Source organism: Bacillus sp. JJ1562, from assembly GCF_036962705.1.
Lineage (GTDB): Bacteria > Bacillota > Bacilli > Bacillales > Bacillaceae_L > Ferdinandcohnia.
On record NZ_JBALOQ010000009.1, the window covers coordinates 1 to 115,343 of the forward strand.

A 115,343-nucleotide genomic window follows, 5' to 3' on the forward strand; every position below is an offset into this window, starting at 1 on the left:
AAAGACCGTTATGAAACTGGGGTAGAAGCTGCAAAATTCTTTAAACCAAATACAGAAAAATTATATCTTGCAACTGGTTGGAATTTTGCAGATGCATTATCAGGCGCTGCTTTAGCTGCTAAGTATGATACTGGAATCTTGTTAACAAATAATGAGGAAGTACATGCTGCAGTTAAATCTTACCTAACTGATACAAGTGTTGGCCTAGTCACTGCGCTTGGTAGTGAGCCTATCGTTGGAAATGACATTCTTAAAGAAATAAATCAATTAATTAAATAGTAAGAAAATACTTTTTGTGGGAAAAGAATCCAATACGGAGTCTTTTCTCTTTTTTTATAATTGACAAATAAATGGTCAGTAAATTTAAAAATGTTCTTTTTACTTGTAACTTTTTTCTTGAATTACAGTCTAATTTTTTGTGAAGATTAATTTTTCATTTGCATTACAATTTTGTACATTTACCTTTACTCTTATAGCTAATTAATCATCTTAATGTCAGACAATCAATATTTATAGTGATGCCCAATAATTTTGTGTTATAATTAGTGTCGAATTTCAAAAACTAATTAATAATTTAACCTCCATGATAGAAGGAAAATAAAATATAGATCTGGGAGGGTCTTATCATGTCATACCGAACTAGGATATTGAATTTGGTCATTATTGACTCGATAATTGTTCTTATTTCAATATATATGTCACATTTTTTCTTGAACCCGTTTGCTGCTTATTATGAAGACAATCGAGTTTTGATAAGCTCCATTATACTACTTGTGAGTCACCATGTTTTTTCTTATGTATTTGGGTTATATCGTAAAGTGTGGAGGTATGCAAGTGCCGATGAATTAGTGGGACTTGTACTGGTCGTAACCTCTTCAATTTTAATAACAGCCATTTCTCAAAAATTAATGTTTGACAATGTTTATACGAGGAGCTTAGTGCTTACATTCCTTCTCCATCTATTCTTACTCGGGGGTGTACGTTTTTGGTGGCGTTTTACTTCAACAGTACTTTTTGCTATAAAGACAAAAGAAATCAGGTCAATTAAACATAAACGTACATTAATCCTGGGTGCTGGTTCTACAGGGAGAATGCTTGTACGCCAGCTAAAAGAACATCCAGGAACTGAATTAAAACCAATTGCTTTTTTAGATGATGATTCATCATTACAAAATCTAAATATTGCTGGAATTCCTGTAGCTGGCAAAGTTGATGATATTATAAAGGTTATTGCAAAATATCGTATTGAACATGTTGTAATTGCAATTCCATCATTACCAAAAGCAAGATTGAATGAAATTGTTGCCAAGGCAAAAAAACTTGTCGATAATGTACAGATTTTACCGATGATTGGTGATTTGGCTGTAGGAAAGGTTTCCGTTAATCAAATTAGGGATATTTCAATTGAGGATTTACTAGGAAGGGACACAGTTGAGTTAGATACTGAAGCAATTGCTGAAAAGATACGTAATCAAACTGTTCTAATAACAGGTGCTGGTGGTTCAATTGGCTCGGAGTTATGTAGACAAATTTGTTTGTTCCACCCTAACAAATTAGTTTTATTGGGCCATGGGGAAAACAGTATCTATAATATTGAAATGGAATTGTTAAGTAAATATAGGGGGCAAATTGAATTTGTAACCGAAATTGCAGAAATACAAGATGCACGTAAAATGATTGATGTTTTGGTGCAACATAAGCCGAAATTCGTTTTCCATGCTGCTGCCCATAAACACGTACCATTAATGGAAAGAAACCCAGAAGAAGCAGTTAAAAATAACATATATGGAACAAGAAATGTTGCAGAAGCGGCTTCAATTGCAGGAGTTGATACTTTTGTTTTAGTTTCAACGGATAAAGCAGTTAATCCTACAAGTGTTATGGGAGCCTCAAAACGTCTAGCTGAGCTTACGATTCAAAATCTAGATCGAAAAAGTAATACCCGATTTGTTGCGGTACGATTTGGAAATGTATTAGGAAGTAGAGGAAGTGTTGTTCCTTTATTTAAGAAGCAAATTGCAAAAGGCGGACCAATAACGATTACTCATCCCGATATGACTAGATATTTTATGACTATACCTGAAGCGGCAAGACTTGTAATACAAGCAGGTTCTTTAGCAAGAGGTGGAGAAATATTTGTTTTAGATATGGGTGAGCCAGTTAAAATTGTCGATTTAGCTAAAAATCTTATCCGATTATCTGGTTTTACAGAAGATGAAATAAAAATTGAATATACGGGTCTCCGTCCTGGAGAAAAAATGTACGAAGAGATCTTAAATAAGGATGAAATTCATCCTGGCCAAGTTTTCCCTAAAATATACATTGGAAAAGCAACAGAGGAGAATGCGGAGGATTTAATCCAGCAAGTTGAAAGTGTAATGAACGATAAGGACAAACTTCGCGAGACCTTACTTAAACTTACTAACAAGAAGATCGATGTTAGTGATAAAAAAAAAGAGCAAGAGCAAGGTAAGACTGTAGACGAAATGATTACAGTATAAAACCATTCATTTCGTCTGCTTTAGTTATATTGCTAAGAATCAGTCCATTTGGACATTGATACCTTATTAATGCAACCAATTTGAGAAAGTTGAGGACATGAAATGATTACAAAGGGCAATAATGTAGTTATGGGAAAGAATGTTAAACTGGGCGAAAATGTTACAATAGGCCATAATGTTGTTATTTATGATGGAGTTGAAATCGGTAGTTATTGTATTATCCAAGATAATGCAGTGATCGGAAAACAACCTACACGAGCAAAAAATTCAATCCTTCCTGAAGTAACAACATTACCGCCCACTAAAATCGGTAATGGCGTGACAGTGGGAACCTCAGCTATTATTTATGCAAATGCTGAAATAGCAGATGATGTTTTTATCGCGGATTTAGCGACTGTTAGAGAAAGGGTTACGATAGGCGTTAAAACTATCGTTGGACGTGGTGTTGCCGTAGAAAATGATTGTAAGGTAGGGGCTTTTTGTAAGCTTGAAACAAATTCGTATATTACTGCTTATTCTGAAATTGAGGATTATGTGTTTGTTGCTCCTGGTGTTGTAACGACAAATGATAATTATATGGCTAGATCCAAGGAACGATATAAACATTTTAAGGGCATTACGATAAAAACAGGTGGAAGAATTGGTGCAAATGCAACTATCCTTCCAGGTAAGGTCATCAATGAAGACGGAGCTGTTGCAGCTGGTTCCGTTGTAACCAAAGATGTCAACAATGGAGAAATAGTAGCTGGTGTTCCAGCTAGGAAATTAAAAAAGGTTTCTGATGACCAATTATTAAAAAATCAGTAAATGATGGAGTCGTTTCTTTATGAACATATTACTAATTAATCATTATGCAGGATCTAATCAGCATGGAATGGAATATAGACCGTTTTATCTAAGCAGAGAGTGGGTTAAAATGGGCCATAATGTTACAATTATAGCTGGGTCTTATTCACATGTACGAACCGTTCAACCAGAAACAAAAGAAAAATGGACATCTGAAATAATCGATGGGATTCGTTATATTTGGGTAGATACCCCACCATATGAAGGTAATGGAGTAAAAAGGGTTATCAATATCTTTTCTTTTGTAAAAGACTTATATGTCAATGCAAGTAAAATTGCAAAAGAGATTTCCCCAGATGTAGTGATTGCATCTTCTACCTATCCCTTAGATATATATCCTGCATCAAAAATTGCAAAAATGGCTCAAACCAAACTTATTTTTGAGGTTCATGATCTATGGCCGCTGACACCAATGGAGTTAGGAAATATGTCGAAGCATCACCCCTTTATTATGACCATGCAAAAAGGGGAAAACGATGCTTACAAAAAAGCTGATTTGGTTGTGTCATTATTACCCAAGGCTAAAGAACATATGATTAGTCATGGGATGGACCCTAAAAAATTTCAATTCTTACCGAATGGTATAGTAACTGAGGATTGGGAAAATGCGAATGAACAAATTCCGAATGAACATATTGAATTAATTACTAAACTTAAAAAAGAAGGCAATTTTCTAGTGGGCTATGCTGGCGGTCAGGGAATATCAAATGCACTAGAATATCTGCTCGATGTTGCAAAAATTATGCAAGATAAACCTATCTCATTTGTTCTTGTTGGAAAAGGGACTGAACGAGAATCCCTAATTCTAAAGACAAAGGAAATGGGTTTAAGAAATATTCATTTCCTTCCAGTCATCAACAAGAATGCTATACCAGATTTCCTTTCTCGGATGGATGCATTATACATAGGGTGGAGAAAGAGTACGCTATACCGCTTTGGTGTAAGTCCAAATAAACTTTTGGATTATATGATGTCTGCAAAACCAATCATCCATAGTATTGAGGCTGGGAATGATTTAGTGAAAGAAGCCAACTGTGGTGTTTCCGTAGCGCCAGAGGATCCAGTCCTAATCGCTGAGGCTATTAATCAGATTTTTGAACTAACCGATGAAGAAAGAAAGAAGTTAGGCGAAAATGGAAAGAAATATGTTATGGAAAACCATGATTATAGGGTCTTGGCAGATCGATTTATAAAAATAATGAATCAATAAAACAACAAGGTTAGAAGGGTGAAGAAAATGGGAACAATTCCATATGCACTTCCAATGGTTGAGGATGAAGAGATTAAGGAAGTCATTGATACAATTAAATCAAACTGGCTTAGCAAAGGACCGAAAACGGTTGAATTTGAAGCAAAAGTTAAAGAGTATGTGAACGCAAATTACGGTATTGGATTAAACTCTTGTACGGCTGGTCTACATCTTGCTCAGTTGGCAGCTGGAATAGGACCTGGAGATGAAGTAATAACCACACCTTATACGTTTGTTGCAAGTGCAAACACAATTATCCATACTGGAGCTACGCCAGTATTTGTTGATATCGACCCTGTAACAATGAACATCGACCCTGCATTAATTGAAGAAAAAATCACATCTCGCACAAAGGCGATTATTCCAGTACACTTTGCCGGATATCCATGTGACATGGATCCGATAATGGAAATTGCTCGTAAACATAATCTTATTGTTATTGAAGATGCTGCTCATGCAATCTATACGCAATACAAAGGGAGAATGGTTGGAAGTATCGGTGATTTTACCTGCTTTAGCTTCTATGCTACGAAGAACCTTGTAACCGGTGAAGGTGGGCTTGTAACAACTCATAACGAAGAATGGGCTGATAAAATTCGCATAATGAGCTTGCACGGTATGAGCAAGAATGCTTGGAATCGTTATGGAGACAAAGGTACTTGGTATTATGAGGTTGAATATCCTGGCTACAAGTATAATATGACTGATATTCAAGCTTCTTTTGGTTTGGTCCAGTTATCTAAATTGGATAAAATGCAACAAACTCGTGAAAATTACGCTCAAATGTATAATAAGGAATTAGCAAAAATAGAAGGAATTACATTGCCTCATCACGATAACATTCACCGTCATGCATGGCACTTATATGTAATTCGTATAGATGAAAATCAGTTTACAATTGACCGTGGGGAGTTTATTGAAAAACTAAAAGAAAAAGGAATTGGCACAAGTGTACATTTCATTCCAGTTCCAATGCATCCGTACTATAAAGGGCTCGGATATAAGATTGAAGATTATCCAAATGCATTAAATGCATATAATGGAGCAATTTCTTTACCTTTATATCCGAGAATGTCGGAGGAAGAAGTATCACAAGTTATTGAGGCTGTTCGTGATATTGCAACAAGCTATAGAAAATAGGTGAAAGCATGGAAGGGAAAGTCAAAGGATTAAACAATCAAAACCATTCTTTTAACGATGCTGTAAAGAGGTTTTTTGATATTGTTGTATCTCTAATTGGTCTCATCATCCTATCACCTTTACTACTAATAATTGCAATTCTAATCAAAGTCGATTCAAAGGGACCTGTGTTTTTTAAGCAAGTACGAGTTGGTCAGCATGAGAAAGAATTTAAAATTTTGAAGTTTAGAACAATGGTTGTTGATGCCGAAAAGCAAGGGAAACAAATTACGGTTGGAAAAGATAGTAGAATCACAAGGGTTGGCCATTTTTTACGTAAGTATAAAGTTGATGAATTTCCACAACTAATTAATGTATTGATTGGTGATATGAGTTTGGTTGGGCCACGACCAGAAGTTCCCAAGTATACAAAATATTATAATGCGGCGCAAAAGGCGATATTTGAAATTAAACCTGGAATCACAGATTATGCTTCAATAAAGTATAGCGATGAAAGTGAACTTTTAGGTAAGGCAGAAAATCCTGAAAAAACCTATATTGAAGAAATCATGGTTGATAAATTACATTATAATTTAGAATACCTTCGTAACCGATCTGTGATTGAGGATATTTCAATTATTATGAAAACCGTACTAAAAATCCTTAAATAACAGAAAGCGTAGTATCATGCTACGCTTTTTGTTCGTGAAGATAATATGAATGTCATTACTTTATGTGCGAAACTTGTCTTTTCTTGACATCATGTTGTTATTGTTTTATGTTGAATAATGATGTATTTCTTGACTTTATTGTAAAGGGACTGATTCCAAATTGACTAAGAAAATAATTGTTTATTACCCTTTTCAATTGAAAAACGGTGATAGTGGTTCTGGAGTTAGACCTAACCAAATGCTTAAGGCATTTCATGAATTAGCAAATGAGCAAGGGTTTGAATGTTTAGAGGTAATTGGTAATGCGGATGAAAGGAAGGAAAGACTAAGGAAGATTTATGAAGAAGTCAATCCTCATGATATTTTGTATTGCTATATGGAAAACCAAACAATACCTATTTGGCTAACGGATCCTGATCATATACCAAGACATCCAATGGTAGATCATAATTTCTTTAAATTTCTTAGAAAGAACAAGATTCCACTGGGGATTTTTTATCGAGATATCTATTGGAAATTTAATGATCTCTATAAGGTAAAGCCTATTATAAAGACAATCATGATTCGATTATTTGAAATAGAGTTATTTTTATATAAAAAATACGCAAAGAAACTATTTCTACCTAGCATGGAAATGAATAAGTATGTAAAAGTTCCAACAAAGCAAGTCTATCCATCACCCCCAGGTGGAATCGATCGAACAGTAATTACTGATAAGCAAGATTCAACTAAGGTACGTGCTATTTACGTTGGTGGGATTGACCCAAGGTATGGAGTATATGAGGTTCTGGAAGCTTTTAAGATGCTAAATAAAGATACAACCCTTATTGAGCTTTCGTTTGTCTGCCGTGAAAAAGAATTTAAAACCTTTAAAGAATACTTAGAGCCATTTTTAGATGAGGATTGGTTGCATATCCATCATGCACATGGAGAGGCTTTGCTTCCTATTTATAAAGAGGCCGATTTTGGAATTGTTACTCTAAAAAGAGGGACATATAATGATTTCGCAGTTCCTGTAAAATTATTCGAATACCTGTCCTTTGGTTTACCTGTTTTAGCTACTGATTGTACCGCCTTACAAAAAATAGTTGAACAGGATAATATAGGGCTAATTGTAAAGGATAATAGTAATTCTATACATGACGGCTTACAGGAAATGCTTGATTCAAACAAGCGAAATAAACTTAAGGAAAACTCGATTTCTGCGCTTAAAGAAAAACACTTATGGCTTCAACGAGCGAAAGATATCCAAAATGAATTACTTTCCTAAATGTCTTTAAATAGTAAAAGATTCAGTTAACATTTTATGATAATATAAAGATTGCCATTCAAAACATTTTATATGAGGAGAGTCTAAATATGAAAGTACCTATGTTAGACCTATCTGAACAATATCAAACACTTAAGGATGAGGTTGTTAAAGCTTTAGATGAAGTGATGAGTTCTTCAAGCTTCATTCTTGGAGAAAATGTGAAGAAACTTGAGCAAGATGTTGCAGCATTTTCACATGCTTCTCATGGTGTAGGAGTTGCAAATGGAAGTGACGCATTACATATTTCTCTACAAGCGTGTGGAGTGGGACCTGGTGATGAAGTCATTACAACGACATTCTCATTCTTCGCGACAGCTGGAGCAATTGCAAGAGCAGGAGCAAAGCCTGTTTTTGTTGATATTGACCCAGTTACCTTTAATATTGACCCAGAGAATATTGAACAAGCAATTACTGACAAAACAAAGGCGATTATTCCGGTTCATTTGTATGGACAAGCTGCAGATATGGATCCAATTTTAGAGATTGCAAAGAAACATAATTTATATGTAGTAGACGACGCTGCTCAAGCAATTGGTTCAGAATATAAAGGTAGAAAAGTCGGTGAACTTGGCGACACTACATGCTTTAGTTTCTTCCCAACAAAGAATCTTGGCGCATATGGTGATGGAGGAATGATTGTCACTAATGATGCAGATTTGGCTGAAAAAATGAGCATCATCCGAGTTCACGGTAGTAAGCCAAAATACTATCACCATGTATTAGGCTATAATAGTCGTTTAGATGAACTACAGGCAGCTGTGTTAAATATTAAGTTTCCACATTTATCAAAATGGAGTGAGCTTCGTCGAGAAAAAGCAGCAATCTATACAAAATTATTAAATGAAAAGCTTTCTGAACATGTGATTACACCTAAAGAAGAAGAAGATAGATATCATGTGTTCCATCAATATACAATTCGAGTTGAGAAAAGAGACGAACTCCAACAATTTTTAAAAGAAAATGGAGTGGCTTCAATGGTATACTACCCAGTACCATTACATTTACAACCAGTATTTGCAGAGCTTGGCTATAAGGAAGGGGATTTTCCACTTGCTGAGAAAGCTGCAAAGGAAGCATTATCTCTACCAATGTTCCCTGAATTAAAAAAAGAACAACAAGAATATATCATTGATGTAATTGAAAAGTTTTTCGCATAAGGAGAAGTCATGTCAGAACAAAATCAATATATTCTTTATGGCTATTTACAATTTTTATGGAAGAAAAAGTGGCTGATTCTACTTGCTACTATAATTGGGATGGGGCTGGGTTATGCTTATGCTTTAATGCAGCCGACTACTTATACGTCAACAGCTACTGTATTTACTGGTAATGCACAAAATGAAGAATTGTCTAAAACAAAAATAATTAAAGGGAAATATAAAAAAATACTACCAGAAGATTTAAAAGGCGGGTTTATCGTTAATATAGCAGACACTAATGTAATAGATTTAAATCTTGTTGGTTCAAATAAACCTGAAGTTGAAGATAACATAGAACTTGTAGCAGGTGCGTTTGAGAAAGATCTAATGAAAAACTTTAAAATGCAAGAACAAGCAATAAAAGATTATTACGATTTTTTAGATGGTGAATTGGAAAATCCGGAAGGTTTGTTAAACAAAATTAATAAAAACAATTTGCTAAAATCATTGCCTGAATCATTAAATACTAAAATTGTTGAAAATATATTAACAATGCAGCTTGCATACATGGAAGAAAATTATCATCAACTTGATATAGAGTTATCAGGTATGAAAGAGCCTTATATTTCTGATATTCTTCACAGCGAAAATAAACCCAATCCGTTACGTTATATAGTTCTAGGAGGCGCAGCGTTATTTCAACTTATGTTAATTATTGTAGTTTTGTGGAAATATATAATTAACGCTCGTCAATTTAAGGAGATGTAAGCATGAGTACATTTGAAAAATTATTCAATAAAATTGAATCTAAAGATGCCGTAATAGGTGTAGTTGGTTTAGGCTACGTAGGTCTGCCATTAGCCGTTGAAAAAGCAAAAGCAGGCTATAAGGTTATTGGATTCGATGTTCAGCAATCTAGAGTTGACCAGGTTAATAAAGGAATTAACTATATTGGTGATGTTGTTGATGAAGAGTTATCAGAAATGATCAAAGAAGGTAGACTTGAAGCGACAACAGATTATGAAAAAATCAAAGAAGTAGATGCTGTAGCGATTTGTGTACCTACACCTTTAGATCAACACATGCAGCCAGATACTTCCTATGTAGAAAGTTCTTCAAAGGAAATCGCTAAATATGTACACGAAGGAATGCTAGTTGTTCTTGAATCTACTACGTACCCTGGAACAACAGAGGAAATCGTTAAACCAGCACTTGAAGTAAGTGGTCTAGTGGTTGGAGAACATATTTTTGTTGCATATTCTCCAGAACGTGTAGACCCAGGGAACAAGCATTTTAACACAAAAAATACACCAAAGGTAGTTGGTGGGATTACAGAAAATTGTACAAAGGTTGCAGCTGCTCTTTACCGCTCGGTTCTTGAAGGGGATGTACATGAGGTTTCAAGCCCAGCTGTTGCTGAAATGGAAAAAATCTTTGAAAATACATTTAGACATATCAATATTGCATTAGCAAACGAAATGGCCATCTTATGTAAGAGAATGGGTATTGACGTTTGGGAAGTTATTGATGCAGCAAAAACAAAGCCGTACGGATTTATGGCATTCTACCCTGGTCCAGGTCTAGGCGGTCACTGTATTCCAATTGACCCATTTTATCTAACATGGAAAGCTAGAGAGTATAACTATCATACTCGCCTTATCGAGCTTGCTGGTGAAATTAACAATAGTATGCCTGAATATGTTGTACAAAAAAGCTTAGAAATATTAAATGAATATGGAAAACCTCTAAAAGGATCAAAAATAGCTGTTTTAGGTGTTGCATACAAGAAGGATATCGATGATTATCGTGAATCTCCTTCCCTTCCAATTATTACAATGCTGCGTGAAAAAGGGGCAGAAGTACTTGTAGTGGACCCATATATCAAGAGCTATAAATGTGGCAAGAATTTTGCGGACACACTACCTTTAACGAAAGAACTTCTTAACCAGAGTGAAATGACCCTTATTTTAACAAACCACAGTGATTTTGATTATGACATGATTGTGAAAGAAAGTAAGGTAATCTTTGATACTCGTAACGCACTAAAAGATTTCGATAAAAACGAAAATTATTATAAGCTTTAATAATGAAAAGGGAACTATAAATATAAATACAGGTATTTATATTTATAGTTCTATTTTATTTCCACTATCTTTTTTTTAAGAGGTATAACATGAGTGAATCAAAACAATTCCTAAAAAACACATTAATGACAATTAGTCGACAAGTATCTGCGATTTTAATTGGTCTTCTATATACAGTTATCATTGCAAGGGTTTTGGGACCAACTGGCAATGGAATTTATCAGCTTATCATACTGTTACCAACTATGTTATTGACCATCTTTAATTTAGGGGTTGGATCTTCTTCTGTATATTATATAGGCAAAAAGAACCACTCTATCGAGGATATTTTAAAAACAAATACAAGAAGTGGAGTACTGTTTAGTTTCGTATCCATAATTTTAGGAGCTCTATTTCTACTGTTTTTTTCTGGTCAATTTTTTCAGGATGTTGACCCGATCTATTTATTTGCAATCTTGTTATTAATGCCCTTTTTGTTTTTAAATGAATATTATTTAGTCATTTTCCAGGGGAAACAAGACTTTAAAAGTTATAATATGCTTTCTTTATCTAGGCAAATTATTGCGCTGTTGTTTACGGTCCTGTTTCTAGTTATCATACGGCTTGATATATTGGGTGCTGTACTTGCATTTATTTTTGGGATTCTTGCCCAATATTTATTATCCCGTTATTATCTGAAAAAGAAGCTTGGTATTCGGGAAAAAGAAGGATCCTATTCAAGGGATTATTTTAAAAAGTCAATTTCGTATGGTATAAAGGCTCATGTAAGTAATATCCTTTCGTTTATAAATTATCGGTCTGATATTTTTATTATTTCGTTTTATATCAATCCTGCGGCAGTTGGGATCTACACTGCAGCTGTTTCAATTGCAGAAAGGTTATGGATTGTTTCACAGGCCATTTCGTCCGTTCTATTCCCAACAGTATCATCTCTTGAAAGTCAGGATGAAAAGAACCATCTTACATCAGTTTTAAGTAGAAATGTCCTTTGGCTATCTATAATCGGTGGATTAATCTTTTTTCTTCTAAGTGATCTAATCATAATAATTTTATTTGGAAATGAATACATAGAAAGTTCGTTGGCAATCAAATATCTATTACCTGGTATTATTTTATTTTCAGTGGATCGAATTCTTTCAAATGACTTAGCTGGACGTGGAAAACCAGAAATCAATATGAATGTTTCAATCTTTACAGTTATTTCTAACATTGTCCTTAACATTATCCTAGTCCCTATATATGGTATAATGGGTGCTGCGGTATCAACATCAATTACGTATAGTTTAGCAACATTTATAAAGCTCTTTATCTTTAAAAAGGAAACAGGTGTAAAAATAAGTAAACTTTTGCTTATTCAATCGGAGGATTATCAGTTTTATAAAAGGATTCTAAAAAAAGTTAAACGCAGAAAGGTGTCAACATGAAAATTGTAATTGTTCCATCGTGGTATCCAACTGAAAATAATCCACTAAATGGTATCTTTTTCAAAGAACAAGCTAAAGCACTTCAAAAAGCTGGTCATGATGTAACCGTGTTGTATCCGGAAGTTTGGACAACTAGAATGTTAAAGACATCAAAGGCAAAGAAAGGTATTTCAATTGAACTTGAAGATGGTGTCAAGACCTACCGTCTAAGAGGTTATAATCTTATTCCTGGGCGAGTTCCTTTCGCCACAGCTAAAGTATTCTATTCGCGATTAGAAACATTATATAAATTATATGTTGAAAAAGAAGGAAAACCGGATATGCTTCATGCTCATTCTTGTTTATGGGCAGGATGGTCAGCTGCTAAGTTATCTGAAAAAGAAGGCATACCGTTTGTTATTACAGAACACTCGACAGCTTTTTTAAGAAATTTAATTCGACCATACGAGAAGAAAGAAATAACGTATGCGTGCCAGAAGGCTGAATATGTTATATCAGTAGGGCCAGGTTTAGCACAGGAACTTGAAAAGTATATCTCAAAGGATAAAATAAAAATCATTCCAAATATTGTAGATATAGGGATGTTTCAAATCGATGAAAGTAAACTTGCGCAAACCGGAGTTTTCCGATTTTTTTCTGTTGCTTTTTTACAGCATAAAAAAGGAATGGACATATTAATTCAAGCATTTGCGAAGTATTTTAAGGGTAAGCCTGTTGAATTAGTGATAGGTGGAAATGGTGAAGAAAGAGAAGCTCTAGAGCTTCTTGCGAAAAAGCTAAACATTGAGAAGCAGATTATCTTTTTAGGAGAATTGAATCGTGAACGGGTCAAGGAGGAAATTCAAAAAGCGCATGCTTTTGTATTAGCAAGTCGTTTTGAAACCTTTGGAGTTGTGTTTATAGAAGCACTTGCTTGTGGAAAGCCAATTGTTGCCACTGCCTGTGGAGGACCAGAAATGATTGTCAATGAATTAAATGGAAAGCTAGTCCAAGTTGAGGATGTTGAAGGTTTAGGACAAGCCATGCAGTCCATACAGGAAAATTACCATACCTATCATGCAGAAGATATACGTAAAGATTGTGTCTCGCGATTTAGCGAAGAATCTGTTGTTACAAAAATCACTAAATTATATGAACAGGTTTTGAGGGTGTAAGATGAGGAAAAAAGTATTTGTTTGTCTATTTTTGTTCTTTTTAGTTTTTCTTGATCCCTTTTTAATAAATGTTCCAATTGGCCCACTTCATGTAACATTACTAAGAATTGTTTTATTCCTGTTTGGATTATACTTATTCATTAAATATGTATTGTTGTTTAATCCTTTACACATACAACCCATTAAGCCTGCGCTGGTATTTTTAATAGCTTGGTTTTTATATGGAGTTGTTTCGATTCTATGGGCTACTAATAAAGTTGAGGGAATTAAGGAGCTGTACTATTTTGCTGTATTCATCCTCCTTGTTTTTTCAATTATTGAAACCCTTAATCGAAGAGATATTTTAAAGTGGATTAATTATTCCTTTATTTTGATTGGTATTCTTACAATTTTGCTCTCGTTGTTGGAGTTAGCTTTTAATTTTCATCTTAGTACATCACGATATGTTATTGAAGCTGATAAATACGGTGGATTAGGATTAAGAGTCGCCACCGCCTTTTTTTACAACGAAAATGATTTATCTTTATTTCTTGTTATGATCACACCATTTTTTCTTATGACATTTAGAAAAAGTGGGTTTCAACTACTTATTCTTGGATCAATCTTTTTCATTATGTTTATGAATGGATCTAGAATTGCGATACTCGCCTTTTTAATTCTGATTTTAATTTTCTTATTTATCCTTTATCGTCCTCATTTAGTAAATATTTTTAAGTTTTTACTGATATTTACTCCACTTTTTATTGGAGTTGCTATATATTTTTCTGGGGATATCGTTGATAAGATCATTGAAGTTACGGGAATCTTTGAACAAGGATCTACTAGTACAAGGATAAATTTAATTTTAACTGGTATATATTCCATCGTTCATTCCTTCTTTCTAGGAGTGGGAGCCGGTAATTATCAATTTCATGTTAATCCGGAGGTCACAAGTGGAATCGTAAATCCACACAATTGGTGGATTGAGGTTGGTACAAATTATGGTGTGGACATCTTTGTCTTTTATTTGGCTTTCCTTATTTTTATTTTTAGAAAGCTATGGCAAATTTATAAAAGAAATAATGAATTCTCGGCATTAGCATTTTGCCTGTTTTTAAGCTATATTGGATTTGTTATTGCTTGTATCGGACCAAGCCGATTGTTTTACTTTTGGCCAATGTGGTTATTATATGGTGTCACTTTAGCATTTATAAATGTAGCGAATGAAAAAGCGGTACAGGTAGATAACTTCATTCATCCTACCAATAAATAGCTTTAAAAATGATTTAATAAGGGAATGATTATTTATGCATATTTGTTTTCTGGCCCCAGCAAATTCGATACATACTGTCAGATGGGTTAACTCTTTAGCGGAGCGAAACCATAAATTGACTCTTCTAACCATGCACCCACCGGCAGAGCATAAAATCGACTCACGAGTACAGATTATTACGCTTCCGTTTCAAGCACCGCTGGGATATTATTTGAATGCCCTTAAAGCAAAAAAAATAGTTTCAGAACTAAAACCTGATATTCTTAATACTCACTATGCAAGTGGTTATGGAACTTTATCTAGGTTCATTAACTATACACCAACTTTATTATCTGTATGGGGAAGTGATGTATATGATTTCCCGTATGAAAGTCCTTCAAAACGAAAAATATTGATGAAAAATTTAAGAGTAGCTGATCGATTGGCTTCAACAAGTCAAGTTATGAAAAAACAAACCGAACATTTTTGTCCAAAGGATATGAAGATTGAGGTCACTCCTTTTGGTGTCGATATGAATCGTTTTAAACCTAGTAAAGATGGGAAAAATGATACCAACATTACTATCGGAATGATTAAAGCATTAGAATCAAAATATGGTCCTGAATATTTGATCGAGGGTGTACATTTATTACTTAACCGATTAAAAGAGGAATACAAATATGCGATTGCAGATCAAATAAAGCTTTTAATTGTTGGAAAAGGATCACAGCTTCGGGAATTACAAGGTCTAGTTAAGGAATATCAAATGGAGGACATTGTAACGTTTACCGGCGCGGTTCCTCATACAGAAGTCCCTTCGTATTTAAATAAACTAGATATATACTGTGCTCCGAGCACACTTGATAGTGAGAGTTTCGGTGTTGCAATAGTCGAGGCTTCTGCTTCTGGAATTCCTGTCATAGTTAGTAATGTTGGGGGCTTACCTGAGGTAGTGAAAGATCAAGAAACTGGTTTTGTAGTTGAGCCAAAGAATGCAAAAGCAATTTCTGAAAAATTATTTGAGCTTGTTTTGGATGAAGAAAAAAGAGAGCGATTTGGAAATCAAGGTAGAATTTATACAAAATCTTTGTATGATTGGGAAGAAAATGTTTCGATTATGGAATCAATTTATAAGGATATGACTAGTAGATAGGAGTGAATGGTATGAAAGTAAGAAAGGCGATTATTCCAGCTGCTGGATTAGGAACTAGGTTTTTACCTGCAACAAAGGCTCAGCCAAAGGAAATGCTTCCAATTGTAGATAAACCAACAATCCAATATATTGTTGAGGAAGCTATTGAATCAGGGATTGAAGATATTATTATAGTCACTGGTAGGGGAAAGCGTTCGATTGAAGACCATTTTGATAAGGCATATGAATTAGAAGATACTCTAGCCAAAAAAGAAAAATATGAACTACTAGAACAGGTACAGGAAGTTGCAAATTTTGCAAACATTCATTACATTCGACAAAAAGAACCAAAAGGATTAGGTCATGCCATTTATTGTGCAAGCCGTTTTATTGGAAATGAGCCATTTGCCGTCCTTTTAGGAGACGATATTGTTCAATCTGAAACTCCAACATTAAAACAACTTATTGATATATATGATGCTTATCAATCACCGGTAATTGGTGTGCAGCCTGTTGAAGAATCTGAAGTATCAAAGTATGGAATCATTCAGATAAAACATCAGCTTTCAGACAAGCTTTTTGAATTAAGCTCATTAGTTGAAAAGCCATCCGTTCAGGAAGCTCCATCTAATTACGCAATTATGGGACGCTATGTGTTAACACCTGAAATTTTCTCTATCCTTGAAAATCAAAAGCCTGGTAAGGGTGAAGAAATCCAGCTTACAGATGCGATTAACCGTTTAAATGATCTGGAAAAGGTATTAGCCTTACATTTTGATGGGAAACGATATGATATAGGTGATAAACTAAGCTTTATTCAAGCAACAATTGAGATTGCACTAAGTCGAAAAGAATTTTCAGACGAACTGAAAGATTATTTAATTGAATTAACCAAAACTTTTCATTAAGACTCAGTATTGAGTCTTCTTTTTTTTGGATAATTTTGAGGTATTTCTTTAAGTCTATGAATCATTTATCCTATCTAAGGGTCATAGCATTTTTATGACAATGAAGTTACAAATTTTTTATAAAAATATGTCTAATTTTGACACATTGTCGTATAAATTAGATATAATAAGAGGCTAGGAGGGAGTGATGATGATAAAAAATAATAAAAAAATAATTTTGCTAGTTTCCTTATTGTACGCTTTTTGTTTTTTACTTGGAGTTCCAGGAATTTCAATGGCAGAAGGAATCGAATCAGTTGAAATTCAAGAACCTCAAAGTGAGAAAGTGGAAACTGTTGAAACCCAAGAACTTTCAAATCAGCAGGTAGAACAAACGCAGATTTTAGTAAAATTGACTGATGATTTTCAATTACAAAACGAGGAAGGTCAAGTAGTCGGGAACTTATTAAAGGATGCAATTGTTTTTGTGAATCAAGGTGAAGATGGAAATTATTATTTTCAACTAGGAAATCAAAATATTAATGTAGATCAATTATCTTTTGAACCTATTGATGATGCAGAAACTAGTTTCTATGAAACTAGTACTGACCTTTCAGAATTTGTGGTTTCAGAACTTACGGATGTCTATTCGGAAGATCTAACTTCTGTTCTTGGGACAGTAGAACCTTCTCAATCCTTTAGTATTTATGAGGAAAATGAGAAAGAAGTCACAATCATCTTTGGCAATGTTCTTGGAAAAATAGTAAAAGCTGAGGATAAGGAAGAAAGTAAAAATGAAGAACCGAACACCACAATTGATGAAGTAGTAAAAGAAGAAGCAGTTTCTGATTCATCAAGTAACGTACAAGAAACAGCTCCACCACAAACAATTACTACACATTCAATCATGGTACAGAGAGCGCAAGTTGTAGCAAAAGCTGCAACGCAGCCGACTTTTACTGGGAAGGAAAAATACTTTAAATCGAATGGGCCAGGAGTACCTATTTATTTCAATCAAAACGGCTCTAATGTAAAAGTTGGAGAACTGATAGAAGGCCAAGAGTATGTTATTCTTAGTCAAATTGATGGTTTTGTTCGAATTAAATTTGGTGATCAAAATGCTTATGTAAGAAAGTCATCTATTCAACCTAGTAATGGAGCCACAATTAAAAATCTGAATAAAGGCTTGACTAATTCTAGCCGATATTTTACAGCAAATCGAAATTTATCAGTATATGATAATACTTCCGGTAGTTTAGTAGAATTTGCAAAAATTCAGGATGGGGAGACATATCCTGTCATTAGACAATCATCTACAGACTGGTTTGAAGTGGATCTTGGTGGGAGAATTGGTTATGTGTATATCCCACATGTAACTACTAAAGTGAATACCTCAGATAAGTACTTTAAAGTCGTAAATGATGATACTTATGTATATGTAAATCAAAACGGCAAAAGTATTCCTGTTGCAAAATTGGCTAATGGTCAAGAGTATGCAATACTTGGTCATATTACCGGATTTGTAAGAGTTAAGTACGGTTCTTCTATTGCATATGTTAGAAATGGTGAAATTGCGCCATCTACTGGATCAAGTATTAAAAATACTAATAGCTCCGCTACAAACTCCGGGGAATCTATTCGAGCTAGACAAAATCTAGTAGTTTATGATAATACCTCTGGTAGTCTTGTAGAAATGGGAACGATCAATCCAGGCGAGTACTACCCATTCATTAGGCAGACTTCTACCTATTGGCTGGAAGTAGATTTTGGAGGAAGAATTGGCTATGTGTACAAGCCGCATCTAGAAATGTTCTTCTCTTCTGACGATAAGTATTTTCAATCACTCTTTAGTGATGTAAATATTTATTTGAATGATAATGGTACAAATGTGAAAGTTGGAAATTTAGTTAAGGAACAGCAATATGTAATTCAGAGCTGGATCGATAGTTTCATTAAAATTAAATACGGTCATGGAATTGCATATGTAAGGACAAGTGATGTCCATCCATCAACTGGCGGGGGATTACGCGGTGTTGATACTGGTAAAGAAGTGTCTACCACAACATTTACAACAGTTAAAAAGACATCTATTGTAACTGAAGGTGATTTAGAAGAATTTGCAACTCTTGAACCAGGTTTGACTTATCCAATTATCCGTCAATCTTCTAGAGAATGGCTTGAAGTCGCAATTGGAGGAAGAATCGGGTATATATATAAACCTGATGTCCAGATTGGACCATTTATTTCTTATGTATATAAGCAATATGCTCTTTCTTTAGAGGAATCTTTAGCTAAACAAATGGTTTCAAACCCACCACCTCAAACTGATACGAAGAAATATGACACGTTTGTGTCTAAAGATTATATTCAATTGGATTCTTCAGATCCAACGATTGGATATGTTACAGCTGGTACATTGAACGTTAGAGGTGGATCATCAACTAACTATTGGGTTGTTGCACAGCTAAGCAATGGTGCGAAAGTTAAGATTGTTGGTGAAGAAAATGGTTGGTATCAAATTGAACACAATGCTATGTGGAAAAATGCGAGTCCTACAGATACTCTTTACTACTTAGACCCTAATAGCTTTAGTCGAGATTCAGCAGAATTTTATCAGTTCATGAAATTATCTGGAACTGCTGGGATCACTGCAAGTGAAGTAAATGAGAAAATCCTAAAGGATAAAGGCATCTTGACTGGTAGAGCAGCTGATTTCATTGAAGCAGGGCAGAAATACAATATTAATGAAATCTATTTATTGTCACATGCCTTACTTGAAACTGGAAACGGAAAATCTCAACTTGCTTCAGGTGTGAAGATTAATAGAAAATATAATGAAAAGAACGAATTGATTATTACTATATTAGATTCTTCTGCTACTTCATATGATAATATCGTATATAATATGTACGGTATTGGAGCAGCTGATTCATGCGCGTTAAAATGTGGCGTTGAAAAGGCATATTATGAAGGCTGGACTACTCCTCAAAAGGCAATAATTGGTGGAGCTAAGTTCATTGCAGAAAAATATGTTCATAATCAAAAGGATACATTATATAAAATGAAATGGAATCCAGATACTCCAGGAGCATATTTATATGCGACTGATATCGGATGGGCAGTTAAACAAACAAACAGAATCTATAATCTGTATCGTTTGCTAGATGGCTATTCAATTACATTTGAAATACCAGAATATCGTAAGTAATGGAAAGAGACCAAATCAGTGTGATTTGGTCTTTTTTCATTTCGACGACCACCCCCTCGCTCCCATTAGCTTCAATAGTTGACCTACATAATTTCTTATATGAGCTAGTTTGTTAAAAGAAGAAGGAAGAGGAATTTTAATAAAAGATACCCCATTCTAAATTGAAAATTTAGTCGAATACTTTCGATATATATTTGATAGAAATCCTTGTAATATCACGTTGAAATATATTTGAATATTTCGAACCTTAAGGAAGTAGAAACAGGAGATATAAATGAAGTTCTAACACAAAATTCTTACAGCTATGCACTGAATAATTCAGTTATGTTGACGGGCCCAGATGGAAATCATCCTTTGATTGTGATGAAATTTATTTAAGATACGACAGATTGTAGTGAGGTACAAATTATCCAAATGGTAATTTCAATTTAAAAATTTTTAAAAAACGAATGTGTAAATTAATACCAATAAAAAAGTGGGAAAGTTTTTTTAAACTTTTCCCACTACACATTTTTAGTTTGTTGAATTCTCATTTAATCCATATTGATTTTGGCTCTGCAGTTCCAAGTGGGTCATTAGTTCATTATGAATTTCATTAACTGAATTTTCATCAGGAATGATATAAGAAATTCCATTAATTGTGTCACTAGTACCTTCTAATGTAAGTGTTTCTATATTATCTGAACCGAAATTTGGGTATTGCTTAAGAATAGCTAGTAAATCTCTTACACGTAGGTTAGTCTGGATATTATTTCCGATTTCTTTAGAGATTTTATCTATTTTCATTACTGAAGTTGGCTTTACTAATTCATCAATTACAGCCATTACAATTTGTTTTTGTCGTTCGTTTCGACCGATGTCACCCATAGGGTCCCTGTATCTCATTCGTGCATAGGTTAATGCTTCATCACCATCTAATTTCATTTTACCCTCGGTAAAATAATATTTGGTGTTCCAATCACCTTGTTTATAATCCCAAAAGTCAAATGGAACATCTACAGTTACGCCACCGAGAATATCAATTGTATTCACGAAGCCTTCAAAGTTAATTGTCGCATAGTAATCGATGGGAATATCTAGATAATTTTCAACTGTTTTAATGGTTAACTCTTTTCCACCTGTAGAATATGAATGATTGATTTTATCCTTATTTTGCTTTCCAGGAATTTTAACAAGTGAGTCGCGAGGAATACTCACAAGCTTCATTGATTCTTCATTAGGGTTAAATGTTGCTACCATTAGAGTATCGGATCTCCCGCCTTTACCCCCACTTGTATAATCCTCAATTCCCATAAGTAATACTGAAAAAGGATCTTTACTTACAGTTACTTCTTCTTCACGTAATTCTGATTTATTACCTCGATCAATTTCTTCATATGAGCTATTTGCTGCTTTAAAGGCGGAATAAATAACATAACCACCAAAAGCAAGAATGATTATCAAAATAAACAATAATAATCGTAACAATATTCTTCGTTTTCTCTTCTTCTTCTTCTTTACTGATTCTCTTGACATGTTCACATTAATTTCTCCTCTTTATTGGAAGCTTATTTGTTTTCTATTATCTTTTCTAAATACTCCACAACACCCTCCGAGATCTCCGCTTGTCCATTGGTAAGCTCGGTCATCCATTCAGTGAATTGTGGTGTTTGGCTTTCTTCTACATAGGTTTCGATTTCTACTGCGTCAATATACTTGATTTCTTTGATTTGGTATACAGAAGAGCGAAGTTCGTTTTCGACTTTGCCAAGCCAGGTATAATCAATTTTTGTATGCATGACCCTCATCAACTTGCGCTCGACGATTCCGGTTGCCTGGAGGCCTTCTGAGGTTGATTTTCCGTAAGCTCGGATTAATCCCCCTGCTCCTAATTTTATTCCACCAAAATACCTAGTTATGACAACAACTGTATCTTTTAGGTGTTTTTTCTTTAAAACTTCTAGGATTGGTACACCTGCAGTTCCACTCGGTTCGCCGTCATCGTTTGCTTTTTGAATCTGATCGTTTTCCCCAATGAGATAAGCGGAACAATTGTGGGTTGCGTCCCAGTTTTGTTTTTTTATTTTTTGAATGAATTCTTGAGCTTCCTCTTCGGTTGTAGCTCGATCGATATATGCTATAAAACGTGATTTTTGAATATTTATTTCATGCTCGCCATACCCTTTTACTGTATAATAGGAATGAAGCATTACGTAATACCTCCTATCGGGGCTCTTACGAAACGTATAGTGCGACAAAATTCGGCACTGTCCGAGTTCTTCTATAAAAATTTTTGCCCATTCTTCTATTATAAGACGACATAATTTTTACATCAATGGTTTGTTTTTTGCATAGATTAGATGTAATACAAATGTAAACGAGATGAAACGCTGTAAAAAACAAATCGGTATATAATTTAGATGGAGGTGGGAGCATGGCCACCAAAGGGCTTGATATTAAAGTTCTTGATTCAATATTGGAAAAAATGGTACACACCGTTGATCATAGCAAAGAAGAGATTTTCCGGATTGGTGAGCAATCTCGCAATGAATTTTTAACCTTGACGGATGAGTTAAAGGATATTAAGGAACGAGTTGGAACGATTATCGATGACGTAGATCGGTTGGAAAACCACTCTCGTTTTGCAAGAAAACGGCTTTCTGAAGTGAGTAGCCATTTTAAAAAGTATTCAGAGGATGAAATTCGGAATGCGTATGAGAAGGCTCATGATTTGCAGATGCAGTTAACAGTAGTACGGCAGGAGGAAAAGCAACTGCGCGAACGTCGTGACGAGCTTGAAAGACGATTAGTTGGTTTAAATGAGACGATTGAACGTGCAGATCATCTCGTTGGTCAAATTTCCGTTGTACTCAATTATTTAAATAGTGATTTTAAAATGGTCGGGGAAATGATAGAGGATGCGAAACAAAAGCAGGCATTTGGTCTTAAGATAATTGAGGCTCAGGAAGAGGAGCGTCGCAAGCTTTCTCGTGAAATTCATGATGGACCAGCCCAAATGCTTGCGAATGTGATGCTGCGCTCGCAAATTATTGATAAGGTTTACCGTGAAAGTCCGGAGCAGGGTGTGAAGGAAATTCATGATTTGCGCAAAATGGTGCGTTCAGCACTGTATGAGGTGCGTCGGATCATTTATGATTTACGTCCAATGGCACTGGATGATCTTGGATTAGTTCCGACCCTCAAAAAATACCTGTCCACTATCGAAGAATATAATGGCGACACTACGATTTCATTTACGTTTATTGGATCGGAGCAAAGAATCCCTTCAAAATTTGAAGTGGCTTTATTCCGAATGGTACAAGAAGCTGTCCAAAATGCCTTGAAGCATGCAGAAGCTCGTGAAATTGTAATTAAGCTTGAGATAGGTAGAAATCATGTAACAGTTATCGTGAAAGACAATGGAAAAGGCTTTGATATCCGGGAGAAGAAAAAAGACTCGTTTGGATTGATGGGAATGCGAGAACGAGTGGATTTACTTGATGGCAATTTAACGATTGATTCAAGTGTTGGCGCAGGAACAATTGTGATGATTCAGGTGCCGATAGAGGTTTGATTTTCCCCTTTTCTACGAGTGAGAATATTTCGGCAATTCTATGATACGTTACAAGAAATGGTCTTACTACTATAAGCTGCTTATTTATACAGGAAATACACGAATATAGCTACTAAAATGGTCTCTTAATACTGCTTAAGGAGTATTGACCGAGATTGCCTCAATTGTCAAAATGAAAGGGGGAGGCGTTATTTCATGAAAACAAACATAGTTATTATTGATGATCACCAATTATTTCGCGAGGGTGTAAAACGAATACTAGATTTTGAACCATCCTTTCAAGTTGTAGCAGAGGGTGACGATGGGGAACAGGCCGTAGCGCTGATTGAGCAGCATAATCCTGATGTTGTCATCATGGACATCAACATGCCACAATTGAACGGAATCGAAGCAACAAAACAATTAATTGACACATACCCTGATACGAAGGTCATTATTTTATCGATCCACGATGACGAAAGCTATGTGACGCATGCCCTTAAAACTGGAGCAACTGGTTATTTATTAAAGGAAATGGATGCGGATTCTCTAGTCGAAGCGGTCAAAGTCGTCGCAGAAGGTGGATCATACTTGCATCCGAGAGTAACACATAATTTAGTTAAAGAATTCCGTCGACTTGCAGTCGCAAGTGGCCAATCTGTTGGGACGCATTCGCACCTAGCAATGGAGGTTCGCCGTCCACTACATCTATTAACAAGAAGAGAGTGCGAAGTTCTTCAGCTATTAACGGACGGACGAAGCAACCGCGGTATTGGGGACGACCTATATATCAGTGAAAAGACGGTTAAAAACCACGTAAGTAATATTTTGCAAAAAATGAATGTAAACGATCGTACCCAGGCTGTTGTTGTGGCTATTAAAAATGGCTGGGTTGAAGTTAGATAAACAATGCACTAGACTTTTATTTGGTCTAGTGCTTTTACTTATTATTATTTTTTAGCAACACCCATAACTATATATTTCCAGTTGTTTGGAGTAATCTTATTCATGAGTTTTTGATCGAATTTAGCTAAAAGTCTACGTTGTTTTTCATTTCTTCCTAAAGTGGAAAAAAAACCTGTTGTCGTATAATGTACGTTTGAAAATATACTACAGAATTCGCTCAGTTCATTTAAATTAATATATCTCCATGAATTACCCCAGTTTACAAATTTTTTTCTTAACGTTTTATGTAACGGTGAAGCGCTTAAATTTTCAGCGAAAAATAGTTCTCCGCCTGGCTTTAATACCCTATGAATTTCCTCTATAGCCTTTTTTTGTGCCTCAATATTGTTATTACTTCCTACCCCACCTAGGACGGATTTGAAAACAATCACATCAAATTCTTCATTTTTATATGGTAGTTCTGTTGCATCAATAGAGGAATACTCTATTAAATTTGTTAAAGAATATTTAATATGCTTCTCCATCGCTAATTCGGTAGGGCCATTCACATCACTACAAATAACATTACAGCCGTGATGTGCAAGCCATAAGGACAATCCTCCATTTCTACTACCTATTTCAAGTCCTCTGCTATTTAAAAGGTTAAGGGTACTTTGCTGTAACCAATAATCGAGAGAGTGTCTCCAATTTTCTACATCCCACTCGATGATATCATGTACCATTTCCTCACTTAATTCTAATCCCATAAAACGATCCTCCTAGAAAGTGAAAATCAACAATTACAATCTTTTCCATATAAGAATTATGATATACATTGATTAGGAATGAAAGAGTGTAAAAAAATTTTTATATTACGTAATGTAAATGCAATGACATCTGTTACCGTACATTCGCAGGCAGTGATGGGGACGACCTATATATCAGTGAAAAGACTGTTAAAAACCACGTAAGTAATATTTTACAAAAAATGAATGTAAACGATCGTACCCAGGCTGTTGTCGTGGCTATTAAAAATGGCTGGGTTGAAGTTAGATAATTTAATAGATTGGTAGAAAGCTGAGTTCTCTGTTGGGGGCTTGGCTTTTTTTGTGTGCTGAAAATTTGTTTGGGGTCCTGGTCAAAAAATTATAATTTTATAACGTTTTTTGGAACAGGGTGATTTAGTCTTAGGTCTAAAAACCTATAGTTCTAACATTTTTATAAATTTTTATACAAAAGATTGGAAATAAAATGAGATTTCTATTAAAAAAATTTGGTAAATATGATAAATTTGAACTATATCATTCGACATAAGGAGCAACATATGACAAAATACTACCTTTTACTAGATGAAAGTGGTGACTTTATACAAGATCTTGATGGTAAAGAAGTCCCATCTATTGTTGGTGGGTTATTGTTTTCTCCTGAAAAAGGATTAACCCTTACCAAAGTTAGTGATATTTTTAAACAATTGTGTAACAAGCATGGCATAGATTCAGAACATTTCCATAGTACTGATTTACCTAAAGTCTCGTTTTCAAGATTTACGCTTGACTTATTATCTGATTTAAAAGCGAACGGTGCTACATATGTTGTTTTTGAAAATGTGGAACGAGTTAAGATTGTAAATGCCACTACTACATATATCAATATTCTTTCAGAAGGGCTCATACAACTTTTTCAAACTCTTTCTACGACTGAAGAATTCGTTGAGTTTGAAATAATTGCCGCCAGGCGGATGGAACAAGTAAACGATGATAATGGAAAATCGTATTTAAGAAGAATCCTTGTTGAGGAGTACCAGGTTAGTCTTGAGGAGAAGCTTGTAATCGGTCTAGCGAGAAGAAATCTTGCTTCCACGATACATAATTGGAAATGGTCTTTTTTAATTGGATCAGCAAGAAATGATGACTATCTTAAAGTAGCTGATACCATTTGTCATGCTTATTTTCGACAAAAAAAGAAATTTACCTCCGACCAACAAGTTACTTTACAACAATTACTTAAAGAAGGACACCTGTATACATTGTTTGATCACGAATCATCCATTTCTATTAAAAGACTTTTAGCAAATGGAATGCTGGGTATGGCCTTGTTTGAGTGGGTAGTTGCGGAACGCTTTTCCAGTCGTATGGAGCAGAGTCAGTTCCATGAGAATGAGTTCCTCGATTTAATTCTTACTAGGTTAAAAAAATTTCCATCCCATGCATTAAAAGCAGAGCTTCAGGTTTTCCTTACTACGTTACAAAGCTTGAACCATGTTGAAAGAAATTTTACGAAGGCAGAGGAAACGTTAAAAAAAGTAACGACTATCCTAATACCAAAAATGAAAGAAGCTGGTATTATAGCTCATTTATTTTATCTTGATTCATATTTAAGTCTATTTACAACGGCCACTCATCAAGGGCATATAAAACTGGCAGAAGAACAAATCTCTAACATACAGGGCGTTCTTCCAGAGCTAGGTAAAAAGTGGGAAAGTATTGACTATGTAATTGATTTCATGCTTCGCGAGGCGGTCCATGATTTAAATAAATATGATTTTGAGCGTGTTATTGAAAATATGACGAAACTGGAGGAGTTTATCACTCAGATGCTTTCCATCCTTCCGATTGCGGGTGAGATTCCTTATTTCCAACAGGATGACTTGTATTCCGATTTACTCGGAAAAACCTTAGGAAATCGCCTCCAGGCTTATTTTATGAGAGCAGCAAATAGTAGTAATTCTTCTATAGAAGACTATGAAAATGCAATCCATGATTCAGAGTTAGCTCTAAAGCAATTTAAGGAAGAACACCATACATACAGGCAATACCAATATCGTGCACAAATTGAATGCAATCGTGGAAACGTCGAATCATCATACGAATATTTATGTCGTTCATATTCATTACCTTCGACTACTTCGTACGCTGAGTTTCTACGCACTATTTTGGAACAACCAAAACCTAGTTTTCTATTTGGGCTCATGCATTACACACGTCTGATGGCAGCCACTTCTGCATTGCATCAAGGCGAAGATGACATGTACAAAGCATTAATATCGACTGATGTGTTAAATCATTCTTATTTTGCATCATCTGAAAGCTTCCATCCGATGCAAATTATTCATTGGAAGATTGGTAGTTATCTAGCGAAAAGTGGTAGCTATTCGGCTGCGCAAACTTATTATCAGAAGGCCATTTCTATTTGCAATGCAGATTCAGAATGCTTAACTCTTCGTTCAATTGGAATAGGAATTGCATTTGAACAAGCTTCCTTCCTTTTAACAGGGGGGACAAAGGTGCAAAAAGAAGCAAAGAATTCTTTAAAACTAGCAATAAGGTTATTTGACCAATTTATGGATGAAGACATTCCTTCTAGCATGAGGGATTTCTTTGAAAGATGGGGGTCAGAGATAACGAAGCTAGAGAAATATACGGATAAAGAAAAAAGTAGAGTGCTTTATTCACTCTCCACAAAAATCCCATATTAGAGGTGTGAAAACATGGTAAATCAAATATTAGAATTGACTGAGGAATGGCTAAGTAAAGAGTTATTATCGCTTGCTCCATCATTAATTTGGTCAGAAGCGGAACAAAAGGAAATCGATGAGATCCATGATGTAAAGCGTTGGTTTGATTTCTTGAAGGAAAAAGGTGTGATTCCAAATCATTTCCGATTAGAGGCTTTTACAATCCCACGTCTCGATTCCTTTGATGGGGATGATATGCTGGTCGTTTATCAAGAAGGCGCTCTTTGGATAGGGTACCCTCTTACTCGATTTACAGCCTTTACAGGAAATTGGAATAAGCAAGGAATGCTAGACTTCCTCCACATGTTATTTCCGTCCATGTTTGTTAGTCAAGAGAAACAACTGGATTTTGGTGGAGCTGAAAGCGATGAGCCGAAAGCTGAAGATCTGGAAAGTTGGGGTTCAATCAATTCGTATATTTCCGATACGGTTGAAGCTGCAGAAATTAATGGGGTAAATGTAGAAGCCTTTAATAAGTTTGCTGAGTTTGAAGACGATGAGGTCAATTATGTGGTTCATGACTATAATGAGGCACACTTGGATGATTTTGAAGATGATTACGACAACGATTTTAATGAGGAATTTGAGGCAAGCCATGAAACTTCGGAAAATGTGGATACTGAATATGTTTCCCAGCTATTAGAGGGAATTAACGAAAAGCTGGAGGCTAGTATTTCAACCGTGGAAGAATGTGTTCAAGAAGCAATAGACCTGGCTTCTCAAAAGAAGGGCTCCAAAAAGCTTGTTCGTATGATGTTGGAAGTTGAGGAAAAATTAACAGATTTGCAAAAACAGCTTACGACTGAATCAGATGAGGAGTAAACATGAATATTCAAGACATTGTAAAAGACTACAAGCTCTTCGTTGATACTAGTACATGGATGACACCTCATGCGAACGAATTTTTAGCAAAAAAGTTAACATCTATTCTTTCAGCTTCTAGTAAGCAAATTATTGTTCCATTACGAATCATCCAGGAAGTAAATAAGATGATGGATCATGAAGAGCGAGAAAAGAGGCACCGGTCGAAGGCTGCAGGAAAATTACTTCAGATTTATTTAAATCAAGGAATAGCGGCAGTCTTTGGGGATAAAAGTGACCCATTTGCTGATCAAACCTTTCTATATGTATTTCAACAGTTTCGAGTGAAATACAACTTGGCGCTGATTACACAAGATCGTGGATTGGCACATGATATTTTAAATCTGAATAATCAACATGCAGTTCAAGGGAAACGTATTTATGCTTTTCGAATCAATGAAGCGGGGAATATCGAGGAATGGGATTTTGATCGAATGTCATCAAGACCTCAGCAAACCTCAGCTGGAGCTCGTCCATTGAAACAGAAGAGACATAGAGAAGATCCACCACCACAGCCAAATGAAAAATTTGCGTTAGGAAAAAAAGTTATAACACAAAAAGAAACGAAAATGCAGGTGAGTCGGGTTCCTGACAAAAACGAGACCGTGTACTCTAAGGTATATGGAACCCTTCGTTTAAAAGAGGAGATTGGTGCAGGGGGAGAAGGGAAAATTTTCTTATCTTCTAATGGAATGGTATGTAAGATTTATAAAGAAGATCGAATTACCCATGAGCGCTTATTTAAATTAAAAAGAATGCTAGAAGTCCCAGTCAATAAAAAAGGGATTTGCTGGCCCAAGGATATTTTAACCAATAGTAGTAATGAGTTTGTTGGATACATCATGGAAACAGCTGAAGGGAAACCGATGCAAACGTCGATGTTTTTACGTCCCGTTTTAAATAAAAATTTTCCACAATGGACACGAAAAGACTTAGTCCAACTTGCCATTACCATTGTAAATAAAATCATATATCTACATGAAAGAAATATCATTATTGGGGATATCAATCCAATGAATATTTTAATAAAGAATGAGAAGGAAGTTTATTTCGTTGATACAGACAGCTATCAGATTGAGGATTATCCATGTCCTGTCGGTACGATCAACTTTACGGCACCAGAACTACAAGGAAAGAATTTTTCCACCTTCTTAAGGACCTTTACACATGAATATTTTGCAGTAAATACGTTGATTTTTATGATTATGCTACCGGGGCAGCCCCCATATTCACATCAAGGTGGGGGGACACCAGGAGAAAATATCAAACAAATGGGCTTTCCCTATCCGCTTGGAAAGGAAGGTAAAGGAACTGTCCCGGATGGTTCATGGAAATACATTTGGAGTCACTTGCTTTACGACATTAAAGAGGCGTTATTCAACACATTTACAGGAAAGAAGCGAGCTACACCAGAAGAGCTTAGAGATATTCTTGTTAAGTATAGACAAACAATCTCTAAAGGGCATCTGAGCGATGAACTGTTCCCAGAAAGTATGAAAATTCCACCTGGAATGGAAGCTGTATTAATATGTAGTGACCAAATGTGTAAAAACCCACATATAAAAGTACATATTGATTTTAAGCAGACAGTTGAGAGTGGTGGTGGGCGTTACATTTGCGATAAATGTAGGTTTAGAAGGAAAATTTGGCGTGCGTGGGAACAATCACGTTCTGGACAAGTTGGAAATGGATCTTCAAATCCATCAGTTTCAGAAGTTAGGACTAGCCAACCAAGGTCTAGATCGACAAGCATACCATCGAATCAAAATCGTCCAAGACAGCCGAGGTCGATTCCAGTAACGAATCCAACTAGTCAGCCAGGCTCAAATCAGCGGACAAATAGAACTAATACAGTACCAAAGCAACCAGTAAACCAAAATACGACAAAGCCTAATTCAGGGCAGCCAAAAACGGTTTTAGATAAAGTAATCAGTGCATTAAAATTTATCAATAAATAATTGGAGGAATTCATTATGTCATTTCATTCACAAGAAGAATTTACACTTTCACAAATTGAGCTTTATGAAAATCCATCTACGAGACTACCAATTTGTCTTGTATTAGATACAAGTTATTCCATGAATGGGGAACCAATCAAAGAGTTAAATAAGGGTGTAAAGCTATTTATGGAATCGATTCGAAAGGATGATACGGCTTCTGCTTCTGCCGAAATCTCCATGGTTACATTCGGTGGTGAGGTTAAGCAGTTATTTGATTTTGGAAGTATCCACCGTCAAACAATCCCTCATTTATCAGTAAATGGACTGACCCCAATGGGAGAGGCTGTGAATTTGGCAGTTGACCTCTTGGAAAGAAGAAAAAACATGTATTCTCAATCAGGAGTCAGCTATTTCCAACCGTGGATTGTGATTATGACAGATGGTGCGCCAACAGATGATATTTCATTGGCAGCTAGACGTACATCAGATCTAGTCAATAATAGAAAATTAACTATTTTTCCATTAGGAATTGGACCTAACGCAGATATGGATACATTAAAGTTGTTTTCCCCTAATCGACCACCATTGAAAATCAAGGGCTTAAATTTTGTTGAATTTTTCGAATGGTTGAGTAGTAGTGTATCAGCCATTTCTGCTTCTACGCCTGGAGAAAAAGTAAATCTTGATGTGGATGCCATTCAAAAATGGGCAGTTCTCTAATAAAGGAAGATATACATGACGATTACACAATGGAAGTTTGCTAGTGCTCAAGCTGTTGGGCGCGGCCATATTAAACAGCAATTACCATGCCAAGATTATACATTTTGTGTACAAACACAAGACATGACCATTTTAGTTTTAGCAGATGGTGCAGGTTCTGCACCGTCTTCTCATATGGGGGCTGAAATGGTTGTTCACAAAATGATCCATATTCTTCAAAACCATTTTGAAGAGATGTTTTATGAAGATGACCAACAATTGCTTCGCAAACGAATCATCGGGATCCTTTTGAACGAATTAGAAGGGATTGAGAATTTTAGTGGAAACATAAAGGAATATGCTTCAACCCTACTTTATGTAGCCATTAAAGATGATCGTTACTTAGCAGGTCACATTGGGGATGGTGTGATAGGACTGCAGGTGACGGAAGGAAACTTCAAGGTTCTTTCTAACCCGGAAAATGGTTTATTTGCTAATACAACCTATTTCATCACTTCTGATGAGGCTTGGAAGTACCTTCGTCTATACAAGGGTGAAACAGAAGGGAAAACGGGCTTTATCCTTATGTCAGATGGAACAGCTGATTCATTATTTAATAAACAAGCGCAAGGGTTTGCACCTGCCATTCCAAGAATGCTTGATTGGCTCCGGAACTATCCGAACAAAAAAATTGCGGAAGTTCTTGAAACAAACTTGGATTCAGTCATTAAACAACAAACCCAGGATGACTGTAGTATCGCACTAGCTGCTCTAACGACTTGGAATCAAGAAGAATTGATGGAATCATCCCCTGAATATTTGGCTGACTTTATTGGTTTAAACAGTAAGTTATCGTTTGAAGGAACTGAAACGGAATCCGAGGCTGACCAGGAAAGCTTAAAGATAACCGAAGTAACTGAACAGCTTCAACAGGCCGAGAATGAGTATGAAAACATGAACGTTGAATCCCAATCTGACTTAGAAGTTGAAAAAATCGAATCAACCGAGGACATTCGTGTTGATGAAGGGTTGGAACCAGATGGAGTTGAAGAACCAGATGTACCTGCTGAAGGAACAGAAAGCATTTTGGAGGATTTAGGTTTGGTTGAGGAAGAACCTGAAACTGAAGATCAAGAAATTGAAAATGACGAACTTGAAACGACAGAAGAAGATCGGAAATAACTATTTCAATTATGAACGATCCTAATAAGACTAACGAGAAATGGGAGGGTGAGACATGGAAAAGCTAAAGAAAATGCAGTTTATAGACCGAAAAGCAATCCAATCCATTGATCGATTATTACTTTTATTAAGCTTTGGTTATCTATATTTATATTTTCAATATGGCGATACCATTAATTTAATAACAACCATTATCATTATTGCCATTCATGCATTTAACTTTCTATCAAAGTTCCAATCAAACGTCTTGTATGCGGGCTTTGGTTATAGTTTGTTATCATTCGGTATTTTAAATCATTTTTATCCAAATGTAACGGAAATGAAGTTGCTTTTCTTTATCCCGTTTATTCTATTTTTTATTGTGATCTTTAGTGATTTCTCTAGTAATTTACTTACGGGGTTTTTACTAGGTTTTTGGATTTTACTCTTATATTTTGCATTTACTTCTGGTGCGACAGGAATTCAATCTATATTAATTAGCTATGGAAACTCTCATTCTGTTTTAGAACATATTCTTTTTTTATTGATGACAGCTATCATCATGTATATATTTTCTAAAGTATATCCTACCCGACCTACAACTAAGACCATAAAGATTGCTCAATTATTAGTGTGGATTGGGATTCCGTTTGTTTTAACTGTAATCAATGGAATAAATCCTGCTGAGGAGATAAAAACAGCGGCCTTTTACCTTGTATTAGCTATTATTATGTATCGTTCTTTAATATTGGATAAAACGGTGCTAGCTTCCATTGCTTATGCAATTGTCACGTTTATAGTCTGTACCTTTGTTAGACAGCATTTTGAGATCGAAAACTTTTATTTTATCTTACTTGCAACATTACTTGTTCTATTGCTGGTGAACTATTTTAAGGTAAATGTTCGTTTTTTAATCGGATTTGTGTTTTCTTTCTGGTTAATCCAGCTGATGATTCTTTATCAAGGTCTTGAACATGGTGTTGTGCCAACATTAGAAGTGATTTTCTCGAAGGATGGAATTCTAGCAGCTATGAAATATGTCTGGCTTCCAGTGATTGTTGGATTATTCTGGTCACAAAAAACTTCCTTGATTGATACTTTGATCAAACGCTTAGAATCAACTAATCAGAAGTTAAAGCAACGCAAAATGGATACGGTGGAGCGGGCACCCGTTCGTAGCAAACCGGTTAATCCAAGTACAAAGGGTTGGGATGAGTTATAGATGAGTAAAACAACTGTAAATTCAATTGATCTATTAAAAATAACCAATCAATATCGCATTTTTATCGATACTTGTGTATGGATGTATCCACCATCAAAGGATTTTCTTACAAAGGTTCTTCCGGAAGCATTATTTGTTAGAAAAGCAACAACGAAGATTCCATACCGTGTAATTGAGGAAGTAATTCGAAGTGCAAAGAGTCCTGAAAAAGAGAAGAGGAAGCGAGCGAAATTCGCTGCAAGAATGATTAATCTCTACATAAGAGCTGGATTAGCCCAAGTGTTAGGTGATAAGGATGACCCAGATATTAATGACAAAACGATTCTATATGTTTTTCAAAAATATAGTGATCGCTATCAATTTTGTTTATTTACAAGAGATACAGGTTTAGCAAATGATGTGTACCAGTTAAGAAATCAAAAAGCAGTTGATAATAAAGAATTCTTGATATATGGAATTAAAGAGGATGGTTCAGCGTATCAGTGGAATTTTGATAATGAACCGCGTAAAGACCCTGTTTTCTTTCATTATAAAAATAAACCGAATTTTAAACGTGAAGCATCAGTGGATCGCTCTCTACTAGAAAAACATCCATTAACTGTAAAAAATAGTATTAGAATGCAGAGCGGAGATAAGGTGCAAACGTTAAAACATGGCGAATTTACACTTGGTGAGAAACTTGGTTCTGGGCAAGATGGTACCGTTTATCGTGTAAAGAAGGGCCTTGTTTGTAAGATTTTTTATAATCAAAAATTGACGTCAAATAGATATCAGAAAATAGTCGAAATGCTATCTATGCCAACCCATATTCAAAATGTTAATTGGCCACTTGACCTTATATTTACGGAAGACAATCTGTTTCTTGGTTATGTAATGATGGAAGCAAAGGGAATATCACTACAGAAGCTAATAAAAACTAAGTCTCATTTAACAACGAAGTTCCCAGAGTGGGACAGAAAGAACCTTGTGGAATTGACTTTGTCTTATTTGCGCATAGTCGGGCAGCTTCATGACCACGGGATTGTTATGGGGAGTGTAGACCTCGACGATATCATTGTAAAGAATGAAAAAAGCATTTCTTTAATCAATACAGATGGTTTCCAAATTAATCAGTTTCGTAGTGACCGCTCTTTGATAAATTTTACGCCACATGAAATCCTTTCTCAAAAGGATGAGGTGCTAAGAGTCAAAAATCATGACTACTATTCAATTGCTGTTGTTTTATTTGCAATCTTGTTTCCTGGAAGGCTTCCTTACACTTTCCAAGGTTCAAATGTAAAGGCGGAGCATATTCTTAATAAACATTTTGAATTTCCGTTTCATCCCTCTTTCATCCCGAATTATGAGAAGAGTCCCTGGGCATTAATTTGGGGAAGCCTTCCTTTTCATTTACAGCAGCTTTTTTACGAAACCTTTGTTCAGGACCAACGAATTCCAATTGAGTTTTGGGAAACAGCGATTCGGTTATACCGAGACAGTCTGAAAAATGAAGAGCTACCAACCGCCCTTTTTATAAAAGATATGGATGATCTAAAGGAAAAAAAGATATTTGCTAAATGTATGGCATGTAAATCATACTTACGTATTCCGGAAAGAGAATATACACGGATTACGGACCACATTCCAAATCCATTATGCGAAAGATGCCATCATCTCTATAAAATCAAGTATCCTTCCGAGACTGGGCAGTCCAAGCAAAAGGAAACGAAACATTTCTGGACGGAAAAAACAACTTTTCTTGAAGCAATGTCTACATTCAGAAGTGAAATGGGGAGTGAAAATTAGTGGATGATTTAAGTCTAAAAAGCGAGGAACTACTTAATAATCCTTCGACAAGAATGCCAATCTGCTTAGTGTTAGATGCAAGTGGTTCAATGACTGGAAATCCACTTAAGCAACTACGGCTAGGCCTTCAGCAGCTTTTTAATGATTTATTGCAAAATGAGGTTTCAAAGGCATCTGTTGAAATTTGTATTATTACATTTGGAGAACAAGTGAAGACGGTTTTAGAATTTCAACCAATAAAACCAACAATCCGGCTTAAAATAGCAGCTGGTGGTGCTTCTCCAATGGGAGAAGCGATGGAGGAAGCAATAACTCAGTTGAAAAATCGAGTTGTACTCTATAAAACTCACGGTCTTCAATATTACCAGCCCTGGATTGTCTTATTATCTGATGGCTCACCAACAGATGAAATTGAAGATTCAATTACTCATACCGTAAATGGTATTAAAAATGGGGACTTTACTATGTTTCCAATTGGCATTGGTGATCATGCTGATTTAGAAATTTTAGAACGATTTTCACCATTACGACCACCTCTTGTTTTAAATGAAGTTAAGTTTAAGGAATTTTTTTCATGGTTAAGTGAAAGCGTAAGCCGAGTATCTGAATCCCAGCCATTTGAACAAATTGAATTACCACCTATTGAGGATTGGCCTGAACTGAAGAAAAAATAGCAAATGGTGAGAGGTGAGAATGTTACTTGGAGACAACATATTATCAGCTTTTAGAAATTAAAACGACTTCTACAGATGAAGAAATTAAGAGAGCTTATTTTAGAGTCATCAAAAAATACCCTGTCGATCAATTTCCGGAAGAGTTTAAAACGATACGAATCGCTTATGATACATTGCGAAACTCACAATCTCGGAAAGAATATGACACAAAAATGCTACACGGTGACTTGGTGGAACAGCTTAAAAACGAAGCGATGAATGCCTATTCAAATGATGAGTATGAAAATGCGAAGAGATTGTTTAAAGAAGTTTTAGCCATTGTACCAACGTTGACTGAAACTCGTAATTATTATGCATTAAGCTTTTTATTTACGGAGGAATACAATCAGGCTCTTCAGCATTTTAAAATTATTGTTCAGGAAGAACCAGAAAATATCACTTATCAACTGAACTATGGGAAAGCCCTTGAAAATTGTGGGAAAGAAGAAGAAGCCATTCGTTTATATAAAAAATTGTATATTATGACACCTGACAATATGGACCCCTTGTTTCAGTTAATTGAACTTTATCTTAATAGAAAAGAAGAGTACAATGCACTCAAAACATTGGACCAAGCTATTTCTAGTCAATCAAAGTCAGGTGGTTTTCATGCCTTTTACTATCTATTAAAACGCCTAAATGTGTCTGTCAGGATACGAAATAAAGTAGAGTTGATGAAATCTATCGATTTTTGTCGGGAACTTCTAGAAAAACACGAGTCTGAACGAGGGACAATGATGGCAGACTTAACTGATTTGGGTCTTGATTTATATAAGCGTAAGCTTTATGGGTATGCTAAACCAATTCTTGAGTTTGTTCAAAAGGAAAGCTCTGAGTCGAATGAGAAGTTCGATTCATTTGTCAGTGAAACGGTCCTTCGGGCAAATGTCTATGACGAATTTGACATACTTGAACGTGATGAAAGGGTAATCGAATATGTAAAGCACATCTTTATCCTCTACCTCCATGGTGATGATTTTACGGAGGATGAATTTGATGAGTATAACGAAAAAGCATACGATAACCTACATGAAAGCTCATTATATAATCCCGGGGAGACGTTGAAATCAATAAAACGGGTGCTTATCAAATATCCAAATCTCTTTCAAGAAAGAGAAAAAGTACTAAATAACTTTATGGAAACTTGTAAGGATTCCATTCAATGCCATGAAGAGTTTGAAAATCTTAAAAATGATTCTCAAGTATGCCATCCAGTGAAACGATTAGTTGCCTATTATCTGATTTATTTTGATTCGGAAGATGAAAAAAGAGAAATGTTTGCATCAATTAAAGAGGATTTTATAGATGAATCAGATCGTTCATTAAAAAGATCTATTGATCGTTTAGAGTCTCGTTATCCAGCTCTTTACGGATTAAATGAAAATTTCTTTCGAGATTTTCAGTAATGAGAGGAGGAGACCTACTTGGACCAATCAAGATTAAAAATGTTGTATGAATCAATGAATGCTCTTGATGAAGAAATAAGGGAAGCCATCATTGCTGAAGATACTTCACTTGTCCATTACCATTTGTTCAGAGCTTACAGACTTATTGAAAAGGTACATTTAGAAAATAAGAACTCACTTCTTCCGTTTTATCAATTTTTAAGTAGATGGCATCAACGACTTGCTCAAATGTATGAGGGAAAAGGCTATATAGAGGAAGCCGAACGTGAATGGTTATCTGCGATATCCTTTCATGTAGGTGAATCCGACCAAAATCCATATGTACAATATGCACACTGTACACTAGCAACGCAGAATTTATCGGTTAGCCGTGAGATTAAGGAGCATATGCCGTACATATCTAAGGAAAATGTGAAAAATGTTCAAACCGCATTACGAAAAGCTAAATTTTCACTAAAAACTGCAACTAAGAAGTCTGCTATCAATGATTCAACAAGCTATATCCTTGGTTGGATTGATGAAATGGAAAAGGCGATTGAAACGAGAGATGACTTAAAGGGTGATGAGGTGCATGAATTTAGCAAAACCGTTGTTGAGGACGTATTAAGGGAACTTGACTCGTATATCGGTCTTGAAAAAGTGAAGCAGCGAGTTCGCGAGATTTGCAATCTAGTCATCTTTAACCAATTAAGACAAGAACAGGGGCTTAAGGTGAATCAACCAAGTCTACATATGGTGTTCACTGGAAACCCAGGCACAGGTAAAACATCCATTGCTAGAATTATCGCCAAAGTATTTAAAGCTTTGGGCGTGTTAAAAAAAGGGCATCTTGTAGAAGTGGGTAGAGCTGATTTGGTTGGGGAGTATGTGGGTCATACTGCTGTGAAGACACTCGGTAAACTGAAGGAAGCAAGAGAAGGCGTTTTATTTATTGATGAAGCTTATTCACTTGTACGTGGACAAGGTAATGACTTTGGAATTGAAGCAATCGATACAATTGTCAAGGAAATGGAAGATAAACGCAAAGAGTTGGTGATCATTTTAGCCGGTTACCCAATTGAAATGGAACGTTTCCTACAATCGAATCCAGGTCTTCAATCCCGATTTAATAGTCACATACTGTTTGAGGATTATAGTATTGATGAATTATTTGAAATAGGTAAGATAATGCTTCAGCAAAAGCAATACCAAATGACAGAAGATGCTGCTCAGATTTTCAGAAAAATTCTTGTGCAAAAGGTAAGTGAAAACCCTAAAAGACATGGGAATGGACGACTGGTTCGAAATATTATTGAAGAGGCTATTCTATGTAAAGCGAATTATGTGGTGACCTGTAAGCAACAAAACCACCCGTACGGTAAGTTAGATGAAATTGAAAAGGTTATTATGCACATGGTTCTAAATAATATGAATACCTTGTCAGATACTGAAAAGGTTGTAAGAGGTAAACAGGGTGTCTAACCAAAGGGGGCTGATTAATTGAATTCTAGAACTGGACCAGATGATATTAATGAACTTTTGGAGTTAATGAAAAAAATGAGTCCAGAAGAAATAGAAAAAATACAACAACCTGTACCAATAATTAATATTAAAGTTCATCAGCACTACAACTATATTAGGGCATCGTCGTACTACCGACCAAGGCTAATACCAATAAAACCAATCAATCAGATTAGGCAAAATGTTTCAAAGAAACCAGTTAAGAAAGATAGCCTACCTCTTGATGGAGCTAAAGGTATACTTGCTTATCATAAATTAGTTTCAAAAGTAGTGATATTTACCTTATTCAAATGGGCAATTGATGAGCTTGAAATTTGCAAAATAACCCTTAAATATATTATTCAAAGCAAAGATTTCCCTATTGAAAAATGGGAGAAAGAATTAGACTTTATGAAACAACAGTTAATCAATAAATTACCGTTCTATTTTGAGGAAGGAGAGGGCATCTTGAGCGCTACTATACAAGAAATTCTTGAGCGTGAAAAAGAAAGCTTACAGCCTTTAGAGGAATTCTATTATAATCCTGGGGCAGGACAGCCTAATTTTTTAGTTAAGCTTCAAGAGTCATTAGCTGAATTACAAGAACAAATTAAAGGTGACTTTAAGAATAGCAATCGAATTACGTATAAGCTTATGCAGGAATTTCAACAACAACTGGAAGAATTCGGACAAATGTCTGATGATGATCAAGGAAATAAGATTGACGAAATAAAGAGTGAGTCCAACAAAAATATTGAAAAGATGAAGCTTGTTGCCATTGAAATCTTCGATATGCTCGATCTCGTGTACCAATCAACACTACAGGTCAATGAAACGCAATGGAGCAGTGAGATTGAGAAAGCAATCAATAAAATTCTCTCGTTATTAGAAACGCATGGAATTGTTGAAATTCCAGTAATGGGCCAATTACTGGATGGGAAAACGATGGAATGTATTGGAACGGTATCTCAGCATGAGGTTCAAGTGCCAGTTGAAAAATATCAAGTGTATGCAGTCCATCAGCGTGGTTTCTTGGACAAGGCCACTGGTAAGGTCCTACGAAAAGCAAGTGTAACATCAGTCTTATAAACTATTAAACTATTGGGGGAGAACAACATGGCAGTTATCGGAATTGACTTAGGAACAACAAACTCAGCAGTCGCATACTTAAAAGGTGAAAAACCTGAAATTATTCCTAATACAGAGGGAGGTCGTACAACTCCTTCGGTTTTCCAGATTAGTATCAATGACGAAATCACTATCGGACAAAATGCAAAGAATGCTATGCCAGGTATGCCTGATCGTACAGCAACAGAAGTGAAGCGTCTTATGGGAACAGATGAAACCATCATGGTTGGTGGACAAAGCTACCGACCTGAAACAATTTCCGCTCATATATTAATGCACCTAAAGAAAAGTGCGGAAGAATACTTAGGTGAAGTTGTAACAGAAGCCGTTATTACCGTTCCGGCTTATTTCAATGATGCACAACGAAAGGCTACTCAGAAAGCAGGGGAAATTGCTGGTATAAAGGTTGAGCGTATTATTAACGAACCAACAGCAGCTGCAATTGCTTATGGTTTAGAAAATATTGATAAAAATCAACATATTCTTGTCTATGACCTTGGTGGGGGAACATTTGACGTTTCCGTCGTTGAAATTTTCGATGGTGTTGTAGAGGTAAAGGCAAGTGCTGGTGATAACAAACTAGGTGGTGTTGACTTTGACAATGCGCTAACCGATTGGATTATTGCAAACTTTAAACAAACAGAGGGAATTGACTTATTTAGCTTTGGATCTCCTGAAGAAATCAACCAACGAAAAGCAAGAATTAAGCTTGAATCTGAAAATATTAAGAAAAGCCTATCTAGCCAAACAAATGTAAATATCAATATTCCGTTTATTGCGATATACAACAATGCTCCGGTCAGTGTGAACATGAGCATTACAAGAGAAGAATTTGAGACGTTAATTAAGGACATGGCATTAAGGACACTTGTTAAAGTAGATGAAGCACTAGAAGACTCTCGTCTAGGGGTTTCTGGTATTGATGAAGTATTACTTGTTGGGGGATCGACAAGAATTCCTATAATCCAGCAGCTTGTAGAAGAGAAGTTCGGTAAAAAAGCGAAGAAGGACATCAACCCAGACGAGGCTGTAGCGCTTGGAGCGGCTGTTCAAGCTGGAATTAAAACAGGTCAAATTGATACCTCAAAAGGAATCATGGTCATTGATGTATGTCCGTACACACTTGGAACAGAGGTTGTCAGACAGATTGGTGGTCAAACGGTTCCAGGATTTTTTGACCCAATCATCCCAAGAAACAGTACAATTCCAATCACAGAAAGTAAGCGATATTACACAGTTAGTGATAACCAAACAAGTGTAAACGTAAATGTCTTCCAAGGTGATAACCAATATACAGATCAAAACATTTTCCTTTCTGATTTTATTTTAGAGGGAATTCCAGCAGGACCAAGAGGGCAAGAAGCTATTGATGTTAAATTCTCTTACGACATAAATGGAACGCTTCAAGTAGAAGCAACCATTGTGAGCACTGGAAGGAAAGCTACTGCTATCGTTAAGACACAAGCAGGAACAATGACAGAGCAGGAAGTTAATGCTGCTAAAGCTCAAGTGGAAAACGACTATGAGAAATCTGAGTTATACCAAGAAGTAAAAAGTGTTATTACACGTGGAGAACGTATGTTGAATAGTACGGAAGGTATGGAGAAAGAAAAGTTAATGTCTGCTCTTCAAAATATTAAAATCGCATTAGAGAAAAACGAACGTTCTTTAGTTCAAAAATATGAGGAAGAGCTAACAGATCTATTGATTGAATTAGTATAGGGGTTGTACGATGAAGCAACTAACTAGCAAATATAACAAAGCTATACTATTAATAAAAGAAGACCGATTAGTGGAAGCAAAATGGATGCTGGAATCCATTTTAGCTTCCGCTCCTTTTCACTCAGAGACAAACTGGACGGCTGGGTTAGTTGAAATCTTGATGGGTAATCCGGTAGCAGGATTGTCCTATTGGGAGCGGGTAAATGCAGAACAATTTTCACAGCTCCACGAAAGAAAGGAACAGATTATTTCGACTTTAGGAGCATATGAAGAAGTTCGTACTGTATATATTCAGGCATTGTCCTTTGTAGGAGAAAAGAAGGTTCAGGAAGCTGAAGGGATTCTTTCTCCACTCTTACAGCGGGAGTCACCCTTCCCTCTACCTCAGGATGTGTATAGACTCTATTTCATTACTCTTTTTGAAAGAGGAAAGGTGGAACAAGCATTTGAATTTTTCTCAAATGCACCTCTTTGGATTCAAAAAGCTCCATCTATTAAGCGGTTCATTACTTCTGTTAGGGATGGTTTACTTGCTGAAAAAACAATTAAAGAGCAGGGAAAGTCGAATGAACAGGCATTGCAAAGAAGGAAAAAACGAAAACAAAAAAGTCTTATATTATCCGCAAGTGCTCTCGCGGTAGTAGTTGCTGGTGGAATCTATGTGGGAAGTAGAGACTGGAAATCTGTACCAACAAACTATGAGGTTTCTTCGACAGGTGATGGACAGACAAGTGTTATTTCTACAGAGTTTGAGAAAAAAATTGCGGAACTCGAATCCCAACTAAGCAGTGTGGAGTCTGAAAAAGAAAGCTTAAAGAAAGAACTTGAGCTAGAGTTAGCGAAGGTATCAGAGTATGAAACTACTGAAGCCTTATACAAAAAGGCGAACCTTGATTTAACTTCCGTACGTTCCAAGGAAGCAAAAGAGGAGTTTAATAGTGGCTACTCCTTATATAAGAAAGGTGACTACGCACGAGCTAAAGAAAAGTTTGAGCTAAGTCTTCAGTTAGATTCAACAGAGTATTTTAGTGATGATAGCTTGTACTACTATATTCAAATTGAGCAGAAATTGGACTCACTTTCTGGAGATTCAGAGCTATTTCAACGGTTCTTTAATACTACATCTGAACACTATATTGAGTCGCCTTATCGGGATGATCTTCTAGTCGTTCAGGCTAATACTTATTATCGTGAAGGAAAAATGGAACAAGCTTTAGATATTCTTTCTAAAGTGGAAGAACAATTCCCTAACGAGTGGACAGCATCGTACGCTAAGAAGTTAACAAGTGAAATAAAAGAGAGATAAATATTTTATTAATATAATTAATGTTTCATCTGCGGGGGCAATGAAATGAACGTAGAAAATTACTATAAACTTTTAGGTGTAGCTGAAACCGCAACAGATATCGAAATTAGAAAAGCTTATATAAAGATGATCAGGCAATTTCCAAATGAATCACATCCTGAGGAGTTTCAGCTTTTAACCAAAGCATACAAAACATTGTCAGATAAGGAACAACGTAGCTATTATGACGCTCAACTCGAAAAACAGCGCTCTGTGACTCGAATTACTTCAAAACCAGAACCTGTTCAATCAAGTTCGGGACAACCAATAAATCCAGTTAGTCAAGAGGAGTCGAGAAATCGGTCTGAGGGTTCTGGATCAAGTAATCGACCTGTAGCATCAGTGAAAAATAAAAAGAAATTGCCGATCTTACACATTTTGTTAGCATGTGCAGTGCTTTATATCCTTTATATCACGTTCTCACCAGCTAAAGATGTTGCTGATCCAGTAGAGGGTACAACAGCGAAAGTGGGGTCCTCAGTTGAAACGAACACAACTATTGGTGACACTGAATCAACGGATCGTAATTCTGATTTGGATACTGTCAAAGAAACTCCTGAACCTGAGGAGGTAACAAATACGATTCCTTCAAAAGAAATAGTGGAAGAATTCTTGCATCAATACTTTATAGCTTCTGTGGAAGTGATAGACGGAGTGGACTTTTCTAAGGTGGAAAGTTTCTTGGACCCAACTGGTAAGAAACTAGAAGAGCAGCATTCTTACACGCAATATTTGATTGAAAAAGGCATTACTGAAGATCTTGTTCAAATGCAGGTAAAGGATGTCCAGGCTACCGGTGAATTTATCGATGCAACAACCGAGGAAGTCTATGATATTTACTATTCGGATGGAAGAATAAAAAGAAAAACCTTCGAAAGTCAATATCACCTAAGGGTGAATGGGCAGCAACTATTAGTTAATGAATTGGTTTTTACTAACGAATTAAGTAGTGAAGATTTAAGGGGTCCAGAATTGAAGGTCGACCTGATTCTTCTTGAAGAGTTTCTATACAATTACATGGCTGATAGTGTTAATGCCATAAATTATCAAGACTTTTCTTACGTGGATTATTATTTGGCACCTAACAGTAAGCGGTATTTCGAACAGTTGGATTACACAAATTACTTGATTGAAAAAGGAATTACGGAAGAACTCTTGAGCTTCGAATTAATCGATGTACAAGATATCGGTAATCAAACCTATGAAGCAACCACGATGGAATCATACAATATTTATTATTTGAATGGAACTACTTCATATAAGGAATTTGAAAGTAGATTTCATATTAATCAAAGTGGCAGCGGGTTTCAAGTGACAGAATTAATATATACAAATGAACGTTAACAAAATGAAAGAGAAGCTAGAAGGGTTTCCAGCTTCTCTTCATTTTTTAAAGAGAGGTGGTACCTTATGCATCCCGAGGTTACAAAGTATGTTACATTCCTAATCGTGCCATTCTCTTATGATAAGGAGTATAAAGAAGCGGTTCGTAGTTTGAACGCTGACTATTTTCAGCCAACAAATATCCAAACAGAACGATTATTTGAACATGTAGAAATGCTCGTTTCTAGTGGAAATCATCCTGAAACAATTGGTTCTCATTTTTCTATGACACAAAAAGCTCGTTCAAAATTTGGATTACCTAATAAAAATGACCTTATGCTTACGTTGCAAACTAAGCAAGAACAGTATGAATTTAGTATCCCAGCAATCGAGCTATATTTATTTGAAACGCAAGTTGGTTTTTGGGTTATAAAGTTAGGATTGCCTAAAAATATTCAAATAGAAACGCTAATTGAAACCATTTATTATGCAAAAAAATTAGAACAATACGAGTACAATCTTTCCTATACAAAAAAGATTGGGCGGGACGAGTTTTACGAGCAGAATGTTCATCTCGGTTCCTTAATCACCGATTTGTCTCAGTCACTAGAAGTTTCTTCTTATTTTGAAGGGAAAGAGACCCCAACACATGCTCTTGTATATAGTTCATCAAAAATCGATTTAGAAGTAGAAAATAGTTCGTTTTTAACATCTTACCTCTTTCAATTGCGAAGGAGCTTTAAATCAACATATAAGCCGAGTATTGTTGAAAAAGATTTCGATAAGAATCCTGGATTATTACCGTTGTTTGATAATAGCTACTGGGGAATTTCTCTCGAAGGATTGGCGAATATTGTGACGAAAACAGACGATGCAAAGACGGAAGAGTTTTTTCAATCGAGTTATATGCATCAAATTGAGTCAACCTATTTTTATATATACATCCTTGCCCTTCATCAAAAGTATGCCTTATTACGATTGTCAATCGTGGCTTCCAAGCTTTCCTACGATTTACAACAGGTAGGCGAGGATAACTATACGGAGCAAAACTTCCTTATTTCCGAGCTTCGAAATCAAATCGTACGGTTCATGCTTCGCAGTTCTTATAATCAAGTTACAAATATCACTCATTATGGGCATTTGTATGAAATGGTTAGGGAAAACCTACGCATTAGTGATTTATTCCGAGAACTTCACGATGAACTCAATGCGCTCTCATCTTATACAGATGCAGCTGAACAAAGAATTCAACATCTTGCAGAACAAGAGAAAAAGGTTGCAACAGAAAAGTTTAATAGCAAGATAACTACTATTTCCATTTTCTTTTTACCAGTCACAGTGATTACAGGATTTTTCGGAATGAACCTAGATTTTATTACCGATATAGCAGAGCATTGGTGGATTTTGATCTTATCTACCCTTGTAGTCTATCTAATGGTACTGCTTTGGATTAAGGAAAATAAATAGTTTTTAAGGAAGCCTAAATCGTTGTTGATTTAGGCTTTTTGCGTTTTTTGGGGGCTTGGCTTTTTGTTTTTTATTGGGAAAGTTACCATGTATATAGTAGAATTTAACTATTAGTGAACAGGAAGTGATTAACAAATGAAGACCAGTGTATTTCATTTTATCGGAGAATTTTCCTGCCAATTAGAGGAGTTGGCGTTACGCGTTGAGGCGCTTTTATGGGACCAACCACAGGCGGCGATGACACAGGCGCGCTTGTTTGGAGAACTATTCGTTAATATGATTTTTGAGCAAGAAAATATGAGTGAAGTGTACCCACTAAAACTGGTAGAAAAGATAAATAGATTATTTAGACATGATGTTATTGATGATGATATTTATAAAAAGCTTGAATTCATTCGAAAAAATGGTAACATTGCCTCCCATCAAGTATTAGAAATGGACCAAGAAGTAGCAAAAGAAGTACACCGGACTATTTTTGATTTAGGAGTATGGTATGCAGAGGTTTATGTTAGCCATACCTTCAGTGCGCCTTCTTATGAATTACCCTCTAAGCAAAGCCAAGATCTTGATGCTATGAAACAATGGATGGATGAGTACATAAAAGAAACGCAGGCAAGGATTTCGGAAATTGAAGAACAGCTGAGTCAGTTGAAGGAAGAGAAGAAACAACACCCTATTGTTAAGGAGAAGAGAAACCCAATTCTTGATCAGCCTAAAAACAAAGGTAGACAAGTTCCTTTAGAAAAATTCCAATCAACTTTTAGAAAAGCCGGTTTTAATTATAGAGGTCAAACTAAAAAGGCGGCTGAATTTCAATTTGAAAATTTTAAAACGGGCTATGTTTATTTGTTAGATAATGCTACGCCAACAATTGCTATTCATCCTTGGCTAGTGGGACAAGCGAAATTGTTTGATGAGGAGCAGACTAAGTCACGAAAAAGTACTGCATTAAAGAACTTTCCGAGAATGAAAGAAAACGATCAACTCAAATCAAATTATGGATATGCGTTCACATTTCAAACGAATGGTGAATTAGAGGTTTTATTGCAACGGATTGCAGAAGAATTTGAAACTAAATATATGATTAAATAGAAATATCTTTGGCTAACTTCGTTGTGAAGTTGGCTTTTTTATTGTTTTATGTGAATAAAGTTTTGTATTGTGAAGGTTCAATGGGTTTATTTACTAACATTTTTAGACTAAAAATTTCTAAACATCTGTCGATAGAATAGAAGTGAATGTATTAAGCGCAACGAGAAATAATCTTGTTGTGCTTTCTTTATTGGTTAGAATACTTTCTTTAACAATGGTGCTATTTCGTATGAATAAAAGGAGACAAAGTAAGTCATCAAAAGTTCATTTTTTTAAAAAGTTTGTGTCAAACTTTGTCGGAAATATTGGCATTTTGTCGAAAGGTAGTATAATAGTTTAAGTCAACCTAGTACTTTAGTATTATAATCTTTCTGAAAAGGCAAACTTAATGAAAGTTAAGGGCGCAAAGCCAAGGGCCTAAAGCTAAAAAGCTATGGTAGCCTAGCTGCTGAGAATAAATGAAACCTGATTTTCATTAGGATCTTTATTCGAAAAGAAGGGAATGAATTTGTTGGTTAAAAATCAATTAGAAGAGAAAGACATTTTTCATGTATTTCAGACCATTTTGGATCTATCAAATAATTCACCTTTGGGTTATGAAGCACTAATCAGGTCTGTAAGCATACCCAGTCCAGAATTCATTTTTCATGAAGCTAGCGACTTTGGAAAACTGTATGAAATTGATTGTTATTCTATAGAAAAGGCTATTAAAACCTATCAATCAAATGGTTACACAAGTGAGGATGGCAAGCTCTTTCTAAATATATTGCCTTCAACAATCCTGCATGAATATTTTATGGAATTCATTATGAATCTGTTAAAAAGGGATGATCTCAGTAAACAAGAAATCATCTTAGAGATTTCAGAGTCTGAAAATATCGAGGATTTTGATGCTTTTATCAATAAAATTTCAGAATTAAAAAAGCTTGGTTTTAAAATAGCAATTGATGATTTTGGTAGGGGATATTCTGATATTAAGAGCATCATCGAATTAGAACCGCATTATATAAAATTTGATCGTTACTTTTCTAAAGAGCTTGCCACTTGTAGTAAAAAGAGAGAGCTAATAAAAAGCATAATAAGTTATTGTGAAAAATATGAATGTGAACTAATTCTAGAGGGTATTGAAAGAAAAGTTGATTTAGAAACAGCCTACAAACTAGGAGTTACTTATGTGCAAGGGTATCTATTTGGTAAACCTTCATCTCTAAAATCTAAATCAGTCGTAATATCATAAGTTATTACTCTGTACAAATAGAAAGGAAATTCAACTATGAAAAACAACCAAGAAAAACGAAAACGAAAGAAATTACTTAATTTTACAATCAGCAAGAGGCTATACATAACCTTTATCTTCATTATCTTGTTACCAAGTTTTACGATTGGTTTTATGTCTTACAATAGTGCACAAAAGGAAATTAAAAAACAGATACTTGCTAGTTCTACAGCAAATGTAAATCTTCTAAATCAATATATAGTCGATCATATATCTTCAAAGTACAATGATGTTGAGTATTTCGTATCCAAGCTAAATGCCGGGTCCTTTGTAGAGGCTGAAATACCAACTACAATTGAGGCCTTTACACAATATTCACTTCTTCATCCTGACATAGTGACAATCTTTTCGGGAACCAAAGATGGGAACATGCTTTTATATCCAAATGCTAGTCTACCTGAAGATTTTGATCCAAGAGAGAGAGAATGGTATAAACAAGCCATTGCAAACCCAGGGAAAGTTATCATTACAGAACCATATGAGGATTTAGCTACTGGTAGTATCTTAGTGACCATAGCACAAACGATAAATGATGGATCTGGCGTTATCGGTCTGGACATCGACTTAGAGTCCCTAAAAAAAATGACATCCAGTATTAAAATTGGTGAGAATGGGTATACGTTTATTCTTACTGCACAAAGAAAATATTTAGTTGATCCAACTCAAGAAACTGGTTCAGTACCACAAGGGGAAACCTATAGCAAATTAATATTTGAAGAACAAAGTGGAATACTTTCTGATGAGTTTCAAGGTAATAAATACGAAACTACCTTTGTTACGAACGAACAAACTGGTTGGAAAATCGCAGGTGTAATGGAACAGAAAGAGATTGATGAAGCAACTCAAGGTATTCTACTTTCAACATTATTAATAGTAGCCATTTTTATTTTTATTGGTTTAGCTAGTGCTATTTTAATTGTAAGAAGTATTACGAAACCTCTGAATTTCTTAGTACAGGTTACGGATAAAGTAAGTAATGGAGATCTTACTCAGTCCATAAAAGTGAAAAACAATGATGAGGTGGGACAATTAGGTAATAGCTTTAATAAAATGTTGGGTTCATTGAGGGAACTACTATCACAGGTAGATGAAAAATCACAGACATTGGCAGCATCCTCAGAACAATTGACTGCAAGCTCAGAACAAAATAGCCAAGCAACTGAACAGATAGCAAATGCGATTCAAGAAGTTGCGGTTGACACTGAACAACAAACAGAAATGGTAAGGCACACTACAGAAGTAGTGAAAGAAATGAATATTGGCATTCAACAAATTGAATTGAATGCTCAAAATGTTTCTAGAACCTCTGATGAAGCATTGGCCATCGTGGAGAACGGTGAACAGGCATTAAAGGAATCTATTCAACAAATGCAAAATATCAATACATCGGTAGCAGATCTAGGAAAAATTATTAATTCATTAGGAGAGCGTTCCGAAGAAATTAATCAGATTGTAAATGTGATCTCCGATATTGCTAGTCAGACAAATCTTTTAGCTTTAAACGCAGCCATTGAAGCAGCAAGAGCGGGAGAACACGGAAAAGGCTTTGCTGTTGTCGCAGATGAAGTGAGAAAATTAGCGGAACAGTCAGCAAAATCGACCGAAAGCATTCGCGAACTGATCGCTTCAATCCAAGAAGATACCAAACAAGCTGTTGAGTCAATGAATCAGGGAACAGAAGAGACCGAAAAGGGAATATATGTGGTAAACAATGCTGGTTTATCCTTTACAACAATTCAAAAATTTGTTAATGAAGTATCTTCACAAATACAGGAAGTTTCAGCATCAATAGCACAAATGACACAAGGCGCGCAACAAGTGGTTGAAGCTGTAAGTGAAATAGATGAAATTGCTAGGAAGACAACTGGACAGGGCCAAGAGGTATCTGCAGCAACAGAAGAGCAATTAGCATCCATGCAGGAAATCGCATCTTCAGCGGCTTCTTTATCTTATATGGCTGAGGAGTTACAAGAAGCGGTTAGGAAGTTTAGGGTGTGATCATCAACAAGAGCTTTTTAAATCAAATAAATGTTGATTCGGAAATAGTAACAAACCTTGAGGGAAATTCATCTCGTAGTTGATAAGGTAAATACCATGGTGAGTTAATATAAACTGTAAACAGATAATGTATATTCAACACAGCGGGTTGCTTGATCACAGCTCGTTGTGTTTTTATTAATTTGCTTTCAGCTTAGAAAAATTAACTAATAATAAATACCTAAATTTTCGAATAATTATTGACCTTTGTTTTCTGTGTGTATAAAATTTATATGACAAAAGACCTAAGAAGGTGGATAAAATTTGAAAATTGAAAGTGTTATCCGATTAGTTAACATCATGGTTTCCGAAAAAAATTTCCCTAATGCCAGAAAAATGATAATCAATGAATGGAATCGTCTAACAGAGGCTCAAAATTATGTTCTGCTAAATTCTAATGCACAACAGTTTATAAAAATAATAAAAGAAGAGTTAGAGCAAGGAACCTTTGTAACTCTAACAGATTCAGATAAAAAAGTATTAATATTAGTCAACAGGTATATTAAAGACCTCCAGTTCCGTATTGCAAAAAGAATTTGTGAAGAACATCAAGCATTATTAGATAGACCAGAAGCTCAAAAATGGCTTACATCGGATGCTAGATATATGTGTGAAATTTGGAAAAAATCTGTCTAGAGCCATTTGGAGGTAACCAGAGAATCGGACCATTAAATTAGTTTCTCAACAAATAATAAAAATTTAGACCAAGAGAGATGGTTTTTTGAAAAAATCACCACTTCCCTCCGTGTAAAACACATACTTATAAACAAGTGACATCCCCGTCCATTTCATTTAAAATGGAAATTATAAAGAAACAGGACAGGAAGGTAAAGAATATGAAAACGGCGATTGTAACTGATAGTACAGCTTACATTCCAAAGGAACTTCGTGAAAAACTTAATATACATATGATTCCGCTAAGTGTTGTATTTGGCGGGGAGACCTATCGTGAGGAAGTCGATATTACGGCAGAGGCTTTCTACGAAGAGCTAAAGGCTCGCAAGGATTTGCCAACCACTTCACAGCCGCCGACTGGTGAATTCGTGGAGCTTTTTGAAAAGCTAGGACAGGAGTACGATACTGTCATTAGTATTCACTTATCTAGTGGAATTAGCGGGACCTATCAAGGTTCAGTGACTGCAGGTGAAATGGTTGAAGGTGTGAAGGTACATGCTTTTGACTCTGAAATCAGCTGTATTGTGCAAGGCTTTTACGCGCTAGAGGCAGCGGAAATGGCGAATGAAGGAAAGCCAGTTGAAGAGATTATGGCAAGGTTAGAAGAGATGAAAATGTCGATGAGAGCCTATTTTATGGTGGATGATCTCACAAATCTTCAGCGCGGTGGCCGCCTGAGCGGGGCTGCGGCTTTTGTCGGCAGTTTGTTACAGGTGAAGCCAATCTTATGCTTTGAGGATAAAGTGATTGTGCCATTCGAAAAAATTCGTACGCGTAAAAAGGCGTTGAATCGAGTGTTTGAATTATTTGATGAAGATGCAAGCAAAGGTGTTCCAATGCGTGCAGCGCTGATCCACGGAAACATTGAGGAAGAGGCGAAGGAATTGAAGGCTGAACTTGAAAAGAAATACCCACATGTCGAATTTTTACTAAGCTATTTCGGACCTGTTATTGGAACCCATCTTGGTGAAGGTGCGATTGGGTTAGGTTGGTATAAGAAATAAAATAGGGGCGCCGTGCTGAGGTGCGGCGCTGTTATTAATTGAATAATAAATACGGAGGTCCTTCATGCGATTTTTACTAGAAAAAGAAATATTAATCCCTGAACAGCTATTGGACAAGTCTGGCGCCAAGCGAATTACCGATTTTGAATCCGGCTATCTGCAGCAAATGAATCCCACTTTTAAGTACTCCTCTGAACTCCAACAATTACTCAACGGCAAGCAACTCCTACTTGAAGAAATTCCATTATCCCTAGAAGACATACATACTCACTATTTGAATGGTTATTTGCAATATCGAAAATGCATTACGAAAACGAAGGATGGTTATTCCTGTGTTCGGTGCGGGAATTCCGTCCAAAAACTGTTTGCTTCGTTTGAATGTGAAAGGTGTAAAGAAGAATGTACTTATTGCAGGAAGTGCATTAATATGGGACGGATGAGTGAGTGCACGGTTTTGGTGAGTTGGACGGGGCCGAGTCAGAATGTTGATATTCCGGATAAACCACTTGTGTGGGAAGGAACCCTTTCACCGGGACAACAAAAGGCTTCTACAGAACTAATAAATGCGTTTCAGGACGATGACCAGTTACTAGTCTGGGCTGTGTGTGGAGCGGGGAAAACTGAAATTCTGTTTGAGGGAATCGAAGTGGCACTTCAGGTCGGTAAAAGAGTGTGTATCGCGACGCCACGAACTGATGTCGTAATTGAGCTAGCACCACGGATAAAATCTGCATTTCCACAAGTTGATGTTATCGCCTTGTATGGAGGAAGCGAGGACCGCAACAAGACTGCACCCATCACGCTTGCCACAACCCACCAACTTCTCCGTTTCTACAAATCCTTCGACATGATCATAATAGATGAGGTAGACGCCTTTCCCTATTCAGTTGAGCCAATGCTGCAATATGCTGTGAACCAATCGAAAAAGGACATCTCGTCGACCATCTACCTCACCGCAACGCCTAATCAAACCTGGAAAAATGAAATTGCAGCGGGTAAAAGAAAAGCTGTAACCATTCCTGCAAGGTTTCATCGATACGCATTACCAGTTCCGGAATTTATATGGTGTGGGAACTGGGAGAAAATCTTGAAAAAGAAGAGGCTTCCCGGGAATGTGATGGCGTGGATAAAGGAACATCTCGACATCGGTAAGCAAGCTTTTTTATTCGTACCACGGATTGCTTATATGGAAAGCATCGTAGAAAGTTTGCAAACTCTTGATCCCCGAATCGAAGGAGTTCATGCCGAGGATCCAGATCGAAAAGACAAGGTAGCACGCTTCCGCTCTGGTGAAATCCCAATACTCGTGACAACCACCATTTTAGAAAGAGGCGTAACCGTACCTAATATTGATGTTGCTGTGCTGGGAGCGGAGGATAAAATTTTTACAGAGAGCGCCTTGGTGCAGATTTCTGGCCGAGTTGGACGGAGTGCTAAATTTCCCAAAGGCGAGATTTTATTTTTTCATTACGGCAGAACGAGGGAAATGATCAAGGTAAAACAGCACATCGAAAATATGAACAAAGAAGCCATCCAAAACGGCTTCATTGATTGATTTCACAGCCCATTTTTATTATGATAAAAATAACGGGCAAAGAACGGAGTAGGCGGTGATTTCCAGTGAAAAAAGTTGTTTATACGATTGCACTTCTCTTCATCATCGGGGGTGTTTCATTAACAGGCTACTCGATTTTTCAAATTTGGGATTCGAATCAGTCTCAAAAAGAGGCATTGGTTCAGGCGGAAGAACTCATTTCCACACCGCCAACCGAGAAAAAAGTAGAAAAGGAAATTGTCATTCCGACCTTTGAAAAAGGCGATACAATGGGGGTTTTAGAGGTTCCAAAACTCGGTGAGAAAATGCCGATCATTGAAGGCACGGATGAAAAGGAACTGGCGAAAGGTGTTGGGCATTACCTCGGTACAGCACTGCCGACTCAAAACGATCAAATCGTTCTATCGGGTCACCGCGATACACTTTTTAGGCGATTTGATGAGCTAGAAATCGGTGATACATTTGTGGTGAAATTAGAATACGGCGACTTTACCTATGAAATTGTTGATACGAAAATTGTGGATGCTGACGACCGAACCATCATCAAATCAACAGCACCGAACGAGGAGCTCATTGTAACCACCTGTTATCCATTTGGATATCTCGGTGACGCGCCATATCGATTCATTTTTTATGCTAAAAAGGTAGATTAAAATTAAGACCCCTAAGTTGGACGAAGAATCCGGCTTAGGGGTTTTTTGATAGTACAAAAGTATCATTTTGCATAGGTTGAAAGGGGAATTTACAATCGTGTCAAATCTATTATTGTTAAAGATAGGCACAACAAAACTATTTCCAATTAATGTTTATTATGTGATAATAAAATAAGATAGAGAGAATGGAGAGGTTCGTGTGAAGGTTTTTAATGCAATGGAGCCACTAGTAGCTGAAGCAATCAATGAAAACTGGTCTGAATACAACTTGCCTTGCAAATGTGAGCAATGTAAAAATGATGTATTTGCCATTACTCTAAATAATCTACCACCACGCTATGTATCGAAGGATAACGGAGTGGCTTATGTCCGCGCCCAATATTTTAATAAACAAATGATGGCCAACCTCTACGTGAAAATCGCAGAAGCCGTGAACATCGTCGCCAAAAATCCACAATGCGATAATACGAAAAGGAGCTAAGATATGTCTACATGCATACTTTGCCACAATTATTTTGAGGAAGTGGATTCCTGGTCGACATTGTTTTCGTTGGCCGAACCAGATCCACTTTGTTCAACCTGCAGTGAGAAATTTGAAAAAGTTGACGGTGAACTTTGTGATATTTGTGGTCGGCCTTTTTCGGAACTGTCCGATGAGTATCGTGAAGGAAGCCTCTGTTATGACTGTGTTCGGTGGGAAAAGGATCCGGAGTGGCAAGGTGTGCTTACAAAGAACCGGTCAATTTACTTATATAATGACTTTGCGAAAGATGTTTTATCCCTCTATAAATTCCGCGGTGACTATTTGATTGCTTCTATTTTTAAAACCCCACTGAAAAATGCTTTTAAAACACATTTTATTCCTTCCTATTACATTGTACCGATTCCATTAAGTAACGAACGTTTGTATGAGCGCGGGTTTAACCAGGCAAAGGAATTAGCAGAAATACTGGATGCTCAGGTGCATGAAGTGCTAGCACGAACTCATTTGGAAAAACAATCGAAAAAGAGCCGTAATGAAAGGATATCTGGAGAAAATGTGTTCCAAGTGATTGAGATAGTTCAGGATAAAGATATTTTATTAGTGGATGATATTTATACGACAGGATCGACATTAAGGCATGCGGCTGCAGTGCTGTTAAAGGCCGGAGCGATGTCGGTTTCGTCGTTGACGTTGATGAGGGGATAGTTATTTCAAAAAACTGTCACTACAAACTCATCCAAAAACACCGATATAATAGATAGAAATTAGGTGTTTGAGGAGAGAGTCAACATGGCAGAACTATTGAATTGCCCAAATTGCGGCAGTCTTTTTGTAAAAACAAATCTTCGTGATGTATGCGAAAAATGTTATAAGGAAGAGGAAATCGCGTTCGAAACCGTTTATAAATTTATTCGAAAAAGAGAAAATCGCACAGCGACCATTTATGAAGCAGCAGAGGGAACTGGTGTTGACGAAGAATTAATCATCAAATTTATCCGGACAGGAAAGCTGAAACTGGCTCAATTCCCAAACCTTGGATATCCATGCCGAAAATGTCGTACCATAATCCGAGACGGGGTTTTATGCGACGATTGTTCAAAGGAGCTTCGCAGTGAATTAACAACTTTTGAACAGGAAGAAGAACGGAAGAAAGAAATACTAGAACGTGAAAAAAGAACGTATTTTGCGGATTAAAATTTCTAAACATTTTCATGTCACTGCCGATATAAAGGAAAAGACACGAAGTTCGGATAGAAAGTGAGGTTTTACCATGAAAATTAACCAGTTCGGACCTGTTGGAATGAATCCATATAAAAAGCAAATGAACAAGATTGCCGCAACAGAAAAGTCAACTCAGACAGATAAGGTCGAAATTTCTTCTGCTGCAAAACAACTACAGGAAACTTCACCAATCACAGTTGCGCGCCAACAAAAGGTTGAAGCTCTAAAGCAACAGGTTCAAAGTGGAACCTATAAGGTGAACGTAGAAGACGTTGCGAAGACCGTCTATGATTTTTATTTTAAAAAGTAATGTGAGAATGGAGGGTAACTATGTCAGCTGAAAACTTAGTCGCGTTGCTCAAAAAAATACTTATTTTACAACAAAATTTACTTAAGCTAGCTGAGCGGAAAACAGACATTTTGAAAAAAGGCGACATTGATGCCCTTAACGAACAAATGAAGGAAGAACAGAAATACATTTTAGCAATCAAACAATTGGAAAATGAACGAATTGCGATTGTTGATCAATTGCTTGGGCCTCGTGTTCAGGAAAAGACATTATCGAGGTGTATTGAGGTCACGAGTGATCCAGTTCGTTCAAGTTTAGCGGAATTACATGAGGAACTGGTTAAAGTGACTCACGAATTAAAGGCAGCGAATGACATAAATCAACAGCTCACACATCAATCTTTGCAGTACGTGAACATGTCATTGGACATGCTTTTGCCACAGGAGCAAACTGTCAACTACGGAAACCCAGCGGGAACAAAAGAGAAAAAGCAAACACGCTCGATGTTTGATTCGAAGGCTTAGACAACGGAGGATGGAATAATGGTATCAACTTTTCATGGACTAGAAACAGCACGCAGAGGCATGATGACCCAACAAAGTGCGCTATATACAACTGGACATAATATCGCGAATGCGAGTACACCCGGCTACACAAGGCAACGCGTTAATTTTACCCAGACAAATCCATACCCATCTCCTGGTCTAAATGCGGCGAAAATTCCCGGACAGGTTGGAACAGGTGTTGAAGCCGGAACGATTCAACGTGTGCGCGAAAGCTTTTTGGACGTTCAGTTCCGCGGTGAGCAAACAAAAACAAGCTACTGGGAAACACGCGCAAACGCATTGGGAAAAATGGAAGAAATTATGAATGAGCCATCTACAACGGGCCTTGCAAACACAATGAACCAATTCTGGCAGTCCCTGCAGGATTTAGCTGCAAACCCAGAAGACCAAGGTGCGCGTTCGGTAGTGCGCCAACGCGGTGAAATGGTAGCGAACACTTTTAACTATCTATCAAACTCTTTAACTGCAATAAAAGACGACTTCGGTAAACAAATCAGTGTAACTGTGAAAACAGTAAACTCGCTTTCTGACCAAATCAGCAGGATTAATAAGCAAATTTCTGAAATTGAACCAGTTGGATACCTTCCAAATGATTTGTACGATGAACGTGATCGACTTATTGATGAACTTTCTAAATATGTGGAAATTAAGGTTCATCCACCTAGAAGCAGTGGCGGCGATTCATTACCAGTTGCAGAAGGTATTTTAGACATATCAATTGTTGGTGACAACGGGACGGAAACCAAATTGATTGATGGAAGTACTTTTAAAAAGCTTTCAGTCGTTCCTGGAATGGATTCTGATGGAGACGGAGTAAACGACCAACCAACAGGTCCTGTTACTGGTTTTAAATTAGATGGACAAGATATACCTTTTATTCGTAGTGGAGAAATGAAAGCATTAGTAGAAGCTTACGGATATGTGGAAAATGGTGCGGAAAAAGGCATATATTCTAAAATGCTAGATGACTTGGATAAAATGGCGTATTCGTTTGCGACAGAGTTTAACAATGTCCACAAACAGGGTTACACATTGAAAACTTCAACAGAGGCTAGTGCACAAGGTGGAGATTTCTTTACTCCATTTATTGGAGCTGGAGCAAATGCACATGCGGGTGCAGCGTCAACTATAAGTGTTTCTGCTAACATCGAGAATCTAAGCCATATCGCTGTTTCAACCATTCAAGGAGAATCTGGAAATGGCTATAATGCGACAAATTTAGCAAATGTAAAAAATGCTGATTTTGGTAAATTAGCTGGTTTTCCGATTACGTCAGGTAGTATCCAATCCTTCTATGAATCTCTCATCGGTTCAATGGGGGTAGATTCGCAGGAAGCAATTCGCATGGCAGATAACTCAGCGGTACTGAAGGATTCAGTAGAAAATCGTCGCCAATCGGTAAGTGCAGTTTCCTTAGATGAAGAGATGACAAACATGATCAAGTTCCAGCATGCATACAACGGGTCTGCAAGAATGATTACAGTACTCGACGAAATGCTAGATAGAATCATTAACGGCCTAGGTACTGGTGGAAGGTAGGTGTAAAATATGCGCGTAACACAATCCATGCTAACAAATAACATGTTGCGAAACCTAAGTAATAGTTACGAAAGACTTGGAAAATACCAGGATCAATTAAATACACAAAAGAAGATTACAAAGCCATCCGATGATCCAGTTGTGGCGATTAAGGGAATGCGATATCGTACTGACCTTGCTGAAATTGAGCAGTATCAACGAAACCTATCTGAAGCATATACTTGGATGGAGTCTGCAGATGATGCGATGGATAAAATGACTCAGGCACTGCATCGTGTTAAGGAATTGACTGTGCAGGCGAGTAATGGTACCAATGGTGCGGATGAAAAGAAGAACATTGCGATTGAAATTGAACAATTAAAAGAGCATATTGCTACTATCGCGAATACAAAGGTCGGAAATAAATATATTTTTAATGGTACCAATACAACTGATGCACCGGTTGATCTAGCGACGAGTAGTATTTCAACTTCAAATAGTGATGTCTTACTTGAGGTTTCTAAAGGTGTTCACATTAATGTAAATGTGAAATCTTCTGACCTATTAAAAGGTAGTAATACAAATGACATCTTTACAGAACTTGATAATTTAATTCAGGATCTTAACTCTGATGGTGATATAGGAATGTATCTGGATATTTTAGATTCCCATACATCGAATGTTGTCGCAAATCGTGCTGATCTCGGGGCAAGATATAACCGTATTGAACTTATTGATGATAGACTTGGCTCACAAGAGGTAATTGCGAATAGAATTATTTCTGAGAATGAAGATGCGGAAATGGAAAAGGTTATTATTAATTTAACAACCGCGGAAGCAGTACACCGTGCAGCCCTTGGAGTCGGAGCGAAAATTATGCAACCAACATTAATGGACTTTTTACGTTAAGCTATCTTTTTTAAAGAGATAGCTTTTTTGATAGGAGAGATTTGATGGAGTTAGCTCAAATTCGGTTAGAATCTCAAAATGCTAAAATAGGAATTCGTACGATTAAGCCTGTTCAGGAAATTCAACAACCAAAAGCAGATTTGTCTATTGAACAGCCAAAGGCAGAGATAACGATACAAACTACACCCGGTAAATTGACAATTGATCAAACTGAAGCCTGGGCAGATATGGATTTGAAGCATATTTTTCGCAGGGTTGCAGAGGCAGCAGATCAGGGATATCAAGATTCTTTAGATGGAATTGCAAGGCGAGTGCAAGAAGGCAATGAACTAATGAAAATCGAAAACGGCGGAAAGCCAATTGCCCAAATTGCCAAAAGAAACAATGAAGGACCGGAGCATCAATTTAATATCGGGTGGATACCTTCTCATTTTAGTGTCAAGACTAGTTATGTTCCTGCAGAGGTAGACATCGAAGTGAGGGTGAATAAGCCAATTATGAATGTAGGGATTAACAAACCAATCCACGAATACACACAAGGAAAAGTAGATATTAGTTTGGAGCAAAGACAATCTCTGAAAATTGATTTCGTTAATTTGAAATATGCCGGTGTAAACTACAAGCAAGAGATCTAAAAATAAGGTTGTGAAATAATGAAAATTAATACGAAATATCATGGTGAAATATCTATCAAGGAAAATGAAATTATTTCTTTTGCAAACGGGATACCTGGATTTTTGGATGAAAAAAAGTTTATAATTCTTCCATTTGGTGAGGGTACTGGAATCTTTATTATGCAGTCGGTTGGGAATCAACAACTTGCATTTGTTGTAACAAACCCGTTTTTCTTTTTTAAGGAGTATGATTTTTCAATCGATGACCAGGTAGTTGAACAGCTTCAACTTGAATCGGAAAAGGATGTTTCGGTTTATGTAATTTTAACAGTTCAAGATCCGTTTGAAAAGACTACGGCGAACTTACAAGGACCTGTTATTCTAAATCATAAAAAGCAAATAGGAAAACAGGTTATATTAACAAATACTTCATATCAAACAAAACACAAGATTTTTGAAAAAGTGTCTGCGAAGTAGGAGGTGGGAGAAATGCTTGTTCTAACCAGAAAAGTCAATGAATCAATAAAAATCGGTGATGATATTGAAATTACAATTTTATCTGTAAGTGGGGAGCAAATTAAAATTGGAATTAATGCACCGAGACATGTTGAAATCCACCGAAAAGAAGTTTATCTCGATATTCAAAATGAAAACAATCAAGCCTCCCAGACTCCAATAGAATTATTGAAGCAAATTAATATTAATTTTAAGAATTCCCGTTAATCGAAAATGATTACGGGTATTTTTTTATAAAAAAATTAATAGAAAAAAATCTAAAAATCTATTAAACAATTACAAAACATGTCGATATTAAGTATGTAAAACAAATACGTACATAAGGCGGCCGACTTTAGTGCTATTTGTCAATAAATCAAATTCCACAAGGATGTGGATTACAAACATTCAAGGAGGAAATAATAATGAGAATTAATCACAATATTGCTGCACTTAACACACATCGTCAGTTAAATGGTGCAACAAATGCACAATCAAAATCAATGGAGAAATTAGCTTCAGGTCTTCGTATTAACCGTGCTGGAGATGACGCAGCTGGTCTTGCAATCTCTGAAAAAATGCGTGGTCAAATTCGTGGTTTAGATCAAGCTTCTCGTAATGCCCAAGATGGTATTTCTTTAATTCAAACTGCAGAAGGCGCATTAAATGAAACCCATTCTATTCTTCAAAGAGTGAGAGAACTAGTGGTACAGGGTGGAAATGGCTTCTTAGGGACTGAAGATTTAGCATCTATTAATGATGAAATAACGGCTCTAAATGCAGAACTTGATGGTATTGCAGAACGTACTGAGTTTAATGGTAATAAATTACTTGATGGTAATTTTGATATAGATGTTCAAATTGGAGCTAATAAAGGGCAACAAATAAACATTAAACTTGCTACAAAAATGGATTCTTCTACTTTAACTGTAAATGGTGTTAAACCTGATGGAACAAAAGGAACATTTGATACTGATATTCAAGCGGTTGATGCAGCTATCAAAACAGTTTCTACAACAAGATCTTCTTTTGGAGCAACACAAAACAGGTTGGAACACACAATCAACAATTTGGATAATGCTTCAGAAAATCTTACTGCAGCGGAATCCCGTATTCGTGATGTAGACATGGCGAAGGAAATGATGGAGCAAACTAAAAACTCTATTCTGGCTCAAGCATCTCAAGCAATGTTGGCTCAAGCTAACCAACAGCCACAAGGTGTTCTTCAATTATTACGTTAATAATTTTTTAAAAAAGGGATTGGGAGTTTCCTAATCCTTTTTTAGTTTTCCATTGATTAAAATAGATTTCTTCCCTTATTGAGGAAATCTATTTTAACTAATGGAACATCGAGAGGAGAGAACAAAATGACTAAAAAAGTAAGTCCATTATTAATCCCGCAATATGTACGTGAATTTTCATGTATTGGTTCTGCTTGTGAAGACTCGTGTTGTGCTGGTTGGCGAGTAAATATTGATGAAGCCACTTATAAAAAATATAAAAAAGCTCAAGATACAGAACTAAAACCCTTATTCCAAAAAAATATTATACGGAACAGATCTAATCCCTCTTCAGATAATTTTGCTAAAATTAAAATGCAAGATGGAGGAAGTTGTTCTTTTTTATCTGAGGAGAAATTGTGTAAGGTACAATTAAATCTTGGTGAAGACTTTTTATCGAATACATGTGCTATCTACCCACGAAGTTTGAATAAAATAAACGGTGTAGTTGAGAAGTCCCTAACAATGTCTTGTCCTGAAGCTGCAAGATTAGCATTATTAAACCCGAATGGAATGGAATTTGATCTGACAGAAGAATTAGGTAATACGCCAGGTTTTATCGCAAGAGAATTAGATACGGGTAATCCGGATTTGATGAATAAACCAATTAAGTATTTCTGGGAACTTCGTAGTTTTACCATACAAGTTCTGCAGGATAGAACATACTCTCTAGATGAACGTCTAATTTTCCTAGGATTATTCTTTAGAAAAGTGCAAGAAGCGGTTGACCATGGTAAATTAGGTTTTATTCAAGATATTATTGCACAATATTCAACTATGATGGTAAACGGAGGAGCGAAATCGGTTTTTTCTACTGACTCGAAACACTTAGCAATTCAAATGGAGATATGCAAGGAGTTACTTGATTATAGAGTAGCACATGGGATAGGAAGCGAAAGATACCAGAAATGCTTATCAGAGACATTACAAGGGATTGAATATACTACTGAATCAAATGTTGAAGCAATCGCAGAAAAATATAAAGTGGCTTTTGAGGAGTACTATAAGCCTTTTATAAGTGAACATGAATATATTCTTGAAAACTATTTAGTAAACTATGTCTTCAAAAGCCTCTTCCCGTTTGGGAATAAAAATATGTTCGAAGATTATGCAATGCTTATCCTGCATTATTCATTGATTAAACTTCATTTAATCGGTATGGCTGGTTTTCATAAGGGACTTACAACAGATTTAATTATTACTCTAATCCAATCATTTTCTAAATCAGTCGAACATAACAATGTATTCTTGAAAAACGCTTTTAAGTTACTGAAGGATAATGGATATACAACAATGGCTTATCTGGCAATACTTATAAAAAACTGACTTTAAAGTATGTAGCTAGCAGGAAGGAGCAAACCACGAACTCCACCATAGCGTGCCTAATTAACTCAAGACTCACAATGCATTAACCAACCAATAACCACTAGGAATTCTACAACTTCTTCGTTAATAAAATTTTAAAGATGGGCGCCTTTATAGGCGACCATTTTTTATAAATTCTCTCAGTTTACACACAATTCCAATACGATCTATTTAATCTTTCATCTATAACTCTATCTTTTTCTCCCATAAATTTTATCCTTAAGATTTCTTTAATTTCCGTTTTTGAAAAGTTTTTGTATCTATCACTGTTTGTTGCTATAACGGCAAAACCCGGATATGAATCTTAGTACTTTTGGGTTTCCTCCTAGAATCTCCAATACAAGTTTGTTTGATAAAACATACTTGGGCAATTAGTGGTGATTGGTGATATCTGTACGTGAACTCTTGTATATTTTGGTAATTTTTCCATCTCCTATAATGCTTGCAAATAGAATGTTAAGTTGAACGTATAATAGTGTATTTAAATTCATGGTTTTCGTCCTCCTTGTTTATATTATAACGAACATACATTCCTTTGATGGGAGATTAATAAAAAATTTGAAGGGTTGATTAAGTGGAATGCTTAACTTTCTCTTATTCCTTCCGATATAACTAATAAAGCCCCGTTTGTTTAGGAGGAAACTATATGTCTATAGATAAAATCTCTTCTAGTACAACGATGAACTACAACACTGATTATTTCCAACAAAGAATGTCTATTGAGACTGAAAGCAGAGGGGAGAACATTGCTCCCCCACAAGAATTCAGAAATCAAAGTGAAAAGCAAGATTCGAAAGAGGATGTCAATCAAGTAATCGATAGCCTGAATAAATTTTTGGAGCCAAATAATACTTCTTTGAGATTTGAGCTACACGAGGATCTAAATGAATATTACGTGACAATCATAAACGATGAGACACATGAGGTAGTTCGGGAGATTCCTTCTAAGAAAATACTAGATATATATGCAGCCATGACGGAGTTTCTTGGTTTTGTTGTAGATAAAAAGATTTAAAGGGGACAATGGACATTTGTCCCAAAAGATATAAGGTGGTGAGCGCCAATGGTAAGAATTGGTGGATTAGCAAGTGGGATGGATATCGACTCAATTGTTAAGGATTTGATGAAAGCCGAACGTATCCCATTAGATAAGATGCATCAAAAAAAGCAATATCTTGAATGGCAACGTGATGATTATCGTGATATGAACAAGCAATTGCTTGATTTTGATACCTTCATTTTTAATAAGTTAATGATGAATTCGACGTATACGAAAAAGAATATAACTAGCTCAAATGATGCGGCGGTTTCAGCTCGTAGTATTAGTGCAACAAATGAAATTTCAGGTTCTATTACCGTGTTTCAACTTGCAAAAGGTGCTTCCATGCACAGTAAAGATGTTATTGTTACCGATCCCAATCAAAAATTAAGTGAGTTAACTTTTTCTGAAACAAGCATTACCATACAGGCGACAAATAAAGATGGAACCTTAGGCGAAACAGTTATTACTATAGATCCTACACAAGATACAATAAATTCAGTGATTAGTAAAATTAATTCTAACTCTGGTGTGAGTGCGTTTTTTGATAGTGTTACTGGAAAGGTATCATTAACAACAAAATACACTGGGGATGTTAAGGACCAACCTGAAATAGTGCTTACTGGTTCCTTTTTTACTGATTTACTTCAACTGGAGCCTAACAATCTTGAGGCTATGGCTGCAGGAAATGGCTCAGTCGGACAGAACGCAATGTTTAATTATAACGGCTTGGTAACAACACGTAGTTCAAATACATTTCAAATTAATGGCTATGAGTATACATTAAAACAAGTAACAGGTGATATAAATACCTTAACCGGACAAGCAGTAACATTTTCTTCTTCTCCTGATGTGGATTCAATACTATCTACAATAGTTTCGTTCGTAGATAAATACAATGAATTAATTACGAATATCAACTCAAAAACAATTGAAAAGTCGAATCGCAATTATCAGCCTCTTACGGATGCTCAGAAAGAGGATATGACGGAAGACCAAATTGAAAAATGGGAAAAGGAAGCGCGCAAAGGAACCCTTTACCGTGATTCTATTTTAATCTCAAGTACAAATAAAATGAGGCAGCAATTATATACGCCTATATCGGGTACTGGAACAGGGTTTGACCAACTATCGGATATTGGTATTACAACATCTAAAAACTATTTGGATAAAGGAAAGTTGATCATTGACGAAGGCAAACTTCGTGAAGCTATCTCCAATAATCCAAATACCATTTATGAGCTTTTTCAAAAAGATGGGCCTACAACGGAAGAAAAAGGAATCGCAAGGAGACTTAGAGATTCTATAAAAGAAACGATGAGTGGAATAGAACTGAAAGCTGGTAAAGCCTTTTCTGAAAATAATTCATTTACTATTGGTCGAAATCTGGATAATGTGGACGATCGGATAGATAGTTTTGCGGCTCGATTACTCAAAATTGAGGATCGCTATTGGCGTCAATTTACTGAAATGGAAAAAGCTATTCAGCGTGCAAACTCACAGTCGGCGTTTTTAATGCAACAGTTTAGCTATTAAAAGGGAGTGTAAGAAATGGCGATAGGTAACCCATATCAAGCGTATCAAACTAATACCGTCACAACAGCTTCGCCTGGAGAGCTAACTTTAATGCTGTATAACGGTTGTTTAAAATTTATTAAGCTTTCTAGAAAAGCAATTGAAGAAAAAAACATTCAAGAAAAAAATAAAAATCTTCAAAAGGCGCAAAATATCATTAGAGAACTGATGGTTTCACTTGATCCAAATGTTGAAGTATCTAAGACCATGATGACCATGTATGACTATATCAATCGCCGGTTAATCGATGTTAATATCAAAAATGACTTAGATGTTCTTTCTGAAGTTGAAGGTCTTGTAACTGAATTCCGTGACACGTGGAAACAAGTTATTCAAATTAACCGTCAACGACAGCATGTTCAAGGCGGGCAAGTGTAGTGAATGCACTAGACTCTCTTTCTAGGGTTACAGAAAAGCTATTAGACATAGTTTCACAACCAATCCCAAAAGAGAAACGGGAAGAAGAGATCGAAAGAATTAACACCTTTTTAGATTCACGTGAAACCCTGATTCCAGAGATTAAGCCACCTTTTACTGAAAAAGAAAAACAATTAGGCGCTGAAATTGTTCGTATGAATAAAATCATTGATGCTAAATTAGCAGAATTCAAACTCGAGATTCAGATGGATTTAGCCCAATTGAAAAAAAGTAAAGCATCTTCAAAAAAATATTCTAATCCTTATCAATCAGGACCAGATGATGGAATGTTTTTCGATAAAAGAAAATAGAGTTCATACCGAGTAGTGCATACGCTACTCGGTTTATTTTGCTAGATTTTTCTGTTAAATAAGGATAAATTGACTATAACTAGTAAAATAGACCTTTTCAATTCGTTAGGAAAATAGTATGATAATAGGTAATGAATAACAAAAAACCAAAGTGAAAAAGGCAAACTATGGGAAATCATAGGACGCAAAGCCAAGGGCCTGACCCACAACATGTGGATGGTAGCCGGTTGCCACAAGGACTCATAGTCTATCTACCTATGAACCTTGTACGAGGTTCTTTTTCTTTTGGCTTTTTTTAGAAAGGTAGGACTAAAGAATGAAGAAAATCTTAAAAAGAAATGTTACTTTTCTCGCATTGCTTCTAATGGTTGTTCAATTATTTTTCCCATTGGGCAATGCACTCGCTAGTGGTAGTATGTTGCCTCCAAGCGATATTTCATATCAGGAGGTAACTCCAGATGATATTAAACTCAATTGGAATTCTGTATATGGAGCAATTGGATACAACATCTACGAAATAACTGATGGACAGCTTATTTTAAAAGATAAGGTGAATTCTAATAGTTATCTAATGAAGGATCTTCCAGAAGGTACCTATACATTTGTTATTTCAACCCTAAATTCGGATGGGGAGTCTGGACCAAGTGCTCCTATCAGTTTTACTGTTACATATCCAGAGATGGTCGAGCCATCCAATCTTTCATTTAAAATTTCGAACGGAAACAATGTTGTTTTATCCTGGGATGCACTTAAATATGCAGAATCATACAATCTTTATCAGGTTTCTGAGGATGGGCAGCTTACGTTACTAGCTTCTCCAACAAAGAATACTCATACAATTACGAACGTAGCAGAAGGAAACTATCAATATGCTGTTTCTGCGGTTAACTCTTTATATGGAGAATCCCCTGTTTCAGCGCAAATACCTGCTGAGGTGGTTCATCCAGAGATGGAAACACCGAGTAATTTCAAATATTCTATTACAAATGGAAATGACGTTACCTTCAGTTGGACATCAGTTCCTTTTACAACAGAATATAGACTATATAAAATTACCGATAATGGTAAAGAACTAATTGAAAAAACTGATAAGACATCTATAAAACTAACAAATGTAGCACCCGGCAGCTATAAGTATGAAGTTCAGTCATATAGTGACCGTTTTGGTGAGTCAAATGGTGGAGAAGTTTTAGCCGTCGTTGTAAATGAAATCACAATGGAGGCACCAGCCAATTTTTCATACCAATTACTAAATCTTAATGATATAAAGCTAACTTGGAACAGCGCTCCAAATGCTACTAGCTATAAAATCTATCAAATTATCGATGGAGAAAAAGTATTAAAAAGTACAGTTTCTACTACGACTACCACATATTCTAAATCAGAAGCTGGTGAGTATGAATTTGAAATCCATTCTTACAATGCTAGATTTGGAGAATCATTAGAGGGTTCGAGAGTTTCATTAACGATTGATCACGTTGAAATGCAGGCACCGAGCAAAGTTACCTCTTATGTAAAAAATGGAAATGACGTAGTGCTAGAATGGGAACCAACTTCTAATACGACCAATTATTATGTTTACCAAGTGAAAAATGACGGCTCTAAGGTGAATGTAAGAACATTATCAAGTACTTCTACTACGACTACTTTTGGAAATATGGCAGAAGGCAATTACAAATATGTAGTACACTCCTATTCATCTCGGTTTGGCGAATCAGCAGTTGGAACTGAAACAACTGTTTCAGTTGTTCATCCTGAAATGACTGCACCAACAAATGTTACGAAGACAATGAAGAGTGAGACATCATTTAGTCTAGAATGGGATGCAGTTGAGCATGCAACATCCTATAAGATTTATCAGATTGAAAATGGAGAAAAGGTTCTTAATGCAACTACGATTAGTACTAATAGAACTTTCTCAAATATGTCTGCTGGGGACTACACATATGAGATTTACTCTCTTTCCTCAAAATTTGGTGAATCTAAAGTAGGTACTCAAGTAAGTGTTACAGTCGAAGGACTGACAATTAAAGCACCAACAGATCTAAAATATGAAATCCGAAATGGAAACGATATTTTTCTTTCATGGACGGGTGCAGAATTCGCTACAAATTACAATGTTTATCAGGTAATTGATGGAGAAAAGGTTCTCTTAAAAAATTCAAGCTCAATAACAACAACTATCTCGAACCAGCCGGAAGGAGACTATCATTTCGTTGTTCATTCAAACTCTACGATCCATGGCGAATCAAAATTTGGAGCAGAAATACTTGCGAATCTGGTTCATCCAAAAATGGAGAAACCAGCTAAACCTAGCTATGTATTATTAAATGGAAATGATATAAGGCTTTCTTGGGAAAAGGCAGAGTATGCGGATTCTTATAATTTGTATGAGGTAATGGGTGAACAAAAGGAACTCGTTAAAAAAGATATTACTTCGAATTCATATCAAGTAAGTAATGTATCTGAAGGAAAACATTCATATGTTGTACATTCTGTAAGTAAACGTTTTGGGGAATCAGTAGAGGGAAGTCTTGTTTCTTTAGAAGTAATACATCCAACTATGCAAGCACCTGAAAACTTAACAACTAATATTTTGTATGGTAACGACATTCAATTAAAGTGGACGGCATCAGATTATGCAAAGAACTACAATGTATATCAAATTATTGATGGTAAAAAAGTATTACAAAGAACAATAACAGGAACTAGTGTAACGTTTACAAATCAACCTGAAGGTGACTACGAATACGAGGTTCATTCATCCAGTGACCGTTTTGGAGAATCACCAGAAAGTAGTGCCATTTCGCTTACTTTGATTCATCCAATCATGAAGACGCCTGAGAATGTGACAAACAGTATTTCAAACGGTAATAATATTGTTCTCAAGTGGAATAGTGCAGAATTTGCAACAGGGTATAATCTGTATCAGATTATCGACGGTGACAAGGTATTCCAACGAAAGGTTGGAGGTACGTCATTTACATTTAGTAATATGCCAGAAGGCGAATATGAATATGTCGTGCATTCTTATAGTGACCGTTTTGGAGAGTCTCCTGAGAGTAGTTCGATAGAGCTAACACTAATTTGGCCTGAAGTGCAGCCTACTCAACTAATGGGAGTAGTCAGTGATGTAAACAATATTACACTTACATGGTCAACTGCCGAATGGGCAAGTAGATATCGGGTATATCAAATAACAAATGATAGTCGGAAACTTATTTATGATGGAACAGCAAGAAGCCAAAAAGTTTATAATCTAACCGAGGATACACATTCTTTTGAAGTAATTGGTTATCATACTACTTTTGGTGAGTCTAAACCATCAAACCAGATTACAGAGAAAATTGTCTACCCAATTATGCAACCACCTGTCGCAAGCTTGAAGCTTTTAAGCGACACAAGTGTAAGAATTACCTGGGATTTCGTAACCTATGCAAATGGATACAACATTTATGAAATTATTGATGGCGAGCCAGTTTTAATAGTTGAAAAGGTTAATAACCTATCTTATACAATTAATAATCTTTCATATGCAAATCATGAATATATAGTAACTTCATATAGTAATTCATTTGGAGAATCAGCTCAGTCGAATGTCGTACTTGCTAAATTAATTATCGATGAAGAAGCACCTGTTTCATCAATTGATGCACCGACTGATTGGGTTAATGAGAGTGTTGATGTTAAACTAACTGCTACTGATAACGAGGTAGGTGTTGAAAAAACATTCTATTCTCTAAATAATGGAGAATTCGTTGAAGGGACTACCTTCTCTATTAATGAGGAAGGTCTTCACAAGGTTTCTTATTACTCTGTTGATAAAGTCGGTAATACTGAAAAGGTAAAAACAGCTGAAGTGAAAATCGACAAAACCAAACCAACAACATTATCAAATGTAGAAGATGTTTGGAACAATAAGGATTTCCAAGTAGAACTAACAGCTTCCGACAACTTAAGTAATATTGCTAAAACATTCTATTCATATGATGGTCTTACTTTTGTAGAAGGCGCAAGTTTTACTGTTAAAGAAGAAGCAGAAAATTATATTTTCTTCTATAGCATTGACCAAGCAGGGAATAAAGAAAAGGTCCAGGTTGTTGAAGTTAAAGTGGACAAAACAGCACCAATTACAACTTCTGATGTCCAAAAGGCATGGAGCAACAAAGATGTTCAGGTTGAATTAACAGCAACAGACAACCTAAGTGGCTTAGCACAAACCTTCTATGCTTTAAATGGCTCTGAATATGTAGAAGGAACAAGCTTAACAGTAAGTCAAGAAGGAATAAATGAAGTTTCATTCTACAGTGTTGACGTAGCAGGAAATGTAGAAGATATCCAAACAGTACAAGTTAAGATCGACAAAACAGCACCAGTGACAACAACAAACGTTGAAAATGTGTGGTCTAACGAAGACGTACAGGTTGAGTTAACAGCAACAGACAACCTAAGTGGCGTAGCCCAAACATTCTATGCCATAGACGGCTCTGAATTTGTAGAAGGAACAAGCTTAACTGTAAGTGAAGAAGGCATAACCGAGATATCAGTCTACAGTGTTGACCAAGCTGGAAATGTTGAAGAAATCCAAATAGTACAAGTCAGAATTGACAAAACAGCACCAGTGACAACATCAAATGTACTAGATGTTTGGAACAACAATGACTTCCAACTAGAACTAACAGCAACAGACAATCTAAGCGGTGTAGCCCAAACATCCTATTCCATAAACGGATCCGAGTTTGTAGATGGTACAAGCTTAACAGTAAGTGAAGAAGGTATTACCGAAGTATCATTCTACAGTGTAGATAACGCTGGTAATAAAGAAGAAGCCCAAACAGTACAAGTTAAAATCGACAAAACTTTACCAACCATTGACCTAGACGTAGCAGACGAATATGCGCTAGGAACAGATTTGAAATTAGCATATACTGCATCTGATAATCTATCTGGAATAGCACATGAACAAATGACTGTTAATGGTCAAATTGTTCAAAACGGTGGAAATGTTTCATTCGATCGACCAGGAAAATATGCAATTGAAGTTGAAGCAACAGACCATGCTGGATGGACAACAAAGGTTACAAAAACGATCCTTGTTTATATTCCGGCAACCGTTGAAGTATTGCCTAAGGTTATGAATGGAAACAAAGGTGATTTCACAGTTCAAGTATCGTTACCAATGGGTTATAGCTCTAAAGACTTTGATTTAGATGAAGTGACCCTTAATGGAGTTTCAGCTCTTACATCAAACAAAGGCTATTACCAACAGGCGAAAAAAGGCCAATTCAAATTTGAACGACAAGACTTCTTCTGGGTTCGTGGTCAAATGATTATGAACTTCGAAGGGAAACTAGGAGAATTTGTTGTAAAAGGCCAAGCAGAGGTAAAAGTAATTAAATAATTATTAAGAGGGCAGCCAAATTTAGTATTTACTAAATTTGGATGCCTTTTAAGTTTCTTTTTATCAAAAATATCACACACACTTGGAGCTAGAATAATAGTTAGAGCAATTCAGTTTTATATATGCACCATTGCTCAAATAAGCAAGCTACAGTAATAATTCCCCTCCATTTTCATCCATAAAAAAGTGGAGAGTCAGTAAAAGATCACTGCTCTCCAAGGTTTTCAATGTAGTTCTATTTTATTATTGATGCACCACGATATTATCAAACACTCGAACCCCAGCCTCTGCCACTTGAACATCATGAGGAACCGTACTACCGCTGACACCTACAGCTCCTACCACTTTTCCATCACTGACAAGAGGGATTCCGCCGCCGAATACGACAAGGCGACCGTTGTTTGTTGTGTTCAACCCATAAAGTTCAGCTGCAGGAACCGTTGCGTCGGCTAAGTTTGAAGTTGGCATTTTTAATGCTACAGACGTCCAAGCCTTATTTTGGGCAATGTCAATGCTGGCTAACCAAGCATCATCCATCCGGTGAACCGCAATTAGATTTCCACCTTCATCCACGACTGAAATCACCATGGAAACTCCAATTTTTTTTGCTTCTTCTTCTGCACCTGCAATTATCTTTTTCGCTACATCTAACGTGATTTTACTCATAACAACGCCTCCTAATTTTATTTATTTACTTAAAAATCCATGAGGATCAATGACAAATTTCTTGGAAGCTCCTTGATCAAATTCAGCGTATGCAGCTGGTGCTTGATCTAAGGAAATCAGAGTTGCATTTACAGCTTTCGCAATTTGCGCTCTTCCACTTAGGATCGCCATCATTAAGTCGCGGTGATATTTCATCACTGGTGTTTGGCCAGTCACGAAAGTATGTGCTTTCGCCCAACCAAGACCCAAACGAACTTTTAAGGTACCGATTCTCGCATCCTCATCGACACCACCTGGATCACCTGTAACATATAGACCTGGAATACCAAGTCGGCCACCGGCACGGGTAACTTCCATAATTGAGTTTAATACCGTAGCAGGTGCTTCGCCGGCACCAGCACCATGTCCGTGTGCTTCAAAACCAACACAGTCAATTGCACAATCCACCTCTGGAATTCCCAGAATTTGCTCGATTTGCTCGCCGAGATCTGGATGCTCTCTAAGGTTTACAGTTTCACAGCCAAAGCTTCTCGCTTGTGCAAGTCGCTCATTATTTAAGTCACCAACGATTACAACAGAGGCGCCTAGAAGTTGAGCTGAATGGGCAGCAGCTAAGCCTACAGGACCAGCTCCAGCAACATATACTGTAGAACCAGGCTTCACGCCAGCACTCACCGCACCGTGATAACCTGTCGGAAATATATCAGAAAGCATTGTTAAATCAAGAATTTTTTCTAAAGCTTGATCTTTATCTGGAAATTTCAGCAATTGGAAGTCTGCATAGGGAACCATGACATACTCGGATTGTCCACCAACCCATCCTCCCATGTCCACATAACCATATGCAGAGCCAGGGCGATCTGGGTTCACATTTTCGCAAATATGTGTGTGTTGTTCTTTACAACTACGGCAACGACCGCAAGCAATATTAAAAGGAACGGATACAAGATCCCCTTTTTTAATAAACTCGACATCGCGTCCTACTTCAATGACTTCACCTGTAATTTCATGACCAAGTACAAGTCCCTCTGGAGCAGTTGTCCGCCCCCGAACCATGTGCTGATCACTTCCACAAATATTGGTTGTAATGACTTTTAGAATAACTCCATGCTCACACTTACGACCGATATTTAAAGGATTTACCCCCGGCCCATCTCTAAGGATTAAGTCTGGATAGCTAATATCTTCAATACCTACACGTCCTGGACCTTTGTAAACTACAGCTCTGTTTCCTGCCATTCTTCTTTCCTCCAATCTTTTTACGCAAATAAGAGATTTTAGATTTTATAGGATGATTCCTAAAATTTCCTATCTTACATTCAATTCTAAAAATCTTTTATTTGGAAGAACGCACTTTTTTGTGAGAAGATTACTTAAAGGTTACTTTTGGACTTGAGGGAGGGAAAAGAAACTTATGGATGATTTACGGAGGGAAGTCAGAAAAAAACTTGAGAATGGTGAATTTAATTGTGAAAAGGAATTGACCTTATCGATTATTAGCGGCAAATGGAAGATTACGATTATTTACTATTTAGGAACGGATGGTCCATTACGTTTTAGTGAAATAAAACGGTTATCTCCGAAAATAACACATAAGGTGTTAACGACTCAGGTTCGAGAGTTGGAGGAAGATGGGATTGTTCATCGGAAAGTATACCCCGAGGTTCCCCCAAGAGTGGAATATACATTAACAGAATTAGGCCGAAGCTTAATGCCCATTGTTTTCATGATGTACGATTGGGGAAAAGATAATATAAAATCCTTCACTAATTAAAGAGATCGCCTGTTCGAGAGTTTAACGCAAGTCTATGACATTTAAAAAAGGTTACTTAAAAATCCAATATTTGGACATACTACTACTGAAGAATTCTTCAAGCAATATCATCTTAGAAACCACACAAGTATCATTCATAACTCACCTTAGACAGGCATATATTTTTACACCTACACATATTCTTTACAAATTTACATTAAAAGCAGAATAAGAGCAGCGGTAGGGATTACTATGTCCATTTTTTGGTAGGACGATGTACTTGTCTCAGCGAACCACCAGCGACGCAAAACTGCGGTGGGACAGCAAAATGAGGGACAAAGAAGCTCTCCATGCGTCGCAATCCACCCCGGGACAAAGGACCTGTCCCCATACCCCAGAAATTCACATTTTCTTCATATTTTCTTTACAAAAAAGCAGGAATTGGGGAGGGGTGTGTTGAATTAGTACTTATAACCTTAATTAAAAGAGGTTATATTGTTTCACAGGTTGGAAACTCTAAAGAGGGTCTAGGCTGTGTCCAATGCATTACGAAAGACTAGTGCATGCTAGTCAAGTTAAAAGGAGGAGTTCATGTATGAATTACAACGTTCGTGGTGAAAACATTGAGGTAACTCCAGCATTGCGAGAGTATGTTGAGAAGAAACTTGGTAAGCTTGAACGCTATTTTGACAGCACTCCAGATGCAAATGTAAATGTTAACTTAAAAGTAAATAATGCAAAGGATCAAAAAATAGAGGTTACGGTTCCGATGCCGCAGCTCTTGCTTCGTGCAGAGGAATCTCATGAAGATATGTACGCGGCAATCGACGTTGTGACAGATAAGCTTGAGCGTCAAATCCGTAAGCATAAAACAAAAGTCAACCGCAAGCTTCGTGAAAAGGGGTCTACCAAAGCGATGTTTACTAATGGTGGAGCTGGAACGGCAACAGCTGTTCAGGATGCAGAGGATGAGGATTACGAATTAGTTCGTACGAAGCGTTTTGATTTGAAGCCGATGGATAGTGAAGAAGCGATTCTACAAATGAATATGCTTGGACACAACTTCTTCGTTTTCACAAACGCAGAGACGAATACTACAAATGTCGTGTATCGCCGTAAGGATGGCAAATACGGCATCATCGAACCTAGTTAAATAACGAATTTCCAAGAGCGCAGTCTAATCGATTAGACTGCCTCTTTTTTGAAAAAAATGCACATATTTTTCAATGACTGAATCCAGGACCATCGGCTCTCTGGTCTAGCCAATCGCTTTGGAGGATTAAAAGCACCATTTATTAGCCTCGTTTTATGCTTGTCTCACCTTGTGCTTTTTTAAAAAATAGGGGAAATCCCCCATAGCCAAAATCTTTCACATCGTAGATAATACAAATGCACAGGCAACTCGTAAGCCTACCGAATTTTCAATGAAGCAGGGATATCTATGACTACCATTTTACAACCAACCCTTTCTAATATTGCGATCATTTTGTTCATGTATTTATGTATGAGTAACCTGGTTACGAATCGAAAATCGATTAACAAGTATCTATTTTCAGCGATCGTTCTTATCCTCACCTCGGCATGCGTGATTTTTCTATTTTATTTGCCGATCTCCTATGAGGGCTACCAGTTTGATCTTCGCCTTGTTCCTTTGGTGATCTTCACCCTTCTGTTGGGGTGGAAGCATGCGATCCCTGCCCTTGTTATAGCGGTTAGCTGGAGGCTCGGCATGGGTGGAGTGGGAGCTATGCCAGGCGTGATATTCGGCATGATTCTTCCTGTTTTACTGGCTCTTCTTTTTCATAAAAAAGATCGAGCGATGCCAAGCCCGATTATGTTGGTTGTTATTGTGACGGCTTGTTGGCTAGTATCTGATTTGCCGATTCTTTTTCTTATGCCAAAAGGCACGGATGTGTTCGGTGAAATCTATCTCGTGCGGATATTGGCACTCCAGGTGTCCGCGTTTATTCTATATTTTTTCATTTACCAGCTAGACAGAGAAGTGGTGCTGAAACGAAAACTAAGGTTTTATGCGGAACGTGACCCTTTGACTGGGCTTTATAATATGCGTTATTTTGAAAATCGAATTAAAAAAGGGACAAGCTCTCATCAAACATACATCGTAATGATTGATATTGATCATTTTAAAAAAATCAATGATACATATGGCCATCTTCATGGTGATTCGGTATTAAAAAATGTGGCGACTACGCTATCGAGACTCATTCCGCCACGCCATTCCTTACTCGGACGCTATGGTGGTGAGGAGTTTATTCTATTATTAGAAGTGGATTCGAAGGAACATTTAAAGAGCATTGTTTCTGGGATTTGGAGCGGGATTGAACATACACCGTTTTATGTGGAAGACCAGAAGCTCCAAGTAACGGTATCGATTGGTGTTTCTGAACTCACTGACTCTTCAAAGCTCTATCAAGCGATCGAAAAAGCGGACAATTCCTTGTATGCATCGAAGCAAAATGGCCGGAATCAAGTTAGCTATGCGATGTAGTGGGATGAGTAATTACCTTTTACAGTTCGTTTTGTTACTTTGGGGATTTATTTCTTTCAATGTGGGACGAGTTTTTAGAACTAAAACGTTGGAAAATCGATTTAACCTAGTTGGTTTGATTTATCCCGCATGAACGGGCAGGAAAACCCCCACTGATTGAAGTTTCACTTTGTCCGAAAATCTAGGTATCTTGTTGAAGATGGCAAGATGCTTTTTTAAAATAGATTTTACTGGTGGGGATGCCTTTGTCGAATCCCCTCACATCACGAAACCCGATATTATTTTACCCTTGTCCTATTTAGTGGTAAAATAGAAGATATTTCGTTTTAGCCCTAATTTACATTTTTTTTGCATATGATTCAGCCGATCGGCTGATGTGAATTTAACAATAGAGGAGCGTACATGATGCTTGGAATTTTAAACAAAGTTTTTGATCCAAACAAACGCACAATCAAGCGCTTGGAATCACTTGCCGATAAAATTGAGGCACTCCATCCTGACATGGAGAAGCTTTCTGATGAGGCCCTTCGCAGCAAAACCGAAGAGTTCAAGGAGCGATATCAAAAAGGTGAAAAACTCGAGGATATACTAGTTGAAGCTTTCGCTGTTGTTCGTGAAGGTGCAAAGCGTGTCTTGGGTCTTCACCCATACCGAGTGCAGCTCATGGGGGGTATTTCCCTACATGAAGGAAATATTTCTGAGATGAAGACAGGGGAAGGTAAAACATTAACCTCCACGATGCCTGTTTATTTAAATGCGATCACTGGTAAAGGCGTTCACGTTGTTACTGTCAACGAATACCTGGCTAGCCGTGATGCGCACGAGATGGGCCAGCTTTATGAATTTTTAGGTCTAACAGTTGGATTGAATTTAAATTCAATGTCTCGTGATGAAAAAATTGAAGCATACCGCGCTGATATTACGTACGGTACGAACAACGAATTTGGCTTCGACTATCTTCGTGATAACATGGTCCTTTATAAGGAACAAATGGTGCAGCGTCCTCTTTATTTTGCCGTGATTGACGAGGTTGACTCGATTTTAATTGATGAGGCGCGTACGCCGCTGATTATTTCTGGTTCCGCTCAGAAATCGACTTCACTTTACGTGCAAGCAAACGGATTTGTGACCACTCTTAAAAAAGAAGAAGATTACACCTATGATGAAAAAACGAAGAGTGTTCAGCTTACTGAAGAGGGGATTTCAAAGGCTGAAAGAGTGTTCGGCATTGAAAACCTGTTTGATATGGCAAACGTAGCCTTGATTCACCATATCAACCAAGCGTTAAAAGCGAATGCAAGTATGCATCGTGACATTGACTATGTGGTTGAAGAGGATCAAATCGTCATTGTTGACCAATTCACCGGACGTCTGATGAAGGGACGTCGTTATAGTGAAGGCCTCCACCAAGCGATTGAGGCAAAGGAAGGCGTCGAAATTCAAAACGAAAGTATGACGCTTGCGACGATTACGTTCCAAAACTATTTCCGTATGTATGAGAAGCTTTCAGGTATGACCGGTACGGCCAAGACAGAGGAAGAGGAATTCCGCAACATTTACAATATGAACGTTGTTGTGATTCCAACGAATCGTCAGATTGCCCGTGATGACCGTCCTGATTTAATTTATAAGTCCATCGAAGGCAAGTTCCGCGCGGTTGCTGAGGATATCGCTGAGCGACATGCAAAGGGACAACCTGTCCTAGTTGGTACGGTTGCGATTGAAACGTCTGAAATTATTTCGAAGTTTTTATTGAAAAAAGGCGTGAAACATAATGTCTTGAACGCGAAGAACCATGCGCGCGAGGCTGAGATTATTGAGAATGCAGGGGAACAGGGTGCGGTAACGATCGCGACAAACATGGCTGGTCGTGGTACCGACATCAAGCTTGGCCAAGGTATAAAGGAGCTTGGCGGTCTTGCCGTTATTGGTACTGAGCGTCATGAGAGCCGTCGTATCGATAATCAGCTTCGTGGACGTTCTGGTCGTCAAGGGGACCCTGGTGTAACACAGTTCTATCTATCTATGGAAGATGAACTTATGCGCCGTTTCGGATCTGACAATATGAAAAATATGATGGAGCGTCTTGGCATGGATGATACCCAGCCAATCCAAAGTAAAATGGTCTCAAGAGCGGTTGAGTCTGCGCAAAAACGCGTTGAGGGCAATAACTTTGATGCTCGTAAACAGCTTTTACAATATGACGATGTACTTCGTCAGCAACGTGAGGTTATTTATAAACAGCGTTTCGAAGTTCTTGATTCCGAGAATCTTCGTGAAGTTGTTGAGAATATGATTAAGTCTTCCCTAGACCGAGTTGTTCAGGCACAAACTCCAAAAGATGAGGTGGAGGAAGACTGGAACTACAAAGGAATCATTGATTATGTCAATGCGAACCTTTTAAATGAAGGCGATGTATCGGAGAACGACCTTCGAGGAAAAGAGCCAGAGGAAATGTCTGAGCTCATTTATGCAAAGGTTAAAGAGCGCTATGATGAAAAAGAATCGCAAATTGAGCCAGAACAAATGCGTGAATTTGAACGTGTTGTTGTACTTCGCTCTGTTGATAGTAAGTGGATGGACCATATCGACCAAATGGATCAGCTTCGTCAAGGGATTCATTTACGTGCATACGGTCAAACTGACCCACTTCGCGAATACAATTTCGAAGGCTTTGCGATGTTTGAAAGCATGGTTGCTTCCATCGAGGACGATGTCGCGAAGTTTGTGATGAAGGCACAAATCCGCAACAATCTTCAACGTGAAGAAGTGGCGAAGGGCCAAGCCGTTCAACCAAAAGAAGGCGGCGAAGAAGAAAAGCCAAAGAAACGCCCAGTTCAAAAATCCGTTGACATCGGCCGTAACGACCCTTGTTATTGCGGTAGCGGTAAAAAGTTTAAGAACTGTCACGGGAAATAATGGGACAAAGGGACGCGTCCCTTAACCCAGATTATAACTTTTGGATAGGTGAGAGGTGAGCTCTCACCTTTTCCTTCGAAAAAAACGGGACTAATCCTGAAAAAATGAGTAAGATAATGAAGATGGATTCATGATATAAGATAAATAACCACACCTTGGAGGAAATTTTATGGAATTAGTAGATATTAAGCACGAACTTGACAAAATGGCTAAGAAATTAGCGGGCTTCAGGGGGTCTCTTTGACTTAGAGGCCAAACAAGCGCGCATCACAGAGCTTGATGAAATGATGTCAATGCCTGACTTCTGGAATGACCAGAATGCAGCACAAACCGTCATAAATGAAGCAAATGCATTAAAGGATCAAGTAGTTGAATTTACGAATCTCAATGATTCTTATGAAAATCTAGAGCTCACCTATCAGCTTGTGAAGGAAGAGCCAGATCCAGATTTACAATCAGAGCTTGATGAGGAAATTCAAGAGCTATCTAAGAGCTTAAGCGATTTTGAGCTACAGTTACTATTAAGCGAACCTTATGATAAAAATAATGCCATTCTAGAGCTTCACCCAGGTGCGGGCGGTACGGAATCACAGGACTGGGGCTCCTTGCTTCTTCGGATGTACACTCGTTGGGGCGAGAAGAAAGGCTTCAAGGTTGAAACACTTGACTATCTTCCAGGGGATGAAGCCGGGATTAAGAGTGTAACCCTTCTAATCAAAGGTCACAATGCATACGGCTACTTGAAGGCTGAAAAAGGAGTGCACCGCTTGGTGAGGATTTCACCGTTCGACTCATCAGGTCGTCGACACACTTCATTCGTGTCTTGTGAGATTATGCCGGAGTTTAATGATGACATCGAAATTGATATTCGCAGTGAAGATTTAAAAATTGATACGTATCGCGCAAGTGGAGCGGGTGGTCAGCACATTAACACCACTGATTCAGCCGTTCGTATCACACACACACCAACGAATACTGTTGTAACGTGTCAAACCGAGCGTTCCCAAATCAAAAACCGCGAACAAGCAATGAAAATGTTAAAGTCGAAATTATACCAGCTTGAAATTGAAAAACAACAAGCTGAATTAGACGAAATCCGCGGCGAACAAAAAGAAATCGGCTGGGGTAGCCAAATCCGCTCCTACGTCTTCCACCCATATTCTATGGTCAAAGACCACCGCACGAATGTAGAGGTCGGTAACACGGGAAGCGTCATGGATGGCGACATTGATATGTTTATTGATGCATATTTACGTTCGAAGTTAAATTAATGTTTTTTGATGGGCAGCCGTGGGGCTGTCTTTTTTGATATGTGGAAAGAGTAAACAGCCAAAAAAGTAAATTTTCAGCCATAAATGAAAATTATTGGCCATAAGGAGTGGCTAACGGCTATAAATTAGATTTATTAGCCATAAACAGTTAACCCGCCAAAAATTATTGTATGATTTGAATATACTAATCAAGATATCACTTGATATAGAGTAAATATCCTTTTTTGTATTTTGCAAATAATATAAAATGGAGGTGTAGTAAAAAAGTCTGAATAAAATGAAAGGAAAAAAACTAAATTTTGTTTCCGTTTGAAGGTGTTGCTTCAAGTCACAATCAAAAAAGAAAATGAGGGGGAATGTGTGATGAGTAAGAAAAGTATGTGGTCATTAAAGTTGTCTACAGCGGCGATTGCCCTAATTCCAGCGGCAATCGGCATCAATTACCTAGGGAAATTATTTGCAGGGTTACTAAAATTACCGCTATGGCTAGATTCCATTGGCACTGTACTAGCAAGTATGCTTGCAGGACCTATTATAGGCGCACTTTCTGGAATTATTAATAACGTAATATATGGCGTCACAGTAGATCCAATTTCAACTGTTTATGCAGTTACAAGTGGGGCAATTGGGTTAGTGGTTGGGATAATGGCTTATAAAGGCTGGCTAAAAAATTTGAAGACTGTCATTGTCGTCGGTTTAGTGGTTGGACTTATTGCTGCCGTCATTTCCACTCCGTTAAACGTGATTTTCTGGGGAGGACAAACAGGGAATGTGTGGGGAGATGCATTCTATGCGTACCTAGTGTCGAATGATTTTCCTGTTTGGTTAGCATCATTTGGCGATAGTATCGTTGTAGATGTTCCGGATAAAGTAGCAACGGTTATAATCAGTTATTTCATTTTTAAAGGATTGCCAAAGAACTTAATCTCTATTTTCCGTGGCAAAGATAAAATTGAAGAATTATAGGGGCTGGCTTACATGAGTACGATGACACTTTACGTAGACAGAAAATCCTTCATCCATGACAAAATAGCCCCATTAACAAAACTATTGTATGTGATGGTGAGTATTGCCATCACATACATCTATCCAAATTTACCATTTGTATTATCTGTCGCATTTTTTAGTGGGATCGTACTAGTGGTAGGAAAAGTGTTCCGTAAAATCATTCCAATCTTGGCGCTTAGTATGTTACTAATCATTTCTATTATTATTGTTCAAGGATTTTTTCATCCTGAAAACGAGACGGTGCTTTTTTCGATTGGAATTCTTACCTTTTATAAAGAAGGGCTAAGTTATGCGGCACTCTTAACGCTCCGTGTCATGAATATGATTATGGCGTTTGGAATATTAATTTTGACAACCAAACACGATGAATTAGTAGAGGCTATTATTAAAAAAGGTTTATCGCCTAAAATAGGTTATGTCCTACTTTCTGTATTACAACTTATTCCACAAATGCGGGCAACGATGGGAAAAATAACAGATGCTCAAGCAGCAAGAGGGTTGGAAACGAAAGGAAATCTTCGTGTGCGTATGAAGGCATTTTTTCCATTAATCGTCCCAGTCGTGTTAAATTCGTTAAATAATACACGTGAGCGTGCAATTGCGCTAGAGGTAAGAGGATTTAACACCGGAATTAAAAAGACCTTTTTAAATGTTGCTAAGGAATACCACCATCAGAGGCTCATCCAATTAATACTATGGGTAGCACTCATTGCAACGATTGTTTGGAGGATACTATCATGAGCATCATTCAAGTTGAAGGTTTAAAATATAAATATCCAGATACCGAAAAATTAGCCTTACATGATATTTCCTTCGAAGTTGAAGAGGGCGAATTCATCGGAATAGCGGGCAGAAATACAGCTGGAAAATCTACTCTATGCTTTGCGTTATCTGGACTCGTCCCTCATTTTTTCAACGGAGGGTATGGGGGAAAAGTGATTGTTGATGGTCTAGAAATAAGAAAGCATGAAGTTGGGGAGATTTCCACCCATGTTGGTTTAGTATTTGAAAATCCATTTTCGCAGATGACCGGCTCCAAATATACCGTTTTTGAGGAAATTGCTTTTGGTTTAGAAAATATTGGTCTGGAAAGAAAACAGATTATCGATAGAGTGGAAGAAAGCTTACGATTATTAGATATTACAACGATAAAGGATAAAAATCCATTTGACCTCTCTGGAGGGCAAATGCAACGGGTGGCGATTGCTAGTGTTATCGCAATGAAACCTAGAATATTAATATTGGATGAGCCGACCTCTCAGCTAGATCCACAGGGTTCTGAGGAGGTTTTTAAGGTAGTCGAAAAACTAGCCAAAGAAGGAATCACCATTATTATGGCAGAACATAAAATGGACAAGATGGCAAATTATGCAGACCGAATTTTACTTATGGACGATGGTCAGATTGTTGATTTTGATGTTCCTGGAAAAGTATTTTCAAGGGGTGATTTACGAGAGCATGGGATTGAAGCTCCTGCAGCAACAAGAATTAGTAAGGCATTAGGAATAAAGAATAAAAATACAGGATATTTTCCTGTTACGATTAAAGAATTAGCTACGGAAATTGGTGGTAAGGTATGAGCCGATTAGAAATTAACAAATTGCATTTTTCCTATACACCCGAGGTTGAAGTATTAAAAGGGATAGATTTACGAATAGATGGGGAAACAACGGCGATTGTTGGGCAAAACGGAGCTGGAAAATCTACCTTTGTTAAATTATTGAAGGGTTTGCTTTATCCAACAGAGGGAGAAATTCTATTCAATGGTAATAACACCAAGGATTATTCAGCAGCTCAGCTTGCAAAAGATATTGGCATGGTTTTTCAAAATCCTAACGATCAAATTTTTAAAAATACCGTGATTAGTGAGGTCATGTTTGGCCCATTGAATATTGGTTATAGCGAAGAAGAGGCGAAGGAAAAAGCGATTCAAATGCTGGAAAAGGTAAATCTTGTGGAGCATATGGAAACGAATCCATACGATTTAAGTTTATCCGAGCGAAAAATGATTGCCATTGCCTCGATCCTAGCGATGGATACGGATATTGTGATTTTTGATGAGCCAACGATGGGGCAAGATTTTGCGGGAAGAGAGAAATTAAAGGAAATCATTTATGAACTTCGTGATCAAGGTAGACTAGTCATTTGTATCCTTCACGATATGGATTTCGCTGCAGAAGTATTTGACCGAACGATTGTCTTCAATCAAGGTAAGATCTTAATGGATGGATCTAGTCATGAAGTATTTACACATAAAGAAAAACTAAAGCAAGCCTATCTTGAGCAACCACATATCGCCCAAATCGCCGATGAACTTGGGTTAGAAGGAAGTTATTTGACAGATGAGCAGCTGATTAAAGCATTGAGGAAGAGGATGGAAGCATAGGGGATACCTGTGCTTTCTTTTGTTGGTGATGACAGTCTCCCTTTGTGTATTTCAATAGAACTCCAAATCATCTGTTCGACTACACTCCCAATCCAAACAAACGCTTGTTTGAATCCTCAACCACTTACCTACCTTAGCCCAAGCCACTAAACAAATTTTGATTGAACCCAAATTCATAAACATATCTATGTTCAATTCTATGAAAAAAATGTAAAATAGAGGGAGATATCTAAATTGGAGGACATCCTTATGAATGAAAAGATTTTAACAATTGAAGAGCTAAAACGAGAGGATCTCATACGAAAAAACAAATTAGTCGGCCTTGTTTCATTTATTTCTGTCATTCTAGCAATTATTGTTGAAATTTCGATCGGGCAACCGCTTCAAATGATTCTCACGATCGGTATTGGCGGAGCGATTTTCCTATCAATCTTACACGTACTGATTTATAGGACTCTATTTTTAACGCAAACGCCATATTTTTCAGTAATAGGAATTTCGGTGGTTCTGTTTGTCATAATGACTAGCTCGCAATCAGCGCCAATCATCCTTTTACCTTTATACCTACTGACAACAGTCGCAATTTACAATACGCGAAAAACACTTTTCTTTGGTGTGACTTGTGCCATTTTGATAACAGTCCTATTTTTCGTGACAAAGGGGCAGGAATTTGGCTATACCCCCAAGGAACTTGTCATCTTCTATTTAATCTTTACGGTTATCATCGCTACTCTATTTTTCCAGAGCTTTGTAACTGGACGACTCACTCAAGATATTCAAGCTACCCAGGAACAAACGGAGCTTCTTTTACAAATGAGAAAACAGCATGCGGCACAGCTCGAAGCAAGCTCACAAACGATCAGTGAGAACATTACAAACATCCGTCGCCAAGGCGAGGATCAAATGCATACCTTCAATGAGATGACCATCGCGGTTACAGAAATCTCATCTGGTATGAATACACAAAACGAATCAGCGGGAACAATTACTGAATCCATTGAGGATCTCAATCGGGTTGTTCAGGAGCTTGTAAAAGGTCTAAACCACATTAGCATTCAAACAGATAATGCGAATCAAGCGGCTGACAACGGAAATGAAACTATTGACCTTTTACTCACAAAAATCACAGACTTCCAGGCATCCGTAACATCGATGTCTGAAACAATGAATCTACTAGTTGAAAAAATTAATGAGACAAATGGATTCACCGACCGTATTCAGGAAATCGCATCACAAACGAATTTACTTGCTTTGAATGCTTCAATCGAAGCGGCTCGTGCAGGTGAAAGTGGGAAAGGCTTTGCTGTCGTTGCGTCCGAAATACGGAAGCTTTCTGAGGTGACGTCAAACACAGCGAACCTCATCGCCGAAAATCTAAAAGAAGTAAATAAAAGCACCACATTAACACAAAAACAGATGACAGAAAACGCTGAAAAGATGGACGAGAGTGTCAAGCTTACAAATGATACAAAAGGTGTCTTCACTGTAATCGACGACACGGTTTCCGAGTTGAACGAGGCGGTAAAGCATTTTGAAAAAATTACGAATGAAATCGGGAAATCAACTGTTTCCATCGAAACCTCTGTCAGTGAATTTGCGGCCATCATTGAAGAAACAACAGCATCACTTGAGGAAATCACAGCATCTATCGAAAGCCAAAACGGCCAAATGCAGCACCTCGTCTCCTACGTTCAAAACACAGACGATGCCACTGCAGAACTGATGGAGATTTTTAAAGAAAAATAAGAGCATAAATCCTAAAAAATGAAGCTATACTATAAAAGCGCATAATAGAAGGGGAGTAGCCTGTAATTAGGTTACTCCTCTTTTATTCTTTATAGCATACATCTTTTTCACGACTAAAATAATATTTTGTTTACTAAAATTGTTTACTTTAAGGCAATTCATGTATACTATATAGGTAGAAGGAAGACAGAAGGGATGAGAAAGGTATGGCCACGATTCGTGATATAGCCCAAAAATCTGGCTTTTCAATTGCGACCGTTTCAAGAGTGCTCAATAATGATGCGAATTTATCTGTTAGCGAAGAAACGAGAGATAAAATTAAAGCGGTTGCTGAAGACTTAGGATATAAAAAGAAACAAGGGGTTACGCAGTTAAACAATATCGCATTTCTATATTGGATTTCCAATGAAGAAGAGCTTGAAGATGTTTTTTTTAAGGGGATTCGGACGGAGCTTGAAAAGCAAGCAAAACAACGGAAAATAGAATTGGTTCGTTATCATATAAATGATGGTATTGAAAAGGTAGATAAGAATTCAACGGCTTTTATTGCGATTGGAAAATTAACTGAACGGGAAATCAAGTACTTAGAGGAAATTACACCTCATGGCGTGTTTTTAAATACAAGAAGAGATCCACAAAATCTAGATTCTGTTTTGCCTGATTTGAAGCTTATGACAGAATACATGATTCAATTTTTTGAAGGGCTTGGCTACGAACGTATAGGGTTTATTGGTGCGGATGATTATGATGTTGAGACAAATGAACCTATTCCCCAGTTAAGAGAGATTACGTTCAGAAACTATCAACGGGAACGAAATAAATTAAGAGAAGAGGATATTTTAATCGTACCTGCAAGTACTGTTAAGAATGGGTACAAAGCAGCAATGAGAGTGATTGAGGAAATGGGGGATGACCTCCCAGGAGCCTTTGTTGTTGCAACAGATCCACTTGCGATTGGGGCGCTTCAAGCATTTAATGAAATGCAAATTCCAATACCTCAACGTGTGGCATTCTTTAGTATCAATAATATCAGTGTCACGAAATATGTTTCCCCGCCATTAACAACCTTCCATATTGATATTCCTACCCTTTGTGAAACAGGTTTGGATCTAGTCGAGGAAAGGTTAACAAAAAATAGAACAACCGCGAAAACAGTATACATTCAAGGGAAACCCATTTTTCGAAAAAGTACACCATCAATCGAAGGAAAAAAGTGAGCCGCTGGCTCTCTTTTTTTTGCTCTAATCCCATTCGTCCCCCTTTCCCGTGCGCATGAACATTATCTACATGGAGAAAGTAAGACTAGGTTTTTACTAAAGACTGGAAAATAGGTGAAAAATTAGTAAACATAGATAATAATTTTAGTAAAATAATATAAATTAAACGTTTACATTTTTACTACAAGCTGATATGATTTTATTAGTAAACAAATTACTAAAAAGGGGAATGGATTTTATGAAAAATAAATTCAGCTTTTTTATTTTAGGAATTGGATTAACAGCCTTACTAGCAGCTTGTAGTAGCTCGAGTGGTCAAGGTGGAGAGGAAGACGATGTCGTTACAATCTGGGCAAATAACATAAACGTTCCAGTATTAGAGAAAGCGGCAGAAATCTATAAAGAGGATCACCCTGATTTTAAAGTAGAAATTATCGAAACGGGTGGTAAGGACATCAAAAGTAAAACAACAACGGGATTACAGGCTGGTGGAAAAGGTCTACCAGATGGATTGCTTCAAACCGACGATGAGCTACAAGGTAAATTAGAAGCTTTCCCTGATGCGTTTGCGAATTTAAGTGAACTTGGCTTTGACGAATTTAAGAACGATTTTCCTGAGTTCAAACTAGATGCTGTTTCAAAGGATGGGAACATCTATGCAATGCCATTTGATACTGGCCCAGCTGCAGTCTTCTATCGCACAGATATCTTTGAAGAAGCTGGCGTAAATCCTGATGAGATCAAAACATGGGATGACTATGTTGAAGCAGGTGGAAAAATTAAAGAAGCTACTGGTAAAGCCATGCTAAGCTATGACCAAGCGGACGCGAATGTATACACAATCATTCTCAATCAACAAGGTGAAGGTTATTATGACGAGGATAATAATTTAATCGTTGGTAGTGAAGCTTCAGTTAATTCCCTAGAGGTATTAAAAGGTTTACATGAAAAAGATGCTCTTTTAGGTGTTACAGGTTGGGATGCATGGGTTACAACAATTGCGAACTCAGAGACGGCATCTGTGATTGCAGGTGGTTGGCTAGTTGGAACCATTAAGCAACAAGCACTTGATACAGAAGGTAAATGGGGCTTAATGCCATTACCAGCACATGAGGAAAGCGGAACACGTTCATCTGTTCAAGGTGGAAGTTCATTTGTAATTCCTTCAACTGGTAATCAAGTACAAGAAACATATGATTTCCTTTCTTGGTTTACGACCAGTGTTGAGGCACAAGAAATTGCTATGGAAGGTGGATTATTCCCTACCTATGCACCAGTGTTTGAGTCGAAAATTTTTGATGCAGAAGAGCCATTCTTCGGAAATCAAACTATTTGGCGTTTCCTAGCTGACGAGATGGACAAGATTCCAACAATCATTTACACAAAAAATGATCCAATCGCTCGTGATGAAATTGTAAAAGCACAAGGTGAAGCCATGAATGGTAAAAGTGCGGATGGAGCCATGCAACAGGCAAAGAAAAATATTGAAAATCGAATGAAATAGGAATTTAGGGGTAATGAAAGAGATTCTTCGTTACCCCTCCCAGAATAGGGGGTATGACAACATGACGAATCGAATCAGCAAATCAAAATTGACACCGTATTTATTTTTAGCCCCAGCGCTCATTTTGTTTCTTATCTTCACGGTGTACCCAATCATCTCTTCCTTAATATTAAGCTTTCAAACGTCTGAAGGTGGAAGATACGTATTTACTGGACTTGATAACTATGTACGACTGCTTAATGACTCAACATTTTATCAAGCCCTCTACAATACATTTATTATATTCATTGTTCAAGTACCAATTATGATTCTCTTAGCGCTTATTTTAGCGGCACTCTTAAATAGTAAACTATTAAAATTTAAAGGTTTATTCCGTACCGGGTTCTTTCTACCAGCTGTAACTTCATTAGTTGCTTACTCTATTTTGTTCTCAATCATTATGATGGACAAAGGGATCCTGAATCAATTTTTGATGCTAATCGGAATTGATGCGATACCTTGGTTGAATAACCCATTTTGGGCGAAGGTTTCAATCATTATTGCGATGACATGGAGATGGACAGGCTATAACATGGTAATTTATCTTGCTGCGATGCAGAATATTTCGGAGGAAACGTATGAAGCAGCTTCCATGGATGGTGCAGGGAAGGTACGACAATTCTTCTCAATCACGATTCCACAATTGAAGCCAATCATTTTATTCACTTCGATTATCTCAACTATTTCGACATTACAGTTGTTTGATGAACCGTTCAACTTAACAAAAGGTGGACCTGGTGATTCAACAACAACACTAGGATTAATGATTTATGAAAATGGATTCGAATACTATGACTTTAGCTATGCATCTGCTATTGCCTATGTTGTTGTAGTTATCGTTGCGATCCTATCACTTATTCAATCAAAAGTAACGGGAGATGGTAAATAATGCATGAAAATAAAGCATCAAGATTCTCGAGAAAGGCAGGTATTTATCTTCTGTTGCTAATCGGTATCGTGATTTCAATTTTCCCATTTTATTGGATGTTAGTTGGCGCAACGAATCATACGAGTAGTATGTACGCAAATCCTCCAATCTTGTCCTTTGGAGATCAATTTTTAACGAACTTTACGAACTTAAATGAAAGCATCAATATTTGGCGAGTCTTATTTAATTCCTTATTTGTTTCAGGTGTTTATGTGATTTTGGCACTTATGGTTTCAACAATGGCTGCATATGCCTTGGCGAAATTTAATTTTAAAGGGAATAAATTGATTTTTACAATGTTTCTATTATCAATGATGATTCCGTATCAGGCGCTTCTAATTCCTCAGTTTAGGATGATGGCTGATTACGGATTGTTAAATACGTATCTTGCCCTTATTTTGCCAACAGTTTGTACACCTTTTGCAATCTTTTTAATGAGACAAAACTTTATGGCATTTCCAACAGAATTGATTGAAGCAGCTCGTATAGATGGAGCAGGAGAGATGAAGATTTTCTTCCGGATTGTAATCCCATCGATGAAGCCGGCACTTGCGGCTACTTCTATTTTCCTATTCTTATCACAATGGAATAACTTTCTGTGGCCATTAGTCGTAACGACGTCATCGGATATGTATACATTCCCAGTTGCATTATCAAGTCTAAAAGGGGTTTCCATCATCGACTATGGTCAAATCAACGTCGGGATATTGATCGCAACAATCCCAATAATCATCTTCTTCCTAGCATTACAAAAACACTTCATCCAAGGCATGCTGGGAAGTGCAATTAAATAATGTGGGACACGGGGACAGGTTCACTGTCCTATTTAAATAAATAACTGGGACGAGGGACCTGTCCCTCTTGTCCCAACTTTTGGAGGTCAAAATGAAGCAGCTTAAAGATTACGAGAATTTAAATGTACTTCAAAAGAATCGAATGAAAGATCGTTCTTATTTTATGTCTTATCGGAATGTAGAGGAAGCGCTTAGCTTTGTTCGAGGTCGTGCGCATGAATTTTTATTATTAAATGGTATGTGGAAGTTTCATTATGCGGAAACTCCGGAACATGCCCCGGACTCTTTTTTTGAGAGTAACTATGATACTAGTAATTGGGATGATTTACAGGTTCCTTCAAGCTGGCAGTTGCACGGGTATGGAAGACCGCATTATACAAATGTTCAATATCCATTTCCGGTCAACCCTCCCTATGTTCCAACTGAAAATCCAACCGGTTCCTATCGACGTAATTTTTATGTAACCGATGACATGCTCAAAGGACACGTATTCCTACGCTTTGAGGGAGTAGATAGTGCGTTTCATGTGTGGATCAATGGCCAGTTTGTTGGGTATAGTCAAGGAAGTCGTGTAGCTTCCGAATTCGATGTAACGGACTTTGTTCAGGAAGGGCATAACACAATTGCTGTAAGAGTCTATCAATGGTCTGATGGAAGTTATATTGAAGACCAGGATATGTGGTGGTTAAGTGGTATTTTTAGAGATGTGTATTTACTCGCAAAACCGAAAGTATATACACACGACTTTTTTGTAAAAACGACATTAGATAAAGCGTATAAAGATGCAGATTTGCAGCTAGAATATGTAATCCATTCATCTATTGATAGTTCAAAAGAATACCAGTTAGATATTCAGCTTTTTGATACAAACTATAGAGAGATTGAAGAAGCGAAACGAGAAGTGAAATTTGTATTGGCCGAGGCAAATGAAACAAAACTGGATACGAGTATACCGGTGACCAATCCTTCTAAATGGACAGCGGAAACTCCGTATTTGTATAACTTGGTAATGACGCTAAAAGATGATGAGGGTAATACCATTGAGGTAATCCCGTGTAAGGTTGGATTTAGACAAGTTGAACTAAAGGATGGTTTAATTCAGGTGAACGGAGTACCGATTCTCTTTAAAGGAGTTAACCGTCATGACCATCATCCAGACTTAGGGCGTGCTGTTCCGCTAGATTGGATGATAAAAGATATTGAACTTATGAAGCAGCATAATATCAATGCAGTACGTTCCGCGCACTATCCAAACGACCCAAAATTTTACGATTTATGTGATGAATATGGATTATATGTAATCGATGAGGCAGATCTGGAATCTCACGGATTTGATAGAATCGGGAAGCCGCACCAATTAACGCAAGATCCTGAGTGGAAGGATGCATTTGTTGATCGAATGAAGAGAATGGTAGAACGCGATAAAAACCATCCTTCGATTATCATCTGGTCATTAGGAAATGAATCTGGATTTGGAGAGAACCATGTTGCGATGGCTGAGTGGGCAAAGCAAAAGGATCCGACAAGATTAGTTCATTATGAAGGGGAAACCCGTTTTATTATGACTCAGGAAAATAATAATCCTACCCGTTTGCATGAAGCGGCTGACATGTTCTCAACAATGTATAGTCCTCATGGTCTTATGGAGCAATTAGGTAGCCGAACGGATTTGGCTCAACCTCATATTTTATGTGAATTTGCACATGCAATGGGAAATGGACCTGGTGGGATAAAAGAGTATTTTGATTTGTTCTATAAGTATGAACGCCTTCAAGGAGGCTTCGTCTGGGAATGGTTAGACCATGGTATTCGCCAATATACAGAAGATGGTGAGGAATATTTTGCCTACGGTGGGGATTTTGGAGAAACGCCTCATGATGGTAACTTCGTTATTGATGGACTCGTCATGCCAGATCGTACACCATCTCCTGCACTATTAGAATATAAAAAGGTGATTGAACCTGTTAGGGTTGAAGCGCTTGATTTGAACAAAGGTACGGTTCGAATTCATAATCTGTACAATTTTAGTACATTAGATCACCTAACACTTTCTTGGTCTCTAGTTTCAGATGGAAAAGTGATAAATGGTGGAATGGTAGAAATGCCAACGATTTATCCAGGTGAGTCTGGGGAAATATCCATTCCATTTACTTTACCGAACCTACTAAAAGCAAATACCGATTACTGGCTAAACCTCCAATTCAATCAGGCGACGGATACAAAATGGGCAAGAGCTGGTCACGAAGTTGCTTGGGCTCAATTTGAGTTGCCGGTTAATGGAAGTTTGGAAGTGAATAATAGTGGAACGTATCCTTCGTTGCTCGTAAAGGAAACTGACCATAAGCTTGTGGTGAGTGGAGAGTCCTTCGAGTATCGCTTCGATAAAATTTACGGGTTGCTCGAATCATGGAAGCACCAAGGAGTCGAATTGGTAGAGCAAGGGCTAAAGATAAACATATGGAGAGCACCAACCGATAATGATAAATTGGGCTTAGAAGAATTTAGTGTAAAAAAAGAAGAACCAGAGTGGAGACAATTCGGTTTGCATCACATGCAAAATCGCATAAAAGCTGTTGAGTATGATGTATCGCCAACTAACGATCAAGTAAAAGTATACGTAAAATCTCAATTTGCACCTCCAGTACATGCATGGGGCTTTAATCTAAAAATGACGTATACCATTTCGAAAAATGGCTCAATGGAGATAGATGTTGATGGAAAAAAACAAGGCGAATCATCGACTACATTACCGAAAATTGGCCTACAAATGAAATTGAATCCTCAGTTGAATCAAGTTGATTGGTATGGCAGAGGCCCAGGAGAGTCTTACGTTGATAGTAAGTTAGCGAATAAGTTTGGTGTTTGGTCAAAGACGGTAGATGAGCTACACACACCATATGTTGTACCTCAGGAAAACGGAAATCGACATGAAGTAAGATGGGCTTCGTTAACAGACCTTTCAGGAGTAGGCTTACTAGTCGTTGGACAACCAAACTTTGATTTTAGTGCAAGCTATTATTCAACTGAAAATCTTGAAAAAGCGAACCATACCTATGATTTAGTAAAGGATGACTTTATCACATTTAACGTTTATTACAAGCAGCAGGGCTTAGGATCAGCAAGCTGTGGACCTGGAGTTCTGGAGCAATACCAGTTAAAAAATGATGATTTCTCATTTACTGTGAACTTTCGTGCTTATTCGAAGAGAGAGCATTCACCGGTTGAATTAAGTAAAATGCTGTAACCATTTTGATACCTGTCATCGAGGGGGTTTATCCTGTGATGGCAGGTATTTTTAATGTACCTGTCCTTGTGTCCTTTTGAAAGAATCCGCGATTCTGACAGTAGAAGTAAGAAAACAGGTAAAGCTGTCCAAATGAATCCGTGATTCTGACAGAAGAATCAAGAAAACTGCCAAGGCAGTCAGAAAGAGGCAGTGATTTTGACAAAAGAATAAGGAAATCCGGTAAAGCTGTCCAAATGAATCCGTGATTCTGACAGGAGAAGCAAGAAAACCTTCAAGGCTGTCAGAATGAAACTGTGATTTTGACAGTAGAAGCACCAACGGGCAACTCTGTAAATTAAAAATGAGTCCGAATAACTCACCATACATCCAATGTTAATGTGATAAAACGTATTTTTAATTTTTAGTAAAAATTAAGTAAAATTATTGACCTTTTTTACCTTGCTCTTTACAATGAAAATAGAAACAAAAGTATTGGAGGCAAAACACCGTGGATCTCAACCAACTCTCAGATAAATTTACTGTGGTATTTAACGAAACCGATTACAGAAGCTTCTTCGCGCCTGGGCGCATTAACCTCATTGGTGAGCACACCGACTACAATGGTGGCCATGTTTTCCCAGCATCCATTACAAAAGGAACATATGCGTTAGCAAGAAAGCGCCAAGACAATAAGATCAGAATGTACTCAATGAACTTTGAAGAGCTTGGGGTAATAAAGTTTAACCTTGAAAATCTTGACTACAACAATGCTCATGACTGGGCGAATTATCCGAAGGGCATGCTTCGTTACCTGAAAGAAAAAGGCTATGACATCCCAACAGGTGTAGACATTCTTTTTTACGGGAACATTCCGAATGGTGCGGGTCTATCTTCATCAGCATCAATCGAGCTTGTATCAGGTTTGTTGTTTGAAAAACTGTTCGATCTTGAAATCGACCGTGTTGAGCTTGTAAAAATCGGCCAACTTGTGGAAAATAAGTTCATTGGTGTTAACAGCGGTATCATGGACCAATTTGCAATCGGAATGGGTAAAAAGAATACGGGGATTTTACTAGATTGTGAAACATTAAAGTATGAATACGCACCTCTGGAACTCGATAAACATCTTATTTTAATCATGAACACGAACAAGCGCCGTGAGCTTGCAGATTCAAAATACAATGAGCGACGCAGTGAGTGTGAACAGGCACTTGCCCAACTGCATAAAGAACTCGACATTAATGCACTTGGCAACATCACCAGTGAACAATTTGAACAGCACAAGCATCTAATCGAAAATGAAACATTACAGAAACGTGCTAAACATGCGGTTTATGAAAATGAGAGAACTTTAGATGCGCTTAACGCCCTTAAGGCAGGCGACTTAACAGAGTTCGGCCGCTTACTCAACGCATCACACGCATCATTGCGTGATGATTATGAAGTAACTGGAAAAGAGTTAGATACTCTAGTGGAAGCTGCATGGGCTCAAGAAGGAGTCCTTGGTGCGCGAATGACAGGTGCTGGTTTCGGTGGCTGTGCGATTGCCCTTGTTGAAAAAGACAAAGCGCAACAAATCATCGAAAACATCGAAAAAAATTACGAAGAAACCATTGGCTACCCGGCTTCCTTCTATGAAGTGAGCATTGGAGATGGCGCAAAAGAACTATAAAGGGGGAGCGAATTAATTATGAGTATTTTAGTTTTAGGTGGAGCAGGTTATATCGGTTCACATGCAGTTTATCAATTAATTGACGCGAACGAGGATGTTGTCGTTGTTGATAATCTTCAAACTGGTCACAAGGAGGCAGTTCACCCGAAGGCGAAGTTTTACGAAGGCGACATTCGTGACCGTGAATTTTTACAATCTGTTTTCGAAAAAGAAAGTATTGACGCGGTGATCCATTTTGCAGCAAATTCACTAGTCGGTGAATCAATGATCGATCCGTTAAAATACTACGACAACAATGTATACGGAACTCAAATTGTGCTTGAAACAATGAAAAACAATAACGTGAAATACATCGTGTTTTCATCAACTGCAGCAACCTATGGCGAACCAAAGCAGGTGCCAATCACGGAGGATATGCCAACTATCCCAACGAATACGTACGGTGAGACGAAGCTTGCGATGGAAAAAATGATGAAATGGTCCGAGCTTGCACATGACATCAAGTTCGTGTCACTACGCTATTTCAACGTGGCAGGTGCACGAGCAACTGGTGAAATCGGCGAGGACCATGATCCGGAAACGCATCTAATCCCGGTTATTTTACAAGCGGCGTTAGGAACTAGAGAATTTATCACGATCTTCGGTGAGGACTATGATACGCCTGATGGCACATGCATCCGCGACTACATCCATGTCGAGGACTTAATTAATGCGCACATTTTAGCATTGAAATACCTCCAAAACGGTGGCGAGAGCAACTATTTCAACCTTGGAAGCAACAGTGGATTCTCTGTAAAAGAAATGGTTGAAGCGGCAAAAGAGGTTACACAGCGCGACATTCCTGTGAAGTTAGGAGATCGCCGTGCAGGGGACCCGAGCATTCTTATTGCATCATCTGGAAAAGCAAAGGAAGTATTAGGCTGGGAGCCAAAGCGTACGTCCATCAACGAAATCATTAAGGATGCGTGGAACTGGCATGTAAACCACCCAAATGGATATGAAAGCTGAGGGGAATAGCATGAATATTTATGTGACCGTACAACAGCTAACGGAACAAGCGACAAAGGTCGGGCTCGTTGAAAAAGAAGACAAAATTTACGTTCGCAACCAGGTCCTATCTTTAATCAATCTTGAGGACTTCGCACCAACTGAACGTGTCTCATCTGAAAAAGATATCCCAACACTAGTTGAGGACTTAGTGGAGTATGCGTGCAAACACAAGGTCATCGAGGACTATTTTGACGCAAAAGAGATTCTTGCAAGTAAAATCATGAATACGATGATTCCACTTCCGTCCGCGGTGACACGTCATTTTTACAAGCTTCATCAAAATGACCCAGCTGCTGCGACAAACTATTTTTATGAGTTAAGTAAAAACAGCAACTACATTCAAATGAAGCGAATCGATAAAAACATAGAATATAAGGTGGAAACAAAATACGGCGAGCTTGATATCACGATCAATCTATCAAAGCCGGAAAAGGATCCAAAGCAAATCGCGCTTGAAAAAGAGGCGAAAACTAGTGGTGAGAAATATCCGAAATGCTTACTTTGTGTGGAAAATGAGGGCTATGCGGGCCGCATCGGACATCCGGCTCGCTCCAACCATCGCATCATTCCGGTTCCACTTGAAGGTAAAAACTGGTATTTGCAGTACTCACCCTATGTGTACTACAACGAGCATTGTATCTTGCTTTGCGAAGACCATCGCGATATGAAAATCAGCAAATCGACGTTTGCACGATTATTGGGTTTTGTTGAAAAATTCCCGCACTATTTCATTGGCTCAAACGCGGACATCCCAATTGTCGGTGGCTCAATTTTAACCCATGATCACTATCAAGGTGGAAACTATGAATTTGCGATGGCGAAAGCCGAAGATAATATAAAATTCACTTGGGACCCCTACAGCAACATTGAATTTTCAACTGTAAAATGGCCAATGTCTGTCCTTCGCCTAAGAAGTAGCGATCAGAGAGCTCTAGTTGAAGCGGGTGACCACATTTTACAAGCATGGCGCCGCTATAACGACCCAGAAGTTGACATCATCGCGTTCACTGGGGATACATCACATAACACGATTACACCAATTGCTCGGAAGCGGGACGGAAAATACGAGCTTGACCTTGTGCTTCGCAACAACCGCACAAATGACGAGCATCCACTCGGTATTTTCCACCCACATGCAGATGTTCATCATATTAAAAAGGAAAACATCGGTCTTATCGAAGTTATGGGATTGGCAGTACTCCCGGCGCGACTCAAAACCGAACTGCAAGAGGTTGAAAACTACTTAACTAGTGAAGCAAGCTCTGTCAACCCTATTCACCAAGATTGGGTGCAAGAGCTAAAAGCATACAATCCAACAAAAGAAAACGTTCACGAGCTTGTAAGGCATGAAGTCGGTAAAAAATTCATTCGCGTCCTTGAGGATGCTGGTGTGTTTAAACAAGATGAAGCGGGCCAAGTAGCGTTTAAGAGATTTATAGACCAGTTTACCAGATAGGAGTTTATAAAATGGAAGTCAAAACACATCTGTACGGGATGTTCGATAACCAAGGAGTTAACGCTTTTACATTGGTAAATGACCATGGTCTAAGCGTGACCTGCATTGATTACGGCTGCATTATTACGGAAATTGTTGCGCCCGACCGAAATGGTGTCTTGGAAAATGTTGTACTAGGATTTGACGATCTCGAAGGCTATCTTGCAGACACGAGCTACCAAGGTGCTATCGTTGGTCGAACGGCAGGTCGTATTAGAGGCGGACAATTCGAGCTAAACGGTAAAACGTATTCTCTTGATCTAAATGAAAACAATAACCATATCCATGGTGGTTTAAAAGGATTCAGCAAGGTAGTTTGGGATTCTACTATTATAAATGAAGAAAATAGAGTCGGTGTTGAGTTTAAGTATGTGAGTAAGGAGGGGGAGGCTGGCTACCCAGGAACCGTTGAAATGACTGTGACTTACACACTTAACAACGAAAATGAATTTGTGATTTCTAGCAAAGGAACTCCTGATGAGGACACTATTTTAAATATCACAAACCATGCGTATTTTAATCTATCGGGTGATGTGAAAAATGACGTGCTCGACCATGAGCTTACGATAAAAAGCAGGAAGTTTCTTGAACTGGATGAAAAGTACCTTCCAACGGGCAAGCTCCTAGACGTTACTGGAACAGTTTTTGATTTTCGAAGTGGTCGTAAAATCGCAGACGGTCCAAATTCAAATGATGAGCAAATTGCGCTAGTCGGTCAAGGTTACGACCATCCATTTTTACTAGCCGAAAAAGTAGTCCAGCTGTACGATGAAGCCTCCGGTCGCAATTTGGTGGTAGAGACTAACCAGCCAGCAGTTGTCGTTTATACGAGTAACACGATGAAAGGGTTCCAAATGCGCGGTGGCGAAGCACGACCATACTTAGGCATTTGCCTAGAAACACAAGCGCCACCCGACGCGATTCATCACCCCAACTTCCCGTCCACAGTTGTAAAAAAGGGCGAAGAATATAACTGGGAAACGAAGTATATGTTTTTGACAAAATAGGGACCACGGGTAGGGACCAAGGGGACGGTTCTCCTGGTTCTTCAATGCTAAAAAAATATGGTGCACGCAAATTTTGCATTTTACACGCAAATATCGTGGAACAGACGCAAATCCGGTGGCATGAACGCAAATATCGTGGAGCAGACGCAAATCTGATGAAAACTACGCATATGTCATGTAGAAGAAGCAAAATCGATTACTAATAAGCAATTCCCTATCATAATACAATGAAAAAACAACTATTCCCAAGAAAGAAGGTGAACCATGGCGACGATTAAAGATATAGCGGAAAAAGCGGGAGTCTCAATTGCGACCGTATCACGGGTTCTCAATTATGACGCCAGTTTATCCGTCGGCGACGACACAAAAAAGAAAATATTTGAGATTGCCGAAGCGCTTTCATATAAAAAACGTCCCTCCAAAAAGTCTTCTTCCGCTCGGATTGGGATACTCCTTTGGTACACCGAAAAGGAAGAGTTAAATGACCTTTATTACATGTCAATCCGGCTTGGAATCGAGCAACGCTGTGAGCAACAAGGCATCAAGATGGCCAATTTTTACAATAGCATTGAGAGCATGAAGCAGGAGGAACTTCAGGGGATTATCGCGGTTGGCAAGTTCAGCACCACTCAGGTCGAAGAACTATCAAAAATGGTAGAGCACCTCGTGTTTGTCGATTCAAACCCAGACGAGGATGTGTATGATGCAGTTGTAATTGATTTTGAAAAAGCAACGCGTACGGTACTTAAGCATTTTATTGACATTGGACATACGAAAATTGGCTATTTAGGTGGTCGCGAGGAATATAAGGATCATTCTGCGGAAATTGAGGAAATTCGGGAAAAGACTTTCAAAACGTATCTCCACGAAGCAAACCTATTAGATGAAAGTAATTTATATATTGGAAGCTTTACGGTTGAAGATGGCTACAAGTTGATGAAGCAAGCAATCGAAGAAAAAGGCGACGAGCTTCCAACAGCTTTCTTCGCTGCCAATGACCTGATCGCAATCGGTGCATTGCGCGCGCTTAATGAAGAAAAAATCGATGTACCCAACCGTGTGTGCCTCATAGGCGTAAATGACATTAGTGTATCTAAATACGTCTTCCCACCACTGTCAACTGTTAAGGTCCATACCGAAGTTATGGGTGAAACCGCCGTCGACACAATCCTTGAACGCATCTCAGGGAGACAAATCGCGAAAAAAATATTCATCACTACTAAATTAGTGATACGAGAAACCTAGTCCACCTGACTAGGCTTTTCTCGTCCTATCTCGTTTTGGTATCCAATCCTTACTCTCCAAAAACCACATCCTTTTTAATAGGAAAGAAAGAGTACTAAAATCCCCTTGAAAACCGCGAAAATACGAGAAACCTTAGTCCAATCCTCTCATTTTTCTATTAATGGCAGCTTCTATTTTTATCCTTAAAACGCACAAATGACAAAAAATGGACTCTCTTTTACAAATCCATTACTATTTTTTTAGAGGTGGCCTCCTTTTTACGTCCCACAGAAATGAAAGTGCTTACAAACTATCAGAACTACCATGATGTCTGTCAAGTTACATTTATGTTACAAGAGTTAATGACAAAAGGACTATTTTCCTATCAATTGTAATAAAGGGCTTCGAGAGGCTTGAATTCGAGATATTATGTCGAGGTTTATCAACGTTCTTCAGTTTTATGTAATAACCAAAGGTACTAGGAGGGTAGTACACCTTAGGTAGTAAGTGGGTTCGACAGAAACGACAATTTGTCGAAAAATGTAGATGAAACAGGTCTTTCGTATTGACTTTGATTTTATTTGAATATTCTGTAAAAATTGACCTAATCCGAAATATCGGGTAATTTTTAGTATATATTTGGAAAATGTGTGAACGAATTTTTCGATTTTTACCAAGAATATGGGTTTTGCACTATATGAAACTTATTTACGATAAGCAGGTGATTTTTATGGGAATTAATGTTTCTGCAGCAATTTCACAAGCAAACCAACTTCGCAACTATGCCTCTCAACTTCGTAATCTTAAAAGCTCTCTAGATGGATTTCAAGGGAATATCAACTCAGCTTGGCAAGCGACAGAGGTTCAGTATATCAATCAAGCAATTGCCGAGATCAATCGTGAACTAAATCAGATTGCCTCAAAGCTTGATTCAGTCGCACCAGACATCATTTCAGTCGCAAACCAAATTAAACGCGAAGAAGAGGCTGCTGCACGTGCGGAAGCTGAAGCTAGAAGAAAGGCTGAAGAGGAAGCGCGAAAAGGAGCTGAAATAAACGGACCATATCGCTCTTACTGATAGGATGATAGGTTCAAACGGATAGTAGGGACAATATGTTACGAAACTATAATAATAAGGATTTTGATCTCATAGAGGATGTTGCCTATGACAGGTTAAGTCCAGATGCCATTACAGCATTTCTTTGGGTCACCTTTGTCATTAGTGCATTTATGACTTATTTCATTAGTGATGCAGTGGACTATAGTGTCTACATTACCAATCCGATTTGGTCTACCATTATCAAAACGAATAGCATTCTTTTAGTATTTCATTTACTTGTTACGATTTTTTATTCCATTAAGAAAAACGCGTTTCGATTTCAGCGATTTCAGACCCTTTTATTATGCTTCTTTGGTTTAAAGCTTTCATTGGAATTTTATCCTTTTTATTTTACGGCGGTAGAAGACCGATTTGCCCCAGCTTATATGACAACAATAGGTTTACTTGCAATCGCTCTTGGATTTGTGCTGCTGGTAGTTTCCGTCATTCGAGCGATAGGAAGAGTGAAAAAAGGGGAGCTACGAGAGGATGGAAAAGGGTTATATGATTTCAAGCAATCAAAGGGTTATGTAAGTCTACCAATTATTTTCGGCGCGACAATGCTAGGAGGCGCTATCTCACAAACTTTTTCTAGCATGGGTACACCATTCGGTGATATGCCCGGTCTATTTTTTATCCTATTGCTTAATATCACGATTCAATATGCAGTTGCAATGGTTTGGCCGGAATTCTTCTTGCTAGCCTACGGAAAGTTTCGCTTTGAATCCTTTCGTATAAAAATGCCAAAGCAAACACCGAAAACGGGTGGTCGGAAGGTTAAGCGTTAAAAACAAATATTCCCAACATACTAAAGAGATGAATTGCGATTATTGAGAGGTTTTTAGGTAGGAGATGGCAGGATGCTAAAAGGGGTAAAAGAAGAGGACCTATACATTTTAAAAGTAGTTGCACAACACCGACTAAGCCCAGATAAAATCACTGGATTCTTTTGGCTAACGCTTATCTTTAGCGGGATAATGGTCGGCTTAACTTCATTAGCTTTAAACGAGAGTCCTGTCATTACAAACCCTATCTGGCCAAACATTCATAAAATCGGCGTCGCATTGTTCCTGCTCAACGCAGTTGTAGCTATTTTCTTTACACCTGAAAAAAATGCATATCGTTATCAACGTTTGCAGGCTGTTTTTCTAAGTATATTTGGATTTAAGTTTTCAATAGATTTTTTTTCGTTTTATTTCCTTGCGGCAGAGGATAGAATGGCTCCAGGCTACATGAGTACATACGGATTGATTATCCTCTTTGGAGGGTTAGTGTTAACTGTATACACGACATTACGAGCGCTTAAAAGAGTGAGACTTAGAGAATTCCGAAAAGACGGAAACGGACTTTATAAGTTTAAAGAATCTAAATTTGAGATTGGCATTCCGATTGTTTTTGGCGCAGGCATGATAGCTAGTGCGGTCATGCAATTAATTTTAGATTCAGAAATAGTCCTTGTAAATATGATCGAAGTTCTGTTTGTCTTACTTCTTTGTACAGCTCTTCAATTTACGATTACGTTAGCATGGCCGGAATTTTTATTGCTTACTATTAGTAAATTTCAGTTTGAATCATTCTGTATTCCAAAGATAAAGAGGAAGAAACCGATAAGGCATAATGTACATAAAAAAAGTGCGAAGGTGAAGAAATAGTTTAATAAGTCTTGCTGATAGTCATCAACCTTGGTCCTATAGGGAGACTATGAACAGTTTTTTAAGGGAGAGATTTGCTTTGATATTAACTCTATTTGATCGGGAAAAGGCTTTTACATTTGTGCTACCAGAGCGCATTACGGGGCGTTATATTTTAACGTCTGAGGATGCGAATGGAAAAGCCGCGGATATGATAGCGATTGAGGCGGAGGGCGGCAAATGGTTTTTGAAGTCCAACAAATCCGCGTTTCTGCTAAATGACAAGAAGGAGATACTTGTCAAACAGGAAATTGAGCCATTTAAAACGTACACAATTTCCCGCAATAATGACGCATCTGCACTTTTATATGTAGAGCCACCGACAAATGATCGAAATGAGTATACAAAGCACGAGGTGACAGGAAGCAGCATACGTATCGGTCGTGGCAATGACTGCCACATCCGGTTCTCGAATAAGCTCGTATCCAGCTCCCATTGTGTGATTCAGTACGATGCACAGGGTCATGCGTTTATCCGTGACAACAATAGCTCGAACGGAACATATGTCAATGGAGAACGTGTGAAGGAAAAAGTTCTATCATCCGGTGATGTCATTTACATCATGGGGTTGAAAATTATCTACAACGGCAAGCTACTATCCCTGAATAACCCACATCAATTGGTATTTTTAGACCGCAATGCCTTTCGTCCGTTTGAGGTGCAAAAGCCGATTATTGAAGAAGAGGAACCACTTGACGATTTCCAAACCGAAGAAATAAATGACGACCTTTTTTACCGCTCACCACGTTTTAAGCGGGACATTAAGAGGACAGAAATCAGAATCGACCCGCCACCACAAGAGCGAAACCTTGATGAAACGCCGTTAATGTTCATGCTAGGACCGTCCATAACGATGGGGATGGCGTCACTTTTTATGGGGTTATTCACGCTAAACAACGTGATGGCACGAGGTGGGGACATCACACAAGCGATGCCGACATTGGTAATGTCGTTCAGTATGTTAATTGGAACGGTACTTTGGCCAATTTTAACAAAGCGTCACGAAAAAAAGATGCGTATCAAGCATGAAACAAAACGCCAGGAAAAATACTCAAAATACATTGAAGAAATGGCACAGGTCATTGAAGAAGAATGCGTGCGCCAAAGTGAAATTCTTCATGAAAACCATGTTGCGCTGCAAAATCTCATCTCACGGATTACGATGCGAAAAAGAAATCTGTGGGAGCGCGGAATTGGGCAAGACGATTTCCTTAAGGTTCGCCTCGGGATTGGAGACCTCCCGTTAAATGCAGATTTGAAATATCCTGAGAAAAAATTCACTCTGGAAGACGACAATCTCCAGGATGATCTTTATAAATTGGTGGAAGCACCACACATTTTAAAACAAGTACCTGTTACTTTAAGCTTTGTCGAGGAGTATGTCAGTGGTGTGATTGGGCGTCGCAGTCGTGTGCAGGATTTTGTGAAGGGACTAATTTTTCAATTAACCGCTCTTCACAGCTATGACGAGCTTAAGCTTGTGTTCCTTTACGATAAAAGTGAGGAAGAGTACTGGAAGTTTGCGAAATGGCTCCCGCATGTGTGGGATGAGGGTATGCAGATTCGCTTTATCGCAACAGATGCGACTGAGGTGAAGGAGCTATCTGCTTATTTTGAAAAGGAAATCACAAATCGTGCGGCAATGGATGAGGAGCAGTTAAAGGACCTTGACCAGCATTATTTGATTTTTTCAATGAGTAAGTCACTCGCGTCAAAGGCTGAGATGTTCAACCTCCTTTTAGAGGAGAAAAAGAACATCGGGATTAGCCTTGTCACTCTGTATGATGAGCTTAAAAATTTACCGAAGGAATGTACGATGGTTGTCGAGCTTGCGGACGATATGTCAAAGATTTACGACAAGGATGACATTTCCGGATCGTTCACAGCATTTGATGCAGAATTTTATGAGCGCGATGTTGCTGAGGAGGTTGCGATTCGCTTAGCCAATATCCAGCTTGCATCTTCCGTTGAGGCATACACGTTGCCAGATATGATCACTTTCCTTGAGATGTTTGGGGTTAGTAAAATTGAGCACTTGAACGCATTGACTCGTTGGAAGGAAAATAACCCAGTGTTGTCGATTGAAACACCGATTGGGGTTGACACAATGGGTGAGCTGTTCAAGCTAGACCTTCATGAAAAATACCACGGTCCACACGGGCTAATTGCTGGTATGACAGGGTCTGGTAAATCCGAGTTCATCATGACATTCATTTTGTCACTTGCGGTGAACTATCACCCGGATGAGGTTGCGTTTATTTTAATCGACTACAAGGGTGGAGGAATGGCGAATGCCTTTATAAATCTACCGCATCTTGCTGGAACGATTACGAACCTTGACGGGGCAGCCGTGAAACGCTCATTGATTTCGATCCAAAGTGAGCTGAAGCGTCGTCAGTCCATTTTCAGTGAGACGAGTCGACGTATGAATGTAAGTAATATTGATATTTATAAATACCAAAAGCTGTATCGCGAGGGGCAAGTTTCAGAGCCGCTCCAGCATTTGTTTATGATTTCAGACGAGTTCGCCGAGCTTAAAACCCAGCAGCCAGAATTCATGGAGCAGCTAGTGAGTGCGGCTCGTATCGGACGAAGCTTAGGTGTCCACTTGATTTTAGCCACACAAAAGCCGTCTGGTGTGGTAGACGACCAAATTTGGAGTAACTCGAAATTTAGAATCAGTCTGAAGGTACAGGAAAAAGCAGATAGTATGGAGGTCATCAAGCGACCAGATGCTGCCGAGCTTTCCCAGACCGGCCGTTTTTACCTACAGGTTGGATATAACGAATTGTTCGAGCTTGGTCAATCTGCATGGGCAGGGGCACCGTATTATCCATCTGAAAAAGTGGAAAAATACGTGGATGAAAGCATAAGCGTCATTGACCACTTAGGTCGTGTCATCAAGAGTGCGAAGATTGATCGTAGATCGATGGTGAAAAATCCTCCGAAGCAAATTGATGAAGTGACAGAGTACTTGGAAAATCTAGCAAAACAGGAAAATATCACTGTCAAGCAGCTATGGTTAGATCCGATACCTGCAAAGATATATTTAGATCAGTTAGCTGAAAAATATCATGAAGTGACAACGAATCGCTTTGAGTTGAACCCAGTGATTGGGGAATATGACGATCCAGCGAACCAACGCCAAAATGTGATGAGGCTACCAATCACACAGGATGGCAATACTATCATTTATGGGGTTGCAGGAAGCGGGAAGACGACGTTTGTTGCTTCGATCATGTACTCACTTATGGAATCTCATACACCAGATGAGTTAAATGCCTATCTACTAGATTTTAGCTCGGAAACGTTAAGCTGGTTCCGTGAAGCGCCACATGTTGGGGACGTTCTGTTATCACATGATAGCGAGAAGATTGATAATCTCTTTAAAATGTTAGGCAGCGAGATTGAGAGACGTAAAAAGCAGTTGTCCAATTACGGTGGAGATTTGCAGACATACAACCGCTTGTCAGAGGATGGACTGCCATCGATTGTGATTGTAATCCATAACTACGCAGCGTTTTCTGAAATGTACGAGGGTCACGAAGAGGCGATTTCGTTCCTCACTCGTGAAGGTACGAAGTACGGGATTTATTTTATCGTTACGGCTGCCCATACCGGTGCAGTTCGCTATCGCTTGATGCAAAACTTCAAGCAACTGTATGTGCTTCAGCTTAATGACACATCCGAATATTCAGCGGTGCTCGGAAATGTTGATGGCGTCTTCCCATCGAAGCACAAAGGCCGAGGTATTTTCAAGGCTGACGGCGTGTATGAGTTCCAGGTCGCGCTTATTACTGAGGATGTCGAGGACATGTACCAGTACATCACGGATTACTGTCGACGTTTACGTGACAATTGGGGAAAGAGTGCTGCGAAGCGAATTCCAGTCTTGCCGGAAAAAGTTGATATCGAGTATCTGCATGATGAAATTCATTACAACAAGTCTCATAAACTACCTGTTGGGGTTGAAAAAGATTCGCTCGGGGTTGCGTACTTTGATTTCGGTCAATCATTTGTGAATCTTGTGTTGGCTAGTAGTAGTGAGTCATGCGCAGGCGTGATGCAAGGGATTTCCGAAATCATTCATGCGAATGAGAAAAATGAAGTAATCGTGTTTGACCCGAATGAGGAACTCATCAGAGTTGGAGGGAAGCATGTCTCCAGTGCTTCGGAACTTGAAGAGACTATCATTTACCTGTTTAACACATTGGTGTTCCGCAACAACACAACGAAGGATGCGATTGATGAGGGCGCGACACCACCAGTGTTCGAACCAATTTATTGTATCATCCATTCGTTCAACGACATGATGATGCTTTTATCAGAGGATGGTCAGGATAAGCTGAAAGTATTCCTCGAACGTATCGACGGACTCAATGTATTTATAGTCATCTCAGACCGTGCCGATTCCTTGAACTCAGTTGCATTCGATCCGTGGTTTAAAAAGCAGGTTTCGTTAAGCGACGGAATCTGGGTCGGAAACGGAATTACCGATCAGTACTTAATGAAAGTTTCAAAAGTCACAAATAGCATGTATCAAGAAATCCCAGAGAACTTCGGATACGTGCTGACAAAAGGAAAACCAAAGTTAGTCAAACTTTTGACGGGTTCGGCAGTTCATGAAGAGGAGGCGGTCTACCATGGATAAAGTGTTGGTCGAGGTTTTTATTCCAGCCTCTGGCGAATCCTACGACGTCTTCATTCCGGCCGGGAGCAAGCTCTTTGAAGTCACATTTTTACTCGCAAACACCATGACAGAACTCTCGAGCGGCTACTTCGTCGCAACCGACACAACAGTCGTCTGCGACCGCGAAACCGGCACAATCTTTGACATTAACCAGACTGTGGAAGAGTTAGGATTTTTAAATGGTAAGAAATTGATGCTGGTTTAGGTTTGGGCAGGGATCCTGCGGCCGGATTTTGGCTTAGGGCACAATTAATTGGAGTTAGGGCACAATTCGCTCAACTTAGGGAACAATTTCTCGGAAATAGGGAACAATTCCTGCGGGCGGCTCGTTTCCGGCAATAGCGGAAATTACGGCCATGTCCGATATATTGAAAAATAGGGTTGATATCTCCCCAAAATGGACCGATATATTTCATTTTTGGGTCGATATATTCACAATTTGGAACGATATATTCGAAAAACGGGATGATATCACGGCCCGGGTCATTTATTAATAACCACAAACTAGTAATTCGTAAGGAAGGTGCAAAATGAGGTTACAAAAGAGGGTAGTCTTATTCCTTCTTCTATTCATTCTCATAATAGGAGGAACAGGGTGTATGAGTTCAAGTGGCGCGAGTACAGAAGAGAAAATCGTAAAGCATTTAGAAGAGAAATATAAGGAAGAATTCGAGATTGAGTCTAAGAAAGAAGGTAGCGAAGCCTTCGCCAATATGTATGGAAAGGATCGTTTCATTCTATATCCAAAAGGTGATAACGAAACAGTGTTTGTTGGTCGAGAAAATAAGGATGAAGATGATGTTTATTGGGATAACTATATAACTGCTAATTGGGGGAAAGAGTTGAAGAAAGATTTAGCTGAAGAAATTGAAAAACATCTCCCTGCTGATAGTGAATATAAGGTTTCGGTGGAACCATACTCAGTTAATCTTGATGATGCGTCCTTAAAGGATATAAGTATCCACGACTTTTTGACGAATAATCCAGATGCTAAGGTTTCAATGACTGTTGGCATAAAGACCGAGGGGGAACCCGATGTAAGCCAGTACAGCGAAGGGATATATCAGCTTTATGAACTACTTAAAGGTATAGGAACGTCACAGTATGTCGTGTCAGTTGGCTTTGTAGATAAATCAGATGATATTACAGATTATATTAGAACCTCCTATGTGAACAATACTCCATGGACGAATCTAGATATGAAAGTATACGGAGGTATCAATGTTCATCATCGCTTAGATACTGTCAATCCGCAGGTTGTGGAAGAGAGTTATCAGGCAATTGGGGAGTGATTGAATGTCTCTTGCAAATTTAACCGAGGAAGAGAAGAATATTTTACTTCAATTATCTTATATAGATCTACCGAATGATATATGGGTAAGCGATCAAAATCCCATAAAAATCGGTGATTTTCTAGCAGAGGTAGACCTGGAGCAAAGAGGTCTGCAAAAAGAACGGTATGATAATATTGATGCATTTTTAAAAAACAATCCTGATTCACCTTTACACACGATTCAGTTAGTCCAATATCAAAACCATAATCCAACTCCATACAATAACTCGGATTTGAATTCGAAATCAAAATCTGAATCAGGCTTTGTAGGGTACGGCTTTAAAGATAGTGATGGAAATGCAACAGCTTTATTTCGTGGTAGTGAAGATATGAAGGACCCTGTTCATTTCGATACGGATTGGAAATCGAATATTGAAGCGGGCATTGGGTATGAGATTCAACAGCAGCGAGAAGCAGACGCATTTTATGGAAAGCTTACTACTGGTTTAGATGGGCAAATCTTATTACTAGGTCACTCCAAAGGCGGGAACCTAGCAACGTATGTATATGTAAATAATCTTGGCGACAAAGTCGTTGCTTATGTGTTAAACGGTGCTCCGATTTATTGGAATAACTTAACGACAGAACAGAAAAAAGCTATGATGGGGGATCGATATACATTTGTTGTATACGAGGGCGATATCGTATCACAGACGGGAGTAGCACCCTATGTCGATAAAATTGTAGAAATTAAAAAAGATCCATCCGAATACATGCTAGGAGAGGATAAAGACTTCTTTTATCCACACTATGAAACGAGTGCTGAATTTGATGAGAATGGTAATTATAAAAATTATCGAGACGGAACTTCACTCCCAAGAGCCACGTCCAACGTAATAATGCTGAAATTAAGTGAAGTAATTGATCGATTCAAGCTAACCTATCATATTGGGAAGGCAATGGCAGAAGCAACCATTAAAGTGATTATTTCCATAAAAAAAGGAATTGAAGCTGTTGCAAGCTACATCAAAGAACAGGTCATTAATTATGTAAAAAAGACAATCAACGCTGGACTTAATTTGATAAAAGCTGTTGGTGACTACTTTGATAATCTAGTAAAAAATGTAACTTCATTTTTTGTAAATGTCATAAAAAAAATTGGTGGTTACTTCCCAGTCGAACCGTACTTAAAAGTTAACATCGACAGGCTTTACTACTATGCGCAAAGACTAGAGAGCATCAAACGCCGAGTGAGTGCATTAAATGACAAAATTGATTCCCTTTATTGGGAGGTTGACCTATTAGATATGCGTCATGTGTTGAGCGCGGATATCCTTACTTCTTTTTCTATCAGGCTCAATCAAAACATTAACTACCTAAATACCGCTGCTCGATTGCTTGATTCAAACGAAACCAAGTTAGTTGGGAAGGCGCGGATTATTCGATAGCTATGAAAATGGCAAAGGAGGTAACCCAATGAAGCCTCATGTTCGACGGAAGATTAATAGCATTATCTATGAAATCAACGCCATCTCACGGGAACTCGATGAGATCTCAAACGGACTCAATCGCGAGTTCAAAGGGATTGGCTCTACCAAAAGCGCATCCAGCCTTCAAAGTGCAGCTGACAAATACCGAAGAGTTGGCTATGACCTGAGAAGGATTTGAGAGTTGAAGCTAGCGGGCTGGTGAGTTAGAAAAATCGTACCAGTTTTGTGGATTGTTTTTTGAAAATGGAAACGAATCCGAGGCTTACGTGCCCGAATCGAAAGTTTCGATGGAAAAAGGTAACGCATCAGGGTAATGCGTACCCAATCAGATAGAGTTATAGAAAAATAGGTAACGAATCCCAGCCATGAGTACCCTTTTAGATACTCCTTTTATAAAAAGCGGAACGAAAGCGGGCTAGGATATATCAAAGGGTTAATTTAAACAAAATGCAAACCCAAGCACTGCCCGAAAAACCGTGCGCCAACACGAATCCAAAGTTCTCTCGGCCCTAAACCGAGTTAACCCATACATATTCCATTTAAAGGAGGTGAAAAAACAATGGCACGTTCAATCACAGTTGATCCAGCGAAATTAGAAACTGCGGCTACTCGTATTGACCAACAATCAGCTGACTATGAGAGACTTTACAAGGCTCTTTACACAGAGGTTGAAGGCATGGGTGCAGCATGGCAAGGTACTGATAACATGGCATATGTTTCTCAAATCAAGGGCTTCATGGATGACTTCCAAAAAATGACGAACTTGATGAGACAATACTCTGAATTCTTAAAGATAAGCTCAAAAACATACCGTGAAACACAAAGCGAGGTAGTAAACCAAGCACGTCGCTTAACAAACTAATCTCGTAACCTAGTAATCTACTAAAAAAGGAGGTGCAACAAATGGCAGTAGATGGAATCAAGATTTCCCTTGGCGAGGTTAGTAAAACCGCTGGGCAAATCCGTAACCTAAACCAACAGCTTGCAACTGCATTAGAAGACATCAAGAAGGAAATGAACGGCTTAGCCGCTACATGGAACTCTGACGCTTCTAATACAATTCGCGGAAACTTCAATGCATTGGCTCCACGCTTCGAGGAGTATCGCCAAGTCATTGATAGCTACGCAAAATTCCTAGACAACACAGTTACAAACTACAACGCAGCTGAAACAGCAATTAACAATAACGCTAGCGCATTTAGATAATCCATGAGGAGGGCAATTGGCCTCGCCGGTTGTCCTCACCTCATAACTTTATTCAGCGAAGGCCTAAATTGAGGATGCCAATACTATTCAATTCAGTTGGATTCACCCCTGACTGAATAAAGTTAAGCCTCCGGCGGATGCCACGATTTTTCAAGGGAAATTTCTCGAGAATAGGATCAAAGACTAAGAACGCCACATCCTGTGGCAACGTCTTTGTGACCCACCTCGTGTGGGCCTAAAAATCTGACGCAAATACGCCAAGGCGCATTTGATAAACAATGGGAGTGCAAGAAATGATCAAACATGTTGATTTACATATTGAAAATTACGGTGTTTCGAAATTCATCTTTTATAAGGTGCCAACTGAGCTCCGCGTTGATTTTACAGAAGCTGATAAGCTAAAAAACAACAAGGTTCCAGGGCTTTTGCCATGTGTTGTGATTAACAAGGACGATGAGGCGTACTTTCGCTATGACTTGGTATCTGAGGTGACGCTTGCACAAAGCTCAACCAACCAACTCACCAAAGAGCAGATCCACTCATTTTTCACTAACATCGTCGAAACATTGATTGATGCCGAGCGACTTGGGTTGAATGTGAACAACTTTGTTTTTGATGAGAACTACATCTTTATTGATAATTTTTCAAACAGATTAATTCTACTGTACATGCCGATTAAAAATAATATTTTTGAAAAGGTATCAATCCGGGAATACTTCACCAGCTTCTTACACTCCCACTCCTATGATGAAAATGATGACCTCACCTATTTCGTGAGATTACATAATTATTTCGCGACAGCAGAGGAAATCAATCTATATGCGCTACAAAAAAAGCTGCATGAGCTGTTGTTGAACAAGCCGGTATCACCTCAAAGTTTTAAGAAGCTGCCAATCCAAGATGAGGAACCGAGGACACCGAATTACTATAGTCCTGGTAGTGAAATCAAAGCGACTGAAGAAAATGGCGTAATCACATCAGAATATAGCAGCAAAAGGTCTGATAAAAAGAAAAGCCAAAAGCTCGAGATTGAGGAAGAGGTTCAGTACAAGCGTATCACTCGTACCGAGCTTGCCGAGGGAAATTCCCTGTTAGCTGGCGGAACCTCTATCAACATCAAGCCGAATGTTGGTAGCCCAATTTCGTTTGACACAGATGAACCTGAGGAGGAAGAGGGCACAACTGTCCTAACTGCCTACAAGGAACCAGAAGAGGAAGAAGGCACAACGGCACTTGGTGTGGGCACAAGCTTCCACCAGCAGCAGCCATTCCTAGTCACAGCTACTCAAGAAAAAATCATGGTTTCAAAGCAAGTATTTAAGATCGGCCGTGACCCTCAGGCAACCGATTATACGTCAAAAAATAAAGTAGTTGGTCGAGTGCACGCAGAGTTGATTACCGAAAACGGGGAATATTTTATCATCGACCAGGAATCACGAAACGGCAGCTTTGTAAATGATGTCAAGCTTGTGCCGAAAAACAAGGTGAAAATCAAGCACGAGGACAAAATCAAATTAGCGAACGAAGAATTTGTCTTTAGGCTTTTTTAAGAGGTGAAAAAAGTGGCGTTCATTCATGCATATCATACAGATGTTGGAATTAAGAAAAAAACTAACCAAGATGCCATGCTTGTAAAAACGGCGAAAACTCCGACTGGGCATGTTGGGATGTTCGTTGTTTGCGACGGAATGGGGGGGCTCGCCCAGGGGGAACTGGCGAGTGCCACGGTTGTTCGCGGTCTCTCCGACTGGTTCGAGCGGGAGCTACCAGACCTACTTCATTCAAGCCAACAAGAGGAGGACATCCGCGAAGCACTAGAAGCCTGCATTAAGGAACAAAATGAAAAAATCCTAGATTACGGGGACGAAACTAATTCCCAAGTCGGAACAACGGTGACCGCGCTTCTCATCATTCATTCGCGTTACTATATCGTACATATTGGCGACAGCCGAGCCTATCAAATTCAAGACCAGGTTACAAGGCTGACGAAGGACCAAACCTTAGTGGCACGTGAGGTGGAACGCGGAAACATTACACCTGAGCAAGCCTTGAAGGACCCGAGAAGCAATGTTCTTTTACAATGTGTTGGCGCAACAAAGGAGCTCGAGGTCGTCATCCTCACCGGTGAGACCGAGCCAGGAACGGTGTTCTTGCTTTGTACGGATGGTTTTTATCATAAAATCACGGATGCGGAGCTACTCGAGGAATTGCGACCGAATCCATTTTTAAACGAAAAGCAGTTAAAATACAAGGCGATTAAACTAATCGATGCCGCAAAGGAACGAAAAGAGGTCGACAATATCTCCATCGTTCTAGCGCATGTAGTGTGAAGGGCCAGATTTCGGTGACTTGAAGATTTGACTTCGAATAAAGTTTTCCTTGTCTAGCTTCAGCGCCTAGCCCCTCGAGGTCATAAGCCAATCTGTCAAGAAGGATAAAATGCATCCTTCTCGCCAGCTTTTCTTATGCATGTCGGGGCTGATCAAGGCGCTTGCGCTTTTCAATTTTGGAGGAATTACGTTGATTAAAATTGGAAGTTTTATAGATGATAGATACGAAATATTGAAGGAAATTGGGCGCGGTGGGATGAGTATTGTCTATTTGGCGATGGACAACCGGCTCAACAAGTCCCTTGTCGTCAAGGATATCCGTAAACGCGACAACAGCAACAACGAGCTTCTCATTAATAGTCTAGTTGTCGAAGCGAATATGCTGAAAAAACTCGATCACGGCTCACTTCCAAAGATTTACGACATCATCGAATCGGAGGGCGACATTTATGTCGTGATGGATTACGTCGAGGGCGAATCGCTCAAGCAAAAGCTGAATCGGGAAAAAAACATCTCTGCCAAGCTCGTGATCAACTGGGCGAAGCAGCTTGCTGAGGTGCTCCATTATTTACATACGAGAAAGCCGCATCCGATTATTTACCGTGACATGAAGCCGGACAATATCATGCTCACGCCAGAAGGGAAAATCAAGCTGATTGACTTCGGGATTGCTCGTGAGTTTAAGGATGAAAGCCTGACGGATACAACGAATCTCGGAACGAAAACCTATGCTGCACCCGAGCAACTTTCAGGTAAGCGCACCGATGCCAGAACCGATATTTATAGCTTAGGTTTAACGCTGTACCAGCTTATCACCGGAAAAAGCCTTGCTGACCCACCGTATGAAGTAAGACCAATACGTCAATGGGACCCAACTTTACCGGAGGGACTTGAGCACATCATTCTAAAATGTACCCAGGCTGAACCAGAAAATCGTTACCAAACCTGTGAAGAGCTTTTATACGATCTCGAAAACATCAACAAGCTAACGGCAGGCTACCGGAAAAAAATGATGAAGCGGCTCTACCTCTTTTTAATACCAGCCGTCTTGTGTCTCGGTTTTTCAACAACGTCAGTATTTGGCTATCAAGGCATGAAAAATGTGCAGTTCCAGGATTACATGGGACTTGTCAATGAATCTAGCATTGCGTTAATCGAGGGCGATGATACCGAGGCGATAAAGCTTCTGGAAAAAGCAATCAAGGTTGACAAGGGGCGCGCATCTGCCTATAACA

Annotated in this window: 95 protein-coding genes, 2 pseudogenes and 2 riboswitches (1 of these 99 running past the window's edge); of the genes and pseudogenes, 92 read left to right on the forward strand and 5 right to left on the reverse strand. The window is 37.9% G+C overall.

What is annotated here, in order from left to right; translation table 11 throughout:
- The 16 genes from V7097_RS06120 to V7097_RS06195 form a co-directional block, all read left to right on the forward strand.
- A partial coding sequence (locus V7097_RS06120; protein ID WP_335702724.1) for a cell wall-binding repeat-containing protein occupies positions 1-279 on the forward strand: 279 nt, incomplete at its 5' end.
- A gap of 347 nt (positions 280-626) precedes the next feature.
- Positions 627-2,501, forward strand: coding sequence for a polysaccharide biosynthesis protein (locus V7097_RS06125; protein ID WP_335702725.1), 1,875 nt, complete (start codon positions 627-629; stop codon positions 2,499-2,501).
- A 102-nt stretch (positions 2,502-2,603) separates the two neighbouring features.
- On the forward strand, positions 2,604-3,308 hold the full coding sequence (locus tag V7097_RS06130) for a DapH/DapD/GlmU-related protein (RefSeq protein WP_335702726.1): 705 nt from the start codon (positions 2,604-2,606) through the stop codon (positions 3,306-3,308).
- Positions 3,309-3,327: 19 nt separating this feature from the next.
- Positions 3,328-4,557, forward strand: coding sequence for a glycosyltransferase family 4 protein (locus V7097_RS06135; protein WP_335702727.1), 1,230 nt, complete (start codon positions 3,328-3,330; stop codon positions 4,555-4,557).
- Positions 4,558-4,584: 27 nt separating this feature from the next.
- Positions 4,585-5,736 carry a DegT/DnrJ/EryC1/StrS family aminotransferase gene (locus V7097_RS06140; RefSeq protein WP_335702728.1) on the forward strand — a complete coding sequence of 384 codons (1,152 nt, stop codon included), beginning with the start codon at positions 4,585-4,587 and terminating at the stop codon, positions 5,734-5,736.
- A gap of 8 nt (positions 5,737-5,744) precedes the next feature.
- Entirely contained in the window at positions 5,745-6,386 is a 642-nt protein-coding gene (locus tag V7097_RS06145; protein WP_335702729.1) for a sugar transferase, read from the forward strand.
- Positions 6,387-6,546: 160 nt separating this feature from the next.
- A complete protein-coding gene (locus V7097_RS06150; protein ID WP_335702730.1) occupies positions 6,547-7,656 on the forward strand; it encodes a glycosyltransferase in 1,110 nt (369 codons plus the stop codon).
- Positions 7,657-7,745: 89 nt separating this feature from the next.
- A complete protein-coding gene (locus tag V7097_RS06155) occupies positions 7,746-8,855 on the forward strand; it encodes a DegT/DnrJ/EryC1/StrS family aminotransferase (protein ID WP_335702731.1) in 1,110 nt (369 codons plus the stop codon).
- Between the two features lie 9 nt (positions 8,856-8,864).
- The gene (locus V7097_RS06160) at positions 8,865-9,605 is read left to right on the forward strand and encodes a Wzz/FepE/Etk N-terminal domain-containing protein (protein WP_335702732.1); all 741 of its coding nucleotides are present in this window, start codon (positions 8,865-8,867) and stop codon (positions 9,603-9,605) included.
- A 2-nt stretch (positions 9,606-9,607) separates the two neighbouring features.
- Complete coding sequence (locus tag V7097_RS06165; RefSeq protein ID WP_335702733.1) at positions 9,608-10,921, forward strand: nucleotide sugar dehydrogenase; 1,314 nt, start codon at positions 9,608-9,610, stop codon at positions 10,919-10,921.
- An 89-nt stretch (positions 10,922-11,010) separates the two neighbouring features.
- Positions 11,011-12,345, forward strand: coding sequence for a flippase (locus V7097_RS06170; RefSeq protein WP_335702734.1), 1,335 nt, complete (start codon positions 11,011-11,013; stop codon positions 12,343-12,345).
- The gene (locus tag V7097_RS06175) at positions 12,342-13,499 is read left to right on the forward strand and encodes a glycosyltransferase (RefSeq protein WP_335702735.1); all 1,158 of its coding nucleotides are present in this window, start codon (positions 12,342-12,344) and stop codon (positions 13,497-13,499) included. Before V7097_RS06170 ends, V7097_RS06175 begins: the two co-directional genes overlap by 4 nt.
- A gap of 1 nt (position 13,500) precedes the next feature.
- Positions 13,501-14,751, forward strand: a complete 1,251-nt coding sequence (locus V7097_RS06180) for an O-antigen ligase family protein (protein ID WP_335702736.1) — start codon at positions 13,501-13,503, stop codon at positions 14,749-14,751.
- Between the two features lie 34 nt (positions 14,752-14,785).
- Positions 14,786-15,883, forward strand: a complete 1,098-nt coding sequence (locus V7097_RS06185) for a glycosyltransferase (protein WP_335702737.1) — start codon at positions 14,786-14,788, stop codon at positions 15,881-15,883.
- Between the two features lie 11 nt (positions 15,884-15,894).
- Complete coding sequence (gene galU / locus V7097_RS06190) at positions 15,895-16,770, forward strand: UTP--glucose-1-phosphate uridylyltransferase GalU (protein ID WP_335702738.1); 876 nt, start codon at positions 15,895-15,897, stop codon at positions 16,768-16,770.
- Positions 16,771-16,960: 190 nt separating this feature from the next.
- A complete protein-coding gene (locus tag V7097_RS06195; RefSeq protein ID WP_335702739.1) occupies positions 16,961-19,957 on the forward strand; it encodes an N-acetylglucosaminidase in 2,997 nt (998 codons plus the stop codon).
- A gap of 513 nt (positions 19,958-20,470) precedes the next feature.
- On the opposite strand, the gene V7097_RS06200 is transcribed toward V7097_RS06195, so the two are convergent.
- Together V7097_RS06200 and V7097_RS06205 are read right to left on the reverse strand one after the other, a co-directional pair.
- Positions 20,471-21,472, reverse strand: coding sequence for an LCP family protein (locus V7097_RS06200; protein WP_335702834.1), 1,002 nt, complete (start codon positions 21,470-21,472; stop codon positions 20,471-20,473).
- A gap of 32 nt (positions 21,473-21,504) precedes the next feature.
- Positions 21,505-22,146, reverse strand: coding sequence for a YigZ family protein (locus V7097_RS06205; RefSeq protein ID WP_335702740.1), 642 nt, complete (start codon positions 22,144-22,146; stop codon positions 21,505-21,507).
- 224 nt (positions 22,147-22,370) lie between these two features.
- Here V7097_RS06205 and V7097_RS06210 point away from each other — a divergent pair, with 224 nt between their 5' ends.
- Both V7097_RS06210 and V7097_RS06215 read left to right on the forward strand, forming a co-directional pair.
- Positions 22,371-23,510, forward strand: a complete 1,140-nt coding sequence (locus V7097_RS06210; RefSeq protein WP_335702741.1) for a sensor histidine kinase — start codon at positions 22,371-22,373, stop codon at positions 23,508-23,510.
- A 195-nt stretch (positions 23,511-23,705) separates the two neighbouring features.
- A complete protein-coding gene (locus V7097_RS06215) occupies positions 23,706-24,395 on the forward strand; it encodes a response regulator transcription factor (protein WP_335702742.1) in 690 nt (229 codons plus the stop codon).
- A gap of 44 nt (positions 24,396-24,439) precedes the next feature.
- On the opposite strand, the gene V7097_RS06220 is transcribed toward V7097_RS06215, so the two are convergent.
- Positions 24,440-25,141 carry a class I SAM-dependent methyltransferase gene (locus V7097_RS06220; RefSeq protein ID WP_335702743.1) on the reverse strand — a complete coding sequence of 234 codons (702 nt, stop codon included), beginning with the start codon at positions 25,139-25,141 and terminating at the stop codon, positions 24,440-24,442.
- 158 nt (positions 25,142-25,299) lie between these two features.
- Between V7097_RS06220 and V7097_RS06225 the strand changes: the two are divergent.
- The 41 genes and pseudogenes from V7097_RS06225 to V7097_RS06420 all read left to right on the forward strand — a co-directional run.
- Positions 25,300-25,431 (forward strand): annotated as a pseudogene (locus V7097_RS06225) (LuxR C-terminal-related transcriptional regulator); the annotation flags it as partial.
- A 267-nt stretch (positions 25,432-25,698) separates the two neighbouring features.
- Positions 25,699-27,849, forward strand: coding sequence for a hypothetical protein (locus V7097_RS06230; RefSeq protein WP_335702744.1), 2,151 nt, complete (start codon positions 25,699-25,701; stop codon positions 27,847-27,849).
- A gap of 12 nt (positions 27,850-27,861) precedes the next feature.
- The gene (locus tag V7097_RS06235) at positions 27,862-28,710 is read left to right on the forward strand and encodes a hypothetical protein (RefSeq protein WP_335702745.1); all 849 of its coding nucleotides are present in this window, start codon (positions 27,862-27,864) and stop codon (positions 28,708-28,710) included.
- A 2-nt stretch (positions 28,711-28,712) separates the two neighbouring features.
- Positions 28,713-30,707, forward strand: a complete 1,995-nt coding sequence (locus V7097_RS06240; protein ID WP_335702746.1) for a protein kinase domain-containing protein — start codon at positions 28,713-28,715, stop codon at positions 30,705-30,707.
- Positions 30,708-30,722: 15 nt separating this feature from the next.
- Positions 30,723-31,409, forward strand: a complete 687-nt coding sequence (locus V7097_RS06245; RefSeq protein ID WP_335702747.1) for a vWA domain-containing protein — start codon at positions 30,723-30,725, stop codon at positions 31,407-31,409.
- Between the two features lie 15 nt (positions 31,410-31,424).
- Positions 31,425-32,570, forward strand: a complete 1,146-nt coding sequence (locus V7097_RS06250) for a PP2C family serine/threonine-protein phosphatase (RefSeq protein WP_335702748.1) — start codon at positions 31,425-31,427, stop codon at positions 32,568-32,570.
- Between the two features lie 55 nt (positions 32,571-32,625).
- The gene (locus V7097_RS06255) at positions 32,626-33,771 is read left to right on the forward strand and encodes a hypothetical protein (protein ID WP_335702749.1); all 1,146 of its coding nucleotides are present in this window, start codon (positions 32,626-32,628) and stop codon (positions 33,769-33,771) included.
- The gene (locus V7097_RS06260; protein ID WP_335702750.1) at positions 33,772-35,556 is read left to right on the forward strand and encodes a hypothetical protein; all 1,785 of its coding nucleotides are present in this window, start codon (positions 33,772-33,774) and stop codon (positions 35,554-35,556) included.
- On the forward strand, positions 35,556-36,230 hold the full coding sequence (locus V7097_RS06265) for a vWA domain-containing protein (protein WP_335702751.1): 675 nt from the start codon (positions 35,556-35,558) through the stop codon (positions 36,228-36,230). Before V7097_RS06260 ends, V7097_RS06265 begins: the two co-directional genes overlap by 1 nt.
- 26 nt (positions 36,231-36,256) lie before the next feature.
- Positions 36,257-37,675, forward strand: a complete 1,419-nt coding sequence (locus V7097_RS06270) for a J domain-containing protein (RefSeq protein WP_335702752.1) — start codon at positions 36,257-36,259, stop codon at positions 37,673-37,675.
- Positions 37,676-37,693: 18 nt separating this feature from the next.
- The gene (locus V7097_RS06275; RefSeq protein ID WP_335702753.1) at positions 37,694-39,136 is read left to right on the forward strand and encodes an AAA family ATPase; all 1,443 of its coding nucleotides are present in this window, start codon (positions 37,694-37,696) and stop codon (positions 39,134-39,136) included.
- 18 nt (positions 39,137-39,154) lie between these two features.
- Complete coding sequence (gene grpE / locus V7097_RS06280) at positions 39,155-40,243, forward strand: nucleotide exchange factor GrpE (protein ID WP_335702754.1); 1,089 nt, start codon at positions 39,155-39,157, stop codon at positions 40,241-40,243.
- Positions 40,244-40,270: 27 nt separating this feature from the next.
- Positions 40,271-42,004 (forward strand): Hsp70 family protein, encoded by a 1,734-nt coding sequence (locus V7097_RS06285; protein ID WP_335702755.1) that lies wholly within the window; start codon positions 40,271-40,273, stop codon positions 42,002-42,004.
- Between the two features lie 10 nt (positions 42,005-42,014).
- Positions 42,015-43,310, forward strand: coding sequence for a tetratricopeptide repeat protein (locus V7097_RS06290; RefSeq protein WP_335702756.1), 1,296 nt, complete (start codon positions 42,015-42,017; stop codon positions 43,308-43,310).
- A 45-nt stretch (positions 43,311-43,355) separates the two neighbouring features.
- Positions 43,356-44,693: a J domain-containing protein gene (locus tag V7097_RS06295; RefSeq protein WP_335702757.1), complete on the forward strand. Its 1,338-nt coding sequence runs from the start codon at positions 43,356-43,358 to the stop codon at positions 44,691-44,693.
- A 66-nt stretch (positions 44,694-44,759) separates the two neighbouring features.
- A complete protein-coding gene (locus tag V7097_RS06300) occupies positions 44,760-46,139 on the forward strand; it encodes a CorA family divalent cation transporter (RefSeq protein WP_335702758.1) in 1,380 nt (459 codons plus the stop codon).
- 135 nt (positions 46,140-46,274) lie between these two features.
- Complete coding sequence (locus V7097_RS06305; protein WP_335702759.1) at positions 46,275-47,231, forward strand: DUF4145 domain-containing protein; 957 nt, start codon at positions 46,275-46,277, stop codon at positions 47,229-47,231.
- Between the two features lie 368 nt (positions 47,232-47,599).
- A riboswitch (cyclic di-GMP riboswitch) is annotated at positions 47,600-47,684 on the forward strand.
- Positions 47,685-47,739: 55 nt separating this feature from the next.
- Positions 47,740-48,468, forward strand: a complete 729-nt coding sequence (locus V7097_RS06310) for an EAL domain-containing protein (RefSeq protein WP_335702760.1) — start codon at positions 47,740-47,742, stop codon at positions 48,466-48,468.
- Positions 48,469-48,621: 153 nt separating this feature from the next.
- A pseudogene (locus V7097_RS26010) lies at positions 48,622-49,566 on the forward strand (cache domain-containing protein); the annotation flags it as partial.
- Entirely contained in the window at positions 49,558-50,505 is a 948-nt protein-coding gene (locus tag V7097_RS26015; protein ID WP_438824208.1) for a methyl-accepting chemotaxis protein, read from the forward strand. The pseudogene V7097_RS26010 and the gene V7097_RS26015, both read left to right, overlap by 9 nt.
- Positions 50,506-50,808: 303 nt before the next feature.
- Positions 50,809-51,180 (forward strand): hypothetical protein, encoded by a 372-nt coding sequence (locus V7097_RS06320; RefSeq protein ID WP_335702762.1) that lies wholly within the window; start codon positions 50,809-50,811, stop codon positions 51,178-51,180.
- Between the two features lie 200 nt (positions 51,181-51,380).
- Positions 51,381-52,223, forward strand: coding sequence for a DegV family protein (locus V7097_RS06325; RefSeq protein WP_335702763.1), 843 nt, complete (start codon positions 51,381-51,383; stop codon positions 52,221-52,223).
- A gap of 64 nt (positions 52,224-52,287) precedes the next feature.
- Positions 52,288-53,778 (forward strand): DEAD/DEAH box helicase, encoded by a 1,491-nt coding sequence (locus tag V7097_RS06330; RefSeq protein WP_335702764.1) that lies wholly within the window; start codon positions 52,288-52,290, stop codon positions 53,776-53,778.
- A gap of 65 nt (positions 53,779-53,843) precedes the next feature.
- The gene (locus V7097_RS06335; RefSeq protein ID WP_335702765.1) at positions 53,844-54,431 is read left to right on the forward strand and encodes a class D sortase; all 588 of its coding nucleotides are present in this window, start codon (positions 53,844-53,846) and stop codon (positions 54,429-54,431) included.
- A 199-nt stretch (positions 54,432-54,630) separates the two neighbouring features.
- Entirely contained in the window at positions 54,631-54,912 is a 282-nt protein-coding gene (locus tag V7097_RS06340; protein ID WP_335702766.1) for a late competence development ComFB family protein, read from the forward strand.
- Positions 54,913-54,915: 3 nt separating this feature from the next.
- Complete coding sequence (locus V7097_RS06345; RefSeq protein WP_335702767.1) at positions 54,916-55,620, forward strand: ComF family protein; 705 nt, start codon at positions 54,916-54,918, stop codon at positions 55,618-55,620.
- An 84-nt stretch (positions 55,621-55,704) separates the two neighbouring features.
- Positions 55,705-56,109 (forward strand): TIGR03826 family flagellar region protein, encoded by a 405-nt coding sequence (locus V7097_RS06350; protein WP_335702768.1) that lies wholly within the window; start codon positions 55,705-55,707, stop codon positions 56,107-56,109.
- Positions 56,110-56,185: 76 nt separating this feature from the next.
- The gene (gene flgM / locus V7097_RS06355) at positions 56,186-56,446 is read left to right on the forward strand and encodes a flagellar biosynthesis anti-sigma factor FlgM (RefSeq protein WP_335702769.1); all 261 of its coding nucleotides are present in this window, start codon (positions 56,186-56,188) and stop codon (positions 56,444-56,446) included.
- Between the two features lie 20 nt (positions 56,447-56,466).
- Entirely contained in the window at positions 56,467-56,949 is a 483-nt protein-coding gene (locus V7097_RS06360) for a flagellar protein FlgN (protein ID WP_335702770.1), read from the forward strand.
- A gap of 18 nt (positions 56,950-56,967) precedes the next feature.
- Positions 56,968-58,530 carry a flagellar hook-associated protein FlgK gene (flgK, locus tag V7097_RS06365; RefSeq protein WP_335702771.1) on the forward strand — a complete coding sequence of 521 codons (1,563 nt, stop codon included), beginning with the start codon at positions 56,968-56,970 and terminating at the stop codon, positions 58,528-58,530.
- Between the two features lie 9 nt (positions 58,531-58,539).
- Positions 58,540-59,418 (forward strand): flagellar hook-associated protein FlgL, encoded by an 879-nt coding sequence (flgL, locus tag V7097_RS06370; protein WP_335702772.1) that lies wholly within the window; start codon positions 58,540-58,542, stop codon positions 59,416-59,418.
- 44 nt (positions 59,419-59,462) lie between these two features.
- On the forward strand, positions 59,463-60,053 hold the full coding sequence (locus V7097_RS06375; RefSeq protein ID WP_335702773.1) for a DUF6470 family protein: 591 nt from the start codon (positions 59,463-59,465) through the stop codon (positions 60,051-60,053).
- Between the two features lie 18 nt (positions 60,054-60,071).
- Positions 60,072-60,509, forward strand: coding sequence for a flagellar assembly protein FliW (gene fliW / locus V7097_RS06380; protein ID WP_335702774.1), 438 nt, complete (start codon positions 60,072-60,074; stop codon positions 60,507-60,509).
- 12 nt (positions 60,510-60,521) lie between these two features.
- Positions 60,522-60,755 carry a carbon storage regulator CsrA gene (gene csrA, locus V7097_RS06385; protein ID WP_335702775.1) on the forward strand — a complete coding sequence of 78 codons (234 nt, stop codon included), beginning with the start codon at positions 60,522-60,524 and terminating at the stop codon, positions 60,753-60,755.
- Between the two features lie 197 nt (positions 60,756-60,952).
- Positions 60,953-61,768, forward strand: a complete 816-nt coding sequence (gene hag, locus V7097_RS06390; RefSeq protein ID WP_335702776.1) for a flagellin Hag — start codon at positions 60,953-60,955, stop codon at positions 61,766-61,768.
- Positions 61,769-61,894: 126 nt separating this feature from the next.
- A complete protein-coding gene (fliB, locus tag V7097_RS06395) occupies positions 61,895-63,133 on the forward strand; it encodes a flagellin lysine-N-methylase (protein ID WP_335702777.1) in 1,239 nt (412 codons plus the stop codon).
- A gap of 685 nt (positions 63,134-63,818) precedes the next feature.
- Positions 63,819-64,187, forward strand: a complete 369-nt coding sequence (flaG, locus tag V7097_RS06400) for a flagellar protein FlaG (RefSeq protein WP_335702778.1) — start codon at positions 63,819-63,821, stop codon at positions 64,185-64,187.
- 48 nt (positions 64,188-64,235) lie between these two features.
- Positions 64,236-65,747: a flagellar hook-associated protein 2 gene (locus tag V7097_RS06405; RefSeq protein ID WP_335702779.1), complete on the forward strand. Its 1,512-nt coding sequence runs from the start codon at positions 64,236-64,238 to the stop codon at positions 65,745-65,747.
- 15 nt (positions 65,748-65,762) lie between these two features.
- Positions 65,763-66,164: a flagellar export chaperone FliS gene (gene fliS, locus V7097_RS06410; RefSeq protein ID WP_335702780.1), complete on the forward strand. Its 402-nt coding sequence runs from the start codon at positions 65,763-65,765 to the stop codon at positions 66,162-66,164.
- Entirely contained in the window at positions 66,164-66,514 is a 351-nt protein-coding gene (locus tag V7097_RS06415; protein ID WP_335702781.1) for a flagellar protein FliT, read from the forward strand. Before fliS ends, V7097_RS06415 begins: the two co-directional genes overlap by 1 nt.
- 149 nt (positions 66,515-66,663) lie before the next feature.
- A riboswitch (cyclic di-GMP riboswitch) is annotated at positions 66,664-66,749 on the forward strand.
- Between the two features lie 81 nt (positions 66,750-66,830).
- Positions 66,831-71,915: an OmpL47-type beta-barrel domain-containing protein gene (locus V7097_RS06420; protein ID WP_335702782.1), complete on the forward strand. Its 5,085-nt coding sequence runs from the start codon at positions 66,831-66,833 to the stop codon at positions 71,913-71,915.
- A 243-nt stretch (positions 71,916-72,158) separates the two neighbouring features.
- Here V7097_RS06420 and V7097_RS06425 read toward each other — a convergent pair whose 3' ends face one another.
- Together V7097_RS06425 and fdhA are read right to left on the reverse strand one after the other, a co-directional pair.
- Positions 72,159-72,581, reverse strand: a complete 423-nt coding sequence (locus tag V7097_RS06425; protein WP_335702783.1) for a GlcG/HbpS family heme-binding protein — start codon at positions 72,579-72,581, stop codon at positions 72,159-72,161.
- A gap of 21 nt (positions 72,582-72,602) precedes the next feature.
- Positions 72,603-73,820, reverse strand: a complete 1,218-nt coding sequence (gene fdhA / locus V7097_RS06430; protein ID WP_335702784.1) for a formaldehyde dehydrogenase, glutathione-independent — start codon at positions 73,818-73,820, stop codon at positions 72,603-72,605.
- Positions 73,821-73,995: 175 nt separating this feature from the next.
- On the opposite strand from fdhA, the gene V7097_RS06435 reads away from it, so the two are divergent.
- From V7097_RS06435 to V7097_RS06595, 33 genes are all read left to right on the forward strand, one after another.
- Positions 73,996-74,355, forward strand: coding sequence for a winged helix-turn-helix transcriptional regulator (locus V7097_RS06435; protein ID WP_335702785.1), 360 nt, complete (start codon positions 73,996-73,998; stop codon positions 74,353-74,355).
- 574 nt (positions 74,356-74,929) lie between these two features.
- Entirely contained in the window at positions 74,930-75,487 is a 558-nt protein-coding gene (gene hpf / locus V7097_RS06440; protein ID WP_335702786.1) for a ribosome hibernation-promoting factor, HPF/YfiA family, read from the forward strand.
- A gap of 288 nt (positions 75,488-75,775) precedes the next feature.
- Positions 75,776-76,843 (forward strand): GGDEF domain-containing protein, encoded by a 1,068-nt coding sequence (locus V7097_RS06445; protein WP_335702787.1) that lies wholly within the window; start codon positions 75,776-75,778, stop codon positions 76,841-76,843.
- Between the two features lie 405 nt (positions 76,844-77,248).
- Entirely contained in the window at positions 77,249-79,762 is a 2,514-nt protein-coding gene (gene secA / locus V7097_RS06450; RefSeq protein WP_335702788.1) for a preprotein translocase subunit SecA, read from the forward strand.
- A 169-nt stretch (positions 79,763-79,931) separates the two neighbouring features.
- A protein-coding gene (gene prfB / locus V7097_RS06455; protein WP_335702789.1) for a peptide chain release factor 2 occupies positions 79,932-81,033 on the forward strand; the annotation gives its coding sequence in 2 pieces (ribosomal slippage) (positions 79,932-80,003 and positions 80,005-81,033; 1,101 coding nt in all).
- 363 nt (positions 81,034-81,396) lie between these two features.
- Positions 81,397-81,999, forward strand: coding sequence for an ECF transporter S component (locus V7097_RS06460; protein WP_335702790.1), 603 nt, complete (start codon positions 81,397-81,399; stop codon positions 81,997-81,999).
- Between the two features lie 12 nt (positions 82,000-82,011).
- Positions 82,012-82,782, forward strand: a complete 771-nt coding sequence (locus V7097_RS06465; protein WP_335702791.1) for an energy-coupling factor transporter transmembrane component T family protein — start codon at positions 82,012-82,014, stop codon at positions 82,780-82,782.
- Positions 82,779-83,621, forward strand: a complete 843-nt coding sequence (locus V7097_RS06470) for an energy-coupling factor ABC transporter ATP-binding protein (RefSeq protein WP_335702792.1) — start codon at positions 82,779-82,781, stop codon at positions 83,619-83,621. The genes V7097_RS06465 and V7097_RS06470 overlap by 4 nt, the downstream gene beginning before the upstream one ends.
- Positions 83,618-84,427, forward strand: a complete 810-nt coding sequence (locus V7097_RS06475) for an energy-coupling factor ABC transporter ATP-binding protein (protein ID WP_335702793.1) — start codon at positions 83,618-83,620, stop codon at positions 84,425-84,427. The genes V7097_RS06470 and V7097_RS06475 overlap by 4 nt, the downstream gene beginning before the upstream one ends.
- A 954-nt stretch (positions 84,428-85,381) precedes the next feature.
- Positions 85,382-86,173: a methyl-accepting chemotaxis protein gene (locus V7097_RS26020; protein ID WP_438824209.1), complete on the forward strand. Its 792-nt coding sequence runs from the start codon at positions 85,382-85,384 to the stop codon at positions 86,171-86,173.
- A 206-nt stretch (positions 86,174-86,379) separates the two neighbouring features.
- Positions 86,380-87,390, forward strand: coding sequence for a LacI family DNA-binding transcriptional regulator (locus tag V7097_RS06485; RefSeq protein ID WP_335702795.1), 1,011 nt, complete (start codon positions 86,380-86,382; stop codon positions 87,388-87,390).
- Positions 87,391-87,628: 238 nt separating this feature from the next.
- Complete coding sequence (locus V7097_RS06490; RefSeq protein ID WP_335702796.1) at positions 87,629-88,894, forward strand: ABC transporter substrate-binding protein; 1,266 nt, start codon at positions 87,629-87,631, stop codon at positions 88,892-88,894.
- A gap of 61 nt (positions 88,895-88,955) precedes the next feature.
- The gene (locus V7097_RS06495) at positions 88,956-89,822 is read left to right on the forward strand and encodes a carbohydrate ABC transporter permease (RefSeq protein ID WP_335702797.1); all 867 of its coding nucleotides are present in this window, start codon (positions 88,956-88,958) and stop codon (positions 89,820-89,822) included.
- The gene (locus V7097_RS06500) at positions 89,822-90,655 is read left to right on the forward strand and encodes a carbohydrate ABC transporter permease (protein ID WP_335702798.1); all 834 of its coding nucleotides are present in this window, start codon (positions 89,822-89,824) and stop codon (positions 90,653-90,655) included. The genes V7097_RS06495 and V7097_RS06500 overlap by 1 nt, the downstream gene beginning before the upstream one ends.
- A 91-nt stretch (positions 90,656-90,746) precedes the next feature.
- Positions 90,747-93,899 carry a glycoside hydrolase family 2 TIM barrel-domain containing protein gene (locus tag V7097_RS06505; protein ID WP_335702799.1) on the forward strand — a complete coding sequence of 1,051 codons (3,153 nt, stop codon included), beginning with the start codon at positions 90,747-90,749 and terminating at the stop codon, positions 93,897-93,899.
- A gap of 490 nt (positions 93,900-94,389) precedes the next feature.
- Positions 94,390-95,553: a galactokinase gene (locus V7097_RS06510; protein WP_335702800.1), complete on the forward strand. Its 1,164-nt coding sequence runs from the start codon at positions 94,390-94,392 to the stop codon at positions 95,551-95,553.
- An 18-nt stretch (positions 95,554-95,571) separates the two neighbouring features.
- Positions 95,572-96,561 (forward strand): UDP-glucose 4-epimerase GalE, encoded by a 990-nt coding sequence (gene galE, locus V7097_RS06515; protein WP_335702801.1) that lies wholly within the window; start codon positions 95,572-95,574, stop codon positions 96,559-96,561.
- A gap of 10 nt (positions 96,562-96,571) precedes the next feature.
- A complete protein-coding gene (galT, locus tag V7097_RS06520; protein WP_335702802.1) occupies positions 96,572-98,059 on the forward strand; it encodes a UDP-glucose--hexose-1-phosphate uridylyltransferase in 1,488 nt (495 codons plus the stop codon).
- 11 nt (positions 98,060-98,070) lie between these two features.
- Positions 98,071-99,105 (forward strand): aldose epimerase family protein, encoded by a 1,035-nt coding sequence (locus V7097_RS06525; RefSeq protein WP_335702803.1) that lies wholly within the window; start codon positions 98,071-98,073, stop codon positions 99,103-99,105.
- A 264-nt stretch (positions 99,106-99,369) separates the two neighbouring features.
- Positions 99,370-100,350 (forward strand): LacI family DNA-binding transcriptional regulator, encoded by a 981-nt coding sequence (locus tag V7097_RS06530; protein ID WP_335702804.1) that lies wholly within the window; start codon positions 99,370-99,372, stop codon positions 100,348-100,350.
- A gap of 709 nt (positions 100,351-101,059) precedes the next feature.
- Positions 101,060-101,407: a hypothetical protein gene (locus V7097_RS06535; protein ID WP_335702805.1), complete on the forward strand. Its 348-nt coding sequence runs from the start codon at positions 101,060-101,062 to the stop codon at positions 101,405-101,407.
- Between the two features lie 35 nt (positions 101,408-101,442).
- Complete coding sequence (locus tag V7097_RS06540; protein ID WP_335702806.1) at positions 101,443-102,216, forward strand: hypothetical protein; 774 nt, start codon at positions 101,443-101,445, stop codon at positions 102,214-102,216.
- 72 nt (positions 102,217-102,288) lie between these two features.
- A complete protein-coding gene (locus V7097_RS06545; protein WP_335702807.1) occupies positions 102,289-103,080 on the forward strand; it encodes a hypothetical protein in 792 nt (263 codons plus the stop codon).
- A 79-nt stretch (positions 103,081-103,159) separates the two neighbouring features.
- Complete coding sequence (essC, locus tag V7097_RS06550) at positions 103,160-107,770, forward strand: type VII secretion protein EssC (protein WP_335702808.1); 4,611 nt, start codon at positions 103,160-103,162, stop codon at positions 107,768-107,770.
- Complete coding sequence (locus tag V7097_RS06555; protein ID WP_335702809.1) at positions 107,763-108,014, forward strand: methyltransferase; 252 nt, start codon at positions 107,763-107,765, stop codon at positions 108,012-108,014. The genes essC and V7097_RS06555 overlap by 8 nt, the downstream gene beginning before the upstream one ends.
- 394 nt (positions 108,015-108,408) lie before the next feature.
- Positions 108,409-109,101 (forward strand): hypothetical protein, encoded by a 693-nt coding sequence (locus V7097_RS06560; protein ID WP_335702810.1) that lies wholly within the window; start codon positions 108,409-108,411, stop codon positions 109,099-109,101.
- Between the two features lie 4 nt (positions 109,102-109,105).
- Entirely contained in the window at positions 109,106-110,530 is a 1,425-nt protein-coding gene (locus tag V7097_RS06565) for an Mbeg1-like protein (RefSeq protein ID WP_335702811.1), read from the forward strand.
- 28 nt (positions 110,531-110,558) lie between these two features.
- Positions 110,559-110,750, forward strand: a complete 192-nt coding sequence (locus V7097_RS06570) for a hypothetical protein (RefSeq protein WP_010676862.1) — start codon at positions 110,559-110,561, stop codon at positions 110,748-110,750.
- A gap of 381 nt (positions 110,751-111,131) precedes the next feature.
- A complete protein-coding gene (locus V7097_RS06575; protein WP_335702812.1) occupies positions 111,132-111,434 on the forward strand; it encodes a WXG100 family type VII secretion target in 303 nt (100 codons plus the stop codon).
- A gap of 41 nt (positions 111,435-111,475) precedes the next feature.
- Positions 111,476-111,778 carry a pore-forming ESAT-6 family protein gene (locus tag V7097_RS06580; RefSeq protein ID WP_335702813.1) on the forward strand — a complete coding sequence of 101 codons (303 nt, stop codon included), beginning with the start codon at positions 111,476-111,478 and terminating at the stop codon, positions 111,776-111,778.
- A 293-nt stretch (positions 111,779-112,071) separates the two neighbouring features.
- Positions 112,072-113,328, forward strand: coding sequence for a DUF6382 domain-containing protein (locus tag V7097_RS06585; protein WP_335702814.1), 1,257 nt, complete (start codon positions 112,072-112,074; stop codon positions 113,326-113,328).
- A gap of 12 nt (positions 113,329-113,340) precedes the next feature.
- Positions 113,341-114,108 (forward strand): PP2C family protein-serine/threonine phosphatase, encoded by a 768-nt coding sequence (locus tag V7097_RS06590; protein ID WP_335702815.1) that lies wholly within the window; start codon positions 113,341-113,343, stop codon positions 114,106-114,108.
- A 190-nt stretch (positions 114,109-114,298) separates the two neighbouring features.
- Positions 114,299-115,343, forward strand: partial view of a protein kinase domain-containing protein gene (locus V7097_RS06595; protein WP_335702816.1) — the 5' portion only. The gene runs 896 nt beyond the window's last position; the window shows 1,045 of its 1,941 coding nt (coding positions 1-1,045); the start codon lies at positions 114,299-114,301; its stop codon lies off the right edge, out of view.

What these genes read in the sequence shown, in the direction of transcription:
- V7097_RS06125 (WP_335702725.1), top strand. Translation starts at nt 627, where the DNA reads ATGTCATACCGAACTAGGATATTGAATTTGGTCATTATTGACTCGATA.
- V7097_RS06130 (WP_335702726.1), top strand. Translation starts at nt 2,604, where the DNA reads ATGATTACAAAGGGCAATAATGTAGTTATGGGAAAGAATGTTAAACTG.
- V7097_RS06135 (WP_335702727.1), top strand. Translation starts at nt 3,328, where the DNA reads ATGAACATATTACTAATTAATCATTATGCAGGATCTAATCAGCATGGA.
- V7097_RS06140 (WP_335702728.1), top strand. Translation starts at nt 4,585, where the DNA reads ATGGGAACAATTCCATATGCACTTCCAATGGTTGAGGATGAAGAGATT.
- V7097_RS06145 (WP_335702729.1), top strand. Translation starts at nt 5,745, where the DNA reads ATGGAAGGGAAAGTCAAAGGATTAAACAATCAAAACCATTCTTTTAAC.
- V7097_RS06155 (WP_335702731.1), top strand. Translation starts at nt 7,746, where the DNA reads ATGAAAGTACCTATGTTAGACCTATCTGAACAATATCAAACACTTAAG.
- V7097_RS06160 (WP_335702732.1), top strand. Translation starts at nt 8,865, where the DNA reads ATGTCAGAACAAAATCAATATATTCTTTATGGCTATTTACAATTTTTA.
- V7097_RS06165 (WP_335702733.1), top strand. Translation starts at nt 9,608, where the DNA reads ATGAGTACATTTGAAAAATTATTCAATAAAATTGAATCTAAAGATGCC.
- V7097_RS06170 (WP_335702734.1), top strand. Translation starts at nt 11,011, where the DNA reads ATGAGTGAATCAAAACAATTCCTAAAAAACACATTAATGACAATTAGT.
- V7097_RS06175 (WP_335702735.1), top strand. Translation starts at nt 12,342, where the DNA reads ATGAAAATTGTAATTGTTCCATCGTGGTATCCAACTGAAAATAATCCA.
- V7097_RS06180 (WP_335702736.1), top strand. Translation starts at nt 13,501, where the DNA reads ATGAGGAAAAAAGTATTTGTTTGTCTATTTTTGTTCTTTTTAGTTTTT.
- V7097_RS06185 (WP_335702737.1), top strand. Translation starts at nt 14,786, where the DNA reads ATGCATATTTGTTTTCTGGCCCCAGCAAATTCGATACATACTGTCAGA.
- galU (WP_335702738.1), top strand. Translation starts at nt 15,895, where the DNA reads ATGAAAGTAAGAAAGGCGATTATTCCAGCTGCTGGATTAGGAACTAGG.
- V7097_RS06195 (WP_335702739.1), top strand. Translation starts at nt 16,961, where the DNA reads ATGATAAAAAATAATAAAAAAATAATTTTGCTAGTTTCCTTATTGTAC.
- V7097_RS06200 (WP_335702834.1), bottom strand. Translation starts at nt 21,472, where the DNA reads ATGTCAAGAGAATCAGTAAAGAAGAAGAAGAAGAGAAAACGAAGAATA.
- V7097_RS06205 (WP_335702740.1), bottom strand. Translation starts at nt 22,146, where the DNA reads ATGCTTCATTCCTATTATACAGTAAAAGGGTATGGCGAGCATGAAATA.
- V7097_RS06210 (WP_335702741.1), top strand. Translation starts at nt 22,371, where the DNA reads ATGGCCACCAAAGGGCTTGATATTAAAGTTCTTGATTCAATATTGGAA.
- V7097_RS06215 (WP_335702742.1), top strand. Translation starts at nt 23,706, where the DNA reads ATGAAAACAAACATAGTTATTATTGATGATCACCAATTATTTCGCGAG.
- V7097_RS06220 (WP_335702743.1), bottom strand. Translation starts at nt 25,141, where the DNA reads ATGGGATTAGAATTAAGTGAGGAAATGGTACATGATATCATCGAGTGG.
- V7097_RS06230 (WP_335702744.1), top strand. Translation starts at nt 25,699, where the DNA reads ATGACAAAATACTACCTTTTACTAGATGAAAGTGGTGACTTTATACAA.
- V7097_RS06235 (WP_335702745.1), top strand. Translation starts at nt 27,862, where the DNA reads ATGGTAAATCAAATATTAGAATTGACTGAGGAATGGCTAAGTAAAGAG.
- V7097_RS06240 (WP_335702746.1), top strand. Translation starts at nt 28,713, where the DNA reads ATGAATATTCAAGACATTGTAAAAGACTACAAGCTCTTCGTTGATACT.
- V7097_RS06245 (WP_335702747.1), top strand. Translation starts at nt 30,723, where the DNA reads ATGTCATTTCATTCACAAGAAGAATTTACACTTTCACAAATTGAGCTT.
- V7097_RS06250 (WP_335702748.1), top strand. Translation starts at nt 31,425, where the DNA reads ATGACGATTACACAATGGAAGTTTGCTAGTGCTCAAGCTGTTGGGCGC.
- V7097_RS06255 (WP_335702749.1), top strand. Translation starts at nt 32,626, where the DNA reads ATGGAAAAGCTAAAGAAAATGCAGTTTATAGACCGAAAAGCAATCCAA.
- V7097_RS06260 (WP_335702750.1), top strand. Translation starts at nt 33,772, where the DNA reads ATGAGTAAAACAACTGTAAATTCAATTGATCTATTAAAAATAACCAAT.
- V7097_RS06285 (WP_335702755.1), top strand. Translation starts at nt 40,271, where the DNA reads ATGGCAGTTATCGGAATTGACTTAGGAACAACAAACTCAGCAGTCGCA.
- V7097_RS06290 (WP_335702756.1), top strand. Translation starts at nt 42,015, where the DNA reads ATGAAGCAACTAACTAGCAAATATAACAAAGCTATACTATTAATAAAA.
- V7097_RS06295 (WP_335702757.1), top strand. Translation starts at nt 43,356, where the DNA reads ATGAACGTAGAAAATTACTATAAACTTTTAGGTGTAGCTGAAACCGCA.
- V7097_RS06300 (WP_335702758.1), top strand. Translation starts at nt 44,760, where the DNA reads ATGCATCCCGAGGTTACAAAGTATGTTACATTCCTAATCGTGCCATTC.
- V7097_RS06305 (WP_335702759.1), top strand. Translation starts at nt 46,275, where the DNA reads ATGAAGACCAGTGTATTTCATTTTATCGGAGAATTTTCCTGCCAATTA.
- V7097_RS26015 (WP_438824208.1), top strand. Translation starts at nt 49,558, where the DNA reads ATGTTGGGTTCATTGAGGGAACTACTATCACAGGTAGATGAAAAATCA.
- V7097_RS06325 (WP_335702763.1), top strand. Translation starts at nt 51,381, where the DNA reads ATGAAAACGGCGATTGTAACTGATAGTACAGCTTACATTCCAAAGGAA.
- V7097_RS06330 (WP_335702764.1), top strand. Translation starts at nt 52,288, where the DNA reads ATGCGATTTTTACTAGAAAAAGAAATATTAATCCCTGAACAGCTATTG.
- V7097_RS06345 (WP_335702767.1), top strand. Translation starts at nt 54,916, where the DNA reads ATGTCTACATGCATACTTTGCCACAATTATTTTGAGGAAGTGGATTCC.
- V7097_RS06350 (WP_335702768.1), top strand. Translation starts at nt 55,705, where the DNA reads ATGGCAGAACTATTGAATTGCCCAAATTGCGGCAGTCTTTTTGTAAAA.
- flgM (WP_335702769.1), top strand. Translation starts at nt 56,186, where the DNA reads ATGAAAATTAACCAGTTCGGACCTGTTGGAATGAATCCATATAAAAAG.
- V7097_RS06360 (WP_335702770.1), top strand. Translation starts at nt 56,467, where the DNA reads ATGTCAGCTGAAAACTTAGTCGCGTTGCTCAAAAAAATACTTATTTTA.
- flgK (WP_335702771.1), top strand. Translation starts at nt 56,968, where the DNA reads ATGGTATCAACTTTTCATGGACTAGAAACAGCACGCAGAGGCATGATG.
- flgL (WP_335702772.1), top strand. Translation starts at nt 58,540, where the DNA reads ATGCGCGTAACACAATCCATGCTAACAAATAACATGTTGCGAAACCTA.
- V7097_RS06375 (WP_335702773.1), top strand. Translation starts at nt 59,463, where the DNA reads ATGGAGTTAGCTCAAATTCGGTTAGAATCTCAAAATGCTAAAATAGGA.
- fliW (WP_335702774.1), top strand. Translation starts at nt 60,072, where the DNA reads ATGAAAATTAATACGAAATATCATGGTGAAATATCTATCAAGGAAAAT.
- csrA (WP_335702775.1), top strand. Translation starts at nt 60,522, where the DNA reads ATGCTTGTTCTAACCAGAAAAGTCAATGAATCAATAAAAATCGGTGAT.
- hag (WP_335702776.1), top strand. Translation starts at nt 60,953, where the DNA reads ATGAGAATTAATCACAATATTGCTGCACTTAACACACATCGTCAGTTA.
- fliB (WP_335702777.1), top strand. Translation starts at nt 61,895, where the DNA reads ATGACTAAAAAAGTAAGTCCATTATTAATCCCGCAATATGTACGTGAA.
- flaG (WP_335702778.1), top strand. Translation starts at nt 63,819, where the DNA reads ATGTCTATAGATAAAATCTCTTCTAGTACAACGATGAACTACAACACT.
- V7097_RS06405 (WP_335702779.1), top strand. Translation starts at nt 64,236, where the DNA reads ATGGTAAGAATTGGTGGATTAGCAAGTGGGATGGATATCGACTCAATT.
- fliS (WP_335702780.1), top strand. Translation starts at nt 65,763, where the DNA reads ATGGCGATAGGTAACCCATATCAAGCGTATCAAACTAATACCGTCACA.
- V7097_RS06420 (WP_335702782.1), top strand. Translation starts at nt 66,831, where the DNA reads ATGAAGAAAATCTTAAAAAGAAATGTTACTTTTCTCGCATTGCTTCTA.
- V7097_RS06425 (WP_335702783.1), bottom strand. Translation starts at nt 72,581, where the DNA reads ATGAGTAAAATCACGTTAGATGTAGCGAAAAAGATAATTGCAGGTGCA.
- fdhA (WP_335702784.1), bottom strand. Translation starts at nt 73,820, where the DNA reads ATGGCAGGAAACAGAGCTGTAGTTTACAAAGGTCCAGGACGTGTAGGT.
- V7097_RS06435 (WP_335702785.1), top strand. Translation starts at nt 73,996, where the DNA reads ATGGATGATTTACGGAGGGAAGTCAGAAAAAAACTTGAGAATGGTGAA.
- hpf (WP_335702786.1), top strand. Translation starts at nt 74,930, where the DNA reads ATGAATTACAACGTTCGTGGTGAAAACATTGAGGTAACTCCAGCATTG.
- V7097_RS06445 (WP_335702787.1), top strand. Translation starts at nt 75,776, where the DNA reads ATGACTACCATTTTACAACCAACCCTTTCTAATATTGCGATCATTTTG.
- secA (WP_335702788.1), top strand. Translation starts at nt 77,249, where the DNA reads ATGCTTGGAATTTTAAACAAAGTTTTTGATCCAAACAAACGCACAATC.
- V7097_RS06460 (WP_335702790.1), top strand. Translation starts at nt 81,397, where the DNA reads ATGAGTAAGAAAAGTATGTGGTCATTAAAGTTGTCTACAGCGGCGATT.
- V7097_RS06465 (WP_335702791.1), top strand. Translation starts at nt 82,012, where the DNA reads ATGAGTACGATGACACTTTACGTAGACAGAAAATCCTTCATCCATGAC.
- V7097_RS06470 (WP_335702792.1), top strand. Translation starts at nt 82,779, where the DNA reads ATGAGCATCATTCAAGTTGAAGGTTTAAAATATAAATATCCAGATACC.
- V7097_RS06475 (WP_335702793.1), top strand. Translation starts at nt 83,618, where the DNA reads ATGAGCCGATTAGAAATTAACAAATTGCATTTTTCCTATACACCCGAG.
- V7097_RS26020 (WP_438824209.1), top strand. Translation starts at nt 85,382, where the DNA reads ATGAATACACAAAACGAATCAGCGGGAACAATTACTGAATCCATTGAG.
- V7097_RS06485 (WP_335702795.1), top strand. Translation starts at nt 86,380, where the DNA reads ATGGCCACGATTCGTGATATAGCCCAAAAATCTGGCTTTTCAATTGCG.
- V7097_RS06490 (WP_335702796.1), top strand. Translation starts at nt 87,629, where the DNA reads ATGAAAAATAAATTCAGCTTTTTTATTTTAGGAATTGGATTAACAGCC.
- V7097_RS06495 (WP_335702797.1), top strand. Translation starts at nt 88,956, where the DNA reads ATGACGAATCGAATCAGCAAATCAAAATTGACACCGTATTTATTTTTA.
- V7097_RS06500 (WP_335702798.1), top strand. Translation starts at nt 89,822, where the DNA reads ATGCATGAAAATAAAGCATCAAGATTCTCGAGAAAGGCAGGTATTTAT.
- V7097_RS06505 (WP_335702799.1), top strand. Translation starts at nt 90,747, where the DNA reads ATGAAGCAGCTTAAAGATTACGAGAATTTAAATGTACTTCAAAAGAAT.
- galE (WP_335702801.1), top strand. Translation starts at nt 95,572, where the DNA reads ATGAGTATTTTAGTTTTAGGTGGAGCAGGTTATATCGGTTCACATGCA.
- galT (WP_335702802.1), top strand. Translation starts at nt 96,572, where the DNA reads ATGAATATTTATGTGACCGTACAACAGCTAACGGAACAAGCGACAAAG.
- V7097_RS06525 (WP_335702803.1), top strand. Translation starts at nt 98,071, where the DNA reads ATGGAAGTCAAAACACATCTGTACGGGATGTTCGATAACCAAGGAGTT.
- V7097_RS06530 (WP_335702804.1), top strand. Translation starts at nt 99,370, where the DNA reads ATGGCGACGATTAAAGATATAGCGGAAAAAGCGGGAGTCTCAATTGCG.
- V7097_RS06535 (WP_335702805.1), top strand. Translation starts at nt 101,060, where the DNA reads ATGGGAATTAATGTTTCTGCAGCAATTTCACAAGCAAACCAACTTCGC.
- V7097_RS06540 (WP_335702806.1), top strand. Translation starts at nt 101,443, where the DNA reads ATGTTACGAAACTATAATAATAAGGATTTTGATCTCATAGAGGATGTT.
- V7097_RS06545 (WP_335702807.1), top strand. Translation starts at nt 102,289, where the DNA reads ATGCTAAAAGGGGTAAAAGAAGAGGACCTATACATTTTAAAAGTAGTT.
- V7097_RS06555 (WP_335702809.1), top strand. Translation starts at nt 107,763, where the DNA reads ATGGATAAAGTGTTGGTCGAGGTTTTTATTCCAGCCTCTGGCGAATCC.
- V7097_RS06560 (WP_335702810.1), top strand. Translation starts at nt 108,409, where the DNA reads ATGAGTTCAAGTGGCGCGAGTACAGAAGAGAAAATCGTAAAGCATTTA.
- V7097_RS06565 (WP_335702811.1), top strand. Translation starts at nt 109,106, where the DNA reads ATGTCTCTTGCAAATTTAACCGAGGAAGAGAAGAATATTTTACTTCAA.
- V7097_RS06570 (WP_010676862.1), top strand. Translation starts at nt 110,559, where the DNA reads ATGAAGCCTCATGTTCGACGGAAGATTAATAGCATTATCTATGAAATC.
- V7097_RS06575 (WP_335702812.1), top strand. Translation starts at nt 111,132, where the DNA reads ATGGCACGTTCAATCACAGTTGATCCAGCGAAATTAGAAACTGCGGCT.
- V7097_RS06580 (WP_335702813.1), top strand. Translation starts at nt 111,476, where the DNA reads ATGGCAGTAGATGGAATCAAGATTTCCCTTGGCGAGGTTAGTAAAACC.
- V7097_RS06585 (WP_335702814.1), top strand. Translation starts at nt 112,072, where the DNA reads ATGATCAAACATGTTGATTTACATATTGAAAATTACGGTGTTTCGAAA.